We start from the raw sequence: 113111 nt of genomic DNA, 5'->3' as shown, positions 1-113111 counted from the left end.
ACTACGGTCTGGTGCAGCTCGTCGCCCGTCCCGGCACCCCCGGCAACGAGGCCCTGGCGAAGCTCACCAAGGAGACCGTCGTACGGATCGACGGCAAGGTCTCCGCGCGCGGCGCCGACAACGTGAACCCGGAGCTCCCGACCGGCGAGATCGAGATCGAGGTCACCGAGGTCGAGGTGCTGGGCGAGGCCGCCCCGCTGCCCTTCACGATCAACGCCGAGGACGGGGTCAACGAGGAGCGGCGCCTGGAGTACCGCTTCCTCGACCTGCGCCGTGAGCGCATGCACCGCAACATCATGCTGCGCTCGGCCGTCATCGCCTCCATCCGCGCCAAGATGGTGGCCCTCGGCTTCAACGAGATGGCGACCCCGATCCTCACCGCGACCTCTCCCGAGGGCGCCCGTGACTTCGTCGTCCCGTCCCGCCTGAACCCGGGCAAGTTCTACGCCCTGCCCCAGGCCCCGCAGCAGTTCAAGCAGCTGCTGATGATCTCCGGCTTCGACCGCTACTTCCAGATCGCGCCCTGCTTCCGCGACGAGGACGCCCGCGCCGACCGCTCGCCGGGCGAGTTCTACCAGCTCGATGTCGAGATGTCGTTCGTCGAGCAGGAGGACGTCTTCCGGCCGATCGAGAAGCTGATGACCGAGCTCTTCGAGGAGTTCGGCAACGGCCGCCACGTCACCTCGCCGTTCCCGCGCATCCCGTTCCGCGAGGCGATGCTGAAGTACGGCAACGACAAGCCGGACCTGCGCGCCCAGCTGGAACTGGTCGACATCTCCGACATCTTCGCCGACTCGGAGTTCAAGGCGTTCGCCGGCAAGCACGTCCGCGCCCTCCCGGTCCCGGACACCGCGGGCCAGTCCCGGAAGTTCTTCGACGGCCTCGGCGACTACGCCGTCCAGCACGGCGCCAAGGGCCTGGCCTGGGTCCGTGTCGGCGAGGACGGCGGCCTGACCGGCCCGATCGCCAAGTTCCTCACCGAGACCGACGTCAAGACCCTCACCGAGCGTCTGTCCCTCGTCCCCGGCCACGCGGTCTTCTTCGGCGCGGGCGAGTTCGACGAGGTCTCCAAGATCATGTCCGCCGTCCGCGTCGAGGCCGCCAAGCGCGCCGGCCACTTCGAGGAGGGCGTCTTCCGGTTCTGCTGGGTCGTCGACTTCCCGATGTACGAGAAGGACGAGGACACCGGCAAGATCGACTTCTCCCACAACCCCTTCTCGATGCCCCAGGGCGGCATGAAGGACCTGGAGGAGAAGGACCCGCTGGACATCCTCGCCTGGCAGTACGACATCGTCTGCAACGGCATCGAGCTGTCCTCCGGCGCCATCCGTAACCACGAGCCCGACGTGATGCTCAAGGCCTTCGAGATCGCCGGTTACGACCGCGAGACCGTCGAGCACGAGTTCGCGGGCATGCTCCGCGCCTTCCGCCTCGGCGCCCCGCCGCACGGCGGCATCGCCCCGGGCGTCGACCGCATCGTGATGCTGCTGGCCGACGAGCCCAACATCCGCGAGACGATCGCCTTCCCGCTCAACGGAAACGCCCAGGACCTGATGATGGGCGCCCCGACCGAGCTGGACGAGTCCCGCCTGCGCGAACTGAACATCCAGCTCCGCAAGCCGGCCGCGTCGGCGAAGGACAAGACGGAGAAGTAGCCGCACGCCGCTTGTCCCGGTTCCACGTGAAACAGCCCCCGGCCGGATGGCCGGGGGCTGTTCGCTGAGCGCGCCCGCGCCCGGCCTCGCCGGCGCCGCCCGCCCGGAGCGCTCAGCTGCTGATGCGCGTGTAGGTGAGGAACACCGCGCCGCTCTTGAGGACGGTGTGGTCGGTGAGTGTCCAGGTGTGCGGGTCGAAGGTGGCCTTGCGGGAGAACAGCGGGATTCCGTCGCCGATGGTCAGCGGGCCGATCTTGAGGATCAGCGTGTCGATCTCGGTGTACAGGGAGCCCGCCAGCTCGGCGCCACCGAGCAGCCAGATGTCTTTGCCGTCCTGCTGCTTGAGCTCGCGCACGGTCGCCACGGGGTCGTCGGCGACCAGTTCGACGGCCGGATCCGGGCTCACGGTCAGGGTCCGGGAAAATACCAGGTGACGCAGGTGGGGGTAGGCATCGGTGATTCCGGCCGCAAGGCCGATCTCATAGCTGCGCCGCCCCTCAAGCACCGTGTCGAAGTGCGTGCCCCCCGCAGTGACGGACAGTGCCTGCCGAGCCTGGACGGGCAGCGTCTCCGGATACTCGGCCACGAGATGCTGGATGTAGTCCGCCGGTATGGGCCAGAAGCCGTTCGGACCGGTGGGGTCCGCGCCGTCCGGGCCCGCGATGAAGCCATCGAGAGTGGTGGCGATGTAGTGGACGAGTCTGCGCACGCCGTGTCCCTTCCGTCGGTCCGCTGCCGCGGTGCGGCCTCGGGGCCGCCGTCTGGGTGCCAGGGTGCGAGACCGCTGAGTGATCATCACACCGGGCCGACTGCGCGAGCACCGCAACGTCAATTCTTGTGAACATTCGCCCGCGCGCCGGGCCCAGCGGCTGCTGAAACCAGCCAAGAAACGCAGTTGTTCGAAGTGAGCGGAGCCGAACCCCGCGTGCGCGGGGTGCAGATCGCCGGCGCGGACACGGGACTCGGCGGAGGTCTACGACACCCGCACGGGCACGAGGTTCGCGGGATCGTCGAGCCAGACCTGCTGACCCCACCGAGGGCTGACCGTGAGCCCGTACCGCTCGAATCCCGGTTCCCCCTGCTCCTTCCACCACCGCATGACGATCTCGGCCTCGTTCCACAGACGACGCGGGCCCGACTGCACGATGTCGTACTCGGAGCGCCCTCTCTCGAAGTCGGCGGTGGCCCACGACGATCCGGCCATGTCGAACAGCCACAGCCGATAGGCGCCTTTCTTTCCCCGGTCCACGCGACAGAACAGGTCCGGTACCCGCACGCCCAGGGTGAACATGTGATGCCAGCCGCCCATGTCGTCGGGCGAAAGGCTCGACACCCCTCTGTCGCCGCGCGCCGGCCACTCCTCGTCGCCGAGGTAGTCACGCGTCGGCGGGAAGGTCTCGCGTTGGTCCCGTAAGCGCATGAAACGAGGACGCGACGAACGGCCCCTGCGCCGAACCACTGTCGCCGACCGTCAGCCGGACGATCCCCTGCCCGCCGTACGCAGGCCCCCACGGAGCGACCACGACCGCACCGGGCCGTGACTGCTCCACCCACGCGTAGGGGACAGTGGCGATCGAACAGGTCGCGATCACCCGGTCGTACGGGCCGCCCTCGGCGTAGCCCTTCGCACCGTCACCCACGACGGACACCGGCGTGAGCCCCGACGTGGCGAACCGGCGCCGGGCCTCCTCCGCGACGGCCGGGTCGACCTCGATCGTCACGACGTTGTCGGGGCCGAGCCGATGTGAGAGCAGCGCGGCATTCCACCCCGTGCCGGTCCCGATCTCCAGGACCCGGTTTCCCCGCTCGACGCTCAGCTCGCGGAGCATCGAGAAAACCATCTTGGGCATGGAACTGGACGACGTGGGCGACCGGCCCTTGTCCGGGCCCGCCTGGGCGCTGTCGTCCCACTGCGTCGTCAGGGGAATGTCCGAGTAGACCTTTCCCCACCATCCGATCGGGTCCGCGTTCCGGTCGACGCACTCGCCCTGGCGCGTGCCGCTCGCCTGGCCCGGCCACACCCTGTCGGGCACGAACGAGTCACGGGGAACCTCCGTGAACGCCGGAAGCCAGTCCGCGGACAGCGCGCCCTTCTCCGCGAGCACGGAGGCCAGCCCACCCGGGCCGACCTCCTCGATGTCGTGCTCGGTCACTTGCCGTCCGCCGGGCCCTGGCCGTCCGAAGTGTTGCCGCCCTCGTCCGAGCCTCCCCCGCCGTGCTTGTTGCCCGAGTCGCTGTCGTCCTGCGGGTTGCCACTGTCGGCCTGGGTGATCCACGGAGTGCTGGCGTTCACTGTTCCTCCTCGGTTTGATGCCGGATCTTCTGTGATCCGCCTCGGCTGCGTGATGAGTCATCGGACGCGACCGAGGCGGCGCTGGAGCGCGGGCAGCTGTGGGCGCCCGCTGCGTGGGCCGGTGCCCGGTGCCTAGTGATACGTGCGCGGCCGGGCCGCGCGGGGCATGGAGCAGTCCTGCTTGTGGACGTAGATCGTGATGCCGGGACCGGACGCACCGGGCATCTCGTACGGATTCGACTCCTCGCGGGTCATGGGCTGGTGGCAGCGGTCGCACATCACCGGCGGGCTTTCCGCCAGGCACGGCCGAGCCGTACGACTGTGGGGCAAGGGGCTCCAGTGCGGCAGCTGCCGCAGATCAGGGTGTGGCCGAGGAGCGTCTTGTACGCGGCGTCCGGCGCGGGTTTCTTCAGCGTGATCACGGGTGGCCTTTCGGCAGGCGGGGCAGCAGCGGCAGGTCCGCACCCGGACCGCGCGCCCTCGGGGGCATGAGCAGCACCGTAGGGACGCCGGCAGTATCCGTGCCCGCCGATTGCGTGGGATTGCGCACGCTGGTCTGCGGGTTGGGTGCGGTTGCTCAGGCGAGGTCCAAAGAGGCCCTTGCCCGGCCGATCAGACGCCGCGCCTGCGGGCCGTGAACCGCGGCCTCGGACAGCCAGTTCCATGCTCGCTCGTACAAGGCGATGTTCTCCTCGTCGTCGAGCCACATTTCGGCATTGATCGTCTCGATGATGATGAGTCGCTGGTCGTAGATCCAGAATCCGTGGGTCGGAGCCCGCCGCAGTTGCACGCCGAACGGGACGATACCGATCTCGACCGTGTCGAGGCCGATCAGACCTGCAAGCCGCTCAAGCTGTGCGGCCATGACCTCGCGCGGGCAGGTGAGGACGTGGAGGGCACCCTCCCAGACGAGGAACCGGAACTGACGGCCCCGCTCATACAACACATCCTGGCGGCGGATGCGGGTTCGCACAGCGTCCTCGATGTCCCGGGGGGACTGCCGGAATTCCGCGTTCGCCTGGAACACGTGCCGGGCGTAGTCCGCCGTTTGGAACAGACCAGGAATGCGGGAGACTTCCAGCCCTCGAATCACCCGCGTCGCCGTTGTTTCCGCGATGGCCAGCTCCTGCCGGGCCCGGTGACCTCCGGCCAGTTGCCGACGCCAGGAGCGGTACTGAGTCTCCAGCCCGGCCAGGCGCCCCTTCAGCTCTTCGAATGACTCGGGGCGTCCCACTGCCCGCGACCAAGCCACGAGATCAGTGGCCGAAGGGGTCTGCTTCCCGTTCTCCAGTCGCGACACCTTCGAGCGCTGCCAGCCCGAGCACTTCAGCTACGCCCTTGCCGTCAAAGCCGGCTTCGGTGCGCAGCTCACGGAGCCGCGCACCGAGGGCGACCCGAGCGGATTGAAAGTCGGTGCTCACACGCTGGAACGTACCGCCCTGGCGAAGTCGGCGGTACGAATCGCATGATGCCAAGCGGCATCGCGGGCCTGGCACGCTGACAGCACCTCGGCCGGGTTGTCCGTGAGCACCACGCCCAGAGTGGTGTCGTCGTCATCGAAGACGAATCGCATCACGGTGCGGGAGTCGAACAGCCAGAAGTCGTAGTCCGGCAGGCCGATCCGGGCGGCGTCTGTTCGGTAGAGGTTGCGGATGTCCTCACCCGCTGCCACGTTCCTGGGCGCTCGCGCGAGAAGGAACTGCTGTCCAGGAGTGGGCGGGTCGTCGACCAGGCGCACCCGCTCGAACCGTGCCCCAGCAGCTGTCTTCACTGCTACATTCTGCCGCCAGGCGTCCGGCGGGTCCTGGCTGACGTCCTCGCCGCTCCGCCAGCGGCTCCAGTTCGGCCCGTTACGGTCGGACGCGTAGCCTCGGCGTGTCTCCAGCCGCCAAGCGGTGTGTTCGAAGTCCTCGAAGAGGTGCGCGGCCTCCTTGAAGGGTGTCAGGTCCGGCATGTCACTCCTTGGACGCGAAGCGGGTCAGAAGTTCCCGGGGGATCACAACGAACGTCTCCGAAGACTTCACGTCGCGGAGCTGCGCCAGGTGCTCGGGGTCGGTGAGCCTGTCACCCTGGACGACGATGTCGCCGGTCTCCTCGACCTCGTAAAGGGTGGGGCAATCACCGTCGTCACTGGTGGTGCCGATGAATTTGAGTGTCATGTCGCCCTCTATCTGCGCTGATTGAACGACCAGGATGCGACGGATGGTCGACACCCGTGTGGGGATTGCGGCAGATTGCGGATCTGTCCTACGGTCGCCGGATTGCTCGCAACGGCGGGTCACCACCCTGCAGCCGAGCTGTGTGACGCCGCATGGTTGAACGTTACGAAGCCAGTAGTTCGCACCAGACGAACTTGCCGGAGTCGCCGCTGCTGCTGAGTGGATACCAGCCCCAGCCGTCAGTGCAGTTGCGGATCAGGTCGAGGCCGCGTCCGCTTTCGGCTTCCACGGAGGGGTGGAGCGGTGGCGTCGGTGGGGTCGGGTCCGCGTCCCAGACGCCGATGCGCAGTACGCGGCCCGCCCAGCGCAGACGTAAGGCGGCCGGGCCCTTGGTGTGGCGTACCGCGTTGCCGACCAGTTCGCCGGCGACGAGTTCGGCGGTCTCGGAGAGGGGGAGCAGATCGTGCAGGGTGAGGATCAGACGCAGAGTGCGGCGGGAGACCGTGACCGCGCGGGGGTCGTGGGGGATGTACAGCGTGTACTCCCAGGGGGCGTCGGTACTCACAGGCGAGTTCGGCATACGGGAACTCCGTTTGGTGCGCGGGTAGTTGTGGGGCGCGGCGTACTGCGGGCGGTGGCATGTCGTACCCGTCATGGCAGGGCGGGGCGGTGCGCTTCCGGGGTCCCGGCGTTTCGCAGCGTGTGCGGCACGTCACTGAAGGTAGGGGTAAAGCTTTCCCCCGGTCAAGCGGAGCTGTGATACTCATACGGTCAACTCGCCTGAATGGGAGGCAACATGCCCGGTAGGAGCGTCATCACGGCACGCCAGGAACGCTTGGGGGCCGAGTTGCGCAAGCTTCGGGAGCGGGCTGGTCTGACCGGTCGTGATGCCGCAAGGGCCATGGGCGTGGCCGAGAGCAAGATGTCCAGCATGGAGGCGGGCAGGGTCGGTGTCAGTGCTGAGCGCGTGCGCCACCTGGCCAGCCACTACGCGTGTGACGATGTCGCGCTGATCGATGCCCTGGCGGGCATGGCTGTCGAGCGCGTACGCGGATGGTGGGAGGAGTACCGGGAACAGGTGCCCTCCGGATACCTGGACCTGGCCGAGCTTGAGCACCATGCCGCCTGGGTGAAGAACTTCGAGACCGTGCATGTGCCGGGGCTGTTGCAGACGGAGCAGCAGGTCCGGGCCATCTTCTCCGCGACGGTGCCGGCGCTGTCCGAGGAGGAACTGGCGGTGCGGGTGCGGTTCCGGCTGAGGCGGCAGGAGGCTCTCGCCGAGGGGCGGATGGGCCATTACGAAGCGGTGATTCACGAAGCTGCTCTGAGGATCAGGGTCGCCGACGACAAGGTCGCGCGAGGCCAGCTTCTGCACGTCCTGGACCAGTCCGAGCTGCCGCAGGTGACGGTGCGGGTCATTCCCTTCGACCTGGACGGGTTCGCAGGAATGGGGGATCCCTTGGTGTATGCGGGCGGGCCGGTGCCGTCGCTCGACACCGTGCTCCTGGACACCCCGCACGGCGGCGCATTTCTTGACGCGCATGCACAGCTCTGCCGCTACCGCGAGGTCCTGCGCAAGCTGGAGACGGTCTCGTTGGGCGTCATAGAGTCGAGGGACTTCATCCATCGCCTTGTGCGGAGCATGTGAAAGGTCCCGGCATGACAAAGGGAATCGTGTGGCAGAAGTCCTCGTTCTCGGGCGGGGGCGATTCCTCCAACTGCGTCGAACTCGCCGCCACCGAAGGCCTGATACGGCTCCGCGAGAGCGACGACCCCGGTACGGAGCTGGCGATCACCCCGGCCCAGCTGGACCGGCTCCTGAGTGGCGTGAAGGGTGGGCGGCTCGGCGAGGCGTGACGTCCGGAGCTCACAGCAACTCACAGCTCACACCCACCTGTCTCTCAACTTCCCTGTCTAGCCTCGGCGTTCATGACAGAGACTCAAGGGCCCGCACACAAGAAGGACATGTCCCGCCGCCGGGTGGTGCTCGCCGGAGGGGCGGTGATCGTGGCCGCCGGGATCGGGGCGGGCGCCGTTGCCAGTGCCTCGGCCGATGAAGACACGACCGGTGCCAAGAAGTCCGGGGGCGGACACGGCGAGGCGTGTTACCGGCTCACCTCGGAGACCACCGAGGGGCCGTACTACATCGACGCCGACAAGTTCCGGAAGGACATCACCGAGGACAAGGAGGGCATCCCGCTCACCCTCCGGCTCAAGGTGATCGACTCCGACACCTGCAGGCCGGTCGCGCACGCGGCCGTCGACATCTGGCACTGCGACGCGCTCGGCGTCTACTCGGGTTACGAGGCGATGAGCTCCGGCGGGCCGGGGGGACCCGGTGGCCCCGGCGACGGGGGCACGCCGCCGACCGGTGCGCCGACCGACGCCCCCACCGGCGCTCCCCCGTCCGGCGGTCCCGGCGGCGCACCCGGCGGCGGGCACAGTGAGCCCACCGATGACGCGCGGTACCTGAGGGGCACCCAGCTCACCGACAAACACGGGTACGTGGACTTCAGGACGATCTTCCCGGGCTGGTACCAGGGGCGCTGCGTGCACATCCACACCAAGGTGCACGTCGGCGGGAAGATGACCGACGCCGGGTACGAGGGCGGGCACACCTGCCACACGGGGCAGTTCTTCTTCGCGGAGTCGGCGGTCCTCGACTCGGCGGAGATCGAGCCGTACTCGACCAGCACCACCACCCGTACCACCCTCACCGAGGACACCATCTACGACCGGAGCGGGGTCACTGGCGGGCTGATGAAGCTCTCCTACCGCAAGCGCCACATGGCGCGCGGTGTCGTCGGCTCGATCACGATGGGCGTGGACCCGGACGAGACGCACGACGGCACGGACCTCTGACCGGGCCTCAGCCGCCTGCTCTCCCCCGACGGAGACGAAGGGCCCGGAACCCGCGTGGACGACCAGCGGTTCCGGGCCCTTCGCGCAGGGGTGCCCTGCGGGTGGTACGGCCGTATGGCCCTCGTGCGGATTCGCGTCGGCGAGTCGCGGCGTTAACTGGATTCCGGCGGGACGAAGCGTGACGGGGAGCCCGCCTGAACAGCCTGCGTCCACGACCGCTGAGGAGTGCCCGTGTCCATATCCCGTCCGTCGGCCGCCCGGCGTCCCCCGTACGCCGTCCGCGCCGGCACCTGCGTCGCCGCGATCCTGCTGCTCACCGCCTGCGACAACACCTCCGAATCCGACATCGCCACCCGCAAGGTCCGGGCCTCCGCCTCGGCCTCCGCCTCGGCCTCCGCCTCGGCCTCCGCCGGTGTCGGGGGGCCGCAGGCCGAGGGGATACGGGGCAAGGCCGCTCCCGCCCCGGCGGCCCCACGCCTCCGTCCCCGGGAGATCCCCGCGCTGGGGCCGCAGATGCGGGCCGAGGTCCCGGCGGACTCCCGGCAGGCGCTCGTCATTTCCGGCGATTTCTACAATTCCAGCCTGTCCACCGCGGTCCTCTACACCCGTGACGATCCCGCCCGGGGCTGGCGCGCGGCCACGGACCGCTGGCCGGCCCGCAACGCCCTGAACGGCTGGACGGACGAGCACTGGGAGGACGACCTCCGCACCCCGGTCGGGGTCTACGGGCTGACAGCCGCGGGCGGCCTGCTCGAACCCCCGGGCACCATGTTCCCGTACAACCAGAGCCCGTCGTTCGCCGTGAGCGGCGAGGGGTTCGACGGGGAGTCCCTCGAAGGCTCCTTCAACTATGTCGTCGCCGTCGACTACAACCGGACCCCCGGCACCTCCCCCCTGGACCCGGAGCGTCCGCTGGGCAAGGAACGGGGTGGCGGCATCTGGATCCATGCGGACCACGGCGGCCCGACCCAGGGCTGCATCTCCCTCCCCGAGGACCGGATGAGGGAACTGCTCCGCCTTCTCGACCCCCAGAAGAAGCCGGTCGTCGTGATGGGGGACGTGGAGGCGCTGGAGCGGTGAACCGGGTACGGGCCGGGTGGGGCGCCCGTACGCTGGACGCAGCCCGGTTTCCTTCAGGAGGCAGTGATGAGTGTGGTTGAGGAGAGTGTGCTGACCCAGGAGGTCTTCGAGGACCTCGCCCGTCACGCCATACGTGCCGACGAAGCGCTGCGTCTGGAGTTCGTGAACGGGAAACTGGGGGTCAAGGCTGTGCCGGACGGGGACCACGGGCGGATCATCGAGTGGCTGACGCGGCTGTGCATGCAGGCCGATCCGGGGCGTTGGCTCTATGCCGAGCAGGGGCTCCGGATCGAGACGTACCGTAAGGGCAATGCCCGCCCGGATGGTGTGCTCGCCCACAGCGGTGCTTTCGTCGGCCAGGGCGAGTGGGCCAGTCCCGACGGCGTCCTGATGGTCGTCGAGGTCACCTCGTACGACGAGGACACCGACCGCCGGGACCGCGTCGAGAAGCCGCGTGCGTACGCCGAGACCGGCATTCCCGTCTATCTGCTCATCGACCGCGACACCTGCGAGGTCAAGGTGCACTCGCAGCCCGACGGCGTGCGGTACGAGCAAGTGGCGACGGTGCCGTACGGGAAGTCCGTGGAACTCCCCGACCCCGTGGGCATCGAGCTGGACACCGAGCCGCTGAAGAACTGGGTCCGCTGACCCGGAAGCGGCGGAGCAGCGGAAAGGGCCGGAACCCGAGTCGTGCGGTCCCGGCCCTTCTCCGTGCGTGGATCCGGTTACGCCGGCTTCTCCTCCAGGCGCGGGAACAGCACCGCGCCCTTCGTCACCGTCGTGCCCGCCGGGAGCCGGCCCCAGGTGCCCGCGTCCTGCACGCGCTGGTCGGACAGCGCGCCCAGGGACGCCTCGGCGCCCAGGGAGTCCCACAGCTGCTGCGAGGTCTCCGGCATCACGGCGTTCAGCAGGACCGCGACACCGCGCAGCGACTCGGCGGCCGTGTAGAGGATCGTCGCAAGGCGGGCCTGGCCCTCCGGGGACGTGTCCTTGGCGACCTTCCAGGGCTCCTGCTCCGTGATGTAGCCATTGACCTGCTTCACGAAGTCGAAGATCGCCAGGATGCCGGCCTGGAAGTCCAGCTCCTCGCCGATCTTCTCGTCGGCCGTGGCGACGGCCTTCGCCAGCCCCTCCTGGACCGCCTTCTCGGCGTCACCCGCGGCGGTGGCCTCGGGGAGCGCCCCGCCGAAGTACTTGCCGACCATGGCGGCGACGCGGGAGGCGAGGTTGCCGTAGTCGTTGGCGAGCTCGGAGGTGTAGCGGGCGGAGAAGTCCTCCCAGGAGAACGAGCCGTCGCTGCCGAACGCGATGGCGCGCAGGAAGTACCAGCGGTACGCGTCCACGCCGAAGTGCGAGGTCAGGTCCTGCGGCTTGATGCCGGTCAGGTTCGACTTCGACATCTTCTCGCCGCCGACCATCAGCCAGCCGTTGGCCGCGATCCGGCCCGGCAGCGGCAGCCCCTGCGCCATCAGCATCGCGGGCCAGATCACCGCGTGGAAACGGAGGATGTCCTTGCCGACCAGGTGCACATCGGCGGGGAACGTCCCGTCGAACTTCTCCTGGTTGGCGCCGTAGCCGACCGCCGTGGCGTAGTTCAGCAGGGCGTCGACCCACACGTAGATGACGTGCTTCTCGTCCCACGGCACCGGGACGCCCCAGTCGAACGTCGAACGGGAGATGGAGAGGTCCTGCAGGCCCTGCTTGACGAAGTTCACGACCTCGTTGCGGGCGGACTCGGGCTGGATGAAGCCGGGGTTGTTCGCGTAGAACTCCATCAGCTTCGGGCCGTAGGCGCTCAGCTTGAAGAAGTAGTTCTCCTCCTTGAGGATCTCCACCGGCTTCTTGTGGATCGGGCACAGCTTGACGCCGTTCTCGTCCTCGATGAGGTCGCCGGGGAGCTTGTACTCCTCACAGCCCACGCAGTACGGGCCCTCGTACCCGCCCTTGTAGATCTCGCCCTTGTCGTACAGGTCCTGCACGAACTCCTGCACCCGGTCGGTGTGCCGCTTCTCCGTCGTACGGATGAAGTCGTCGTTCGCGATGTTCAGGTGCTCCCAGAGGGGCTTCCACGCCTCTTCGACGAGCTTGTCGCACCAGGCCTGGGGGGTGACGTCGTTCGCCTCGGCCGTGCGCATGATCTTCTGACCGTGCTCGTCCGTGCCGGTGAGGTACCACACCTTCTCGCCGCGCTGGCGGTGCCAGCGCGTGAGCACGTCGCCTGCGACGGTCGTGTAGGCGTGGCCCAGGTGAGGAGCGTCGTTGACGTAGTAAATGGGGGTCGATACGTAGAAACTCTTCACGCCGTCGCCCCCTTGCTTCTCGGATCCAGTGGCCGCCATGGTCGAAATCCTAACGGCCTGCGGAAGATCGACTCACACCGATAAACCGGGTCCCGGGTGCGCAGACCCCTGTGGCGCCCCCTGCGGAGACCTTTGCGAAACATCCCTTCCCGTAGCAAAGACGCATCCTGGGAGGGAGTGGACACGCGTGAACGAGGCAGGGGACATCACGATGCGGGTACTGGTCGCCGAGGACGAGGAGATCCTGGCGGAGCTGGTCGCCACCGGGCTGCGGCGGGCGGGGTTCGCCGTCGACACGGTCTACAGCGGGGACGCAGCCCTCGCCTACCTGGGACTGCACGACTACGACGTCGTCGTTCTCGACCGTGACCTGCCACGGGTGCACGGCGACGACGTGGCACGCGGACTGGTCGCCTCCGGGTCCCGGACCAGGATCCTGATGCTCACCGCCGCCGGGTCCATGGAGGACCGGGTCGCGGGGCTCGATCTCGGCGCCGACGACTATCTGGGCAAACCGTTCGAGTTCCCCGAGCTGGTGTCGCGGGTACGGGCGCTGCGGCGGCGCAGCGCCCGCCCCGTACCGCCGCAGCTGGAGCGGCACGGCATCCGGCTCGACACCGTACGGCGCACCGCTTGCCGGGAGGGGCGGGAGCTGGACCTCTCGCCGAAGGAGTTCTCGGTGCTCCAGCTGCTGCTGGAGGCCGACGGCGGGACCGTCAGCGCGGAGGAGCTGCTGGAGCGGGCCTGGGACGCCAACGCCGATCCGTTCACCGGCGCCGTCCGCGTCTGCATGAGCAAGCTGCGCGGCAAGCTCGGTGAGCCCGCCCTGATCCGTACGGTTCAGGGCGTGGGGTACGCCCTGTGAAGCGCCCGCCACGCCTCCCGCGCGTTCTGCGCGCCGCTCGCGTCCCGCACGTCCAGCACTCCACGATCCGGACCCGGATAGCGCTCGTGTACGGCGGGGTGTTCCTGGTGCTCGGGACGGCGCTGCTCGCCACCGTCAACCTCGCCTCGCGCGCGGGCACGGACTCCCAGGCGCGCGCCATCGCCCGCACGGCCGCGGTCGTCCAGCCCGGATACGCGGTGAACGGCCCCCTCGTCACCCGGCGAAGTCTCGGACCGCCCACCGTCTACGACCTCACGGACCACGTCAGCGACGCGGCCGGTCACGAGCTGCTCGTCTGGTCCGCGGCCGCGCTGCTCGTCATGACGGCCTGCGCGGTCGGCGTGGGGTGGTGGACCGCGGGCCGGGTGCTGCGGCCCGTCCACGCCATGACGGCCAAGGCGCGCCGGCTGTCCGAGCACACCCTGCACGAACGGATCGCGTCCAGTGGCCCCGACGACGAGCTGAGGGAGCTCGGCGACACGCTCGACGCGCTGCTGGCCCGGCTGGAGAAGGCGTTCGACAGCCAGCGCCGGTTCATCGCCAACGCCTCCCACGAACTGCGGACACCGCTCGCCACCCAGCGGGCCGCCATCCAGATCGGCCTGGACGACCCGTCCCCCGACGATCTCGTACGGACCCGGCAGACGCTCCTGGACAACAACCGGCGCAGCGAACGGCTCATCGAGGGGCTGCTGGTCCTGGCGCGCAGCGAGCGCGGGCTGGCGACGGGCGAGCGGGAAGCGGTGGATTTCGCGCAGGTGGTGGCGGAGGAGACGGCCCGGCACCCCGGTGTGAAGGCCGACGCCGCACCCTGTGCGGTGCGGGGGAACCGGATGCTGCTCGCCCAGCTGGTGGCGAATCTGCTGGCCAACGCCGTCACGTACAACGTGCCGGACGGGACGGTGGAGGTGTCCCTGGTGACGGCCGGGGGCGGGGCGCTGCTGGAGGTGCGCAACACCGGGCCCGTGGTGGACGCGGCGGACATCCCCGGGCTGTTCGAGCCGTTCCGGCGGGGTGAGGGCAAGGACCGGATGGGACCGGGCTCGGGCCTCGGTCTTTCGATCGTACGTTCTATCGCTGTGGCCCACGGCGGTACGGTCACGGCGGTGCCGGGCCCCGAGGGCGGGCTCGCCGTGACCGTACGCCTGCCGGCGGATCAGCCCTCGGTCGCCGCTTCGCGGTCCGCGATCCAGGCGGGGAGGGCGGCGAGGACCTCACGGTAGAACGTGGTGTCCGCGATCTCGCGGGGGGCGGGGCCCGCGTGGAAGAACCCGGCGTTCGGGACGTCCAGCTTCCGCAGGAAGTCGAAGCCCTTCGCGTCCTCCTCGCCGAACGCGACGAACTGGAAGAACAGCGGCAGCCGCGCGGCATCGGCGAGCGCCTGCTTGGCGGCCTGCTTGGCGTCCGGCGGGCCGTCCGTCTGGAAGATCACGAGAGCCGGACCGGTCGCTTCCGACTTCTCGTAGTGCGCGACCACCTCTTCGACGGCGCGGTGGTAGTTCGTACGGCCGAGGCGGCCCAGGCCCGCGTTGAGTTCGTCGATCCGGCCCTCGTGGGCGGCGAGGTCGACCGTGCCGGTGCCGTCGATGTCCGTCGAGAAGAAGACGACGGGGACAGTGGCGCTCTCGTCCAGGTGCGCGGCGAGGGCCACGGTGCGGTCGCCCAGGTGCTGGGCGCTGCCGTCCTTGTAGAACGGCCGCATGGAGCCGGAGCGGTCGAGGACCAGGTAGACGGTGGCGCGCAGCCCGGTCAGCCCGTGCGCCTTCAGCCCGCCCTGAGCGGCCTTGTACGAGTCGACGAGCCCGGGGGCACGGGACTTGACCCGCGCGAGGGGGACGGCGGGCTTGTCGGCGGCGGCCGGTGCGGCTTCGGCGGCCGAAGCGGCTTCGGCGGCCGGCGCCGGTGCTGATTCGGGTGCCGGTGCGGATTCGGGGGCTGCTTCGGGGGTTGTGTCGGCTGCGGGTTCGGGTGCGGATGTGGGCTCCGCTTCCGGCTCGGGCGTGGCGTCGGCCGCAGGCGCGGGCGCGGGCTCCGGTTCCGGTTCGGGCTCCGGGTCGGGCGTGGCGTCGGCCGCGGGTGCGGGCGCAGGCGCGGGCGTGGGTTCCGTTTCGGGTTCCGGGTCGGCCGTGGGCTCCGGTTCCGTTTCGGGCTCCGGGTCCATTTCGATGGTGATCGGGGCGGGCTCGGCGGGGGCCTCGGCGGCGACGGGCTCGGGCTTCGGCTCGGCTTCGGGCGTGGTCTCGGCCTCCGCGGCGGCGGGCGTGGCCGCCGGCTCCTCGGTGACCGGCTCCGTGACCTCGGCCTCGTCGGCCTTCGCGGCCACCGGTTCGGCGTCGGAAACCTTCGGCTCCGTGACCTCGGCCTCCGGCTTCTCCGGCTCCGCGACTTCGGCCTCGTCGGCCTCCGGTGCGGTGACTGTGGCCTCCGCCGGCTTCACCGGCTTCGACTTCGGGGCCGAGCCCTGTGCCGGGACCGTGGGGAGGGACGCCTTGTCGAAGGCCGCCGCCACCAGGTCCGACGCCAGGCCGCTGTCGCCGATGGTGGACCGGGGAGAAGCGGGGGCCGGGACCGAGGCCTTGGCGACCGGGGCGGTTTCGCGCACCGAGGCGGTCTCCGCAGCCGGCTCGTCCACCGTGACCGCGACCGGCTCCGACCCCGCGGACGCGGTGCGTTCGGTCTGGGGCGGGACTGTGGCCGTCGGCGCCGGCGCCGACGCGTCCTGCTCCGCGCGGTCGCGGCCGAACACCTTGCGCAGCAAGCTCCGAATGCCCATGGGCGAGGCCTTTCGCGTGAGTTGGGTGCGATAAATGTCCGACCTGCGGGATTCATCCCTGGCCAGGACGGATACGTAAGGTTAGCGGCCGGATCCGGCCGTTCGGTGGCGCGGCCCGCCCGTGGGACAACTGTGCCGCAACCGAGCTCGGGCCGAGTCCTGCGGCCTGTTCGGTCCCGGGTCGCCTTGCCGGTATGAGTGGCCGATGTGTCTGACAAACGGTCAGTCACATCGTTGTTCCGCCCTGCGCACGCGCGTGGGGCGTGAGGTGGACAGCCGTAACTCAGGTGGGGCCATTGGCGACTTCGGCCGATCCCGGCCTGGACCGATCCAGGCCCGACCCGCTCCCGCCCCGACCCGCTCCGGCCTGACCCCACGCGTGTGCCGCACTAGAGTCGGTTGCATGGTTTCCGGTGAGGCGCCGCAGGCGGAGGGAAGCGTTCGGGTCGACGTCTGGATCTGGTCGGTCCGGCTGACGAAGACCCGTTCGCAGGCCGCTGCCGCCTGCCGCGCAGGTCATGTGAAGGTCGCCGGCGAGCGTGCCAAGCCCGCCCAGGCGTTGCGCGTCGGCGACGAGGTACGGCTCCGGCACGCGGGCCGGGACCGGATCGTCGTCGTGTCGAAGCTCGTCAAGAAGAGGGTCGGCCCTCCGGTGGCGGCGGAGTGCTTCGTCGACAACAGTCCGCCCCCGCCGCCACGCGAGGCGGCGATCCAGGTTCCGGTACGGGACCGGGGCGCGGGGCGGCCGACGAAGCGGGACCGACGGGAGATGGAGCGGCTGCGGGGACCGGGCCCGACGGACTGACGGCCGGCCCCGCGAGGGCACGGGGAGGCGACGACCGCCGCTACGGCTGGGGCTGCGGTGACGCGATGGCGCGTGCCGCCGCGACCTCCTGGCGCAGCGGAGCCAGTACCCCCTCCTCGTCGCCCGGCAGGTCGGCGCGCACGCCGACCAGGACCTCGCTCGCACGGATGCCGTCCGCGAGTTCCCGCAACTGCCGCTGGACCTCGGCCACCTCCGCGGCGGGCGGCTCCGGTGCGCCGTGGTCGACGCGGACCCGGGCGGCCGTCGTCGCGTCCACGATGCGTTCGACCGCGACGACCAGCGGCCACCACGCGGCGGCCCGGGTGCCGACCGGGGGCGGCTCGGTCAGGGCGCGTTGGAATTCGGAGCGTACGACCGACAGATCGCGGTAGATGCGGCGCCGGGCCCGCACCCGTTCCGCCCGGTCGCCGGAGCCGCCGGGCTCGAACGCGCACGCCACGTAGCCGGCGATGTCCGTGACCGCGTCCGCCAGCCGGTGCCCGACCCGGACGTGCCAGCTCTCCGGCCACAGCAGATAGCCCGCCACCAGCACGATGGCGCAGCCGATCAGGCTGTCCAGGAAGCGCGGCCAGACCAGGTGGAAGCCCTGGTGGTTCAGCAGGTCGGACAGGAGCAGGATGACCGGGGTGATGGCCGCAGTCTGGAAGGCGTACCCCTTCGCCGTGAGCGCCGGGATCAGCGCCGCGAGCACCACCATGACCGGCACGTCCCACCAGCCGATCGGTACCGCGGCGAGCACCGGTGCGGCGATCACGAGACCGGCCGCCGTGCCCACCGAGCGCAGCACGGCGCGCGAGAACACCGAGCCGAAGTCCGGCTTGAGGACGAAGGTGACCGTCAGCGCGACCCAGTAGGAGCGCGGTACCGGGATCAGCGAGGTCAGTGCCTGCGCCAGGCCGATGCAGAGGGCGAGGCGCAGCCCGTACCGCCAGGAGGCCCCGGAGAGCAGCATGTCGCGGGTCGTCCGCCGGATCCGTATCCCGAGCGCGGCGGGGCGGCCGAGCCGGTCGTCGACGTTGTACGGATCGGGGTCGGCCTTGTGCACGACGACCGCCGCGTGCCGCAGCGCGCCGTCGACCGCCCTGGTCGCGGGCGAGTCCGGGGCGGGCAGGGTGAGTTCGGCACCGCCGGTGCGGCTCTCCTCGACGGCGGCGGCCAGTTCACGTACCGCCGCCGGGATCTCGTCCGGGAGCGGGCAGCGGCGGACATGCACCGCGGGCGCCGCCTCGACGAGCGGGATGACGACGTTGAGCTGGGCGAGCAGCCGCACCATGGCGTCGCTGCGGCCGTGGTAGCGGGCCCGGCGGGCCAGGATCAGGTCGTAGGAGGTGTTGAGGGACTGGGTGACGGCCTGCCGCCGTTCCTCGTAGGCGTCGGTGCCCGCGGCGGCGAGCAGGTCGGCGACCGCGAGGTAGGTACCCGCGACCGCGACCCGCTCCGGCAGTTTCCGCCGCAGTGGCCACGCCAGCAGGGTCATGGTGAGGACGAACAGTCCGCCGACCGTCAGCAGCAGCGGCGCCACCCACCAGGGGTTCGGCATCGGGAGCCCGGCACCGACGACCGCGTTGAGCAGGAGCAGCAGCCCGGACACGGAGGCGACGGCGCCGATCGTCGACATCATTCCGGAGACCAGGCCGACCAGGGTCAGCGCGACGACGGCCGTCCAGCCGGTCCCGTACACCAGCGTGCCGAGCATGATGCCGAGCGCGCCGAAGAGCTGCGGTACGGCGATGTTGAGGATGCGCATCCGGTATGCGTCGGCGGTGTCGCCGATGACGCCGGAGAGCGCGCCCATGGAGACGAGCGCGCCGTACGCGGGCCGGTCCAGCGCGAAGCCGACGGCGAGCGGCGCGGCCAGGGCGATGGAGGCGCGGACGACCGCGGCTCGGGCGATGGGGGTGGACGGCTGGGGGCGAAGTCCGCTGAGCAGCCAGGGGGGTGGGGCGGTACGCCTGCGTCCGGAATCGGCCTCCGTGTCGGTCAACGCGTCCCCCTGTGTCGCTCGGTCAGCCCTGGTAGCCCTCGACCTCGGCGGCCGACCGGACCTTCGCCGCGGACGGGTCCTCGCCGAACTCGCTGAGGGCGCGGCGCTGTCGCAGCAGGTCCCAGCACTGGTCGAGCCGGACCTCCACCGTACGCAGGCGGATCCGTTCGTCATCGGTGAGGCCCGATTCCCGGTCGGAGCGGTTGCGCAGGTCCCGCTCCTCAGAGATGAGTCCGCCGATGCTGTCGATGATGTCGTGCTCGATGCCGCGCTCGATGTCGCGTTCCCGGTCGTCCATGACGCCTCCTTCGGTCGTGCGCGCGGCGTGGGCTTCAGAGCGCGATGACGGTCTTGCCGCGCGCGCCGCCCGTCCGGTTGCGGTCGAGGGCCTGCGGGGCCTTCTCCAGCGGGAGTTCGATGTCGATGGGCACGCGCAGTACGCCCTCGGCGGCGCCCGCGGCCAGGACGTCCAGGAGTACCGGGGAGGGGTCGAGCCGGAAGTCGATGCCGGTCACGCCCGTGGGGAGAGCGGCCCCGGCGGCGACGCCCCGTGTGGTGAGGGCGATCCCTCGGTCGCGTACGAGCGCGGCGTGGGCGGCGAAGTCGTCCGGGGTGGTGGAGACCAGGTCGACCAGCGCGTCGACGCCGTCCGGGCAGCTCTCCCGTACCGCCGCTTCCAGGGGGCGGTCCGTGGTGTCGATCGTGGCGGTGGCGCCCAGGGCCTCCATCCGTCCGCGTTCGTCGCCGCGCACGGCCGCGATCACGCGTACGTCGCGGGCCGCCGCGAGCTGGGTCAGACAGCTGCCGACGCCGCCCGCGGCCCCGATGACCAGCAGGCTCTCGTGGCCGCGGAGCACAGCGATCTCCAGGATCTGGGCGGCCGCCATCCCGGCGGACGGCAGCGCCGCGGCGGTGCGCAGGGAGAGACCGGGCGGGACGAGGGTGATGGCGGAGTCCTGCGGTACGCAGACGTAGTCGCAGTAGGTACCCATGCCGGTCGCCGGCCCGGGGATTCGGCCGAAGACCTGGTCACCGACGCGGAACCGGTTGCCGCCGGTGCCGATCATGTCCACCCGGCCCGCGAAGTCCACGCCGACGACCAGCGGGAACACCCGAGGGGCGAGTCGGCCGTCCAGGGGGTCCCGGGCGGCCTGCCAGTCGCAGGGGTTGAGTGCGGCGTACTCGATCCGGACCCGCACCTCACCGGCTTCCGGTTCCGGCTTGGGTATCTCGACCAGTTCGGGGTCGGCCTGGAACGCGCCGACGGCTATGGCTCGCATACGGAAGACCTTTCAGTCGTCCTCGATCCGGCGGTCACGAGAACCACTCTTCCCCGGCCGGTCCGCCGCCGCACGTCGAGCCTCGGCCTGTCCGCCGGGCCGACAAGGGCCCGCCCTGCTGGAGGCCCGCCACGGCCTGCGGCGCGCACCCGTCCCCCGCCGCGCGTCGCACCCCGGCCTTGTCCGTACGGCCCGTGCCGCCACGGTCCGTTACGGACCCGTGCGTCGCCGTACCGCCCACAGCCGCCCGAGCAACGCGCCCAGCGCGACCGCCAGCCCCGTACCGAACACGATCCACGCCGTCGTGCGCAGTGAGCTCGTCAGCGCGTCGTACACCGCCGCCGCACCGCCCGTCTCGCCGTCCGGCACCTCGGCGAGCACCCGGGCGCGGGCGACCGCGACCGCCGCGCGCAGGACGAGCGCCCCGAGCGCGAAGCCGAACCCGGTCACCGCCGTGGCCGAGAGCGCGGCGAGTGCGGAGCGCCGGCGCCCCGGTCCACCGCGCACATGGGCCACGACCACGGTCAGGACGGCGAGGACGACCGTGCCCACGGCGGGCCAGACGCTGCCGGCCCGCAGCCACCGGAAGCTCTGGCGCAGTTGGTCGGCGCGGTCGGCGGAGATGAGCGTGATGTCGGTGTGCTGGACCGGAATCCGGTCGGCGAACGGCACCCCGTTCTCCTGCAGGTTCCGTTTGACCTGCTCGGTCACGGGGGCCAGATCGATGGTCACGGCCTCGCCGGTGTTGCCGTTCAGCGCTGCGGTGACGGCCTCGTGGGCGGTGCGGTTGGCGGCGTTCCACGCGTTCTGGAAGGCGTCGGTGGTGGTGAAGGACATGACCGCCTGGTGGAGGAAGTCGCGCACGGTGCTCTGGAGCGGCCCCGCCTCGATCTGCTTCATCGTCGCGTCGGTGATGAGGTCACTGACGGTGTTCCGCACCTCGGGCTCGGAGGCGAGCGGGGCCACCGCGGCGACGTAACGGTCCGTGTTGTCGATCTCCAGATCCACCCAGGCGGCGAGCGCGCTCAGCGGGACGAGCACGGCGAGCAGCACCAGCACCACCACCGCCAGAGCCCTGGAGAGATACGTCCGCATCCCTCCAGGGAATCCCGTACGGAAGCGGCCCGCCCCGGGCCGTACGCCATCCGAGTTGCCGGGCGGCACGGCCGGGTGTGCTCTGGAGGGAAAAGGGGCGACGGAAGGAGTTCTCCGCCATGGCCACTCATGCAGCGATGCCGTCCCGCCGACGGGCCCGGTCCGGGGCGCGGACACACCGGCACAGCGCGCTCGCCTGGGCCATTCCCGCCACGCTCGGCGCGGCGTACGGCCTCTACGCCTCGTTCGTCCTCCGCAACAACGGCGCGAGCGGCTTCCGGCAGTTCTGGTACGGCCTGATCTGCGCGGCGGTGCTCGCCGCTCTGTGCTTCGGGCTGGGCCGCATCCAGCACACCATGCTGCCCCTGGTCCGGGCGGTGGCGTACGGCGCGCTGACGGCCGCGGCGATCGGCCTGCTGGTCGGGCTGACCGATTCCAGTGTGCTGCGGTCCTCGGCACTGGGGCTGGCGGTCGGCCTCGGGATGTTCATCACGACGTTCTACATCTTCTACACACGGGAAGACGTGACCGTCCCGAAGCGGGCGACGTAGCCCCGGCGCATCGCACACGAGAGCGGGCCCGCGCTCGGCGTGGGCCCGCTCTCATGTCCTGACTGACCTGCACGTGGATGCGGACGTGGACGTGCTCAGTCGCGTACGACCGTCACCGGGCACGGCGCGTGCTGGGTGACGTGGAGGCTGACCGAGCCGAGCAGGGTCGCCTTGAAACCGCTGTAGCCGCGCGCCCCGACGACCAGCAGGTTCGCGCCCCTGGCGCGTTCCAGCAGCGACTGGGCCGGGTTGCCGATCACCACGACCTTGCTGATCGCCGCCGCGCCCTCGGCGCCCAAGGCCTCCTCCAGCGTCTCGGTGAGGGCCACGGTCGCCACGGCCTGCGGGTCGAAGTCCTCCGGCATGCCCGGCATCATGGACGCCCAGCTGGTCGCGGGGTACTCCCAGCTGTTGACCGCCTCCACCGTGTCGCCGGTCAGTTCCGCCTGGCGTACGGCCCAGTGCAGTGCCTTGATCGACGACTCGGAGCCGTCAACGCCCACCACGATCCTGCCCATCTCTGCCTCCAGCTCGGTTCGGCTCAGTGCGCAGAGGCGTCGAGCGGGAAAACCTCGCACGACGCATCTTTCGCTCCAACTCTAGTCAAACCGGACAGGGCTGCAGGTGGCGGGGTCCCAGGGCCGGGAGCCGGGCCGGTGGCCCCCCGGCCCGAGGTTCCGGCGGTCCGGCGGTCAGTCCAGCCGGAGGTCGGCGAGCTGCTGTTCGAACGGCACGACCGTGTCGTCGAGTCCGAGCGCCCTCGACGCCCCGGAGACCGGCCGGCCGCCCGCGACCATGGCCGCGAGCTCGCCGCCCGCGCGCCGGATGCGGGACGGCAGGCCGTCGGTGTACGCGTCGCCGGACGAGCCCCAGTCCTCCGACGCCGCGTACACGGAGGTCGGTACGACGGTGGCCCGCAGGTAGGCGAAGAGCGGACGCATCGCGTGCTCCAGGACGAGCGAGTGGCGGGCGGTGCCGCCCGTCGCCGCGATGACCACGGGCTTGCCGGTCAGCGCCGTGTTGTCGATCAGGTCGAAGAACGACTTGAACAGTCCGCTGTACGAGGCGGTGAAGACGGGCGAGACGGCGATCAGCCCGTCCGCCTCCGTCACCTCCTTGATCGCCTCGTCCAGGGCGCTCGGCGGGAACCCGGTGACCAGGTGGTTGGCGATGTCTACGGCCAGGTCGCGCAGCTCGATCACCCGGACCTCGACCGCGCGGTCCTGCTCGGCCAGCAGCCGCTCGCGGGCGGCGCCGGCCAGCCGCTCGGCGAGCAGCCGGGTCGAGGACGGCTGGCTGAGGCCGGCCGAGACGGCGACGATCCTCAGGGGTTCGGTGGCGAACACGCCGGGCGTGGTGGACACAGTGGTCAGGCCTCCTTCGTGGCGGTGCGGGCGGCGACGGCCGGGTGGACAGGGGCGGAGTCCGGGACCCCGGCCGGCCGCAGGCTGGCGAACTCCTTGCGCAGCACGGGGACGACCTCCTCGCCGAGGATGTCGAGCTGCTCCAGGACCGTCTTCAGCGGCAGTCCCGCGTGGTCCATCAGGAACAGCTGGCGCTGGTAGTCACCGACGGCGTCCCGGAAGGACAGGGTCCGCTCGATGACCTCCTGCGGGGAGCCGACGGTGAGCGGGGTCTGCCGGGAGAAGTCCTCCAGGGAAGGACCGTGCCCGTAGACCGGCGCGTTGTCGAAGTACGGGCGGAACTCCCGTACCGCGTCCTGCGAGTTCTTCCGCATGAACACCTGGCCGCCGAGTCCGACGATGGCCTGCTCGGCGGTGCCGTGCCCGTAGTGCGCGTACCGCTGCCGGTAGAGGTGCACCATCTTCTTGGTGTGCTCGATGGGCCAGAAGATGTTGTTGTGGAAGAAGCCGTCGCCGTAGTACGCGGCCTGCTCGGCGATCTCCGGGGAGCGGATCGAGCCGTGCCACACGAACGGCGGGACGCCGTCCAGCGGGCGCGGGGTCGCGGTGAAGGACTGCAGCGGCGTACGGAACTTGCCCTCCCAGTCCACGACGTCCTCGCGCCACAGCCTGTGCAGCAGGGCGTAGTTCTCGATGGCGAGCGGGATGCCCTGGCGGATGTCCTTGCCGAACCAGGGGTAGACCGGGCCGGTGTTGCCGCGCCCCATCATCAGGTCGACGCGGCCGTCCGCGAGGTGCTGGAGCGTCGCGTAGTCCTCGGCGATCTTCACCGGGTCGTTGGTGGTGATCAGCGTCGTGGACGTGGACAGGATGATGCGGTCGGTGCGGGCGGCGAGGTAGCCGAGCGTGGTCGTCGGCGAGGACGGGACGAACGGCGGGTTGTGGTGCTCGCCGGTCGCGAAGACGTCCAGACCGACCTCCTCCGCCTTCTGCGCGATGGCGAGGGTGGCCTTGATCCGCTCGTGCTCGCTCGGTGTCCTGCCGGTCGTCGGGTCGGTGGTGACGTCCCCGACGGTGAAGATCCCGAACTGCATGGCGCCCGCCTCCAGAAACTGAGAATGGTTGAACATTGAACTATATGAACACACCCTACAACGGGGCACCCCCCTGACCTATTCCGCAGGGGAGGACCGGGGGGCGTGCGTACCCTGGACCGGAATTCGGAGGCCGGGAGCGGCCTCCGCCGGAGCGAGGCAGGGGCTGTGGGCGAGGGAAGCGAGAGCGAGCGCTGGAAGGAGCGCGGCGTGGCGCTGCGCGTCTTCGTGTACGTCTTCGCCACGCACCTCTTCGCGGGCTTCGTCTGGATCCTCTTCTACGTGGGCGAGCACGCGAAGAAGTAAGTGGGGTGGGGGCGTTCGACGAGGTGATGGGGCAGCTGTAAAGAAGGGGACCGGGCCCCGGGAACCAGGACCGTCCGCCGATGCGGCCGACCGGGCCGGCCGCCTACGCTGCGGACCCCGGTGCGCAATCGAGCGCGCCGATGCCAGAGAGGGCGCCGCCATGCCGTTCACCGGACAGTCCCACGTCCGCATCGCCCGACCGTCCCGGGACCTTGCCGCAGCCGAGAGGTTCTGGGCGGACGGCCTCGGGCTGGACGTCCTGTTCCGCGCCGACGCGGGCCGGGAGCCCGGCACCCACGACCTGCTCATGGTGGGCCACCCGGACGCGTCCTGGCACCTCGAACTCGTCCACGGTGGCGACCACCCCACCGACCCCCGCCCCACCGACGAGGACCTGCTCGTCCTGTATCTGGACGGGCCGGTGCCGGCGGAGATGGTGGAGCGGCTGGAGGAGCGCGGCGGCAAGCGGGTCGCGTCACCGAACCCGTACTGGAACGAGTGGGCCGTCACCATCGAGGACCCGGACGGGTACCGCCTCGTCCTCTGCCGACGCGGATGGTCCAACTCCTGACGGGGTCGCGAGGGCGCACCGAGCGCAGGGCTCGCCCCTGGACGGGTTCAGGCCGGCGTCCCAACGCCGTTTCTGTTCACGCCAGTCGGCTCAGCGCCCGCATGGCCTCGCGCTCCATGCGTGAAAGATCGCTGAGGATGGTGCCTGCCTGTACGAGGCACTGCGCATCGCCTGATTCACCGGCTTTCGTGATCAGTGCCGCGACCTCTGTCCACAGGGTGGCTGCCTCGCAGTACAGCCCGTGGCCGGTGCGCAGGTGGCTGCTGTCGAACAGTTGGGTGCATTCGGCGAGGAAGTCGCGGTAGAGGTTACGGAACAGGGCGCCGCCGGTGCCGGCCTTCTCCATCAGCCGGGCCGCCTGCGGCAGGTCCCGCTGTGGGTCGTCGGTCCGCCGGAGCCAGGTGCGTACCAGCTTGCCGGCCTTCTCGATGCCCCGGTGGCCGAGATTGGCGATGGGCGGGTTGAGGAAGACGTCCGCGCAGGCGGTGATGGCGGGAATGACCTGGCTGTGTGGGGAGGGCAGGTTCCTCGGAGCGGTGAGGGTGAAGGACCGGTGCCTGGCGGTCATCGGGCCGCGCGCGGCTCTGGCCCGCGCGAGGCTGGTCAGGCTGGTGGAGACCGTTCCGCCTTGCTGGTCGGTGTCCACCAGGTGGGCGTCATGCTCGTCGTAGCCGTACATGGCGACGACATGACCGCCGAAGTGCGCCTTCGACCCGAAGTAGTCCAGGTAATGGCTGTCGAGCTGCAGCCCGACGGGGTGGCCGGCGTCGATGGGGGCCGCGACGTTCTCCCAGGCTCTGCGAGGGGAGGCGGTCTCCTGGACCACGAGTTCCAGCCCGAGTCCGGCGGCCAGGTTTCTGGTGAGCTCGAAGGGCTTGACCCGTCCCCCGAGGAAGGGGAAGTCCATGTTCTTGCCGTCCCAGTAGATGAAGGACAGGCCGGAGCCGAGGCCGAAGAGCATGGGCTCGGACAGATCGAGTCCCTGGTGTCGCAGCAGCACCCCCAGAGCCGTCGTCTCGCAGTGCCGCATACCGCGGGCATCGATGTCTACAACCGTGGTCATGTCCTGCTCTCCTCGACGGGGATGATCAGCCGGGTCGTCAGTTCTTCCTGCGGTGCCTCCGCCGGTCCGACGAGATAGGCCTCACGTACGGGTGCCTTCGGGCGCAGCCCGCGCTCGTGGATGGCGGCGAAGAGAGCGTTGTAGGCCAAGGGCAGCTGGGCATAGGGCCCGACGTGCACGGTCTCGGCGACGGGCCCGCCGGGCAGCGCCTCGCATTCCAGGCCGCGCTCCTCGTGTCTCTGTGACGTCTGCACTCCCACGGCGATCTCCATCCGCTCGTCCAGATCCAGCGGGTACAGCCCCCACAGCGGCGGCTCCCAAGCGATCCCCCCGTTGCCGAGGGCGGGCAGCAGCCGGCCTACGCACTCCTCGAAGCACTTCCCGATCTCCGCGGGGGTGCAGACCGCTCGCACCGCTGCCAGCCGTCGCTCCGGCTCCTGGCCGATCGTCACCTCATAGCCGGGCAGGCCCCCTTCTGCCAGCCGCTCCAGCATCCCCAGCCGTGCCCGGTCCCTGCTGATCCGCTCAGCCAGCCGGTCCCGCTCGGCGCGCAGGATCTGTGCCCTGGACTCGGGCTCGGCAGCCAGCGCCCGCGCGATCACGGCCAGGGGCAGATCCATCTCGCGGAGCAGGGCGATGGTCAGGGCATCACGTGTCTGCTCAGGTACGTAATAGCGGTAGCCGGAGTCGGCGTCCACGCGGATCGGAGCCAACAGCCCCATCTCGTCGTAGTGCCGTAACTGCTTGATGCTGAGCCGGCACAGGCGGGCGAAGCGCCCGATGGTGAGAAGTTCCTCTTGCACGCCATCATGGTGGACCCTCCCACGGTGGGAGAGTCCACTGCTGTCCCCATTGGCTCCAGGGCCGCCCCGATCCTCTTCGCCGTCGTCATCGCCCGGGGCGTCCGGGGCGTGCAGTGGGCGCAGGCCCTGGTGGGCGAACGGGCCGGCCACCCGGTCGGTGAGACGGGGAATGGCCCTGACCGGACCGCCGGTGCGCGTTACCATCGGCCCATGACCTCCGTACCGTGCCGAAACTGGTGGCGCTCCTCCTAGGAGCGGCCGCCTCATCTGCACGGAACCAGGGCCGTTCGATATGGACGGCCCTTTTCCCTGCCCTCGCACGGGTACGGAAGCCGATCCGGACGGGCCGTCCTCCACGCAACCAGCATTCGCGAGGAGACCCCCGTGACCACCGCCACCGCCACAACCACCACCGTCACCGCGGACGTCGTCGATGCCGCCGTGTCCGTCCGGCGGCGCAGCGCCGAGTTGGAGCGGCTGATCCAGCAGGACCCCGGCCGCTTCCGGGTGATGACCGGGGACCGGCCCACCGGGCCGCTGCACCTCGGGCACTACTTCGGCACCCTCCACAACCGCGTCCGGCTCCAGGACCTCGGGGTGGACGTCTTCGTGATCATCGCGGACTACCAGGTGCTCACCGACCGGGATCTCGCCGACCGGCTCTCCGAGCACATGGAGGGGATGCTGCTGGACTATCTGGCCATCGGCATCGACCCGGAACGCACGACGATCTTCAACCACAGCGCCGTGCCCGCGCTCAACCAGTTGCTGCTGCCCTTCCTCAGCCTCGTCTCCGTCGCCGAGCTGAACCGCAATCCCACCGTCAAGGAGGAGATCGCGCACTCCCGGCAGTCCGCCGTCAGCGGGCTGATGTTCACCTATCCCGTGCACCAGGCCGCCGACATCCTGTTCTGCAAGGGCAACCTGGTGCCGGTCGGGCAGGATCAGTTGCCGCATCTCGAAGTGACCCGGACCGTCGCACGGCGGTTCAACGAGCGGTACGGGGAGGTGTTCCCCGAACCGGATGCGCTGCTCTCCGCCGCGCCGCTCCTCCTCGGTACCGACGGCGGCAAGATGAGCAAGAGCCGCGCCAACTCCATCGCACTGGGCGCCGACGCGGACGAGACCGCGCGGCTGATCAAGGGCGCGAAGACGGATGCCGAGCGCCACATCACGTACGACCCCGAGGGGCGCCCCGGGGTGTCCGGGCTGGTGTTGCTGGCCGCGCTCTGTCTGGACCGGGACCCGCACACCGTGGCCGAGGAGATCGGCGGGGGCGGCGCCGCCGCTCTCAAGCGGACCGTGACCGAGGCCGTCAACAGCAGGATGGCGCCGATCCGGGCCCGGCGGGCCGAGTACGCGCGGGACATGGGGTACGCGCGGTCGGTGCTGCGGGTGGGGAACGAGCGGGCCAACGCCGTGGCCGACGCGACGTTGGCGGAGGTGCGCGAGGCCATGGGGGGCCTGCTCTAGGCATCTGGCGTGCTCCAGAGGCCCGGTGTTCCGGTGCCGGGACGCGCCGGTTCGCGTGTCCCGGCGCCTCGCCGCGCCTCGCGGGCTCCCGTGTCCCGGAATGCACTTCACCGCGCCTCGCGGGCTCCCCGTGTACCGGCACCCCCGGCGACAACCGGACATATTTCTGTTTTCTGGCACTTCGTCAGCATTTCGAGCATTGGTCTTGACCAATATCTCAAGGTGTGAAAACTATGGGCAAAGCCACCACGGAATCTTTACAACCACCTCCGCGGGAGAATCAAGCCCCATGCGCATAACCGCAACCGCCGCAGCAGCTGTGCTCGGTGGAGCCCTCGTCCTCGGCCTCACGGCCGTCCCGGCCGCCCAGGCCGCGCCCGCCGATTCGGCCGGATGCGTCACCGACGCCTTCGGAATCGCCGGAAAGTACGGCGAGTTCGTCCTCGGTGACGACGTCCACACGCCCGACGCGGAGGGCGCTGTCGCCGTCGGTGGCAACGCCGACTTCCGCGGCGGCTTCAGTGTCGCCAACGAGCTGACGGCGGCGGAGGTCGACGCCCTGCCCGGCCGGGCCTCGCTCGTGGTCCGCGGCGATCTGCTCAACGGCGGGTCGGTCACCGCGGTGATGAAGGGCGACGCGGTCGTCGGCGGCCAGGTCCGGGACCGCGCCGTCGAGCTGCACTCCGGCGCCTTCCGCCAGAACGCCGGGCTGATCGACTTCGACGCCGAGTTCGCCAAGCTCCGGTCCTACTCCTCCGCGCTGGCCGAGGAGCCGGTGACCGGTGGCGCCGACGTGACGCTGGACGGCGCGAAGCTCACCCTGACGGGCGCCGACGCCACCCGTAACGTCTTCAAGGTGACGGCCGGTCAGCTGGAGCGGGCCAAGGACGTCTACCTCAAGATCCCGGCGGGCGCGACCGCGATCGTCAATGTGAGCGGCGAGAACTACGACATGGCCGAGGCCGGCACCACCGGCTTCTTCCTGTCGGGCGGCCAGGACTACGTACTGGACGACAAGCTGCAGAGCGCCTCCGACGGCAAGGTCCGCGCCCGGCTGCTGTGGAACTTCCCCGAGGCCCGCACGGTCACCAAGAGCAGCTCGGCGGCCTGGCCCGGCAGCGTGCTGGCCCCCCGGGCGCACCTGGAGCTGGGCACCGGCGCGCCGGTCAACGGCTCCGTGTGGGTGGCCTCGCTGCATGGCTCGGGCGGAGCGGAGACGCACCACTTCCCCTTCACCGGCTGCCTCCCGGAGACCGGGAAGACCCCGTCCGCCACGCCGACGCCGAGCGCTACCCCCGGGACCACCCCGCCGGTGACCAGCACGCCGTCCGACTCCGCGACGCCGCCCCCCGCGAGCGGCACGCCGTCCGCCGGTTCCTCCGGACCCGCCGCGCCGGACACGCCCGCCCCGTCGCAGAGCACGGCGCCCGGCGCCGGTGGTGGCGACCTGGCCTCGACGGGCAGCAGCGGCACGGTCCCGCTGCTCATCGGCACCGCTGTGGTGCTCGCCGCCGGCACCGGCCTGGTCGTGGCGGCCCGCCGCCGCTCCAGGCGGGCGTGACACCCGGGGCCCCGCCCGCTCGGGCGGGGCCCCGTAAGCACCCTGCCGTCACCCCGCCGACCGCCAGGCGTCCGTGCCGCGACGTCCAGGATCAGCGCCGCGATGATTCAGGCGTCGTCCGCGCCGCAGTGGTGGCGGCCCGCCGCCGTTCCAGGCGGGCCTGACACCCGTGACCCGCCGCCGTTCCAGGCGGGCTGACCCCCGCGACCCGCCGCCGCTCCAAGCGGGCCCGACCCCCGCGACCCGCCCGGCTCAGCGGTGCGTCAACGAGACGCTTCGGCGCAGCAGTTCGGCCAGACCGCGGCGGGTCGCGGCGATCACCACCCGGTCCTGGGGGCGCAGTACGTACCCCGGGTGCAGGTCCCAGACCAGGCCCGACGAGCGGCCCGGGGACGCGGGTGCGGGCACCGCCAGGTCCGGGCGGCGGTCCTCGGGCGGGGTGGCGTCCAGGGCCAGCACCCGCCAGGCGCCCGCCCGGAACGCCTGCTCCACCGTGCGGCCCTCCAGCTGCGGGTGCCCCGCGACCTCGACCGCCGCGAACAGCATCACCTTCCGCTCGACCGGGATCGCGCCCAGGATCTGCCGCCCCATCATGGCGACCGCGAAGGACGGGGCGGCCAGATGGGAGACGGAGCGGGAGCGGGTCAGGGCCTGCGGGTGGGCGGCGCGCAGGGTGCGGTAGACGGCCGTGGCGAATTCGTCGTCGAACAGCCGCAGGGAGACGCGCAGGTTCGGCTTGACCGAGCGGGCGTACAGCGCGGCTTCCAGGTTGGTGGTGTCGATGCTGGTGAGGGCGAGGAGCGCGCGGGCGCGTTGGATCTTCGCCGCCTCCAGCACGCCCTCCTGGGTGACATCGCCGAGCACCACCGGCACGTGCAGCCGCCGGGCCACGGCGATGCCGCGCGCGTCCGGGTCGTCCTCCACACACACCACGGGAACGCCGAGCTCGCGCAGCCGGACCAGGACCCGCGTACCGATCTTGCCGAGGCCGAGCAGCACCACATGGCCGGACAGACCACGCGGCGGGCGGCGCAGCGAGGACGCCGTACGGAGCGAACCGAAGGCCTCCAGCACGGCCGCCACGAGCAGCGGCAACAGCATCAGACCGGCGACTCCGGAAAGAAGTTGGAGGATCTGGCGCGCCGTCTGATCGCCGATCGCCGGGTCGCCCATCGCGAACAGGTCCAGCAGTGTCAGATACGCGGCGTGCGCCGGATTGTCGCCGGTGGTGAGCCAGGAGGCGACGGCGAGGCCCACGACGGCCAGCCCGACCCCCAGCGCCGACCAGCGCAGCCGCCGGGAGAAGACCTGGCCGAGCGGTGCGCCCCGGCCGCCCATCCGGGTCGGCGGACCGGCCGGGCCCGACTGGCTGACCGCCTCCAGGACGACCGTGCCACGGCCTGTCGCCGCAGCCACCTGCCGTTCGTCGGGCAGGAGTTGGGGTCCCTCGTCGCCGCTGCTGTCGGATCCCTCGGTGCCCGCCGGGTCATGGGTGGTGGAGGAGAGCAGCGCGAGGGTGCACAGACCCGGGTCGGCGATCCGGCCGTCCCCGGGCGGGGTGCGTTCGGCGGCGCGCAGCAGTAGACCCTCCGCCTGGATGACCTTGCTGGAGCCCGTGAGGACGGTCGCCGCGAGGGCGGGCGCGGCGGTGTCCGCGTCGGACAGGACGGTGGTCGAGGCGTCCAACGAGGCCGGGTCGAGGCCGGGTGCGGAGACGGCGGCGGCCTGGTCGAGCAGGGTCTCCAGATACTGGCCCAGCTTGCGGTTGTAGAGCCGGATGACCAGCCGGACCCGGGGGTTGAGGCGGCGGGCGGTCAGCGCGGCGCGGATGTTGCGCTCGTCGTCGTCGTAGACCAGGGCCAGCGCGGCGGCCGACTCGACGCCCGCCTCCTCGAAGGCCTCGTCGGAGGGTTCCGGCGCCTCCAGGATGCGTACCGCCTCGACCCCGGCGTTGGTGTCGCCGTCCCCGGAAGCACCCGCGACGCCGTTCCCGCCGTTGCGGTTCATCGCCTGTGACATCCGGCCGAACAGCGCCGCCGCCCGGCCCCGCCCGGTCAGCGGCAGTTCCGGCCGGCGCGCGTCGCGTCGGGGCGGCAGGACGAGGGTGACCCGCTCCCCGTACACATAGCGCAGCTCCACGGCGAGCCGCTGGGCCAGTGCGTCGTCGCCGCAGACGACCATGTGACCGCTGAACGGGGAGCGTTGGGGTTGCTGGGGAAATGGAGGCACGGGACCCAGCATGCCTTGCTCCTCTCCGTCGTACCCGGCCTGTCAGTGATCTTCCTGCGGAACACCGGGGGGCGGCGCCGCGTGCCGGGCCGGCGGGCCCGCGAGCAGATGGCGGGGGTCGGTGGCCCGGACGATCGCCGACTCCACCGCCGCGATCCGGTCCGCGAGCAGCCCCAGCGCGGCGACCGCCCGGGTCAGGGGGTCGCCGTCCGGGCCGCCGAGTGTCTGCGTGCGGACGTAGGAGGCGGTGATCGCGGACCAGCGCGCGGACTGCCCGGCGGTGAGACGGCCGCGCAGCGCCGCGAGTTTCAGCAGGTTGGACTCGGCGCCGGTGGTCAGCGTCTGGGCCTCGCCCGCGTAGTGGTCGTCGATGACGGCGAGGAGTTCCGCGTCGTTCATCACCGGCACGATCCGTTCGGCGATCTTGTTCATGTTGCGGTACGAACCCTGCAGCCGGAACGGCGGTTCGGTCCGCGTCGCGTCCGTCTGCGCGGCCGAGGCGATGTACGCGGCGTTCACGGCCAGCACCGTGTCCCGCGCGGTCAGCAGATGGCGCAGGACCGAGACGATCCGCTCCGCCTCGGCGGGCGCGTACGGATGGTCGAACCGGTCCGCGCCCACGGCCGGGGCCGTGCCGGAGGCGAGCCGCAGGAACCGGGCGAAATCCTCGCGGGACCGCCCGGCGAGCGGCGCCAGCACCGGGTTGGCGGTCAGCGCGTTCTCGATGAAGCTCAGCGCGAAGACGTCCTCGCGACCGCTCAGCACCTCGCCGAGATTCCATACGTCGGCCCGGTTGGCGAGCATGTCGGGCACCTGGAACCGTGCCCCCGACTCGGTGTACGGATTGCCCGCCATGCACACCGCGAACCGCTTGCCCCGCAGGTCGTAGCTGCGCGGCTCGCCGTCCCGCACGCCCTCGATCCGGCGGGTGGCGTCGCAGAGCGGAATGAACTTCTGGAGCAGTTCGGGCGAGGTGTGCTGGATGTCGTCGAGGTAGAGCAGCGTGTTGTTGCCCGTCTCCAGGGCGAAGTTGATCTTCTCGATCTCCTGGCGGGCGGTCGCGGTGCGCGCCTGTGCCGGGTCGAGGGAGGTCACGTCATGGCCGAGGTTCGGCCCGCTGATCTTGACGAGGACCAGCCCGAGCCGGTCGGCCACGTACTCCATGAGCGTCGTCTTGCCGTAGCCGGGCGGCGACACCAGCAGCAGCAGGCCCTGCGAGTCGGTGCGCCGGTCGGCGTCGGCGGTGCCCAGCTGCTTGGCGAGGCTGTCGCCGATCAGCGGCAGATACACCTCGTCCAGGAGCCGGTTGCGGACGAACGCCGACATGACGCGCGGCCGGTGGTCGTCCAGCCGCAGCCGGGCGCGTTCGGCGGTCACGAGTGCGGTGCGCCGGCGCTGGTAGGCCCGGAACCCGGGCACCGTGCTGGTGCGGAACTCGGCCGTACGGGCCAGGAGTTCGTCGATGCGGACGGTCAGCCGGCCGCGGTCGACGCGTGGATGGGCGCCGAGCAGACCGTCCACGGTCGCGGTGAGCGGCGCCTCGCACTCGTACCGGTCGAGCACCGGCTCCGGGCAGAGCTCCACGGCGACGGCCTCCGCCAGATCGCCCGCGTCGATCTCGTTGCCGCTCGCGGCGGCGTACGGGACGAGCCAGCCCTCGACCAGCTGGCGCCGGGCGGAGAGGTCGTCGTGGAGGGCGGCGAGATCCTCGTCGTACGCCGAGGAGCCGGTCGCACGGCGGAACTTGTCCAGGAACGTGCGGACGGCGGCGCTCGTGACGAATCCGGCCGGTCCGCTCGTCAGCTCCTCGAAGAGGTACGCGGCGACGGCCCCGGCGTCCGCGCCCCGGACGCCGACGGCCCCGGAATCCTCGCCACGGATGACGTCCGCCCACTCCTCCTGGAGCGCGGCGACGGCCGGGGCGAGGCCGAACGTCTCACGCGCGCGGGCCAGCGAGAGGGCCCGCCGGGTCCAGGAGACGCGCCGGGCCTCGTCCGTCCCGTACGCCCAGAAGAGCTGCGCCGCCGCTCGCACGACGGGCGGGCGGCGCAGCAGTCCGGCCCCGGCGTGCAGCCCGAGCAGGGCGGTGAGGATCGCGGCGGCGTCCTCGTCGTGGACACCGCGCTGGTGGCCCTCGTCGTACGCGTCCGCCGCCGACTTCCGTACCAGGGACGTGAGTTCCCCGGCGTCCAGGGCGGCGAGGGTGTCGGCGCCGTGCTCGTCCAGGAGCCGGGCCGCCAGATGCTCGGCACGGTAGACGTGCGGGGACTCGGAGGGCAGCGTCTGGTCCCAGTACGGACGGGTGGCCTCGAACTCCGGGTCGGTGACCGGCGCCCGGTAGTCCGTGCCGGTGAGCGCGAACGCGAGCCGGTCGCCCTGCGGGACGAGCGTCAGGTCGAAGGGCTGGGTGTTCACCGCGAACCGGTGCCGGCCGAGCCGGATCGTGGCGCCGCCGTCCGCGTACAGCTCACCGCGGTCGCGCAGGGCCCGTCCGGCCTCCTGGCGGGCGGCCAGCAGCTGCCCGTCGAGCTCCTCGGCGCGCACCGGGTCACCGAGCTCCCGCAGCTCGTCCGCGGTGCGGCGGACCTTGGCGACCATCGGGTCGGAGCCGAAGTACGTGTGGACGGCGTCCAGGTCGGGCAGCGCCGCCAGGCGCCGGGAGACGGTCTCCAGGACCCGGGCCGCCGAATCCGCCAGCCGCTCCGCCCGCCGGGCACGGGCGTCCTGCAGGGTCTGCTTGCGGGCCGAGAACGCCTCGTACACCTCCGTGCGCCGCTCGGCCAGCTCGGCGAGAAAGTCGTCGAACTCCGCGAACCGCGACTCCAGGTTCTCCAACTGGAGCAGCAGCCTGCTCAGTTGGTCGTCGCAGGCGTCCGGAGTGTCCGCGGCGGCCAGCGCCCCGGTGACGGCCTGTCCGAGCAGCGCGAACTCGGCGGCGAACTCGGCGCGGCCCTCGTGGTCGAGGAGTTCGCGGCGTCGCGCGTCGAGGGTGGCGCGGGCCCGGTTGACCCCGCCGAGGACCTCGGCGATCCGCTCCAGGATCGACGTACGGACCGTCGCGTCACCGATGTCGAGCCCGGCGACCACGTCGGTGACGGTGCCCAGGCCGTCCGTCATCTCCGTCAGCCGGTCGCCGAGCGCCGAGGCGTCCACGACGGTGGTGAGCGCGGACGCCTCGGCGGTCAGGCGCGCGATGTCCTCGTGGTAGCCGGTGAACGCGTCGTCCCGGCCGAGGAACGCCACCGCGCGCCGGCCGGCCGCGTCGATGTCGTCGGCCGTGGCGGCGGTCAGCTCGGCGATCCGCTCGGTGTCCGCGTACCGCATCTCGGCGAGGGTCGCCAAATGACCGTGCGCGCGGCGCAGTTCGGTGAGCTGGGCCACCCAGGCGGCGGCCGTGCGCGGGGCCTCGCCACGGATGCGGCGGACGAGCGCGGTGAGCCGCTCGGTCGTCCCGGTGAGGGCGTCGGCGGCCTGCCGGGTCAGCTCCCGCACCGTCTCGAACTCGGCGAGGACCTGCTGGGCGGTGTCCCGCAGCTCCGCCAGCGGGGCGGCGAGCGCGCCGAGCTCGGGGTCGGTGAGCCAGTGGTAGCGGTCGGTGGCGCGGGTGCAGTCCGCGACCAGCTGGGCGTAGACGGCGGCGGTCGGGGTCGTCTCGGCGGCGCTGTGCGCGAGCGCCAGGCAGTCGGAGATGCCGCGCACCAGATCGGCGTTGCCGACCCGGGCGAGCGGACCGGTCCCGGCGGGGCGGGAGGCGGCGTGGGTGTCGGAGACGTACGGGGTCAGCCAGCGCTGCACCGGGTGGACCCGGGCCGGTTCGTCACCCGTGGCGGTGGAGCGCAGCAGGACCAGCGTGCCGTCGTCGAGCAGGGCGTGGCCACGGCCCTGGAGCGGAGTGGCGACCTCCTGCCGGATCAGGTTGTAGGGCAGGAGCAGACCGCGGCCGTCGTCGGGGGAGCGGAAGACGTAGAGGACGTCCTCGCCGTTCGGGGAGCGGACCGCGCCCTCGAAGACCGGGTCGGTGAGCGGCTCGGCGATGTCGAAGGTCTTCGCGGTGCCGGTGGTGAGGTAGTAGCCGCCGGGGAAGATGATCCCCTGGTCCTCCGGCAGCCGGTGGCAGGCGGGCCCGATGCCGTCCAGGCGCAGGACCGTGCCGAGCAGCGTGTTGAAGACCAGGTACCGCCACGACTCCTCGTTGTACGGACGGACGCGGAGCAGGATCAGCGGCCCGATCGCGGCATGCTCGACGTCCGCGTCGGCGAGGGACTGGAGGGGTTCGGTGACCGGCTCCTCGTAGATCCCGTCCGGGGAGTCGGTGTCGTTGACCGTCTTGACGGTGAGGGTGCCGCCGAGCGTGTCGACGAACAGGGCGGCGCCCGTGCCGTCCGCGTCCCCGACCACGGCGATGTGCGGGTGCCGGCCCAGGACGTGGGACTCGCGGCCCGCGACGGTCCAGGTGAAGTCGTGCGACGGCGGGAAGACGTGGTCACGGTCGCCGCGCGCGTCGAGGAAGGCGCCGGGCGAACCGTCCGGGCCGAGCGCCCAGCGCAGTACGCGGATGCCGTCGGCGCTCTCGCCGGTCCGGAAGACGGCGAGCAGCCTGCCGTCCACGCGGCGCAGCCGCAGCAGGCGGGCGTCGCGGTAGTAGCGGTGCAGCGCGGTGAACTCGCGTACGAAAGCCTCGTCCGCGAGCAGGCCGTCCTGGTCCGGTGCGGTCAACTCCGGCTCGTACAGGGCGAGTACATCCTGGACCTCGGGCGGTTGTGCCGCCCCCGGGCCGCGCTCGAAGCCGAACAGCAGCCGGCCGCCGACGGCCACCAGGTCGCGGGGTACGGACGCCTGATCGGTGCGGATCCGCTCGGAGCCGGTGAGCCGCAGCTCGGTCGAGCCGAACTCCTCCGTGCGCCGCGCGTTGAGCGTCTCGGCGCGGCTCGCGAGTTCGGCGGCCCGGTCGGCCAGCCGGCGGCGCAGCACGTCGTACGTCCCCGCGTCCACGGGGCCGCCGGTGGGCGGTGCGGTCGTGGTGTCGGTTTCCATACGTACGGCTCTCCCTACGAGGTCTGTGGTGCGGGTGGTGCGGGGCCCGCCCGGTGCTGGGGACGGGAGCGGTCACCGGACGGGCCCGGGGTCGCCCGGGGCCGGGCCCTGTCGCCCGGCCCCGGATGCCGCTGGGGGTCCTTCGTTCGGATCAGGCCGGATCGGGGAGCGGTGCCGGGGCACCCGAGCCCGGCGTGATCCGAACGAGAGGCCCTACGCGACCGGCGACCCGTTCCGTGCGGCGGGTACGTCCGAGCCACCCGCCCCGACGGCCGGACCGCTCACCGCGGCCCCGCCGACCGCCCCGGTCACCGCGGACACCGGCACGTCGGCCAGGCCCAGCTCCTGGACCACCGTCAGCAGTTTCTGCGCCTGCCCCGGCGCGAGCCCCGCGCCCGGCGTCCGCATCATCCGCATCAGCAGCGCCGACACCGTGAGGTTCTGCACGTCCCCCGTCGTCACCGACCCCAGCACCCGCGTCAGATCGTCGGTGAACGACGACGTGCCGTTCAGCCACGGACCCGCGAGCGCCTTCGCCGTGTCCGAGTTCTCCACGAATCCGTCGAAGCTCTTGCCCATCGAGACGGCCGACACGAGGCGGTCGAAGAAGACCGACTCCCCGCCGACGATGTCGATGTCGGCGTTCTCCAGCCCGGTGGCCAGCACCGTCGCCTGCGCCTCGGCGACCTGCCGCTGCACATCGAGCCCCGCCAGCCGGATCTCCTTCTCGGCGGCGAGCCGCAGCCGGTACTCCTCGTGGCCGCGCGAGGCGTCGTCGAGCGCCGCCATCGCGGCCGCCTTCTCGGTGAGGCCCGCGGCCTCGGCCTTCAGCTTCTCGCCGATCATCGCCGCGTCGGCGGTCGCCTGGGCCTGGGTGCCCTCCGCGACGGCCAGCGCCTTGAGCCTGGCCCCCTCCGCCTCCGCCCGGAGCCGGGCGGACGCGGCCTCGGCCTCGGCGAGCCCCTTCTTCTCGATGACGTCGGCCTCCGCGTCGCGTACCTGGACCTCCGCGAGGCCGGCAGCCGCGGACTCCGCCTGGATGCCCTCGGCCAGCCGCAGCTTCGCCTGGGCGTCCAGGTCCGCGGTCTTCAGCCGGGCCTCGGCGAGCGTCAGCTGCTCGGCCGCCAGGTGGCCGGCCGCGGCCTCCGCCGCCTCCGCGGCCTTGATGTCCTTGACCAGCTTCTCCTGGGCCTCCGCCTCGGCGGCGATGATGACCGACTTGCGGGTGCGCTCCGACTCCTCGACGGCCCGCAGGGTCCTGATGGACTCCTCCTGTTCCGCGACCGTGCGGTCCACGGCGATCCGCTCCCGGATCACATCGGCGACCTCGCGGCGCTCGGCCTCGACCTCCTTGGTCGCGGCGATCCGGTCGAGTTCGGTCTGCCGCTCGCGCCCGATGACCTCGATCAGCCGGTCCTTCTCGATGCGCTCGTTCTCCACGGCGATGACCCGCTCGCGGTTCTTCTGCGCGACGGCGATCTCCCGCGCCTGGTTCTCGCGCTGGATGCCGAGCTGCTCCTCGGTGCGGATGAACGCGGTCTGGGCGCCGAGCCGTTCCTCCTCCTGCACCCGGGCGGTGACGGCCTCCTCGCGGGCCCGCAGCGTCTCGACCTCGCGGCGCTGCTTGATCTCGGCCTCGGCCTGCCGGCGCTCCAGCTCCAGGATGGTCTCGCGGGCGTCGACGTTCTGCCGGGTGATCTCCTTCTGCTCGGTGCGCTGGTACTCGTTGGTGCGCACGTGCTCGATCGCCGTCAGTTCGGTGATCTTGCGGATGCCCTGGGCGTCGAGGATGTTGGCGCCGTCGAGCTGCGCCATGGGCGTCTGCTCCAGGAAGTCGATCGCCGCGTCGTCGAGGTGGTAGCCGTTCAGGTCCGTGCCGATGACCCGGATGATCCGGTCCCGGAACTCCTCGCGCTTGGTGTACAGATCGACGAAGTCCAGCTGCTTTCCGACGGTCTTGAGCGCCTCGGCGAACTTCGCGGCGAAGAACTCCTGGATCGCCACCTTGTCGCTGGCCCGCCCCGTACCGATGGACTGGGCGACCTTGATGACGTCCTCGACGGTCTTGTTGACGCGGACGAAGAAGGTGATGTGGATGTCCGCGCGGATGTTGTCCTGGCAGATCAGGCCCTCGCGCCCGGTGCGGCGGATCTCGATGGTCTTCACCGAGATGTCCATGTACTCGGCCTTGTGCAGCACCGGCAGGACGACGGCTCCGGTGAAGGTGACATCGACCTTCTTGGTCTTGGAGATGATCAGTGCCTTGCCCTGTTCCACCTTGCGGAAGAGCCGGCTGACGACGAGAAGCAGGGCGACGGCGATGAGCAGGACGACGGCTACGAGCACACCGAAGCCCAGGGTGATGGCATCCATGACAGTCCTTGGCGGCTGGTGAGGAAGGTGGTGAGGTATGAGGGGCCCGGACGGACGGCCGGGCGGTTTCGTGGACGCGGCCACGAATGCGACGGGACGGGCGGAACCGTCAGCCGGCGCGACGCGGAGTCCGGCGCACCGCGGGACGGGTGTCCGGGCGCGGGCTCGTAGGTAGTTTCGGCGGTCCCGGGTCCAGCGCCCTGTCGTACGGCGAGACCCAGAAGAACTCGCCCTCTTCGTCGTAGGCGTAGAGAAGCCCCGCACTGCCCGAGACGAGAACCGCGCCGTCCGTGGCACGCGTGTCGGCCGCGTCGTCCGTGGCCTCCGGGCCGTCCGTCGGACGCAACAGCCTGACCTGGACGATCGCGGTGGAGCCGTCGACGGCGGCGACCTCGGCCTGGCCGAAGTCGGCGCTGACGGAACCGGTACGGATCGTGCAGATCCGGCCGAGGAAGTCCTGGCGCGAGGGAGGAGGTTCGTCGGGGAACCGCCGGCGCACCCAGCGCCCCAGCATCCGCGTCACGGCCCAGGCGATCAGCAGCGCCCCGGCGAGCACGGCGCAGGCGAGCCAGGCGCGGGTGAGGCCGGTGACATCGCTGCGGTGCAGCAGGACCGTACCGGCCAGACTCGTGAACCAGCCGACGACGACCATCACGGACACCGAGACGGTGACCGGCACTCCGCCGATCCCGGCCATGTGGGTGTCGAGGTCCCCGTCGAAGGAATGGTGATCGGCCGCACCGGCCAGCACGAGGAGCCAGAAGAAGACGACCACGACCAGCGCGGCGGCGAACAGGACGGCCGGGAAGGCGGTTGCCGCGCTCAGGAACTCCCGCATCGTCCACCCCCTCCCTGTCATCGGGGGTGGTTCCCGGTGGTGACCCCGGTGCTGCGGCGTGCAGAGAGCGGCGCCGCAGCAGCCGGGTCTTCCCCCGTGTTCCCCCGTGTTTCCCCCGGTTGGTGCTGACCTGATCGTGTCATTCGAAGCGATGGCATCGCACTGCCGGAATCCGGCAATCTTTGTACGCCCTCGATGCCGGGCACCGGCACCGGCCGGTGTGCGTTGTGGTGAGTGTCGAGGTCGCGTCAGAACTGGAGGAGTACGCGTGGCGGTGCCGAAGGTTTCCGACGAGTATCTGGGGGACTATGTCCGCATCCTGGCCGATGTCGCCGCCACCGGGCGCCGACTGACCCGGGATGAGCTGGACACCCGCCGCGTCCTGGGCCGGGAGGCCGCCGAGGCCGGATGCCAGCTGCGTGCCCTGGTCGGCCTCCATCTCGCGGCGACCCGCACCGACTGGCCGCGCGCCGCGTCGGCCGATGCCGCGTCCACCGACGCCGTGCTGGCCGCGGTCGAGCAGGCCGTCGACGCCTTCGCCGAGGGTTTCGAGCGGGCCCAGCGGCTCACCGTGCGGCGCGAGGAGGCGGCCCGCCGCGAGTTCATCGACGATCTGCTGTACGGGCGCAGCGATCTGGGCCGGCTCGCCGAGCGGGCCACCCGGTTCGGGCTGCGCCTCTCGCGCGCCCACGCGGTCGCGGTGGCGTCGGGCCCGGAGGCGTACACCGAGACGGACTCCGTGCCGCGCACCGTGGAGGCGGCGCTGCTCACGCGGTTCAGCGGCCGGAAGATCCTGATCACGACGAAGGACGGGCGGCTGGTCTGCATCGCTCCCGGCAGCCAGCCCGACGTCCTGCGGTATTTCGCCAAGCAGTCGCACGCGGCGACGGACGGCGGCCGGGTCGCCGTCGGCCGCCCGCACCGGGGACCCGGCGGCGTGGTCCAGTCCTACGACGAGGCGCTCGACGCACTCGATCTCGCGGAGCGGATGGATCTGGACGATCCGGTGCTGTACGCGGCCGATCTGCTGGTCTATCCGGTACTGACCCGGGACCGGCAGGCGATGGCCGATCTGGTGCGCAGTCAGCTGGGCCCGCTCCAGCAGGCGCGCGGCGGCGCCGAGCCCCTGCTGCGGACGCTCACCGCCTACTTCGACTCGGGCTGCGTGGCCGCCGAGACGGCGCGCCGGCTGTCGCTGAGCGTGCGGGCGCTGACCTACCGGCTGGAGCGGATCCATCAGCTGACCGGTGCCGATCCGTCCGACCCGATGCACCGTTACACGCTGCAGACGGCGGTCATCGGCGCCCGGCTGCTGGACTGGCCGGCCAAGGATCTGTGACCCGTCCCGCACCGATGCGCCGCCCGTGCGGGCGCCGAGCTCTTCCCGGCCGGTCGTCAACGTCCGCAACGGGTGGCGGCGGTGGGACCCGACCTCGGATACGGGCCGGACCGACGCCCCCCGTCGGCAGCGGCGGTGGTGGTGGCGGCGAGGGCCCGTCCGGGGGCCTGCGCGGTCAGTTGGGGATCGACGGTGAGGACGGTCACCCCGAGCGGTGTGCCGAGTGCGCGCAGGGCCGGTTCGGAGAGCCGGATCCAGCGCTGTCCGTCGCCCAGGGTGGCGGACAGCCGGTGCGCGGAGGTGAAGCCGACGGCCGTGCGGTCGCCCAGCGGCGTACGGAAGAAGCGTGCTGTCCACCCGGTGGCGCAGCCGACCGGTCCCGGCCGGACGGGGACGAAGAGCGGTCCGGCCGGGCCGGGTTCAAGAGGTTCGGGATCGTCCGTTCCGCTGCGTTCGGACATGGTGTGCCTCCTCGACGGGGCCGGGGTGCGGGGTTGCTGCGCACCTCAACGTTATGCCCCCGGGACAGGGGCGCCGGGAGGGCCTTGACGTGCCCGTGACGCGAAACCCCGCCCCCGTTACGCGTTGCTGACGCGTGCGGGCGGGGCGGGGTCTCGTAAGGAAGTGGCCGGGGGCGCGCATCGGGGGAGTAGCGCACCCCCGGCCTGCCGGACGCGGACCGGTGGTCAGTCGGTCCGCGGTCGTTCCGGCGGTACGGGGGCGGGCCGGGAGGCCGGTCCGGGCGTGGGTCCTACAGGTCGAACTCGTGCGGCGGAAGGTCGAGCGCGAAGCACGCCTCGCGCACGACGGCCTGCTCCGTCTTGTCGAAGTCGCCGTCGGCGCCGCCGATGACGATGCCGATCTGGATGACGGCACGCGCCTCGGCGGGCTTCTTCTTCGCCTTGCCGATCTCCTGCAGCACGCTGACCTTGCCGAAGGCGAAGTCGGCGGTGAGCTTGTTCACATAGTCGTTGAAGCGGCGCTGCAGATCGTCCGCCGGGAAGTTCTGCAGAACCTCGTTGGTGGCGATCAGTGAGGCGACACGCTGGCGTTCGGACGGATCGATGGAACCGTCGGCGGCGGCGACCAGGGCGCACATGGCCATGCTCGCGTCGCGGAACGCGCCGCTCTTCAGGTCGTTCTTCTTCGCTTCCAGCTGCGACTGCATCGACGAAGCGGATTCCTTGATCCGATCCCACAGTGCCATGTCGTCTCCATACGTTGCGTTGCGTTGTGTTGCCGGAACGAAAACCAACTCTACAGACGTGTAGAAGTGAGTGGGGCGGGTGCCTGGTGTGTCCGGAAACGACGGCAAGTGCGATGCCGGGGAAGAGGTGTGCCCGTGCGCTGTCCAGGGCCCCGGGCCGGAACGTCGTCCCGACGGCCGTCCGGCCTCAGTCGGCGGACGAGGCGAACTCCTCCTGCGCGGCGGGCGCCGGACGGGCCGCGGGAATCCGGCCGCTGCCCGGCGCGTCCCCGCCGCTCCGGCCGCGCCACGCCTGGACCCGGGCCGCGACCGGCTGGGTCCAGCGGGCGGTGAGCGGTCCGACGATGACGAGGATGAGGACGTACGCGGTGGCGATGGGCCCGATACGGGGCTCGGTCGCCACGGCCAGGCCGGCGATGACGATGGAGAACTCGCCGCGGGCCACGAGCGTTCCACCGGCCCGCCAGCGTCCGGGCGAACCGATCCCGGCCCGCCGTGCCGCGTACCAACCGGTGCCGATCTTGGTGAAGACGGTGACGATCGCCAGCAGCGCCGCCGGAAGCAGCACCGGCGGGATCGCGGACGGATCGGTGGAGAGTCCGAAGAACACGAAGAAGACGGCGGCGAACAGATCCCGCAGCGGGGTCAGCAGCTTGCGCGCACCCTCGGCGACCTCGCCCGACAGTGCGATCCCGACCAGGAACGCCCCGACGGCCGCGGACACCTGCAACTCCTGTGCCACACCGGCCACCAGGACGGTCAGGCCGAGCACGACCAGGAGCAGCATCTCCGGATTGTCGGAGGACACGGCCCGGCTGATCAGCCGTCCGTGCCGCAGTGCCAGATAGAGCACGAACCCGACGGTGCCGAGCGCGATGAGCAGCGCCATGCTGCCCCCGGCGAGTCCCACTCCCGCGAGCATCGCGGTGAGCAGCGGCAGATACACGGCCATCGACAGGTCCTCGATGACCAGGACCCCCAGGATGACGGGTGTCTCCCGGTTTCCCAGCCGTCCCAGATCGGTGAGCACCTTCGCGATCACCCCGGACGACGAGATCCAGGTGACGCCGGCCAGCGCCACGGCCCCCACGGGCCCCCAGCCGAGCAGCAGCGCCGCCACCGCCCCCGGGGTCGCGTTGAGCACGAAGTCCACGGCCCCGGAGGGGTATTGCGTCTTGAGACTGGTCACCAGCTCCGAGGCGCTGTATTCGAGGCCGAGCAGGAGCAGCAGGAGGATGACGCCGATCTCGGCGCCGACGGCGGTGAATTCCTCACTGGCCCCCAGCGGCAGCAGCCCACCCTGCCCGAAGGCGAGCCCCGCCAGCAGATACAGCGGGATCGGCGAGAGCCCTATTCGCCCGGCGAAGCGCCCGATGATGCCGAGTCCCAGAATGACGGAGCCGAGCTCCACCAGCAGCGCGGTCGTGTCGTGCACGGTCAGCCCTCCGAAATGATCTCGGAGAGCGCGTCGACGCCCTCCCTCGTACCTACGACGACGAGCGTGTCCCCGATGGCCAGCCGGAAGTCCGGCCCGGGAGACGGATGCGCACTGTGCGTGCGCAGCACGGCCACGATCGAGGCCCCCGTCCGCGTCCGCGCCTGCGTGTCCCCGAGCAGCCGCCCGCCGTACGGGGAGCGGGTTCCGAGCGGTATGTGCTCGGTGACGAGGTCGATGCCCTCGGTGCGTACCGCGTCGATGGGCGCGGAGTCGATGAGGTGCGCGAGGCCGGTGGCCTCCTGCGGTGTCAGGGGTACCGAGAGGCGGCACGAATCAGGGTCGTCCTGGTCGTAGAAGCCGATGAACCGCCGCCCGTCGTGGTGGACGACGACGGAGATGTGCTGTCCCGACTCAGTCGTGTAGTCGTACTGCACACCGACTCCGGGCAGCGTGGTGCGGTGGGTTCCCATGACGTCCTCCCGAGGGGTGCGGCGGTGCGGCGATGCACTTGGTGATCTCTTTAGCTACGCATTACCTTATCCGGAGGCTTCCGCCGCCTTCGGGTGTACGGCCGAGGACGCGGCCCGTCGGCCCGGCCCGATCCGGACGGGAGACCCTAGACTCGCCGGGCCGGAGCGCGGCCGGGGCCACCTTCCGCGCGACCACAGCAACCGTCGGAAGGGCCGGGGATGCCGGACAGTCGAGAGCTCAAATTCCGGGCGGTCACGTCGTTCCAGCGGCATGTCGCCAACCCGCTCACCAGACGGCTGCGGTCGCAGACCCTCCTGGAGACGACGGGCCGCACCTCGGGCCGCCCGCGCCGCACCCCGCTCGGCGGCCGGCGCGTGGGCCAGGAGTTCTGGCTGGTGTCGGAGTACGGCGAGAAGTCGCACTACATCCGCAACATCCAGGCCGACCCCCGGGTCCGGGTCAGGATCAAGGGGCGGTGGCACACCGGTACCGCCCACCTCCTGCCCGAGGACGACGCCCGTGCCCGGCTCAAGAAGCTGCCGCGGTACAACAGCGCCGCGGTGCGGGCGCTGGGGACGAACCTGCTGACGGTGCGGGTGGATCTGGCGGACTGACGCCGCCCCCGGTCCGGACATGCGCGTGCCCGGCCGGTGCGGTGCCGGCCGGGCACGGGCGGGGGTGCGGTCCGGATCAGTCGGTGATCTCGATCTTCCCGTTGGCGGTCGCGGCGGTCGCGTCCGCGGCCCGGTCGGGCAGCTCGGCCGAAGCCGCGGTGCCGGTCGTGCCCTTGAGGTTCTTCAGCAGGGCGGCCAGGTCGACTCCCGTGGTGGAGCTGAGGAGTTCCATGCCCTGGGCGACGTTGTCCGTGACGGTGCGCGACAGCCGGCTCGCGCCGTCCGTCGAGATCACGGTCATCTTGTCGATGGCGCTCAGCGGTTCGGACGCCTTGGCGACGACCTGCGGCAGCACCTCGACCAGCATCTGGAGCACGGCCGCGTCGCCGTACTGCGCGAAGGCGTCCGCCTTCTTCTGCATGGCCTCGGCCTCGGCCGCGCCCTTGGCCGCGATGGCCGCGGCCTCCGCCTCGCCCTCGATGCGTACGGCGTCGGCGAGCGCCGAACGGTGCAGCTTCTCGCCCTGACCGGTCAGCCGGGAGCGCTCGGCTTCCGCCTCGGCCTCCTTGACCTGGGCGATCCGGCGGGCCTCGGCCTCCTGCTCGGCCTGGTAGCGGGCGGCGTCTGCGGGCTTGCGGACCTTGGTGTCGAGCTCGCGGTCGGTCAGCGCGGCCTGCCGCTGGGCGACCTTCTCCTGCTCCTCCAGGACTTCCTGCTGGCGGGCGGCCTCGGCGAGCGGGCCCGCCGCGTTGGCCTTGGCCGCGGCGGCTTCCGTCTCGGCCTTGATCTCGGCCTGCTTGAGGTAGAAGGTCCGCTCGGCGATGGCGATCTCCTCGGCCGCCTTGAGCCGGGCCTGCTCGGAGGCGCGCTTGGCGATCGCCTCGGCGATGTCCGCCTCCTGCTTGGCGCGGGCGGCCTCGGGGCGACCGAGGTCTTCGAGGTAGGAGCCCTCGGTGGTGATGTCCTGGATCTGGAAGGCGTCCAGGATCAGGCCCTGGCCGGAGAGGCTGGCCTCGGCCTCCTCCGCGACCTGACCGGCGAACGCGGCGCGGTCGCGGATGATGTCCTCGACCGACATCCGGCCGACGATGGCGCGCAGGGCGCCGGAGAGCACTTCCTGGGTGAAGCCGACGATGCCGTTCTGCTGCTGGAGGAATCGCTGGGCGGCGGCCCGGATCGCTTCCTCGCTGCCGCCGACCTTGACGATCGCCACGCCTTCGAGGTTGGACTTCACACCCCGCAGGGTGACGGCTCCGCGCACGGCCACCGGGATGTGCCGGCTGGACAGGTCCAGGGTGAACTTCTGCTGGACGAACGGGACGACGAAGACGCCGCCGCCGACGACGACCTTCTGGCCGCTGTTGTCGATGCTGGTGCGGCCCGTCACCGGGTCGGTCGACTTCTTGCCGCGGCGTCCGGTGATGATGAACGCCTCGCTGGGCCCGGCGACCTTGTAACGGGTGATGACGACGAGGGCGAGCAGTATCAGGAGTACGACGACTCCGATGACTGCGGTCACGACTGGGCTCATAAGGGTGTCCCCCTCTGCCTCCCTGCGGGGACGGCAGCTTGTTTTCGGGCGGTGTATCGGCCGGCGTTGCTCAGCGCTCGACGGAGCGGACCGCGACCGAGGTGGTCGACAGTGCCGCCTCCACCCAGATCTCGGTGCCGCGTGCGATCGGCACCGGGCTCTTCGCCGCCAGCTTCACGGGCTGGCCCGCGAGCCGCAGCAGGACCTCGCCGTAGCCGTCGGCCGGGATGGCCGTGACGACCGACCCGGACGTGCCGACGAGATCCTCGCCGCGCGGTGTGGTGCTGGTCTGGTCCCGCATCAGGGCCCGGCTGAACTTCCAGGTCAGCCAGGCCGCGACGATCCCGGCCAGTACTCCGGCGGCGGTCGCGACGACCGTGCCGGCGCCGGTGGTGCCGAGCACGATCGCGCCGCCGAAGCCGAGCATGGAGAGGAAACCGGCGATGACGGGGAGGGACAGGAGGCCGTCGAAGAGGCCGTCCAGTACGCCTCCGAAAAGGCCTTCGAGGATCCCGTCGAAGATCAGTGACAGGACGAGCAGGACGATTCCCGCGATTCCGAGACCGAGAAACAACGTCACGTGAACACCCTCCCCGAACTCCGCAATCCCCCGCGCATGTCTCCCCCGAGCATTTCCGTCGAACTGGCTGCATGCTCCCATACGAGCTCGGCAACGGACACTGCCGGGTTCTGGCAATCTTTATGCGGCTTTGATGCCGGACAGGTGTTCAGCCAACGTGTCCAGGGACTGGAACGTGGCTCCGAGGAGCGCCACATGCTTCCAGCGCAGCACGCCGTCCGGCCCGATGAGGAAGACCGCGCGGCGCACTCCGATCCCGGGCGCCGCGACGCCGTACGCGCGGGCGGTCTCCCGTCCGGCGTCCGCGAGCAGCGGCATCCGCAGTCCGTGGGCGCGGGCGAACGACTCATGACTGTCCACACCCTGTGGACTGATTCCCCAGACCTCCGCGTCGAGTGCGTCGAAGGTCTCCATGCCCGAGGAGTACGAGCAGAGCTGCTTGGTGCACACGGCCGTGTTGTCGCCCGGGTAGAACGCGAGGACCACGGCGCGCCCGTGTGCGGCGGAGAGGGTGTAGTCGCGGCGCTCGAACGTCTCGCCGGCGAGCGTACCGCCCGGCAGCGTGAACTCCGGTGCGGTCCGGCCGATTTGCGGTGACGATCCCATGTCGGTTCCTCCGAGGTCCGGTGCTGCGGAAGTCTTCCGGGCGGTGTTCCGTACAGCATGCTCGTTACGGGACCGGCCCCGCACCAGGAGGTACCCATGCCAGAGCGACGACCACCGTCCGCCGCCGTGCTCCTGCTGCACGGCGGCCGTGAGACGGGCCTGGGCCCGCCCCCGCCCGGCCCGCTGAACCTGCCCGCCGCGCGGATGCGTCCGTTCGCGCGGGCCCTCGCCGCGGCGACGGGCGACGGCGCGACGGACGTCCTCGTACGCCCCGCCCGCTACACCCACCGAGGCTGGAACGGCTCCCGCGAGGACCCGTTCCACGACGCCGTACGCGCGCTCGACGCGCTGCGCCGCGAGGCCGGTGAGATCCCGGTGGTCCTGGTCGGCCACTCGATGGGCGCCCGCGCCGCCCTGCGCGCCGCCGGTCATCCGCTGGTGCGCGGCGTGGTGGGCCTCGCCCCGTGGTGCCCGGCCGACGATCCGGTCACCCAGCTCGCCGACCGCGATGTCGTTCTGCTGCACAGCACCCGCGACCGGATCACGAATCCGCGGGAGTCCCAGTCCTTCACCGCCCGCGCCCGCCGGGCCGGCGCCCACGCCTGTCTGGTCGCGATCCGGGGCAGCGACCACGCGATGCTGCGGCGTGCCGGTGCCTGGCACGAGCTGACGACCTGTGTCGTCACCGGCCTGCTGGGCCTGGGCCCGCTGCCCGACGCGGTCACGACGGCACTGAGCCTGCCACCGGCGGCCCCGGCGACGGACGGAACCCTCGACCTGGACCGGTTCGACTTCGGCCTCGACCGACGGGCCTACACCTCGTCCGGCCGCCGCCCGGGACGCCACTGCGGGCCGTCCACCGGGAACCGGTAGCACGTGACGGCTCGGAGTGCGGGGTCACGTTCGTTTTCGGGGGTGGTGCCGTGGTGCAGGGGCGGGGGAACGGGAGCACCCTGGTAGGGAGGTGATCGTCATGGTGCAGACAACTGTCGGGTGGCATGTGGATCTGGAATTCGAGGAGGACACCCATCGCACCCGCGCGGCCGCCCTGGTACGGCTTCCGGACGGGAACGAGGTGCGGGCCCATGGGTATGCGAGCCGTCACCCCTCCGACAAGGATCAGCCGAGGGTCGGTGAGGAGATCGCGGGAGCCAGAGCGCTCAATGAACTGGCGATGAAGATGCTGACGAAGGCGCACGACGAGATAGACGAGGCGTCCGGCCGGACGTCGCACCCGCTCAGCTAGGGTCTTTCGTTTGGATCAGGCCGGATCAGGGAGTGGGGTCCGGTGCCTGATCGCCAGGCGGAGGAGGGAGTCATGGCAGCGCCATGGCGACCGACGACAACGCGGCGAGGCGCGGTGCCGGGGCACGCGAGCCCGGCGTGATCCACACGAGAGGCCCTGGCCGCGACCGCCGGAGTCCCCGCCGCCGGAGTTCCGGGCGTGCACGCGTCCGGGGCCCGGCGGCCAAGTGCGGGCCGTTCCCCCGCGGGAGGCGCCGCGTGTGCGCGGAAGGGGCGGCCGGACCCGCCCGGCGGACGACGGGACGGCGCGGCCCGGCCGCGGATGCGCGGCGGGGGCGGGCGGCCGACGATGGAAGGCCGGGCCGCGGGAGGCCCGTGCCCCCGCACCTGGAGGTTGACGTGCAGGCCGATGCGTACGCCCACGGCGCCATTCCGTTCGACCCGGCGAACCTGGTGGCTCTGGTCGAGGGCACCACGGCCGGGGTGGGCGTCCTCGACATGGGGCTGCGGTACCTGTACGTCAATCCGGCCCTCGAACGGCTCAACGGAGTTCCGGCCGCCGAACACCTCGGACGCACCGTCTCCGAGGTCCTCCCCGGGGTCGACGCGGGCGAGGACATGATGCGGGCCGTGCTCGCCGACGGGAAACCCCGTGAGATCACCTCCAGCGGATTCACCGCCGCGGCGGGCACCGGCCGACAGTACTGGCACGGGGTGTACCACCGGCTGGAGGTCGGCGGGCGGATCGTGGGCCTGGCCGGGATCATGCTGGAGATCATGACCTCGGACCGGGGACGGGAGGAGCTGGCGCAGGCCCGGCGGCATCTGACCCTGCTCGACATGGCGGCCACCCGGATCGGCACCACGCTCGACATGGACACCACCTGCTCGGAACTCGTCGACCTCGTCGTACCGGGCCTGGCGGACCTCGCCACGGTCGAGGTGTTCCCGCCCGATGTCGCCGCTCCGGTACGCCGCGCGCCCGCCGGTGTGCTGCGGCTGCGCAGGGCGGCGCTGACGGCGGTGACCGGGCTGCGCGCCGAGCTGCCGGGGTTCGGGCTGACCGGTGAGTACATCGACTACCAGGAAGGCGCGGCCGTACAGCGCTGTCTGGCGGCCAACCAGCCGGTCGTGGAGAACCACACCACCGACGAACAGCTCAGGCGTTCCGCCCCCGCTCCCGATCGGGTCGCCGCCTACCGCGCCCTCGGGATGCATTCGGCGGTCATCGTGCCCCTCACCGTACGCAGCCGTCCGCTCGGCATCCTCGGCCTGATCCGCGCGGGGGACTCACCGGTCTTCACGGACGAGGACGTGGTGGTCGCCCGGGAGCTCGCCGGCCGCGCCGCCGTCGATCTCGACCACGCCCGCCGGTTCGGCCACGAGCACACCATCGCCCTGGAGCTGCAGCGCGCCCTGCTGTCCGAGCCGCGCCCGCCGCACCCGCACATCGAGATCGCCACCCGCTATCTGCCGGCCGACCGGAGCGTGATGGTCGGCGGCGACTGGTTCGACGTGATCCCGTTGCGGGACGGACGGCACCTGAAGGCGATGGGCGATGTGATGGGCCACGGGGTGGAGGCGGCGGTCGCCATGAGCCACTACCGCTCGCTGCTGCGGATGTTCGCCGACGACGAGCTGCCGCCGCACCGCATCCTGGAGCAGCTGGACCGGATGGTCGAACGGTCCGGACTGGACCGGGCGGCGACCTGTCTGCTGGCCGTCGTCGACCGGGAAGGCAGGGCGTGCGAGGTGGCGAGCGCCGGCCATCTGCCACCGGTGCTCATCGATCCGGGAGCGGCGGGAACCAGGGTGTGCGACGAGATGCCGGTGGGACCGCCGCTCGGCACAGGGTTCGGCGGGTACCGGACGACATCGGTGGAATTCGGGCCGGGCACGGTGCTGTTCCTGTACACCGACGGCCTGGTGGAGCGGCGTGGCGAGGACATAGACGTCTCCGTCGGCCGCCTCAGGGAACTGACCCTGCCCGCGGGCGGAAGCCTCGACGAGCTGCTGGACGGCGTCCTTCGGCGGTTCGGGCCGGGCGCGGAGGACGACATAGCCGTCCTGGCCTCGCGCACCCGGCCGCGCACCGCCTCCTGACCCGGGCCGTCGCCGGGGCGGGCGGCATCTCGGCTCGTACGCGGATCCGGTCAGCCCAGCTCCAGGCTGGTGATGCCGAACAGGCCGGTGTGGTCGACGTCCGGTGACGGGCCCGTGTACATCCGGGCCGTCTCGAACGAGGGGGTGAGTCCCAGCTGTTCCGCGAGGCGCACGGCCGCCGGATTGACGTCGGGTACGTCGATCGCCACCGGGGTGTCCGGGTCGGTGGCCGCGAGCGCGCTGATGAGGGCACCGGCCACCTCGGGCGATTCCGCGTACACGGGGCCGATCCGGGACGACGTACGACAGGGGCGCGTCACGGCGAGGCCTCGCAGCTCCCCGTCGCGGACGGCGGCGAGCGAGGTGCGCGTGGGACCGGCGATCCACGGGGCGAGGAAGCTGTCGCGGTCGGCGGGGAAGAAGCGGCGGTCATAGGCGGCCAGCCGGTCGAACGGGACGGAGCGGGCGTCGACCAGCGTGGTGCCGGGCGGGGCAGTCGGGCCGGCGGCCGGCCGGCCCTCGTAACGCATGTTCGTCCAGACCGAACGGAAGCCGGATTTACGGTAGTTGGGCTGCTGGGCCACGACGCCGTCCAGCCCGACATTGCGCCCGTCCAGCCGTGCCGTGCCGGCCCGCCACAGCCGGCTGCCGTAGCCCCGGCCGCGCAGTTCGGGGCGGGTGAGGTAGAAACCCAGGAACCCGAAGTCGCGGCCGTAGCGGACCACGGAGACGCAGGAGACCGGAGCGCCGTCGAGCCGGCCGATCAGGAAGCCGCGCGGGTCGGCGGCGAAGAAGGCGTGACGGTCGGTCAGCCCGGGATTCCAGCTCTCCTCGTGGGCCCATTCGGCCAGCATCGTGAGGTCGTCGGCGCTTGCGGTGGTGATCTCGAAGTTCGGCACGGGGCACCTGTACCCCGGGGGCGATCGGTTCAACGGTGGTCTTCGCGCCATCACCCGGTCCGTGGACAGGTGGTGTCGTCGATCTGCCGTCGAACGGCCGGAGTACGGGCGCACGCCCGTCACGGTGCTCAGACGAACAGGAACGTGCCCGCCGTCGCGGCCCCCAGGAACGCCCCGGCGACCGTCTGCGCCACCGAGTGGTACCCGAGCGCGACACGCGACCAGCACACGGCGACGGTCATCGCGTACGCGAGCAGCCACCACGGCGAGTGGACCACGGCGGGCAGCGCGACGACGGCCGAGGCGACGGCGGCGTCCACCGAGATCTTCCAGACGGTGTTGACGGCCAGCAGGATCACCGTCATCGCCCAGAGGGCGAGCATCGCCACGAGGATGCCGGTGGGGGCGTGGCCCAGGACCATCACCAGCGAACCGGCGCCTATGGAGCCCAGGATGACGAGGAAGATCGGGGCGCGTTTGGTGCGGTCGACGACATGGCGGTCGCCCCAGGTGCCGCGCCCCCGCTCCCATTCGATGTACCCGGCGGGAACGATCCCGGCGCACAGGGCGCCGAGGAGGCCCCAGAGGAGTCCGGTCCAGTGACCGGCGGCGGCCAGGCCGATGCCGAGCATGCCGATCAGCAGGAGGTTGCGGGGCTGGAAGACATCGGTGACGGCGCGCGCGGCGCCGGTGCGCGGCGACGCGGCGGCGTCGGTCGCATCGGTGGGGCCGGTCGTTCCGGTGGTGTCGGGGGACGTCATGCTGTCTCCTCCAGGGACGGGGTGCGGGCCGGCCCGGTGGGTGCGGTGGCTGCCGGGGACTCCGCGGACGCGGCGGAAACGGCGCGGGCCAGCACCTGCTCCGCCCGGTCCGCCGTGACCGTCCGGTACGCGGTGGCCACCCGGACCAGCCAGGCCACCTCGCCGTCCTGGTCGGTGGCGTGCTGGGTCTCGACCGTCGCGGCGCCCGAGGCGGGCGCTCCGGTGTTCCTGGCCCGCAGCGCCGCCTTGATCCAGTAGGCCTCGGCGAGCGGCCCGGTCTTCCCGCCGTCCGGGCCGCCGTCGGAGGTGCCGTCCGCGGCGGCGGCCCTGGCGGCCGGGAGCAGGGTGTCGGGGACGTAGTGGCGCAGCTTCTCGACGGCGTCCGCGATATCGGCGGCCCAGCGGTCGATGCGCAGGTCCGCGGGGGTGTCGAAGCGGGTCAGTTCGCGGGCCAGCGAGGCCGGCGGGTCGAAGGGCTGCTCGGGGAAGGCCGTCATCAACTCGGACCAGAGGCCGTGCAGTCCGGCCTGGGCGCGCCACAGTTTCGCGCGCCGCCGCCCCTTGCTGAGGGCGGGGATGGAGGCACCCACCGCGAAGAAGGCGAACAGCACCACCTGCGCGGCCTCGGTGATCTCGTCGAACTTCAGCGCGAAGTCCTCGCTCGGGGTGTCGACGACGCTGACCCACAGGAACAGGGTCCGGCTGACGGTGTATCCGACCCCGATGAACATGGCGAAGGTCATCATCCCGAGGCCCACGCGCAGCTGGCGCGGCCCGGCACCGGCGGTGGCCAGCGCCCACTGGTAGGCGCAGACGGCGGACGCGGCGCCCAGGTAGAGGTAGAACACGCTCATGTACAGGGTGGCGCCCCACTGCCCCGCGTGGTCGGCGACGAAGCGGTCCGAGGGCACGGAGCGGTCGACGACGGTGAAGAACAGCACGGTCAGCAGGATCAGCGTGGCGATCGACGCCTTGGCCGCCACCTGCTGGGTGGCGCGGGCGAAGCGCACGTGGCGCGGAACGGTTCCGGCGGCGGGGTACTGGCCGTAGATCGCGACGATGTAGCTGAGGATCGCCAGGATCGCGATCGTCGCCGTGTAGTGCTTGATGAGGACGGCGAGGTCGGTGACGGCGCTGTCGTTGAGGGCGATGCGCACGGCCCGGGTCTTGGTCCACAGGGCGGCGGCGAATCCCGCGTAGCAGCCCCACAGGGCCCGGCGGCGCTTGTCTTCTTCGTCGCCCCACAGGGCGGCCGGCATGCGCCAGAGGGCGACGGCCGTCATCAGGGCCGCCACGAGATAGCCGGCGAGGTCGAGCGGGGTCACGGCGGAATCCTCGGGAGTGGGGAGTGGGGACCGTTCGGTGTCAGGTGCGGCGGAACAGACCGCGGCGGCGGCTGGCGACGGGCCGGGAGAGGGAGTTCGCCAGGCGCCCCACCATGTCGTCGCTCGTCACGTCCCTGGCCATGCGGGGAATGAGCGAGGCGCCGAACTCGGCCATGCGTTCGTCGTGGGTGTCGTACTGCGCGCGGGCCTGCACGGTGCCGTCGCCCGAGCGGAGCGCGTCGGCGATCGTGGCGGCCACCGGCTTTGGGGCGCCGGCGGCTTCGGCGGGCCGCGGCGGGGGTTCGGTTCCGAGGACCCGGGTGATCAGCGAGGTGTCGAAGACCGGCAGCAGCCGCCGGAGCTGTTCCGGATCGAGGGAGGTGCCGTGGTCGAACCACTCGTGGCACAGTTCGTGCAGGATGACGTGCTGGGTCTGGTACGCGGTCGGGCGGCGCCGGTAGAGCACGAAGCTGGTCCCGCCGGTCTTCAGCCGCAGACCGCAGGCGGCGTTGACGCGGGCCAGCCGGTCGGGCATCTCGTGCAGCACGATGGTGCGGCCGCGGGCGGCCTCCATGTTCGCCACCAGTGCGTCGATGGAGAAGGGGGCGGGGATGGGCAGGTCGGCCAGCCCGGCCTCGCACTCCTTGCGTAGTTGGCGCAGCGACATGAGGACCTACTTCTCCTGCTCGCCGAGGGGGGCCTCGCCGTCGCCGCCGACGGTGCCGCGCCGGCTCTTGGCGCCCTCCAGCAGGGAGAGCGCGAACTGCAGCAGCTCCGGCGGGAGTCCGTCCTCGTCGAGGCCGCGCCCGGCCAGTCCGCTGATCTCCCCCGTACGCCGCATCGCGAGGAACTGGAGTCCGGCGATGACGTCGTCGAAGACCTCGGACTCCTCCTTGAAGAACCGCCAGTCCACGCCGAAGCCCAGACCGAGCGCCTTGAGGATGTCCTCGGAGGGCTGAGTGACCTTTCCGGCGAGAATGTTGGAGAAGTAACTGTGCGAGAGGGAGCCGCCGCGTTCCTTGACCAGATCGGCGAAGACCCGTCCCGAGACCTTCTGGCCGGGGAACGTCTTCTCCACCATGTACTCGACCTTCTGCTGCAACGTCCGCAGCTCCGGCACGCGTTCCTTGCCGCTGTCCATCCGGCCCCCCACTCCGCCCCGTTCGACCGGCGCCGCACGGTCTCCGATTCGGTCAACGGGCTCGTACTGTAACGAATCCTGACGGGGTGTCCTCGACGCGGGAGGCGATACGGGAGCGGGCTTGCGCAAACACTCTACGTCACTGTTAACTCGAAAAAACACGGGCAGGGAACCACGAGGGGAGTCCCCTGCCCGTGAAGTCGCCATGAGTAAAAGGGGCATGCTTCGCATAGTGGTGTAGCCCTTCACGACGGGGGATGCGTGAAGGGCTACACGTGCATTATGACTGCTGGTCAGGCCGTCATCAACTGACCGATGGGTCAGTGGGCGCGCCGCGTCGCCCCGACGGTGCCCCGTGGCCCCCCCCGCTACCGTCCGCCCGCGACCCGGAGCACCGCTCCGGTCACATAGGACGCCTCGGCGGAGAGCAGCCACGCGATGGCGGCCGCGATCTCCGGGGCGGCCCCCGGGCGGCCGAGCGGGATGCCGGCCGCGGCCGCGTGCGCGCGGCCGGGGTCGCCCGCCGTGGCGTGCATGTCGGTGTCGATCATTCCCGGGGCGACCGCGTTGACCCGGATGCCGTCGGCTCCCAGCTCCTTGGACAGCCCGATCGTCAGGGTGTCCGTCGCCCCCTTCGTGGCGGCGTAGTGGACGAAGTCCCCGGGGCTGCCGAGGGTCGCGGCGGCCGAGGAGACATTGACGATCGCTCCGGAACCGCTGGCCGCCATGTCCTTCGCGGCCCGGCGGCAGCACAGCAGATAGCCGAGGACATTCACGTCGAGGACCTGACGCAGCGTGTGGGCGGAGGTGTCGACGAGCCGCCCCAGAGGTCCCGTCACTCCCGCGTTGTTGACCAGCCCGGTGACGGGGCCGAGCTGCGCGGCGGCGGTGTCGAAGAGCCGTTCCACGTCGGCCTCCACGGACGTGTCCACCCGTACCGTGACACAGCGCGCCCCCGCGGCCCGCACCGCCGCCGCGGTCCGCTCGGCGGCCTCGGCGTCGCTCACGAAGCCCAGGGCGAGGTCATGCCCCTCGGACGCGAGACGGACACAGGTAGCCGCACCGATGCCGCGACTGCCACCGGTGACGACGGTGACGGGCCGCGACGACGGAGTGGTGCTGTCGACTGCCACTGGAGGAACCTCTCGCTCGGGTCATGCCTGTCACGCCGTACGCGGATTGTACGGAGCGCGCCTGCGGGGGAGCCCTTGCGACGAACGCCCCCGACGCGTGACGACCGGGCCCGCGCACGCCCGGCGCCTGCTGTTGGAGTGGTGCGGGGCGGGCCGTTGGCGTGGTGTGCACCACGGGGCGGACGGGGTGCCTAGGGTCGACGGCTGACGGACCGCTGCCGGCGTGGACCGGGTTGAATCGCCCGACGTCCGGCGACGGCCCCTCCCCAACGGCGTTCCTCTGCCATCGCCTCGCATCGCGGTGGCAGGGGGCGCCGACCGTCCCCGCCGACGTCGCCGAGGTCTCGTTCGGCTCGATGCCGGCGGTGGGTGTGCTGTGGGGGCCCCGGGTGATGGAGGCGCGCGGCGTCGATCCGTCGTTCGCCGCGACGTCCGGCGGGCTGGGACCTTCGGCTGTCCCGGTAGGCCGCCGATTCCACCCGGATTGTCGTCTCGGCGGTCTTCTGTCGGCGCGAGCCGATACGCACCGGGGGCCTCACCGCGTCCGCCGGAGCGAGTTGCGCAGCCCGTTCTCCTCGGTGACCTTGGCCCGGAGCTGCCGTATCGACGTGGAGTCCGCAGTTTCGTCGTCCCCGCCGGAGCGGCACCGCGCGCACTCGCACGGGGGCCAGCGCAGCGGGTTGAACTCGGGCAACTCCGGCTCGGGCGGGTCCTCTTGCTCCCTCATGCCGATCCCCCTTCCGTGCAGTCCGCTGTGCCCCGGTGGCGCTGGAGCAGCACCCGGCAGTCGGTCGCCCCGCTGTAGTCGTGCTGATCATTGGCGAGGGCCTCGGCCAGCCGGAGCTTCTGGCACTCGGGACAACAGCCTTCTGTTTCACGCCTGTTCTCGGCGAGCACGGATAACTCCTCTCTGTAGTCATTCCACTACTAAGGGAGCTCAGATTGGCCTAGGGTCGGGAGTGCTTCAACTTGTTGGGTGCGAGCGAAAAGTCAGGTGACAGCCGTTGAACCGCAAGGATCTGGACCCCGAGAGCAGCCCGGAGGCCGCCTTTGGCGCACACATCCGCAGCTTGCGGGAGGAGCGGGGATGGAAGCAGGAGGAGTTAGCCGAGCGGCTGGGCTACTCCGGCACGCATGTATCCGCCGTCGAAACTGGTCGCAAGATGCCGACTCTTCGGTTCTCGCGCAACGCGGATCAGGTTTTCGGCACCGGGGAAACAGCAGACACGTTCGAACGCCAGTACCGCGAGATCCGGCACGGCTCGCTGCTGGAGGGGTTCCCGCAGTACGTGGGGCACGAGGGGCGTGCGGTGGAGATCCGGCTCTACAACGTCGGGATCATTCCCGGTCTGTTGCAGACGCCGGAGTACGCGCGGGTGCTGGCGGACAGCGCGTTGCGGCGAGGGGCGATCGTCCCGGAGCAGGCGGCCGAGCGAGTCTCGTTCCTGGCGGAACGGCAGGCCGCACTGGTGCGTCCGCGCCCTCCCACGATGATGGTGGTGATGGACGAGAGCTGCATCCGCAGGCGGGTCGGTGGGGACGAGGTCATGAATGCCCAGCTCGACCGGCTCCTGGAGTTCGCCGAGCTGCCGAACACCGTGCTCCAGATCGCTCCGTACGAGATGGGGGAGCGTCGCACGTTCGACCTTCCGATGAACCTGCTGACGCTGTCGGACCTGTCCGTGATCGCGTACGCGGAATCCCAGATGCGGGGACATCTGGAACGCGATACGACCTCTGTGCTCCCCCTGCTGGCGGCCTACCATCAACTACAGGCCGAAGCGCTGTCCCAGGCGGCATCGGTGGCCATGATCAATGAGGTACGAAAGGGCACCCCGTGACAACCACGACCGAGTCCCCCCGCTGGTTCAAGTCTTCGTACAGCAACAACGGCGGCGACTGCGTGGAGGTCGCCGCCAACCTCGTCGCCCCGCGCGGCGTGGTCCCCGTCCGCGACTCCAAGAACCCCGGCGGCCCGGTTCTGAACGTTCCTGCGGCCTCGTTCGCCTCTTTCGTGGCGGGCGTCAAGGGCGGGGAGTTCGGCGCCGTCTGAGCCACCGGTCCCCACGCGCGTGATCTGTGACCGTCCCGCCCCGCCACCGTGCAGCGCATGGCGGGGCGGTCGAGTTCCGGCCGCAGGGGGCTGCCTTCGGTTTGCCAAGGCAGCCCGGAGGGCACCTGGCACGCGTGACGAACTCACAAGGGAGACCCGCGATGACCACGACCGAGTCCCCCCGCTGGTTCAAGTCTTCGTACAGCTCCAACGGCGGCAACTGCATCGAGGTTGCCGCCAATCTCGTCGCCCCGCGCGGCGTGGTCCCCGTCCGCGACTCCAAGAACCCCGGAGGCGGGGTTCTGAACGTACCCGCAGCCTCGTTCGCCTCTTTCGTGGCGGGCGTCAAGGCCGGAGAGTTCGACGCCGTCTGACCGCTCCAACCGGCACATGCGATCGCGAAGTCCCCATCCCGCAAAGCGTGGTGGGGCTTCTCGCTGTCTGCGTCGCGCGGCCGGGGGCTAACCCCACCGCATTCCGTCGTGCCTCCCGGATGGGTTGCGGGCGCACGCTCAACAAGGCTGGTGGCATGAGGACTTACGGAAAATCTGCCGCCTTCGTCGCCCTGTCCGTCACCGCCGTCGCCACCGCGCTCACCGGGGCCGCGACCCCGCAGGCCGTCGCGTCGGCCAACCCCGCACCCGTGCTCTCGTGGCGGTCCTGTGCCCAGGACGGCGGCCCCGCCGGGCAGGAGTGCGCCGAACTTCCCGTACCGCTCGACTACCGCGACCCGGACGGCCCGCAGATCTCCCTCGCGGTGACCCGGGTCCGCAGCGACCGCCTTGCCGCCCGGCGCGGGACGCTGATGGTGATCCCGGGCGGTCCGGGCTCCTCCGGGGTGCGGCGGGTGACGCAGAAGGGGGAGCGGTTGCAGCGGGAGACGGAGGGGCGGTACGACATCGTGAGCCTCGACCCGCGCGGGGTCGGCGGCAGCCCGAAGGCGAGCTGCGGGCTCGCCCCGGAGGACCGGGAGCTGGTGAACCTGCGGTCCTGGCCCGCCGCCGACGGCTCGATCACCGAGAACGTGACACGTTCCCGTCGTACCGCCGAGGCGTGTGCCCGCAACGGGGGAGCGCTGCTGCGGAGCCTCACCACGGCCAACGAGGTACGGGACATCGACCGGTTCCGGCAGGCGCTCGGCGAGGAGAAGCTGTCGGCCTGGGGGAGCTCGTACGGCACCTATGTGGGCGCCGTGTACGCGCAGAAGTACCCGCAGCACACCGACCGTTGGGTGCTGGACAGCAGCGGCGACCCGGACCCGTCGCGGGTGGCCAAGGGCTGGCTGGCGAACATGGCGGTGGGGGCGGCCGACCGCTTCCCCGACTTCGCGCGCTGGGCCTCGGACCCGGCCAGGGACGCGGAGGGGCTGCGACTCGCGCAGCGGGCCGAGGACGTGCAGTCGCTGGTGCTGGACCTGGCGGCGCGGCTGGACCGTGAACCGAGGGAGTCCACCACGCCGGGCGTCCCGCTGACCGGCAACCGGCTGCGCCAGGCGGTCCAGCTGGCCCTGTACGAGGACGACGCCTTCGCCGGGCTGGCGGGGCTCGTCCGGGCGGCCGGGGACACCTCGGTGAAGCCGGTCCTGCCCGACGCGCTGAGCGGGCCGATACCGGACGCGGAGGCGGCGGTCACGGTCGGCGTGATCTGCAACGACGTGCGCTGGCAGGGCACGGTCTCCTCGTACGCGCGGGCCGTCGCCGCCGACCGCGTGAAGCACCCGCTGACCGCGGGGATGACGGTGAACATCACCCCGTGCACCTTCTGGAAGGACGCCCCCGCCGAGCAGCCGACCAGGATCACGGACCAGGGACCGTCCAACGTCCTGATGATCCAGGGCCTGCGCGACCCGGCGACCCCGTACTCCGGCGCCCTGAAGATGCGCGCGGCCTTCGGCGACCGGGCCCGTCTGGTGGCCGTCGACCACGGCGGGCACGGCATGTACCTGGGCCACGGGAACGCCTGCGGCGACCGCGCGGTCAGCGCGTTCCTGAACACCGGGACCCGGCCGCAGCGGGACGCGTACTGCGCGGACTGAGCGGGGAGGAGCGGGCTCAAGGGGCAGAGTGGGCCGGGGCGGCGCGGTGAGCGGTCCGAGCGGGCGGTGCGGCCCCGGCCCGGTGCCCATTTCCGACGCCCATTTCCGGGGCGGTTCGAGGCGGTCCGGGGGCGGTCCGGCGGTCCCAGAGCATGGCGCCGGCGTCGAGCGGGAGCGGCGCCGGGCGTCGGCCGCTCAGTCGCTGCCCGGCGTCACATGTCCGCTGTGCTCGGCCTGCGCCAGCAGGGAGACGACCTCCTCGTCGGAGGTCTGCGAGAAGTCGCGGTACCACTCGCCGACGGCGAAGAACAGGCGCGGCGTCGACAGACACACCACCTCGTCGGCGGTCTCCCGCAGCCGGGCGACCGCGTCGGGCGGCGCCACCGGTACGGCCGCCAGCAGGCGGGCCGGATGCTGGGCCCGTACGACCTGGCAGGCCGCCGCCGCCGTCGCACCGGTCGCGACGCCGTCGTCCACGACGATCACCGTCCGGCCTTCGAGCGGCGTACGCGGCCGGCCCGCGCGGTACGTCTGCGCCCGTCGTACGAGCTCCGCCGCCTCGACCCGCTCGATCGCCGCGAGGTCCTGCTTCCCGAGCCGGAGATGACTCACGACGTCCTCGTTGATGACCCGTATCCCGCCCTCGCCGATGGCGCCGAACGCCACTTCCTCGTGGTGCGGCACGCCGAGCTTGCGGACCACGATCACATCGAGTCGGGCGCCGAGCATCTGTGCCACCTGGAACGCCACCGGGACTCCGCCGCGGGGCAGGCCCAGCACGACGGGGTTCTCCCGCTCCAGATGCCGCAGCGCCTCGGCCAGTTGCTGTCCCGCGTCCACGCGGTCGGCGAACAGCACGACGGTTTCACCCCCAAACCGGGGGGACGGGGCCGCATGGGTGCGAGCCCCACCTGCTCCCTACTTCGAAACAACCCCATGTGCGGTGGCCGCGCAAGTCGGGCAGGGTCGATCGTATGGAAGGAATCGGAGCGGTACTGATCGACATCGACGGTGTGCTCACGGTGTCCTGGAAGCCCCTGCCCGGCACCGTGGCGGCCATGGAGCGACTGCGCGGAGCGGGCCTCCCGCTGGCGCTGGTCACCAACACCACCTCCCGCACCCGCGCCGCGATCGCCGAACGGCTGGCCGCGGTGGGCTTCCCCGTCGGCGCCGACGACATCCTCACCGCCCCCGCCGTCACCGCCGCCCATCTGCGGGAGCACCACCCGGGCGCCCGCTGCCTGCTGATCAACACCGGTGACATCCGGGACGATCTGACGGGCGTGACACTCGTGGACGAGGACGAGGACGAGGACGAGGACGAGGACGAGGACGAGGACATGGCCGCGGGCGGGGACATGGACGGGGACGCGGACGGGCAGGACGCCGCCGGTGGCGGGGCCCCGGACGTGGTGATCCTCGGCGGGGCCGGGGACGCCTTCAGCTACGCGGCGCTCAACCGCGCCTTCCGCCATGTGCGGCGGGGCGCCCGGCTCGTCGCCATGCACCGGAACATGTACTGGCGCACGGCCGCCGGGCTCGACCTCGACACCGGGGCGTTTCTCCTGGGGCTGGAGCGGGCCGCCCGCGTCGAGGCGGAGATCACCGGAAAGCCCGCCGGGTCGTTCTTCGCCGCGGCCCTCGCGCACCTCGGTGTACCCGCGTCCGGCGCCCTGATGGTGGGCGACGACATCGAGTCCGATGTGCTGGCCGCCCAGCGCGCCGGGCTCACCGGCGTGCTCGTCAGGACCGGCAAGTACCTCCCCGAGACGCACCGGGCGGCCGACGGCACCCCGGACCATGTGATCGACTCCTTCGCCGACCTCCCGGCCCTGCTGGAACGCCTGGGTACGTCGGGACCGTGAGGACGCGGCGGAACCGCGGTAACGGGCGGGACCGTGGGAACAGCGGGGCGACGGCACCGGCCCGCACCGCGAGGAGGCCCGGCCCCGACCACGCTCCCGACGATCCCGTCAGGTCAGGACACCGGTGAGGTCGTGGGCATCTCGCCCTCGGTCGTGTCGACGTCGATCACGGAGAACGCCGCGCCCTGCGGGTCCGTCAGCGCGGCGAAGCGGCCGAACGGGATGGTCATCGGGCCGAACCGCAGGACCGCGCCGCGCTCGGTCGCCCTCGCCACGGCGGCGTCGCAGTCCGGGACGGTGAAGTACACGTTCATGTGCGGCGGCACCTCGGGCGGGAATTCGTCGCCCATGCTCATCCGCCCCATGACCGTCTTGTCGCCCAGGTTGAACATCCTGAAGTCGACGTGCTCGTCCGCGATCTTCACCATGCTGTACGGGAAGACGGCGGGGAAGAAGGCGTCGGACTTCTCCGGCTCCCGGGTGAACACCTCGGCCCAGCAGAACGCACCGGGCACGCCCTGGGCCTCGAAGCCCTCGTGCGTGCCTGCCTGCCACACGCCGAAGACGACCCCGCTCGGGTCGCGGGCCAGCAGCATCGTGCCGAACTCGCCGACCTGCATGGGGTCCATCAGCGTCTCGCCGCCGTTCTCGCGGATCTTCGCCGCGGTGGCGGCGGCGTCCGGCGAGGCGAGGTACAGGCACCAGGCCGACGGGCCCTCCTGGCCGGGCATCGGCGGCACGACGGCGGCGACCGCCCTGCCGTCGGCGTACGCCTGCGTGTAGTCGCCGAACTCGGACGAGGACTCGCCGAACGTCCAGCCCAGCACATCACCGTAGAAGCGCTTCGCGCCGTCGAGGTCGGGGAACATCGCGTCGGCCCAGCACGGCGTGCCTTCCGGTTGTACAGCCATGACGTCGACTCCTTCGTGCTCGGCGGGTTGCCCGGTGTTTTCACGCCAAGGGCTGTCCCTTAACCCCTGGCGGGCGCACGACGACAGCTACGGCACCTCACCGCGTTGTCGAAATGTCCGCATACATCCAGTATGCGGACGTCCCTCCGCCTTGCGATGCCACCGCATCCGACACCGCGCGCTGATCCACCAGGGTTTACGGGACAGCTCTTGGCCGGGCCGGGCCGGGCCGGCCGACCGCCCGCACGCGCGCCGGGAGCGGGGCCGCCGAACCGTGCCCGCACACCGTTCGCCCTTGCGCACACCCTGCGCCGCCCGTCCGGGTGCTGCCCAGGGGCGACGTCCTCCGACGGCCTCTTCCCGAGGCCTTAAGATCCACTCCTGTTGGTGAGCGGGAGCCGGCCTGCGGCGCAACGAAGTCTTCGAGGAAACGAATCACACCATGTCCGAACAGGTCGCCGCGGAGTTACGGCGTGCAGTCGCCGTACGCAGCCGCCGTGTCGTGAACTCCTCGGCCTTCGCCGGCACCGTGTTCTGCGTGATCGTGGCCAATGCCGCCCTGCTGGGGATCGAGACGTACAGCGGCGTCGTGCAGGAGTGGCACGGCGCGCTCAAGGCGACGGAACATGTCTTTCTCGCCGCGTTCACCGTCGAGATCCTGCTGCGGGCCGCAGCCCACGCCGACCGTCCCGGGGACTTCTTCCGTGACCCCTGGAACGTCTTCGACGTGCTCGTCGTCGCCCTGGCCTTCCTGCCGTTCGCCCGCGAGAACGCCACGGTGCTGCGACTGCTGCGGCTGGCCCGGGTGCTGCGTGCGGCGCGGTTCCTGCCCCAGCTGCGCATCGTGATCGTGGCGGTCGGCAAGAGCCTGCCCGGCACGCTGAGCTTTCTGCTCGTCGGCGCGCTCCTGCTCTATGTCTACGCCATGGTCGGCTGGGTCTTCTTCGCGCACGACAACCCCGAGCACTTCGGCTCGCTCGGCCGCGCGGCGCTCACGCTCTTCCTCCTCATCACCCTCGACGGCCTCGGGGACGCGGTCCGCGCCGCGCTGGAGATCTCGCGCTGGACGATCGTCTACTTCGCCTCGTTCGTGCTGCTCGGTTCCTTCCTGCTCGTCAACCTCCTCATCGGTGTCGTCATCAACTCCCTGGAAGAGGCCCGGGAGTTGGAGAAGGAGCGGGAGCTGGAGGAGAGCGAGGTGCTTTCCGGACGGTCGTTGCGCGTCGACGACGACACCGAGTCCCTGCGGGCGCAGCTCGATGCCGCCCGCCGGGCTTTGGACGGCATCGAGGCCAATCTCGCGCCGCCCCGGCAACCGTGCGGCTGCCGGGGCGTGGCCGAGGGAGAACTCGTGGGGGCCGGGGAGCCCGTCCCGTAGGGCGGACATCCAGGGCATGTATCGAAAGTGGATCTTGAGATGGGGTGATCTCGCTTTGTGGCACGTGGAGATCTGACGGATGTGCAGTGGGCCAGGCTGGAGCCGTTGTTGCCGACGGGCAGGAAGCCGGGCCGTCCGCCGATATGGACCAGGCGGCAGCTGATCGACGGCATACGGTGGCAGACACGGACCGGTACGCCATGGCGGGATGTGCCGGAACGATGCGGGCCCTGGGGTCGGGTGTACGACCTGTTCCGCCGCTGGCAGCGAGGCGGCACCTGGAAGCACATCTTCGCCGAACTGCAGGCCCAGGCTGATGCGAAGCATCTGATCACCTGGGACATCAACGTCGACTCCACCGTCTGCCGGGCCCACCAGCACGCCGCCGGAGCGCGGAAAAAGGGGGCCTGCAGGTCGAACCGCCTGGCGGCGTCGACACCGAGCCGGCCGACCACGGGCTCGGACGCTCGCGCGGCGGTCCGACCACCAAGCTGCACCTGGCCGTCGAGCAAGGCCAGAAGCCGATGTCGATCGTGATCACAGCCGGGCAGAGGGGGGACTCCCCGCAGTTCGAGCCCGTGCTGAAGAAGATCCAGGTGCATCGTCTGGGGCCCGGCAGGCCACGCACCCGCCCCGATCGCGTGCGTGCCGACAAGGCGTACGCGTCCCGCAAGAACCGCGCTTACCTGCGTAAACGCGGGATCCGCTGCACCATCCCGGACAAGGCCGACCAGGTTCGCAACTGCAAGAAGCTCGGCGCCCGCGGCGACCGTCCGCCGAAGTTCGACAAGATCGACTACCGGGGGCGCCGTGCGGTGGAGTGCGGCATCAATCGCCTCAAGACGCACCGGGCGGTAGCCACCCGCTACGAGAAGCTCGCCGTCCGTTACGAGGCGACTGCCCTCGTAACGGCTGTCAATGAGTGGCTGTGAGCCGCATCTTCGCAATTGACCTGGTGGCCCTTCACCGATTCTCCGCGTCGAATGCCTGGGCGACGGCGAGGCTGTCCTCGTAGACATGGTGCCGGGTGACAAGGCCGCCTTCGACGGTGAGATGCAGAGCGAACCGCGCGCGATACGCACGTCCGGTGGGCCGGGCGGTCTGGCGGATCTCGCCGAGCACAACCGCGTCGTTTCCGTCGATGAGGATGCGCTCGACCTCAGTCGCCACGTGCTCCGGTATGTGGTGCTCGGCAAGCTCGCGATAGTGGGCGGCCGCGTCGGCCTGGGTGGACCGGTGACGAATCCACGGCGTGGCGGTACGGCCGTGCTCGGTCTCCGGCCAGTCGAGCTTCCAATCGCCCTGCTCGGCATACAGTTCGGCGATGCGTTCGGGGTCGCCCTCGCCGATTCTGCGCAGCAACTCCTCAATCACAGTACGCGTGTTGCTAGGCGCGGCTATGGACATGACTGACCTCTCCCTCCTGGTCCGCGTCCTCCGACGCGGAGAGATCACCAATCCTGCCAGGACAGGCGGGCCGAGACGATTACCTCTGAAGTAGGGCCAGCGCATCGCTAAGATCAACTTTCGATACACGCCCCAGGGCGGACATCCAGGGCGGACATCCGCCCGTACGGCGGCCGGGCCGTCAGCGGTCCAGGACCGGACCGGCGGTGTCGAGCGCGGCACCGGCGTGATCGGCGAGGGTCACCGCCACGAGACGTGCTTGCAACGACGGGACGGTTCCGGGGGTGGGCCGGAGCATGAACCGGCCGGAGTAGTGGCCGCCCGCCGAGGCGCGGAGCTCGATCTCGCCCTCCGGCCAGCCGTCGCGGTCGATGTCGAGGTGCCGGTGCCCCACGACGACAGTTCCGTCCTGCTCCAGCCGGGGCGGTCGCCCCAGCAGGCTTCCGTACTCGAAACGGCATTCCCGCAGCCGCAGTATGTCCACGAGCTGCTGCCGGACCCGCTCGACCACCAGGTCGGGAGAGGCGGCGGACTGGACGAGCAGGGCGGTGTCGTGGATCCGGGCGAGATGGTCGGCGTCGGTCACGGTGATCACCCGCAGACGGCGGGCGCGTGCGGCCAGCTGCGACACCACGAGACCGACGGCCAGGAGCAGGAGTGCCGTCTCCACGTTGTTCGTGCCCGCGATGCTGAACCGCTGGTACGGCGGGGTGAGGAAGAAGTCGAACCACGCGGCGGACGACAGCGCCGCGACGGCCCCGGCCCAGCGGTTCCCGATGGCCGAGACGGCCACCACCACGACGACCAGGATCAGGGCCAGATTGGTGCCCGACAGGCTCGTACGGAGGGGCGTCAGCACCAGCGCGGCGAGCAGGGGGCCGACCAGGGCTGCGGCCAGTGCGGCGCGGTCACGAAGCGGGAATCCCATGATCCACCTCGCTGTGGTCCAGAGGTGCTCCGGAACACCGGCCGGTCCGGCCGGCCACTCCAGCATGCCTCCGTCACCACCCCGCCCGGACCCCTGGGCCGGATGCCTTGACGCGTTTCTGGCGCGTGGGCCGGACCTGCGTGGACGCGCGCTTCACGGAAGGCGGGGCAGGCCGTCGCGGCCATGCCCTTCGACACCCCGCGCCGCCCCCTCAGCGCCCGTCGCCCGGCTGCGGCGGGTCCACCCGGACCAGGCCCGACTGGTAGGCCATGGCGACCAGTTGGGCCCGGTGCCGGGCTCCCAGCTTGCTCATCGCCCGCCCGACATGGGTGCGTACGGTCAGCGGGCTGACGTGCATCCGCTCGGCGATCTCGTCGTTCGACAGCCCCTCGGCGGCCTGCGCCATGACCTCGCGCTCGCGGGCGGTCAGGACATCCAGGGCCCCGGGCGCGGCGATGCCGCCCTCCGGGCGGGCGAGATAGCGGGTGATGAGGGCCCGGGTCGCGGTGGGCGACAGGAGCGTGTCGCCCGAGGCCACCGTGCGGATCGCGTCCAGGAGTTCCCCGGGGCCGACGTCCTTGCCGAGGAAGCCGCTGGCTCCCGCGCGCAGGGCCCGCGCCACGTACTCGTCGATCTCGAACGTGGTGAGGATGAGGATGCGGGTCTCCCGCAGCGCCTCGTCGCGGCAGATCTCCTCGGTCGCCGCCAGCCCGTCGAGGCCCGGCATGCGGATGTCCATCACGACCACGTCCGGCGCGGTGGCACGGGCCCGCTCCACCGCCTCCCGGCCGTCCGCCGCGACGCCGACGACCTCCATGTCGTCGTTCGAGTCGATCAGCAGCCGGAAGGTTCCGGCCAGCAACGCCTGGTCATCGGCCAGCAGTACCCGGATGGTCACCGCGCCGTCCTCTCGTCGTCGTCCTGGTGGGGTTCGGGTTCCGCCGTTTCCAGGGGAAGTTCCGTGGTCACTTCGAAACCGCCGCTCGCCCGGTGCCCGGCGGCCAGCCGGCCACCGACGGACAGGGCCCGCTCCCGCATGCCGATGAGGCCGTACCCGGGCGCGCCCGGCGTCCGCGGCTCGTGTCCGTCGTCGGTGACGGTGAGGGTGAGCAGACGGCGCGTGTAGCGGAGCCGGACCGAGGCCGTCGCGGAGCCCGCGTGCTTGGTGACGTTGGTCAGCGCTTCCTGCACGATCCGGTACGCGGTCAGGTCCGTGCCCGACGACAGCGCCCGCTTGTCACCCTCCACCGACACCGAGACGACGAGGCCCGTCCGCTCGAACGAGGCGATCAGCTCCGGGAGCTGGGCCAGCCCGGGGGAGGGTTCCAGAGGCGTCTCCGGGTCGCCCTCGCGGCGGAGCAGCCCCACGGTCGCCTTGAGTTCGCGCAGTGCGGAGGAGGTGGTTCCGGCGAGCTGGTCCATCATGTCCTGCGCCTGCTCGGGACGGCTGCGCAGCAGGTACGCGGCGGTGGCCGCCTGTGCGTGGGCGAGGGCGATGTGATGCGCGACGATGTCGTGGAGCTCGCGGGCGATCCGGGTCCGCTCCTCGCTCACCCGGCGGCGCGCCTCCTCCTCGCGGGTACGTTCCGCCAGCTCGGCCCGCGCCTCCACGGCGGCGACATGGTCGCGCCGGGTCCGTACCGACTCACCGACGGCGCCCGCCAGCAGGACGCAGGAGAGGACACCGATCTGGTCGGGACGCAGCAACGCGCCATCGCCCCATGCGATGGACATGGACGCAATGGCGACGGTCGCTCCGGTCGTGGACACCACGGTCGTGCGGAGGTCCGTACGCAGGGCCAGGAGGTAGAGGGCGACCAGGGCGGCGCCCGCGATGCTCGGGTTGGGGTCGAAGCCGATGCGGTTGCCCATGACGCCCAGGACGCCACCGCACAACGTCGTCACCGCCACCACCGTGCGCGGGAATCTGCGCTGCCCCAGCAGCAGAACGGCGGACGGCACTACGGCGGCCAGGGAGAAGTCGAGCGTCGGGACGCGGACGATCCGGGCATCGGTCACGGTGCTGGCGAAGACCACGAAGGCCCACAGCACCACGGCCACCGCCACGTCGACGGCCCGGGGGTGGCGTCGGGCCCACTGCCACCAGTCGGTGAACACGCAGTCTCTCTTCCTCTTGCGCAGGGTCTGTCCGGCCATCCATGGTCGTCGACCCGGCCGTCCGCCCGCGCAGGGCGGCCGGAGGCCCGTCCGTCATGCGCTCGACGGACGGGCATCCGGCCGCCTCACGTCACTCACGGCGGCTCATACGCGCAACGTCACTCACGGCGACTCCTACGCGCAACGTCACTTCACCGCGACTCATACGCGCACGGGATCGGGGTCGGGCTCCGCCGCCGGCGCGGGCGCCGCGGGCCCGCCGCGGGTCAGCTTCTCGCCCTCGACGTCCACCTGGGGCAGGACCTTCCCCAGCCGTCGGGGCAGCCACCACGCCCGGTCGCCGAGCAGGGCGAGCACCGCCGGGACGACCGTCATCCGGACGACGAACGCGTCGAAGAAGACGGCCGAGGCGAGACCGACGCCCATCATCTTGATCATCGACTCGCTCATCCCGATGAACCCGGCGAACACCGCGATCATGATGACGGCCGCGGCTCCGACGACCCGGGCGCTGTGCCGGAACCCGGTGACGATCGCCTCGCCGGGCCGCTCCCCGTGGACGTACGCCTCCCGCATCCGGGTCACGAGGAAGACCTCGTAGTCCATCGCCAGACCGAAGACCACCCCGATCAGGAAGATCGGCATCATGCTCATCACGGGTCCGGTCTGCTCGACGCCGAGGGCGTCGGCGAGCCAGCCCCACTGGAAGACCGCGACGATCGTGCCGAAGGCCGCCGTCACGGACAGCAGGAAGCCGAGGGCCGCCTTGAGCGGGACCAGCAGCGAGCGGAAGACGACCATCAGGAGCAGGAAGGCCAGCCCGACGACGAGCGCGAGGTAGGGGACCAGCGCGTCGGTGACCTTCTGCGACACGTCGATGTTCACCGCGGTCGTGCCGGTGACGAGCATCGTCGCCCCGGTTTCGGACTCCAGACCGCGGGCCTCGTCGCGGATGGTGTGGACGAGGTCCGTGGTGTCCGCGGAGCTCGGTCCGGTGGCGGGCACGGCGGTGAGCACTGCGGTGTCACCGGCCTTGTTGAAGGCGGGGGGCGTCGCGGCGACGATGCCGTCGGTGGCGGTGAGCTGCTTGGCGGCCTGCGCCGCCGCGGCCTTCGGGTCGTCCGAGCCCTTGGCGTCGACGACCACGGTGAGCGGCCCGTTGAAGCCGGGGCCGAAGCCGTGGGCCAGGGCGTCGTAGGCGCGGCGCTGGGTGGTCGAGGTGGACTTCGACTCGTCGCCCGGCATGCCGAGCTGGAGATCGAGCGCCGGTACGGAGATCAGGCCGAGGCCGAGGATGCTGAGCACCAGGACCGCGAGCGGCCGACGGATCACGAAGCGGGCCCAGCGGGCGCCCATGTTGGGCTGCTCGTCCTTGGCGCGCTGCCCGCCCCGTGCCTTGCGCTGGGTGCGCGGCAGGACGGCCTTCTGGAAGAAGCCGAGCAGTGCGGGCAGCAGGGTCATCGCGACGAGGACGGCGATCACGACGGTGCCGGCCGCGGCGAGGCCCATCCTGGTCAGGACGGGAATGCCGACCACGGACAGGCCCGCCAGGGCGATGACGACGGTGAGACCGGCGAAGACGACGGCGGAACCCGCCGTTCCCACGGCCCGTGCCGCGGCCTCCTCCGCGCTGTGGCCCTCCGCGCGTTCCGTCCGGTAGCGCGAGACGATGAACAGGGCGTAGTCGATGCCGACCGCGAGCCCCAGCATCAGGGCGAGCGTGGTCGTGGTCGTGGACATCCCGATGGCGACGATCGAGGCCACGCCCACGCCGATGCCGACGATCGCGGTGAGCAGCGGGAGGCCCGCCGCGGCGAGCGATCCGAAGGTGATGAGCAGGACGACCGCGGCGGCGGCGACACCGATGAGTTCGGTCGTGCCGCCGGCTTCCCCCTTCGGCACCAGGGCCGAACCGCCGAGCTCCACGGTCAGGCCCGCGGCCCGCCCGTTCTCGGCGGCGTCCTCCAGCGCCTTGGTGGTGGCGTCGGTGAGGTCGGTGCTCTGAACGTCGTACGAGACGGTGGAGTACGCGGTCGTGCCGTCCTTGCTGACGGCCCCGGCCATCTCGAACGGGTTGAGGGCGCCCTTGACCTGCGGGCCGCCTGCCACGTCCGCGACGATCTTCTCGACGGCGGCCTTGTTCGGGCCCGCGGTGACCTTCTGGCCCTTGGGCGCGACGAAGACGATACGGGCGTCGGCGGCCTTGGAATTGCCGCCGGGGAAGCGCTGGTCCAGCAGGTCGAACGCCTTCTGCGACTCCGTGCCGGGCATCGAGAACCCGTCCTCGGGGGCGGTCGGCGCCTTGGCCGCGGCGAACGCGCAGGCGGCCAGGACCACCACCCAGAGCAGGGCGACGAGCCGGCGTCTCCGGAAGGAGAAGCGGCCCAGCCGGTAGAGGAAGGTAGCCACGAAGAGGCGCTCCAGTCTGTCTGGGTCGGGCAACGGGTCGGCGGCGCGAGTGCCGCGCTCCGGCCGTGCCTGGGCCGCGCCGGGGCACGGCGGGGCCGGAGGAATGCCTCAATCCTTCGTGAACAGGGGCGTCATCGTCGTCGTCCGCCTGCATGGAGTCGTACGTACTGCCGTTGCCGTACGCGGCGGGTGCGCCGTACCTCGTGAACAGGACGGCGCGGGCGCATCGGATCATCCCCTGGGCCCATCACTCTCCGCCGGACTCGGCCCCCGGCGGCGGCGGTAAGCGCGGGCGCGATCGCCCCGGAGCGTACGAGTGCCTGACGCGCGTTTGCCATGGTCACGCCGATGCGAGGGCGTGATCGCGCGAAGTCCCGTTCGCGTGGCGGGAGATGGAGAAGGTGCGGTACGGTGACAAAATCATCACGCTCTGTGCGCCTGTGTGCACACAGGGCGGCCCCCGGGGGTGCGGCAAACACCATTCCGAGGGCCTACACCGCCAGTGGAAGAGAGCCACCGGAAATGTTGCGTCATGTTATCGCGCCGTCCGCGCGCTATACGAAGGCATCGCACGATGTCGTCCGCCATCCGCGTCTGAGCAGTGACGCGAAGATCCTGCTCCTGCACGTCCAGGGACTTCCGGACGACGCCACGTCCAAGCCGTTGAGCGAACTGGCCCGCAGGCTGGGCATCAAGGGCCGCGCGTACCAGAAGGCGAAGGGCCAGCTCGTCGAGCACGGATACGTACACGAGTGGCGGAGCCAGGGCGGCGGAGGCCGCTGGCTCACCGAGCAACTGGTCGCGAACAACCCCCTGACGAGTGAGCAGGCGGGACATCTGCGCGGGGCCCCGCCCGCACCGCCGCGACCGACTGCGCACTTTCCGACGGTCGGTCACCCGGCTGCCCGGACGGCCGGTGGCTATCAACCGGTAGAAGACCACAGTGATAAGACCACTCCCCACCCACCCTCCGAACCCGAGCCGACGGCGGAACCGGCCCCGGCGCCCGGACCCGCACCGGCGCCCGGACCCGAACCGGAACCGGAACCGACGCCATCGGCCTCGACGGCGGACCCCGCCCAACTCGCCCGCGCCGAAGGGGTCCTGCTCTCCCTTCGCCACGTTCGCCGCGAACTCCACCTGGGTGTACGGGAAGCCCGCGCGCTGGCCGTGGAGGCCGTCAAGTGGCTGGAGCGCGGCCTGAGCGAATCCGACCTCCGCCACGCCCTGCTCGCCGAACGCCCCGAGAACGGCGTGCGTTCGGCAGTGGGCTTCCTGCGCTACCGCCTGATCCAGAAACTTCCCGAACCCCTGATCCGGCACCAGCCGCGCGAACGCCCACCCCTCCCCGAACTGGTCGAATGCCAAGGGCCGGGCGAAACCCATGTCTTCCGCCCCCTGTTCGGCGAAGCGGAATGCCCCTCATGCCGCACCGCCGCCGTCGGCCCGGAACCAGAACGCCTCCCCTGGCGCGAACGCATCGCAAGAATCAACGGCACGTCGGCGCCCCTGACCGGTGAGGCCTGACCCCGCCCGGATCCGGTCGGGCTTTCAGCCGGGCTGCTTGGCCATGACGACCAGACCCGGCCCGGTGTGCTCATCCGCAGGGAGCCGAAGTTCGGCGACCGGGTGCAGTCCGGCCTGCTCGATCAGGTCCACGAGTTGTTCCGGCCGCCATTTGTGTGTCGTCCAACGAACGGGTACACCTCCGTAGGCCTCGGTGCGCGCCGCGTCTTCGTCGCCGACGTGTGTTGCGGTGATGAAGTGTCCGCCCGGCTTCAGGGCGCGCGCGAACATGGCGAGGACCTGAGGAAGGACGTCACGGGGGAGGTTGAACAGCGACCACCACCCGAGCACGCCGCCGAGGGACGCTTCACCGAGGTCGAGGTCGGTGGCAGAGGCGACGCCGAAGCGGCATTGCGGATGAAGACGGCGCGCGTTCTCGATCATGCGAGGGGAGAGATCGACCCCGGACACGTCGAGTCCGCGTTCGGCGAGGTAGGCGGTCACCGTTCCGGGTCCGCAGCCGACACCGAGGACGGGCCCGAGCTCGCTCACGGTGTCGGCGAAGGCGTCGATCGATGCCTTGAGCCATGGATGGCGACGGATGTCGCCGATTCCCGTCGTCAGCACCATGTGGGCGTAGTTGTCGGCCACGCGGTCATAGGACTCACGGACCACGTCGAGATCGGCTGGGCGGCCGATTGGGTGGGCGCGCATCGGCCAAGGATAGGAGTGTGCGACGGCCTACCGGCGGGTTCGCGCCTTCAACTGTCACCAGTTCTCCACAGCGTCCAGCCCGGTGGAGACCGCCAGTTGTCGCCCGAGCCGTATCGGCTCCAGATCCCTCCGGCCCGGGAGGCCGGCTTGGCAGTGGTGACCCGGTGGTGGCCGAGAGCCTCCGCGACGACCGGGGCGGGCATCTCCCGCACGTGCCGTCGGATCGCGGCGGTGCGACCGGCGGTGGTGGGGATGCCGAGGTCGTCGCGGAGGGCCACAAGGACGTCGGGGTGCAGGGGTTGCCCGGCTCGGCGGCCGGGGAACAAATATTCGGTTGCCTGTCGGCGATGGTGGTGGTTGCAATGTCCGGCATGATCACCCAGCTGCGCCCACCACGGCGAGATGAGACGAACGCGTACTACCGGGCCTTGCCACTCTGCGATCCGGGCGAACTGCGACCGAATCGTCGGACGGGAGGCGCCGGCGCGTGAATACGCCCCCATCGCCATCCGGCGCGGAGCGGACTGACGGGTCATCCGTCCGGATCGGCGCTCTCGTTCCGCTGACTCGGCCCGGCTGGGTCGAGGCGGGCCAACACTTGCTCGCTGGACTCGAACTGGCCGTCGGTGAAGTCAATGGTGCCGGCGGGATCGGCGGAAGACCACTTGAGCTGGTGGTCCGAGACACCGCGGCTGATCCACAGAGGGCTGCGGCGGCCGTCGATGAATTGGCTCGCCTGGGCGTGGCTGCCTTGGCGGGGGAGTACCACAGCGTCGTCGCTCGCGCCGCTGCCGCCAGGGCCGACGCCCTCGGCCTGCCGTTCCTCTGCTCGTCAGCGGTTCTCGACGCGCTCACCGAACAGCCGACGGAATGGGTCGCGCGTCTCGCCCCGGCGCAGTCGCACGGCTGGCAGATCTACGCGGACTTCCTCCTCGGCGCGGGCCACAGTCGCATCGCCGTAGCAACCGAACCGAGCGTGTACTGGGCGTCAGGGGCCCGCATCCTTCGGGACTACCTCACTTCACGCGGCGGCACCGTGATCGAACTCGACGCGCGCGCGCTCGCCCCCACGGCGGTGTGCGACGAACTCGTCGACAACCGCGCGACAGCCCTCCTTCTGTTGACCGGCTTCCCGGAGCCGGCGGTGTCGATCGTCAAGTCCGTCCGCCGCGACCAGCGCCTCGCCGAGATCACGATCGGTGCTCCGGCCGGGCAACCGGAGTTCGCCGAATGGGCGACGTTGCTGGGCGACGACGGCGCCGCGATCCCGTTCTTGCGCTACCTGCCCGAACGCCTCAGCCCACTCGGTGCACGAGTCGAGACGGCTCTCCGCGAGCGGCTGGCCGAAGCGCCCTCCTTCGTCGCCTTCGAGGGCTACGACACGGTCGCCGTCCTCGCCGATGTGCTGCGTTCTCACGGCACGGACCGGGCGCGCACTGCCCGATCCTGGCCGCACGTCGCAGTCGAAGGCACCCGCGGGCAGATCCGGTTCTCCCGCACACCAGGCATCAGCGTCTGGCAATGGGCTTGGACGCCGGTCCAAGTCGTTGACCGAGACCCGGCGGAACCCGATCGCTTTCGCATCCTTCACACCGGCTGAGAGAGCACGGAGGTCCGACCGCCCGGATCTGTCCGAAATTCGACAGGACCCGGAGGAAACAGCGGCCGGTAGGACGCCGGTGGGCACCCTTCGGGAGGCGCGGCCGGTATCACGCCGGGACCACTGAACGACCGTGCCCCTGGCCCCTACCTCTTGCTCCGTTCTTGAAGGCGGGGCCGTCCGAAGTCCTGCGTCCAGTAGTTGCCGGGCTGCGCGAGGCCCACGCCGATTTCCTTGAACGAGCAGTCGAGGATGTTGCGCCGGTGGCCGGCGCTGCTCATCCAGCCGGCCATGACGCTCTCCGGGGTGGTGTAGCCGCGGGCGACGTTCTCCCCGTACCCGCTCCGGTCGTATCCGGTATCCGCGATCCGGTCGCTCGGGGCGGAGCCGTCGGAGCCGGTGTGGGACATGTTCCGGTGGGAAGCCATGTCCGCGCTGTGTTTCCGGGCGGACTCCGTGAGTTTCGCGTTCGTCGTCAACGGCGAGCAACCGACCGCGCGGCGCACGCTGTTGACCATCCTCAGCAGGCGGGCGGTCTGCTTCTCGTGTGGGCCGAAGGCGGTCGCGGTGGCAGCGGAGGGCACATCCGCGGCTGCGGCGGTCTCCGCCACTCCCAGGGTCTCCGCCACTCCCAGGGTTCCCGCGGCTCCCAGCCCGACGACAGCAATGGCCGTCCATCGGCGGGACGCCTTCGCGCGGTGCTTCGTCATATGTGTGACCTCACTCGGTACGCGAAACTCGGCAGTCGGTGTTCACCCGGGAACGGCTTCAGGAGTGTGCTGAGGGAGGGGTCGGCCACGTGGACGACCTGCACATGCCTCAGCCCCCGGACCCCTTCCCGCCTCCGGCGGTCCGCACCTGAGAACGAGTCCGACCGGATCGAGTGGATCCCGTTGACGAACGTACGCGGGAGGACGGGCCGCCGAGGCCCCTGCCCGGCAGACTATTTCGCCCGAGGAGGCCGAGGCGCTCGCCCACACCCATCGCTCGACAACGTGACACCAGTGGAGCAATGTGCCACGTGCCTGAAGCGGCGGCGGTGCCCAGTGACCGGACGCGGCATCACATGGCATCACGTGGCATCACGTGGCGCCGGGTGGCACCGCTTGGTGCCATCCAGTGCCGCCGGGTGCCATTCCGCGCCCCCAAGAGTGCGATAGCGCGCATGGCGCCACATTGCCCCAGGTCGATTTTTCCATGTTTTCGCAGGTCGGGGATGCTGCCTGCAAGCCCCTCCTGTGCGAGGCGCCATGTGGGCTTGCGCGTGGCGCCATAGTGGTGCCACCATGGCGTCATGGACCTCACCCCGTATGTCGACACCCTTCGCCGCGAACTCGCGGTGGCCGCCGAAGCCGGCGGGGAGGATGCCCGTGAGCTGGCCGAGCGGCTCACCGCTCCTCTGGAGTCGGCGACCCGCCTGACCATGCTCAATGTGCTCTCCGCCGCGATGGACGAGATCACCCGCGAACTCGCCCCCGGCTCGGTCGACGTACGGCTGCGCGGTCTGGACCCCGACTTCGTGGTGACGCCGCCGCCCTCCGGCAGCGGTCTCTCGGAGGCGGCCGCCCCGCCCGTCGAACCGTTCAAGGCGCCGCTGCCCGCCGAGGGTGACGAGGGCGGCACCGCCCGCGTCAATCTGCGTCTGCCGGCCCATCTCAAGGCGCGCGCCGAGGAGGCCGCAGCCCGCGAGGGCCTGTCGGTCAACGCGTGGCTGGTGCGCGCCGTGGCGGGCGCGCTCGACGGCGGCACGCCGCCGCGTACGACGGAGAAGACCCGCGCCATCGGACAGAGCTTCACGGGCTGGGTGCGTTAGCCGCGCCGCGCCCGCCCCCAGAAAAGCACTGCACCCACACCACGTCCCACCTGCGGGGACGGCCCAAGGACTCATGAGGACGGTACAGTCATGCCTTCTTTCGACACCCCCGAACCGATTTCGGTTACCGCCTACGTGTACTCAGGTTCCATCCGGTTCGTCGCGGGTGACCGCCTCGACACCGTCGTCGAGGTGCGGCCCCGCGACCCGAAGAAGGACCTGGACGCACGGACGGCCGACCAGACCGAGGTCGCCTGCGCGAACGGCGTCCTGACCGTCACCACGCCCAAGGCCAATCTGCTCGGGCGCAGCGGCACCGTCGACGTGACGGTGGAACTGCCCACGGGCTCACGCATCGACATGACCGCCGCCGGGGCCAACGTGCTCGGCGAGGGCCGGCTCGGTGAGGTCCGTGTGAAGACGGCGGCCGGCGACGTCCGTCTCGACACCACCGGCCCGCTGAAGCTGACCGTGTCGCACGGCTCGATCGCCGTGGACCGGGTCGAGGGCCTGGCCGAGATCACCAGCAGCACCGGCAACGTGCGCGTCGGCACCGTCGACGGCCCCGCCGTGCTGAAGAATTCGCACGGCGCCACGACCGTCGGCGCCGTGACCGGCGAGCTGCGGGTGAGCGGTGCCCATGGCGGCATCGACATCGGGCGCGCCGAGGCGTCGGTCACCGGCAGCGCGACCCACGGCCACCTTCGTGTCGCCGAGGTCGCCCGCGGCGAAGTTCAGTTGGAGACCTCCAACGGCTCCATCGAGGTCGGCATCCGCGAGGGCACCGCTGCCTGGCTCGACGTCAGCTCCGACCGCGGGCAGGTACGCAACACGCTCGCCGACTCCGCAGCCCCGGGGGAGACCGAGGACATGGTCAAGGTCCGCGCCCGGACCCGCTGGGGCAACATCGACGTGCTCCGCGCCCGGGTCTGAGCCACCCCGCCCCGTACGGCACCACAACTCGCCCGCTCCCGAAGCCACTTCACCCTTCGATCGGAGGGCTCCATGCCCAAGTCTGTCATGCCCACGTCCAGGCGGGGAGACGGTCACCCCTCGGCCGCCGCCGTCTCCACCGTCGGTCTGCGCAAGTCGTACGGCGACAAGACCGTCCTCGACGGCATCGATCTGAGCATCCTGCCCGGCACGGTGTTCGCCCTGCTCGGGCCGAACGGCGCCGGCAAGACCACCACCGTGCAGATCCTGTCCACGCTCATCGCCGCCGACGGCGGACAGGCCCAGGTCGCGGGCCACGACGTCGCCAAGGCACCGGACGGGGTACGTGCCGCGATCGGTGTCACCGGGCAGTTCGCCGCGCTCGACGATCTGCTCACCGCCGAGGAGAACCTGCTCCTCATGGCCGACCTGCTGCGCCTCGGCAAGCGCGAAGGGCGCTCCCGTGCCCGGGAGTTGCTGGAGCGGTTCGAGATCGCGGATGTCGCCGGCAAGCGGGCCGCGACCTTCTCCGGCGGTATGCGGCGCCGGCTCGACCTCGCCATGACGCTGGTCGGCGACCCGCAGGTGATCTTCCTGGACGAGCCGACGACCGGGCTCGACCCACGCAGCCGCCGCACCATGTGGGACACGGTGCGCTCGTTGGTCGCGGGCGGCACCACGGTCTTTCTCACCACCCAGTACCTGGAGGAGGCCGACCAGTTGGCCGACCGGGTCGCCGTGCTGGACGGCGGCCGGATCGTCGCCGAGGGCACGGCCGACGAGCTGAAGTCGCAGATCCCCGGCAGCCACGTACGGCTGCGGTTCACCGAACCCGCCGAGTACGAGCGCGCGGCCGTCGCGTTCCCCGGGGCCGCCCGCGACGAGGAGAACCTCGCCCTGCGTGTGGCGGGCGACGCCGGGCTCGACGCGCTGCGCGGTCTGCTCGACCGGCTCGACGCGGCCGGCATCCGGGCCGCCGACTTCTCCGTGCACACCCCCGACCTCGACGACGTGTTCCTCGCCCTGACCGGCGACGGCACCGCCGCCACCCCGCTCCACGTGAAGGAGACCCTGCGATGAGCACCCTCGGCTACGCCGTGCACGATTCGATGACGATGCTGCGGCGCAACCTGAAGCATGCGATCCGCTATCCGGCCGTGGGGTTCGGCAGCGCCATGATGCCGATCCTGATGCTGCTGCTGTTCGTGTACGCCTTCGGTGACTCGATCGGCGCCGGGATGGGCGGCGGCCGGGACGCGTATCTGAACTATCTGACGCCCGGCATCATCGTCATGGGGGTGGCCGCCGGCTCGATGTCGACCTCGATCGCGGTCTGCTCCGACATGACCGAGGGGATCATCAACCGCTTCCGCACCATGAACATCACACGCTCGTCGTTCATGACCGGGCATGTCATCGGCAGCGTCATCCAGACGATGGTGTGCATCGTCCTGGTCGTGGGCGTCGCGCTCGCCGTCGGATTCCGTTCGGACGCGAGCCCGCTGGAGTGGCTGGCCGCCGCCGGGCTCCTCGCGGCCATCGCCTTCGCGGTGACCTGGCTGTCGGCGGCGCTCGGCCTGATCTCCAAGACCGTCGAGTCCGCGAGCAACAAGCCACTGCTGGTCCAGTTCCTGCCGTTCCTCGGCTCCGCGTTCGTGCCGGCCGACTCGATGTCGCCGGGCCTGCGCTGGTTCGCCGAGAACCAGCCGTTCACGCCGATGACCGAGACGCTGCGCGGCCTGCTCTCCGGCTCGGAGATCGCCAACAACGGCTGGATCTCCCTCGCCTGGTGCGCCGGTATCGCCCTGGTCGGCTATGTCTGGTCGCGCTCGCTGTTCAACAGCACCACCAAGCGCTGAGCGACCGTCAGACGCGAACCCAGGGCCGTTCATCCGGATCAGGCCCGATCCGGACGAACGGCCCTAACGCACTGCCCCGGTGCCCCGGGCGTCGCGGCTGCGGCGGGTGGCGGCGGCGACGGTGGCCATCAGCTCCGCGTCCAGGACGGACGGATCGGCCAGCCGGGTGGGGGCGGCGTACGAGTTGAGCAGCGCCTTCGTGACGCGCAGGGCCGCCTCCGGGCGGCGCACGACGGGCTTGGCCCACGCGGTGACCGCCGCGTCGAGGGAGTCCTCGGGCACGACGCGCTGCAGGACCGACAGTTCGTACGCCTCCGCGGCGTCGAAGGCGCGTCCGGTCAGGATGAGCTCGCGCGCACGGGCGGCGCCGACCTCATGGATCAGACGGGGCAGTACGCCGCCCCACGCGGTGGGCAGCCCGAGCGCCAGCTCCGGGAGCCGGAAACCGGCGGTGTCGGCGCCGACGCGCAGATCGCAGGCGAGTGCCAGCGCCAGTCCCGCGCCGATCGCCTTGCCCTGGATCCTGGCGATGGTGACGGCCTGGCTCGTGGAGATGGCCTCACAGACCCGGCGGGCCTTGTCGCCCGCGATCCGGATGCCCCGCCCGGTGGGATCGTCGTCGAGCCAGTCGGCGAACTCGTTGCGGTCACCGCCCAGGCAGAAGTCGTCGCCGGCCCCGCTGAGCACCAGCACCCGGACGTCGGGGTCCGGGACGGCCAGGACCGCCAGCAGATCGTCCAGCATCGCCTCGGTGACCGCGTTGCCGGTGGCGGGGCAGTTCAGTTCCACCCGCAGGACGGGGCCCTCGCGCTCCGTGCGCACCGTGCCCGGCCGCCGGTAGGGGGAGAGGTAGTCGGGGAGGGAGAGCTTCATATCGCCACGCTCATCGAGGTCACGCGTCGGAAGACCAGGCGGGACGCGTAACCGGCCGGTGTGACGACACGCAGGGTGGGGAAACGTTTCAGGAGCTGGGTGAGGAGCGTACGGGCCTCCAGGCGGGCGAGGGCCGCGCCCAGGCAGTAGTGCACACCGCCGCCGAAGGTGAGGTGGGTGCCGCTGCGCTCGATGTCGAAGGCGTCCGGGTTCTCGTTGCGCCGCGGGTCGTGGTTGGCGGCCCCGTACATGACGTGGACCATGCTGTCCTTCGCGATCGGCACGCCCGCCAGGACCGTGTCGTCGGCCGCGATCCGGGTGTTGATCCCGATGGGCGGGTCGTACCGGAGGACCTCGTCGACGGCGGCGTCGATGTATCCCGGGTGTTCCCCGAGCCACGCCCACCGGCCGGGTTCCCTCAGCAGGAGACCCACCATGGTCGACAGCAGCGTCGCGGTGGTCTCCAGCGAGGCGATGGTGACGAACATGGTGAGACGGTAGAGGATCTCGTCCGCCGCCTCGCGGTCGGACTCCTTCGCGTCCCAGGTGTGGATCCAGCCGGTCAGGACGTCGTTGCCGGGGTTCGCGCGGCGCTGCCTCACGAGTTCGGTGAAGTACGCGCGTAGATGCACGGTCGCCTCGGCGGACACGGCGAGCTGGCTCTTGGTGGGCAGCAGCTCCTGGGCGTGCACCTGGTTGTGTGTGATCTCCAGGATGTGGGCGTAGTCCTCGGGCGGGATCCCCAGCCAGGAGCCGATGGTGCTGATCGGGAGCTGTTCGCTGACCGTACTGACGAAGTCGGCCTCGCCCCAGCGCAGTTTGTCGGCCAGATCGTCGAGGAGGCGGGTGACGTGCTCCTCGACCTGCGGGGTCAGCCGCTCGATGGTCGAACGGTCGAAGAGGTTGCCGAGGCTGCGGCGCTGGCAGGTGTGCTCGGGCGCGTTGAGGCGGGAGAGCGTCTTGGTCATCTCCTGGGTGGCGACCGCGTTCCAGCGCTCGGTGTCCTCCTGGCGCTCCTGCCAGGCGAAGTCCGGTGCCAGCCAGTTGCGACCGCGAAGCACTTCGCTGCACGCGTCGAATCCGGTGACGAAGTACGCGTCCCAGGGAGCGCGCACGACGTCTCCCATGGCTCTCAGCTCACCCAGGAGACCGTAGGGATCGGCCTGCCCCTCCGGTGATTTGAGATGTCGTAGGAGGGCGATGAGGGCACGGCGGTCGACGGCGGGCCGGTCTGTGCCACATATAGCGCTCACGCAGAGTTCCTTGCCCTGGGCTCATGGTTACGGCCAGAACCTACCCCTCCGCATATATCCGCCAAGCGTCTATCTCTGTTGCTCCTGTCACAGAGAAATGCCCCGACGACCCCTTGTCCTCTGCTTGTCCGAGCCCAAGTCGACTGCTGGAGCAGCCCTGTCGGGCGGTCAAACCGTCCGAATCCATGACCCCCGGCCGCCGCCGGGCGCCGTCATGCGTGACGGCCGTCACGCATGACGGCCGTCACGCATGACGGCCGTCACGTGCGGACGCCTTCGCGCACGGAAGGCGTCATACGCGGGAGACGTCATACGCGGAAGACGTCCAGGAAGGAACTCCACCAGCCCTTCGTCTTCTTCGACGGCTCCAAGTGGTCGTAGCGCGCGGCGGGAAGCTCTTCAGCAGCGCTGATCCGGGACGAAACGGCCGACTGTGTCGCGGCCTTCGCGGCCTGACGCGGCGCACTCGGGCTGAAACGGACCGGCAGGGACACCATGGCCCGGTGGAACGGACCCGGCCGCCATTCGATCGCCGAAGCCGGGACGGCGAGGGCGAGGTCCGGCACCGAGTTGAGGATCTTCTCGATCGCGGTGAGGGCGATGAGCTGGGCGGGGGACTTCGCCGGGCAGACGTGCGGGCCCGCGCCCCAGGCGAGGTGGGCGCCCTTGCTCAGGGTCTGGCGGGCGTCGGTGAGCGCGGGATCGCTGTTCGCGGCGGCGAAGCTGATCAGTACGGGGGTCTCCGCCTTCAGCGTCACACCGCCCAGGTCGACGTCCTGGACCGGGTAGTGCGTCGCGTAGTTGGCGATCGGCGGGTTGTTCCACAGCACGTCGTCGAGTGCGTCCTCGACCAGCATGCCCGTACCCCGCCGCTGCGAGTTCCCGGTGTCGTCGGACAGCAGGAGGAGCAGTGCGTTGGAGATGAGGTTGCGTTCCGGCTCGATACCCGCGCCCATCAGCATGACGAGCTGGTCCTTGAGCTCCTCGTCCCGCAGCCCGGCCGGGTGCTGGATGAGCCAGGACGTGATGTCCTCACCCGGCTGACGCCGCTTGAGCGCGACGAGCTCCATCAGGCACTCCGTCAGCTCGGTGTTGGCCCGCAGCACGTCCTCGCCGTCGAAGATCGCGGACATCCAGCGGGTCAGCCGGTCGCCGATGTCACCGGGGCAGCCGAAGAGCTGGTTGAACAGCAGCAGCGGCAGGAGCTTGGCGTAGTCGCCCAGCAGGTCGGCACTGCCGCGCTCGATGAACTGGTCGATGAGGTAGTCGGCGATGCGCTCGACGTCCCGGCTGAGCCGGGTGGAGTTGAGCCGGCCGAGACTCTCGGTGACCGCCTTGCGCAGCCGCAGATGCTCGGTGCCGTCCGTGAACAGGCAGTTGGGCCGGTACGCCATCATGGGCAGCACCGGGCTGTCGAGCGGTACGCGGCCCTCCCGCAGCGCCGCCCACCGCCTGGAGTCACGGGCGAAGTAGGAGGGGTTCTGCAGGACCCGGAGCGCGGCCTCGTGCTGCACGATCAGGGTGGCGTCCACCCCGGGGGCCAGCTCGATCGGAGCGGCGAGCCCGTGCGCCCGGAACTCGTCGTACACACGCTGCGGATCGGCCGCGAACTCCGGCCCGTAGAGCGACTTCTGCCGCTCGCCGTGCATCGGGCACCCGGTGGGGGCGCTGTACGGGGTGGCTCCCGGCTGAGAGTCCATGTGTGATTCCTAGGTGTGATCGCGGGCCTCGGGGCCCGGACGGTGGACGGAAAACGGGGCTCGGGCCACCCGTTCCGACGGACGGAGCGGAGGTCAGGCCACCCGGACGAGAAGGTGCTGGACCAGGGTGATCAGGGCCTGCGCGGACGAGTTCTCGTCCCGGGCGTCGCAGTACACGACCGGGGTGTCCGGCAGCAGATCGAGCGCCTCGCGCAACTCCTCCTCGGCATGCCGGGAGTACGGGTCGAAGCTGTTGACCGCGACGGCGTACTCCAGCCCGTACCTCTCGACCAGGTCGATCACCGGGAAGGTGTCGGCGAGACGGGCCGGGTCGACCAGGAGCAGCGCGCCGAGCGAACCCCGGGCCATGTCCTCCCACAGCTCGACGAAACGCTGCTGGCCCGGCGTACCGAACAGGTACAGCACCAGCTCGTTGCTCAGCGTCAGACGGCCGAAGTCCAGCGCGACCGTCGTGGTGACCTTGTCGGGTGCGCCCCGCAGATCGTCGACGTGGGCACTGGCCTGCGTCATCCGCTCCTCGGTGCGCAGCGGTGTGATCTCGGAGAGGGTGCCGATGAGCGTCGTCTTGCCCACGGCGAAGTGTCCGACGACGAGGATCTTCGCCGCACGCTGTACCGCGTCCGAGACATAGATGCTGTCAGCCGAACCGGACGTGGAGTCCATGCAACACCTCTTCGAGGATCTTCCTGTCAACGAGCTGAGCCGGCGGCGGCGCCTTGCGGCGCATCAGATGACCCTGTTCCGCTAAATCGTTCAGCAGCAGCCGCGCCACTCCGACGGGCAGTTCCAGATGGCCCGCGACCTCGGCCACCGACAGATAGCCGCCGGAACACAGCTTCCAGATCGCCCGGACCTCGGGGCTCGGGTTCGGGGGCTGCTGCCGGTCGGGTGCGATGGTCACCAGAGTGACGAGGGAGAGACCCTCCGCGTCGGGCAGACCGCGTCCGCCGGTGATGACGTACGAACGGACGAACCCGCTGCTGACGGACTGCTCCTCGCCCGGCGCCGTCATGCGTCGCTTCCGACGTTCTGGCGGGGAGGCGTGGTCATCGCCTTCCCCAGCGCGGTGACCTGCTGCTGCATACGGAAGGACATGGCCTCCATGTCCACGTCGGCCGCGGCGGCCGCCGCCAGATAGGCGCCGGTGCCCGCGGCGATCAGGAAGATCCAGCCGTGCTCGTACTCAAGCAGCGTCTGGCGCCAGCGACCGGGGGTCTGGGCCCCGATGAAGGGCGCGACGGCCCGGCTCAGGGACTGCATGGAACTCATCGCCGCCGCCACGGTCTCCGCGTCGTCCCGGCCGATCTCACTGGAGTTGGCCAGCAGCAGACCGTCGGCGGAGACGAGGATCGCGTGCCGCGCGCCGGGTACCTGGAGCACATCGTTGAGCACCCAGGACAGATCGGGGTTCACTGGATCTCGGGTCCTTCCATCGTCGTCATGTCACGTCCGGACCGTGTTCCGCGCTGGAACGCGCCCAGGCGGGAGGCGGTCTCCTCGTTGCTGCGCACCGGCCCGGGGTCGGTCGACGGCACCACTGACACCGGGCTCTTGCGACGACGCTTGGGCAGGCCACCGGCGGTGGTGAAGGTCCCCGTGGGCTGCGGGGCGGAGGCCGGCTGCGCTGCCGGCGGGAACAGCGGGGTCGGAGGCGGCGCGGTCACCTGGCGGCGGGGGAGCGCCGACACGTCCGCGTCATGGCCGATGGGTGCCGCGGCGGCCACCGGGGGCGCGGGCGCATCGCCGGTGAGAAGCTCGTCGGGCAGCAGAACCACCGCGCGTACGCCTCCATAAGGGGATACCGAGTCCACCGAGACCTTGAACCCGTAGCGGGCGGCCAGTACACCGGAGACGGCGAATCCGAACTGTGGGGGAATGCCGAGGCTGGAGACGCTGATCGCGGCCTGGGGCGCGAGGAGGGCCGCCGCGCGGTCCTTCTCCTCCTGGCCCATGCCGAGGCCCGCGTCGTCGATGATGAGGCAGACGCCCTTCGGGACGGCCTGGATGTTGATCTCCACCGGAGTGCCGGGGGCGGAGTAGTTGGTCGCGTTGGCCAGCAGCTCGGCGAGGACCACCGCGACCGGTTCCACGGCCTTGCTGACGACCGAGAAGTTGACCTGTCCGTTGACCCGGACCCGGTCGAACTGTCGGATACGGCCCTGGGCGCTGCGGGCCACGTCGAAGACCGAGGCGACGGTCTCCCTGCGACCGAGCCAGCCGCCGCACAGCACCGCGATGCCCTGCGCGCGGCGCCCGAACTGGCTGTTGGCGTGGTCGATGGCCATCAGGTCGGCGAGCATGCCCGGGTCGTCGCCGTACTTCTTCTGGGCGTTCTCGACGACCACCTGCTGCTCGTCCGCGAGCCCCTGAAGAGTACGCACGGCCGCCTTGAGGACGGCCTTGGTCTCCTCCTCGGCGTCCTTGCGGACCTCGGTCATCTCGGCGGCCTGCCGGTGCAGCAGACCGTTGTGGGCGACGTGGAGCTCGTCCCGCTGCCGTAGCAGCGCGTCGTGCTCGCCCCGGAGGTCGGCGTTCTGTCTGCGCAGCCCGATGTTGGTCTTGCGAGCCCGCAGGACGGCACCGACAGCGACCAGTGCTACGACAACCAGCGCCCAGAACAGCGGGCCCTGTGCAAATGTCATGAGACTCACTTCAAGTGCCATGGCTATGGAAACGGCTTGACGCTCCCTCATGAGCCGCAGCGGCCGGACTCGTCGAGTCGCGACTTGTGCCACGCAGGGAAGGCCCCTCCGAAAGTGGGGCCGAGGAATTCATCCCTCCCGGAATGCCCCCATACGCCATCAGCCCACTGGAAGTAAGATGATCTTAGCATCGGCCGCTTGGGTAAATGTCAAGACCAACACGCCAGTTGCACTCTTGACGCGGAATGTTCACATCCAGGGCCCGAGTCGGCCGCACGTGGATGGGCGGACCTCGGCCTTTTCGTAGGGACAAAAGTGACGAACGGTCAAGAAGCCGTGCTCGGCGCGTATATGAACGTGTAACCCTCCTGCTTGCCGCCGGGGTGCACGCGCCGACGGACTGGGCACGCGCCGCGCCCGCTCGAAGGGTGCGCGGGGCGCCCGCGCGATGCGAAGGGGGCGCGGGGCGCCCGAGCATCCACCACACTGGACCACCGTGCGCCGGGCCGCGACGAGGAGGACACCTCATCAACCTGCCTGACAGCAAGGCGAGGTGGCGACAAAGCCGGATGTTTCCCCCGGGCGGGATCCGGCCGCGGGACGGGGGTGTCCGGGGAACATGACACAGTGCGGCAGCTGTCACGTCACGCACCCGGGGTACCGGGTACCCCTCCTGGGCACACGACCGCGGTGAGCGCAGGCGGCATCCGCGTGAGGATGCGGACGGGGAGCGCACGCTCCGGCGTGCCGGTGATGGGGCTCACCGCAACCGCGGACACCTTGCGCCGACGGTCCCTGGCCATGCGCGTGACGACACCGTGCCCGTCCGGAAGCGGGCCGCCGGGTCCGGAGGCGGTGGCCGAGCGCCGCAGGGCCGTGTTCCCCGGCCCCGGCGGGTTCAGCCGCGGTGCGCACGGGTGGCGGACAGCAATGCCAGCGCGGCGGCCTGGATCGCCACGACCACCACGACGAGCACCGGGACCGAGTAGCCGTAGAGACCGCCGACGAGCGCGCCACCGGCCAGGGTCGCGGCGCCGATGACACCCGCGAAGACCCCGTACGCGGTCGCCCGCCTCCCCGGCGGGACGAGGTCGGCGACGGTGGCCTGCAGCGTGGACTCCTGGATGCCCATCGCCGCCCCCCACACCAGTGAGCCGATCACCGCGACGGTGAGGCTGCCGCCGAAGGCCAGCACGGGCACCGACGCCGCCAGCAGGGGCAGCACCGCCAGCACCCGGGGCCCGATCCGGTCGTAGGCCCACCCGGTGGCCAGCGCCGCCAGCGCGTCCATGGCCATGGCACCGGCGTACAGCACCGGAACCCAGGCCGTGGCGAGCATTCCGTGCGCGACGAGATGGAAGGACAGCACGCCGTACGTGGCGAACCCGGAGGTCGTGACGGCCGTGAACGCGGCGTACCGCCAGAACGCCGCCGGCAACCGGCCGGCGCTGGTCTCCGTGCCGGACGCCGCCGCTGTCACGCTCTCGTACACCGCCGGCCGCGGGACGCGGTGCCTGAGCCGGACCAGCAGGGCCAGCACCGCCACGCCGGGCAGGGCCAGGACGCCGAGCGCCGGTGCGTAGTCGCCGCCCGTCAGGGCCAGCACACCGGCGACGGTCAGCGGGCCGATCAGTGCGCCGATCTGGTCCATCGCCTGGTGCACGGCGAAGCCCCGTCCCCGTCCCGTCACCGCGGTGGCGTACGACAGGAGCGTGTCCTTGGCGGGGGAGCGGACGGCCTTGCCGACCCGTTCGGCGATGACCAGGGAGCAGGCGACCCAGAGCACCCCCGTCAGGCCCAGCACCGGCACGCTGGCGACCGTGAGCGCGTAACCGGCGATCGTCCAGCCCCAGAACCGGCCCGTCCGGTCCGCCAACGGCCCCGAGACCAACCGCAGGACCAGCGCCGCCGCTTCACCCGCACCCGTGACGACACCGACCACCAGCGCCGAGGCCCCCAGCGAGGCCAGGAACGGACCCGTGATCGAACGGGCCCCTTCGTAGACGAAGTCGGCGAGCAGGCTGATGGTTCCGAACCAGACCACGAATCGCCAGGGGCGCATCGTCGGCCGCCGCACTACGCCCACAGGGCCTGGGCCACGGAGACTCCGGCGAACGCGGCGCCCAGTGCGGTCACGACGCTCGCCAGGATGTTGGCGGCGGCGTAGAACCGGGCGCCGTCCTCGGCCAGCCGCAGCGTTTCGTAGCTGAAGGTGGAGTAGGTGGTGAGCGCCCCGCACAGCCCGGTGCCGAGCAGGAGTTGCAGGTGGGAGGTGGCGGCCCCGGCGGCGGCGGCGCCGGTCAGCAGCCCGAGGACGAGTGATCCGGTCACGTTGACGGTGAAGGTGCCCCAGGGGAAGACGGTGTCGTGCCGGGACTGGACCGCGCGGTCGGTCAGATAGCGCAGCGGGGCACCGACCGCGGCCCCGACGATCACCAGGAGCCAGTTCACGGGTTCTGCTCCCGGTCGTCGTCGTGCTGGACCATCTCGCAGGGGTCCAGGACGGCCAGGCCGCCGTCCGTGAGCAGTTCTTCGACGAGCGGCAGGAACGCGCGGATCTTCTCCTCGGCGTCGATGATCACGACGGCCACCGGCAGGTCTTCGCTGAGTGAGAGCAGCCGTTGGGTGTGGATCATCGACGAGGTGCCGAACCCCTCGATGCCGCGGAACACGCTGGCACCGGAGAGTCCCGCCCGGTGTGCCCGGTGCACGATCTCCGTGTACACGGGCCTGTGGTGCCATCCGTCGGTCTCGCTGATGAGGACCGTCAGCCGCAGGGCCGGGACCGTGTTCGTCCGTCCTGTCATGGTTGCCTCCACGCCAGTACGCGGCGGGTGGCCCACACCGCGCTCCACACCGCCGCGAGGGCGGCGAACAGGGTCAGCCCCAGATACACCAGGCCCGCGCCGGCCCGGCCGTCGGCGACGAGGCGTTCGATGTCCACCGCGTAGGTGGAGAACGTGGTGAACCCGCCCAGCACCCCCGTACCGAAGAACGGTCTCACCAGCCGGTGTGCCGCCCATACGTCGCTGATCACCACCATGAACACACCGATCACCGCGCAACCGACGACATTCACGATCAGCGTCGACCACGGGAAACCGCCCGGAGCGGTGGGCCACAGGAGGGACGCCCCGTACCGGGCCGACGCCCCGATCGTGCCCCCGAGGGAAACCACGGCGAGGACCGACCACGGCCGCCGGGGGTGCCTGACGCGCCTGCCGGGCGCGCCGGGTCCGGCATCCGAATCGCCGTGCTCCGTCACCGCTGCCGGGGGCACCCGGCGTGACTGGGCCTGCCTGGGCATACGTCTCCTACCTGCCGGGCGCCCGCGCACGGGCGCACTCCATCGCAAGCAGGGACCGTTGGCGGCACGCGCGCACGCGCCCCGCGGTTCGGGTACGGCGGGCCCCACCGCCGTACAGCAGCCGTCACCGGCCGCTGCTCCCCCCAGGCTAGCGCCGCCGCCGACATCACGACCACCGCGGCGGCCGCGACCGCGTCCGCCGGGCCAGGGACACCGATCGGGTGAACGGCGGCGCGTGCCACGTCCACCGGCCGCCGGAGGCGCGACCATACGCAGGCGATGGTTCCCCCCTCCGAGGAAAGGGCTTTTCCGTGCGCCGTGCTCTGATCGTCGTCGATGTGCAGAAGGACTTCTGTGAAGGTGGCAGCGTCCCCGTGAAAGGCGGTGCGGACCGGGCCGTGGCCATCACCGAACTGATCCGGCAAGCCGACGGTCAGTACGCACACGTCGTCGCCACCCGCGACCACCACATCGACCCGGGCGCCCACTTCTCCGCACACCCGGACTTCCAGAACTCCTTCCCCGTGCACTGCGTCGTCGGCGACGAGGGAGGCGAGTTCCATCCGAACTTCGCACCCGCCGTCACGTCCGGCGCCGTGGAAGAGGTCTTCTACAAAGGTGCGCACTCCGCCTCGAAGAGCGGCTTCGAGGGGGCGACCGAGGACGGCACGTCGCTGTCGGACTGGCTGCGCGCCCGCGATGTCACCGGCCTCGACGTCGTCGGCATCGCCACCGACCACTGCGTGAAGGCCACCGCGCTGGACGGCGTGCGAGCGGGCTTCGAGGTGCAGGTCCTCCTCGACTACACCGCAGGCGTCGCCGCCGACACCACCAGCACCGCGATCACCGAGCTGAACCAGGCAGGCGTCGCGCTGAGCGGCAAGCCCGTCGTCCTCAGCTGACCGACGCGGTCCCGACACCGTGGCAGCGGTCCGTCCGGCCCCGGCGGCGACGCGGAGCGTCCCTTCGGGGCCGGCCGGCGCACGACCGCTTTCACGGAGCGGAGCGGCGCGCCGACGGCGAGGGCCTGGGGTGCGCTCGTCGACGGCGGGGGCCTGGGGCGTGCTCGTCGACGGTGGTCTCCCGAGCTCACGGACATCGCGACCGGCCGGTGTGCGCGGCGGGCGGCTCTCACCGCATGCGGTGGCGGGGGCCACGACGGTTCCGGGCAAGGCGGCGGGTACTCCCCGGTGCGCCCGGCACCCCGGACGCACCGCTGACCAGCTTCGTGGGCCGCGAGGACGACGTCCGCTGCCGCGGGTCCCGGCCGAGAAGCACCGGTTCGTCGACCTGCGGGCACCGCCGGCCGCGACCGCCGCCGTACGCTGCGTGAACCGCATCACTTCAGCCGTCGACCGGGAGTCCCCGCGTGAGCGATCAGCCCGACCAGCAGACCGAGAAGCCCTTCCTGTACGTCGTCGTGTGCGCGGCTGGAATCGCCGGGGACGTCGGCAAGCTGATCACGGCAGCCCAGGAAGCGAACTGGGACGTCGGCGTCGTCGCCACACCGCAGGGCCTCGGCTTCATCGACGCGAAGGCTGTCGAGGCCCGGACCGGCTACCCGATTCGCTCGGCCTGGCGCTCACCGGGCGACCCTCGCCCGCTGCCGCCCCCCGATGCCATCGCCGTTGCCCCGGGCACCTTCAATACGATCAACAAGTGGGCGGCGGGCAGCTCCGACACCCTGGCCCTGGGCATCCTGTGCGAGGCGTACGGCTTCGGCATCCCGACCGCCGTCCTCCCGTACCTGAACTCGGCCCAGGCCGCCCATCCGGCGTACCGGTCGAGCCTGGACCGGCTGCGTGGGATGGGCGTTCTGATCGGCTCGCACGAACCTCACACGCCCAGGGCCGACGGCGGGGCCGACAGCTTCCGCTGGGAGGAGGCGCTGGAACTGCTCACTCCCGAGCTGTCCGGCCCGGCCTGATCGGCGCCGCCGAGCTCGTGGCGGCTGCGGCTGGGGCTGGGGCTGGGGGATCGGAGCAAGGGGGCGTTGTGCCGCGAAGTGGTGGTCGGGATCACTCCGGACCACCACTTCGTCGGTGAACGGACGCTGTCCGAGGGGGGATTGCCCGCCGGCGAACGAGATCACCAGTTGACGGCGTCGTTCATCGACTGCTGCCAGTACGTGACCTTGAGCGAGTCGTCGATGTACACGCCCTTGGCGGGCAGGGAGGGGTGGGCGCCCGCACCGACGCTCTCATTGCCGGAGCGGCCGTGGAAGTAGACGACCAGGGACTTCTCCGTGTGGCCGTGGGCGCCGCTGCCGTCGGTGGCGGACAGACTCACGGAGGCATAGCCGGACTCGCCCGGCTTCAGAGTGACGACGGCCTGCGGCTTGGAGTCCTCGATGACCGGCGGCACCGACTGGGCCTCGCCGAAGCGTACGGCCGGGTAGCCGTACAGGTAGCAGGTGTTGCTGCCGGTGTTGGTGACGGTGAGGAGCATGTGGTTGACGGGGCGGTTCAGCGGGGCCGCGACCGTCTTGGTGTTGGACCCCTCGCAGGTGACGGCCTTGCCGGAGGCGGTGGGGGCCTTCGCGGCGGCGGCATGCGCGCCCGGCTTCGAGGTGACGGCGGCCGACTTCACGTCGCCGGAGGAGGAGCCTTGGTCGGAGGACCCGGAGGAGGAGCCTTGGTCGGAGGACCCGGAGGAGGAGCCTCGGTCGGAGGACCCGGAGGCGGGCGCCGACGGCTCGGGAGCGGGCGTCGAGGCCGAGGCGTTTGTGGAGGACTTCGCCGACGCACCCTCGTCCCGCACACCCGTCCCGTCGCTGCACGCGGTCAGGGAGAAGGCGGCGAGCGCGACGGTCGCGGCGGCGGTCAGAAGGCGGGTGCGGGAGTTCCGGATGTTCGACATGTGGTCGTACCCCTTCGGCGTTCGGGTGGGTGTGGTGCTTGGATGACTGGAGCTTGTGGGGTGATCCGTCCCGGCCGCCATGGACTGCGGGGGGTTAGGGACGCTGAAACACTGGAATGGGCTCTGAGCAGGGGAAACGCAGTGCCCCTGGAACGCGTGAACGGGACATGGGGGGATCGTGGAACGAACGTCGGAGGCGAAAGGGGCCGGGGGGACGGGCGAGTTCGCGGAGCTGCTGCGGGAGCTGAAGGACCGCTCGGGGCTGAGTTACGGGGCGCTGGCCAAGCGGCTCCACATGAGCACATCGACGCTGCACCGCTACTGCAACGGCACCGCACTGCCGACCGAGTACGCACCGGCGGAGCGCCTCGCGAGAGTGTGCCGAGCGACGCCGCAGGAGCTGGTGGAGCTGCACCGGCACTGGATCCTGGCGGACGCGGCACGAAAGGCCGGGCCGGACCGGACCACGGCGGCCGGGGCGAGGAACGCGGGTGACACCGCCGCGGAGCCGGTTCCGGCGACGGGTTCGGCCCAGGAGGCCGGCTCAGCCGGGGTGGTTCGGGCAACCGGTTCACCGGAGACGGCGGTTGCCGGATCGCCGGCGGATTCGGCCCAGGAGGCCGGCTCAGCCGGGGTGGTTCGGGCAACCGGTTCGCCGGAGACGGCGGTTGCCGGATCGCCGGCGGATTCGGGCGGCGAGGCGTCGACGCACGGACCGGGGACGGACGGTGAGCCGGTTGTCGTCGGCGTGCCGCACAATCCCGCGCCGCCACGGCGTCGCCGCAACGCGCTGATCGCCTCCGTCGCGGTGGCCGCCGTGCTAGGCGCCGTGGTGCTCGCCGTCAAGGTGCCCTTCGGCGGGGGCGGAGACGACGCGGGGTACCGGCGTGCAGCCGATACCACCGTCGCGACCACCGACTCGAAGGACACCACGGAGCCGTCAACGACAGACTCCGCCACCCCTTCCCCGACCGCGGGGAGCCGCAGACCGTCCGCCCGCGCCTCCGCCGTCGAATCCACGCCCGGCACCTCGAAGGGCGGCGGCGCGCAGGGCGCGGCCGAGCCCACCGGTGGCGGCGCCGCCGTACCGCTGAACGTCGCCTCCCGCTCCTACGTCTACGACAACCCGTGCAGCCAGCATTTCCTCGTCGACAGCGCCCCCGAGCAGGTCGGCCCGCCCGCGAGCGAGCAGGACGCGCCGCGCTGGGCCGCTGCCTACGGCGCGGTCGCCTCGGGGGAGCAGCGGGTGGCCCTGACCGTTCAGGGCACCGGGCAGGACACGGTCGTCCTGGAGGCGCTGCACGTACGCGTCGCCGCCAAGGGCGCGCCGCTCGCCTGGAACGACTACTCGATGGGGGTCGGCTGCGGGGGTCGCGTCGGCACCAAGTCGTTCGACATCGACCTCGACAACGGCAGCCCCACGGTCACCGTCAAGAACGGCCAACGCGGCTTCCCGTACAAGGTCAGCGAGTCCGACCCGGAGGTCTTCTACATCACCGCGCACACCAGGGCGCACGACGTCCGCTGGGACCTCAGCCTGGACTGGTCCAGCGGCGGCCGCCGCGGCACGGTGCGCATCGACAGCAGCGGCACCCCGTTCCGCACGAGCGCTGACGTCGGCCGACCCGGCTACGACTACCCGTTGGGCGGCAGCGAGTGGATCGAACGGGAGGGCTGACCGGATCCGCGCGGACGGCGGCGGGCCGACGGCATGGGTGCGCAGGCCCTGCCTCCGGCCTGCCGACGGACGCCGCCCGGGTGGCTCCCCGCATGGCTCGGACCATCTGCCCACCGGCCCGCGCGGCGTTGATCGCGACCTCAGGGGGCTGGTTGGGGGCCCGGGACGGGCCGGACGGCGAGGGAAGCCCGGCGGCTACTTCGGCGGGTTGAGCTCGCGGAAGTACGTCCAGCTGGTCTCGTTCGGCTCGCTCCACTTCTCCGGGGCCCGGGCGAACTCCGGGTGGTGGTCGGCGATGTGGGCACGGGTCCGCTCGGGGACCTCGGCGTACGAGCCGAGCTTGCGGCCCCGGCAGTGGAAGGTGAGGCCGCCGGGCCGCTGGCCGCGGGCCATCCACGGCAGCCACGGGGACATCCGGGTCCACGACATGGTGGCCGGGACGCTGGGAGCCGGGCCGTCCAGGTCGGCTCGGTCGGCGAAGAACTGGAAGAGCTCCAGGGCCTTGTACGTGTCGCCGGCCGAGTGGACGGGGTACTGGGCCACCGGCAGCGGCGAGGGGTAGGCCAGCGGGATCTCCAGGCTGAAGCAGACCTGTTCGCCGAGCTCGGTCGTCGGGATCGGGAAGGGGCGCCACTTCTGGTTCGCCGGGTCGTTCCAGACGTGCACCACCGGCAGGTCCTGCCAGGTCTCCAGGATCTCGCGGGTGACGGGGTCCAGGTAGAAGGCGGCCTCGCGGGTGAGCAGCCGGTAGGCGTCCGGGCCGTCTTCGGCATCCTGGACCAGGCGGGCGACGTTGAGCCCTTCGAAGCCGAAGACACGCTGGTAGGGCTCGTCGGGGGCCCAGGAGTACACGTCGCCGGACCACCAGTACGTGACTTCCTCGCCGTCGAGCGAGGCGCGGGTGCGGGCGAAGGAGCGGAGCGGCGCTGCGGGTGTCGTCATATGCACTACTCTGCACGGCTTCCGTCCCGGCCAGGCAGGAAACATCCAGGCCGGGGCGGAAGCGGCCGGAAGAAGCCGCTCCCGGGCCGACGGGCCCGCCCGTCGGCCCGGTCCCGGCAGGGTCCGAAAGTCGATCAGGAGCTGCACTTCCACTGTGCCCAGGAGTGAACGGTCGGTGAGGAGCAGCTCGCTCCAGTGGCACCGCTTCCGCGGAAACCGGCACGATGACGTCGAGTGGTCGGCGGTCTCATCTTCCCCTCCGGTCGTGTTCGGAGGGGGAGGACGTCTCGGTAGCCATGTCCGAACGCAGATGGAGACGGGGGATGCACGTGGTTGTGCCAATCGGGTCCGAGGAATGGCCCGCACGCAGTCTGCTGGGGATGCTGTCGCTTCCGGCGCGGCGGGAACTGCTCGGCCTGGGTACCGAGGTCCGGTTCGACGTGGGTGCCGTGCTGTTGAGAGAGGGGATGAACGACCGGCATCTCCTGCTGCTGCTGTCCGGTTTCGCCAAGGTCACGGCGACCGTGGAGAACGGGGAGACCTCACTGCTCGCCGTCAGGGCGGGCGGGGACACGGTGGGTGAGATGGCGGCCATGGACGGGGCCCTGCGCTCGGCGACGGTCACCGCCTGCGGTCCGCTGACCGCCCGGGTGCTGGCGGACGGCGTGCTGCGGGAGTTGCTGGCGCGACGCCCCGAGATCGCCATAGCCCTGACCGGCATCGTCGTCGGTCGGCTGCGCTGGGCGAACCGGCGGCGGCTGGACTTCCGCGGGTATCCGGCAAAGGTGCGGTTGGCCCGGCTGTTGGTGGAACTTGCGGCGTCATACGGATCTTCCCGCGCCGGCGGAGTGGTGATCGGCTGCCGGCTGACGCAGCCGGAGCTGGCCGCGCTGGTCGGCGCCGCCGAGACGACAGTCCACAAGGTACTGCGCGAACTACGCGAAGAGGGCCTGTTGGAGACCGGCTACCGTTCCACCACCATCCGGGACCTTCCCCGGCTCAGGCGGCTTGCGGACCTGGCGGACGAGGGGCCGTAGCCGAGTCGGCGTCAGGCCAATACCGGCTGCAGGGTCACGCTCAGCCCCGCGCTCACGCCCATGACGGCCGTGCACATCACCGCCCCTGTCAGCCAGCGGTACTTGCGTACCGCGACGCGAGCGAGGAATCGCACGGTGTGCGACAACTCCCTGCGATCCGCGGCCTCGTCCGTGTGTGTGCCTCCGGAGGGCAGGATGTCGGGGCCCGACGCCAGATGGATGAAGCTGTACCGATTGACCGCCGGGCCCCGTAACATGCGGGGGCTCAACGTCGCAGCCACGCTCACCGCGCCACCGATCAGGCCGCAGACGAACAGAGCCAAGAGTGCCCCGGCGAACGTTCCAGCCGCGCCACCCTGCTTGCAGACGAGCACTGCTTGACGACTCCAGGATCCCGCCGTGACGACCAACGCCGCCTGCGTCGCCGCCAGGATGCCGGCCTTGGCATCCGCGTGCTGGTGGGTCGTCTGCAGCGTGGCGAACATGTACTGCGCAGGACGGCTGTCGGTGACCTGCCCGGTTGGTGCCATGGAAGTCTCCTCCGGTCGACGAGGGCGTGTTCCGTCCAGTAAGAGGGCGAACGTCCCGACCGAACCAGTCACTTCTATGGGTTCTCGGGACTTCAGGAACTGTCACAGATCTCGGCAATCCGTATTTCCACAGGGTTCACACCGGGGCGCGGGTGTACGACTTCAGTGTCGGCGTCCGTATTCGGAGGAGCGGGAGCCGGTTCCTTCCCCCGGGAGGCTGCGCCGCGATGCTGATCAACCCTTGCCGGCGTGTAGTAACTCCGTGGATTGTCAGTGGGTTTGAGTGAAACGGCATCCTCCCCCATGAAGTGCGTGTAGCCCGAGAGGTGTCATGGCAAGCAACAGTCTGGATGGGCGGGGCGGCATGGGCGAGTTCGAGCGCAGACTGCTGCTGGCGGTCGATGCGGAGGGTTACGGCCGCGCCGACGTGGTGACGCAACGCGAGTTCCAGGAGGCGATCACGCGGCTGTTGGGCGAAGCGGCCGACGCTGCCCGGTTGGAGCGCGCGCGCTGGGTGACGCAGGAGGGCGGGGACTCGCTGTTCGCGGTCCTGCCCGCGGGCGCCGCTGAGCCTGTTCTGGTCGACGCGTTCATGCGCAGCCTGGATGCCGGTCTGCGGGCCTTCAACCGCAACCGGATGCGGCAGGCGCGGCTCCGGCTCAGGGCAGCCGTCCACTTCGGCCCGGCCTTGCTGGGCGCCAACGGTTTCGTCGGCCCGGCTCCGGTCGAGATCGGCCGCATCCTCGACTCCGCGGCCCTGCGCACTGCTCTGGCGGAGGCATCGGACGGCTGTCTGGCCGTCGGGGTATCGGCGATCGTCTTCCACGACGTCGTACGGGGGGAGGCGTACACCAGCCTCCGCGAGGACGAGTTCCGGCGTGTACGTGTCGAAGAGAAGGAGTATCGGGGGGAGGCCTGGATCTGGGTCCCGGCCGCCGATGCGCGGCAGTCGGACCTGGAGGCGGACCCGGAGGAGAGCGCGCCCGGCGGCGCACCGCTCGCCGGACGCCATGAGGCCGACGGGGAGGGCCGCGCTGTCAGGGAAGCGCCGCGGCGGCCGGAGGCGCCTTCCGTCTACCACCTGGACGTGCAGGGCAACGGCACGGGTATCCAGGGCCCCGGCGCCACGGTGACCATCAACCACCATCACGCACCCGGCAGTCCGCCCTCGCAGGCTTCCGGTTCCGAAGGCGGCCTTCATGACCGGTGATATCTACCAAGTGCATGCGTCGGACCGAGCGGCGGTGCTGCTGGGCCCGGACTCGCACGCGACGATCAACCACAACCACCACTACGGGACGCGCCTGCCCACCATCGAGGCGTTCCCCGCTCCGACCACTCCTGATCCCGCATGGCTGATGGCGCAGCCCAGCCGCCTGCTGGACGCGCGCAGTCACGTCGTGCCCTTCGTCGGCCGGACAGCCGAACTGGAGGGGCTGCGGGAATGGCGGGATGCCGAGGACGCGCGTTTGTCGGTCCTGCTGCTGCACGCTCCCGGCGGGCAGGGCAAGACCCGGCTCGCCACGGAGTTCGCCGCACTGTCCCGGAGCCCGGAAACGTCCGGAGCCGAGCGATGGCATGTCCTGCAGGCGGGAGTCCGGGGCCTCCCCAACGGTCCGTCATTGTCGGGCAGCGAAGACGTGCAGCCCGACGACGATGCGGCCGGAGTGCTCCTCGTCGTCGACTACGCCGACCGATGGGCGCACAGCGAACTGGAACGCCTGTTGTACGACCCCCTGCTCAATCAGCAGAAGCCCACGCGGGTCCTGCTCATCGGCCGCACCGTCCGCTGGTTCGCGGCCCTCCGCGGTGAGCTCGGCGAACGTCGCGCCGCCGCCGCCGACCTCCCGTTGCCCTCGCTGGTCGCGGACCGGCTGCCGATGTTCACCGCCGCCCGTGACCGTTTCGCCGACAGCAACCTGTACAACCTGTCGGACGCCGCGAACATCCGGCTGCCCGGTTCCCTCGACCACCGTGACTTCGGCCTGACGCTGAACCTGCACATGGCCGCCCTGGTCGCTGTCGACGCCCATGCCCAGGGCAAGCAGCCGTCGCTCACCGAGCCGCACGAGTTGTCGGCGTACCTCCTGGACCGTGAACGCCTGGCGTGGCAACGGCTCTACGAGGCCGGAAGGCATGGGCAGGACTACCGGACCAGGCCCACCGTGATGGCCAAGACCGTGTTCACCGCCGTACTCACCGGAGCGGTCGAGCAGCCCACCGGGGAACAGGCCCTGGAGACCCTGAAACTGTCCGCGCACCCCAAGGACCTCATCGACGATCACCGGTTCTGCTACAAGCCCGCCGACGCCGAGTTGGTCCTGGAACCCCTCTACCCCGACCGCCTCGCGGAGGACTTCCTCGGCCTGCTCACCCCTGGGCACGACATCAGCTCCTACGAAGCCGACCCGTGGGCGAAAGGTGTGCTCGCCACTCTGACCGCCGAGGAGGATCTACGGCCCGTCATCGCCCCGCGCTCGGTCACCTTCCTCGCGTCCGCCGCCGGCCGCTGGGCCCATGTCCGCGAGAAGGTCCTCTACCCGCTGCTGCGCCGCGATCCCGCCCTCGCGCTCGCCGCCGGCAGCTCGGCCCTGACCACGCTCGCCGCCCTCGGCGGCCCGGGTGCCGGCCCTCTCGACCCCGACCTCCTGACCGTGCTGGAGGCCGTCGAAGAGCGGCTGCCCGCGGGCAGCCACGTCAACCTGGACGTCGGCATCCTCGCGGTCATGGAAGTCCTGATCGCCCATCGCCTGTCCAGTACCACCGACCTCGGCGAGCGGGCTCGGCTGTACGGCACCCTGGCGTGGCGCCGAGCCAACGCCGGCCGCCGGGAGGAGGCGATCGCCCCGGGAGAGGAGGCCGTCCGCCTGTACCGGCAACTCGTCGAGGCCGACCCCGACCACCTCAGCGGCCTGGCCACCTCCTTGGCCGACCACGGGGATCGCCTGTCCGACGTGGGCCGCCCGGAGGAGGCACTCTTCCTGGCCGAGGAGGCCGTGGCGATCAGCCGCCGCCTGGCCGAGGCCGAACCCGCCGCCCACCGGCGCGGCCTGCGGAGGTCCCTGACCAGCCTCGGTAACCAGCTGCACGGTCATGGCCGCCCGGAGGAGGCGCTGGCCGCCACCCAGGAGGCGACCGACCTGTACCGGCAACTGGCCGCCGATGACCCCGCCGCCCACCGGAGCGGTCTCGCAGGGGAGCTGGGTAACCTCAGCCTGCGCCTGTCGGATGCGGGTCGGGGGGAGGAGGCCCTGGCCATCGCCCGGGAGGCGACCGACCTGTACCGGCAGCTGGCCGCCGACAACCCCGCCGTCGAGGGGCCCTACCTGGCCGCGGCGCTGAACAACCTCGGTCGCTCGCTGTTCGGCCTGCACCGTACGGAGGAGGCGCTGGCCGCCGTCCAGGAGGCCACCGACCTGTTCCGGCAACTCGCGGAGGCGAATCCCACCGCCTACGAGCCCCGCCTGGCCACCGTGCTGCTCAACCTCGGCGAGTTCCTCGCGCGTCTGGGCCGTGCGCAAGAGGCGCTCGCTCCGGTTCAGGAGGCCGTGGACATCCAGCGGCAGCTGGCCGAGAACGGCTTCGGCACCCACCGCCTGGACTACGCCAACTCGCTGAACAGCCTGGGCAAACGGCTGTGGGATCTCGATCGTGAGGAACAGGCGCTGGCCGCCAACCAGGAGGCCGCCGACCTGTACCGGCAGGTGGCCGTGGCCCACCCGGCTCTCGACCTCCCCGCGTACGCGGATGTCATGCACCGGTTGTCGCTGCCCCGGAAGGAGAGCAGGGAGAAGGCTCTGGCCGCCGTCCAGGAGACCGCCGACCTGCACCGGCAGCTGGACGAAGCCGCCCCCGGCACCGATCTCTCCGATCTCGCCAGGTCGCTGGCCGACATCGGCGAAACTCTCGCCGAGCTGGGGCGGGTCGAGGAGGCCGTCGCCGCCGTCGAGCGGGCCACCACCGTCCACGTCGACAGCGGCAACCACAGCGGCGCGGCGGATCTGCTGCTGAACTTCGGCAGCAGGCTGGGCGAACTGGGGCGGTTCGAGGAGGCGGCCGGCACGGGCGAGCGGGCCGCCGAGCTCTACCGGCAGACTGGCAACCGCAGTCTGGAAGCCGCCGCGCTGACCAATCTCAGCAGGGCCCTGGCCCGGCTGACAAGGGCCGTGGACGCCGCCGAAGCCGCTGGACGGGCCGCGGCCCTCTATCGGGAGACCGGCGAGCGGCATCTTGAGACTGCCGCGCTGACCAACCAGAGTCACGCCCTGTCGGCGGCTGAGCGGTACGAGGAGACCGTCACCGTCAGCCGACGCGCTCTCGCCGGCTTCGAGGAGAACAGCGCAGGTGGCTCGCAGGGCCCGCCGCTGCACAACCTCGGCAACGCCCTGTTGAAGCTGGGCCGGTTCAAGGAGTCCCTCGATCCCACCCGGCGGGCCGCCGCCGTCTACCGCGAGAAGGGCAACCGCAGAAGCGAGGCCGACTCTCTGTCCAACCTGGGCGACGCTCTGTACGAGCTGAATCGGTATGAGGAGGCCGTCACCACCTACGAACAGGCCGCCGCCCTCCGGCGTGAGATCGCCAGCCCCGGAGGGGAGGGCGAGGTGCTCGGCAGGCTCAGTGCCGCGCTGATCCACCTGGGGCGGGTCGAGGAAGCCGCCACCGCCGCCCAGCAGGCCGCCGTCCTCCTCGCCGGGACCGGCAACCACGAGGGCGAGGCCCGGGCACTGATCAATCTGGGCTATGTCTGTGTCAAGGCAGGCCGGTTCGCGGAGGCCGCCACCGCATGTGGAAAGGCCGCCGCCCTCTTCCGTCAGGCCGACGACCACGGCGGCGAGGCCAACGCCCTGTCCAACCGGAGCGAGGCCCTGGCGAAGGCGGAGCGGTACGAGGAGGCCGTCGCCGTCTGTGAGCAGGCCGTGGCTCTCTATCGCACGGCGGGCAACCGTCCGCGTGAACGCGCGCTCCTGCACGGCCTGGGCACCAACCTCCTGTCGGCACGGAGGTACGACGAGGCCGTCACCGCCTTCGAACGGGAACTCGTGGTCTGCCGGGAGACCGGCCACGACGGCGAAGGCAACGTGCTCCTCAGTATCGGGCTCGCCCTCGTGCACGTGGGCCGGCACGAGCGGGCCGTCACCATCTGCGAGCAGGCCGCCGACATCTGCCGTGACACCGGTGACCGCAGTGGCGAGGGTGCGGCGCGGGAGTGTCTCGGGACCGCGCTGGTGAAGCTGGACCGCACCCAGGAAGCCATCACCGCCCGCAGTCAGGCCGTCGCCGCGTTCCGCGCCGCGGGTGACCTCCGTTCCGAAGCCGGGTCGTCGGGCGAACTCGGCAACGACCTGGGCCGGGTGGGTCGGTACGCGGAATCAGTCGTCGCCAGCAGGCGGGCCGCCGAGCTCTTCCGACAACTCGGAGACGGCGCCAAAGAGGCCAAGGCCCTGGACAATCTCGGTCTCGGCCTGGAAAGCGACAATCAGCACGAGGAGGCCGTCACCGCCTGTACACGGGCCGCCGTGCTCTTCCGTGAGCACGGCGACAGGCAGGGCGAGGCCGACGCGCTGCGGAACCTGAGCCTCGCCCTGGCGTCGGCGGGGCGGCGCAAGGAGGCCATCACGGCCGCGCAGCGGTCCATCACCTGCTATCGGGAGTCGGGCGACGAGCGTGGCGAAGCCCTGTCGCTCTACAACCTCGGGGAGTTCCTCCTGGGCGAGGAGCGGTACGAGAACGCGATCCCCGTCTACCGGCAAGCCGCTGACTCCTTCCGGAAGATCGGTTTCCCTTCCCTCGAAGGCTCCTCGCTCCTCAACCTCTCCCGTGCCCTTCAGCCCCTGAACCGGCTCCAGGAATCCGTCGCCACCCTCAGCCGGGCCGCCACCATCTACGGCGAGACCGGCGAGCGCGACCGTCAGGGCGGCACCAGTCTCCATCTCGGCAACACACTCATGCGGATGGGACGTCCTCGGGAGGCCGCCGCCGCCTACGAGCAGGCCGTCACCGCGTACGGCGAGGCCGACGACCAGGGTGCCCAGGGCATGGCGCTGCTCAGCCTCGGCAAGGCGCTCAAGCAGGCCGACCAGCCCGAGCAGGCCGCCGCCGCCGACCGGCGGGCCGCCGCCCTGCGCAACGGGACACCGAGCAGAGCCAGCGAGAGCGTAAGGCTGTTCCTCCTCGGCATCGATCTGGGGACGGCCGGGCGATATGAGGAGGCCATCGCCGCGTTCCGGCGGTGTCTCACCGTCTGCCAGGACACCGGAGACCGGATTGGGGAAGGCGCGGCGCTGAACCTGCTGGGCGCCGTACTGGTGGATACGCGGCAGTACGCGGAAGCGGTCCTCGTCAACCAACGGGCCGTCGACTTCCACTTGGCGGAAGGCGACGGCGAGAGCCTGAGCATCGCCCTGAGCCAGCTGGAGAAGGCCGACCGAGGACTGCTCTGGGGCGGTCACGGGAGGTACTGATTCCGCGCCCGGGCCCCGAAGCTGCCCCGTACCGCAGGTGGGGTATGTACCGATTTCTGCTGACTGCTCGCTGATGGGGCATCACCATACGTGTGTGTACAGGGGCTCGTGGCAGCTGGGGCGGTCCGAGGGGGAGTGGTCACTGCACCTGACGTGCGGGCTCAGCTCCACGACCGGCGTCGATCCCGTGTCCTGGGTTCTGGATCCTTGACGAGGCACCGCCGGTCTCCCCACGGAGCTTCCCTCACTCGCTGACGCCTAGGGGCTCAACGCTGTGACAGCTGGACGGGCCCGACGGAAGCCAGATGAAAAGGTCTTCTGGCATGAGTACGAGAAGCGAGTTGCAGAGCTACTGGCCGTGCTAAGCGCGTCAGTAAAACACAACCAGAAGATTTCTGGCTGCATCAGTGCGTACCCCGGCAGATCGACGTGTTGATCGAGGGGGAAATTTCAGATCAATGCATTCGTGTCATCGTTGAGGCCGGATGTCGCGGCCGTAGAGCGGCGATCGAAACGATCGATGGTTTCGTCGACAAGCTCCTGGATTTGGGGGCCGAGTGGGGATGATGTACATCATTCACTCCGCAGCCGGATGTTCCGGCCGTGCCAGGCGGCCCTGTGGTGGCCCGATGTCACGCTCGAACCCCTCGCGGTCGAGATCAGCGACGCAGCGCCCGGGCTGACCACCGGTCGCCGCGTCGAGGGCGGCACGGATTCGACCGCCGGTAGGTGAGCCGTATTCCTCCCGGCCCTCCTGCATATTGAGGTGAAACGCCATGTGGACCGGTTCGTCGAGAGGAGCCCGATGGGCTTCTGTTCGTCGCTGAGAACGGTGCGTCTTTTTGCCGGTGAGTTGGCTTCGCTCTACTGGGTCGCCGGGTTGCCATTCGGTCAAGGTTTCTCGGATTTAACTTGGCAGCCGACTTGGTTCCGAGAGCCCTGCCGAAGCGGTGAGCCACCTGCTGGGTCTCACTGTATTTCTCTGCGGGGGCTGCGTTTCGCCCGGCGATACGGGAGGATTTGTCTGCTGTTCTGTGGAGGAAATTATTCGGAAGGTTGACTGTACTGTCGTGAGTGCGAAGGTGCGCGTAATAGGGATTGGCTGTTTGTTTTCGTGATATAGTCCTCATGGTTCTACAGAACGCCGCGAAAAAGGGGAATGGCGTGAATACCGAGAAGGTTACGGCTCGACGTCTTACGGCCGAAGAGGTTTCGGAATTGGGCCTCCAGGACAGTGTATTCGTCTCCGCAGAGATGGATGGCCTTCCTCTCGACTGCTACGCTCCGGCTTTCCTTACGGAGCCGGGTAAGAAGTTCGAGGGAGGGTCCTTCGTCGCGAGGACGATCTTCGGTGAGGAAATTCATGTTCTCCCGGACAATGCCGAAGAGCGTGGGATCTGGATTGCCGACAAGGCAGGGGAAGAGATCGAGGTTCTCCAGAGCGCCGGCGTCCTTCTGAACCTCGCCCTTTTCGTGCCGGACGGGAAGAAGGAATCCCTGGAGTCGCTCTACTCCGCCGCACGGGACGCGTTCGGCGCGGGGGTCGTTCAGCGCTGGAGCGAGGAAACCGTCGCGGTGCCGGACGTCAAGGTCGACCTGTACGAGGAGCCGGCCCGGGGGCGGAAGAACACGAACAGCCAGAACCGCGACCGCCGTGCCCTGGACATCTACCCGACCCGAGTGCGGTTCCTGGAGCCCAGCGATGGCTGGAGGTTCATCGTCGAACCGCATAAGGAGATCGTCGATGACACACCGACGATCTGACCTGATGGCAGGTTAAGCCTCGATCTTTCGCGGGAGCCCGTCAGCTTGCTGACGGGCTCTTCTTCGTTTGTCGGGGCCGTGTGGGCAGGCCATTGGCCCGATTGTCGCGCTGGGGGACGTCGGGGGCCATGTTTCCGGTGGGAGGGTTCAGGCTCGTCGGGACAGGTGGATCTGCTGGTCAACCGGAGTTCGGGAGGGCGTCGAGTCGCTCGATCGCGCTGGTGATGACGTCGGTCCGGTCCGAATGGTGGGGGAATCGCAGATAGCGGCGGCGGGCGGTGGTGATCAGCTGGGTGGCGGCTGAGAAGAGACGGAGTCACAGACGGCGGGGTTCCCGGAGCCGGGCCGGTCGGCCGGGGCGAGTATCAGCACCCCGGGGGAACCTCGGAGTGCGAGCTGGACGATCTCCGGCCAGATCTGGTTCCGGGCCGTGCGGGGGAGGGGATGTTGCGTGGGCCGGTGGCGCGCGCATTGCTGATGCGGCCCTTGACGCGGCGCTGTCGGTGCCGCAGTGCCAGGTGCGCGATCGGGGTGTCCTCGGTGTTGGTGACGAAGTGGGTGAGCCGCAGGCCGTCGGCGTCGGTGAGGCGCAACCGGGTGCCGAGGAGCGGCCGTTCCTCGCGGACGATCAGCCGCATGCCCTTCGGCCGGCCGGTCGGGCAGTCCCCGTCGGGCTTGGCGACCCAGGCGCCGTCGCGGATGTCGCCGCCGGCTTCGACAGCGGGCATCCAGGCGGAGGGCGGGACTGTCCGCACGGACTGGTGAATCTGCTCGGTGATGGTCATGCCGGCCGAGTGGGACGGCCATCGGCCCCGCTTCGCGGGCCGTTCGACGCACGCGTGGGTGCCTCCGCCGGAATCCGTGCGGATCAGCGTCTGCCGTCCTCGCCAGTACCTTTTCGAGGCTGCTGCGCCCCCTTGTCTGTCGCGGAACTCCTGCGTTTGTCGCCGACCCCCTGCGGATTCGTCTGCGATCGGTAACAGGGGCATCCTGCACGGGCGTTCGTATGGCTTCATGGGGGCACGGCATCGGCGGAGACGGCAAAGGGGCGGGCGGACATGGCAAAGCACAAGGAAAGGGGATGGCACGGCCGGTTTCTCGCGGCGGCGCTCGGAGTGACGGCGTTGGCCGCTGCCACCTCGGTGTGGACCGCGCAGGCCGACCCCGCCGGAGGGCGGCAGCCGCAAGCGCGTGTCGCAGCGCCGGACGCCCGGACCGTGACCAAGGTGGCGGCGGACATCGCGCACGCCTCGGACCGCGGCGCCCGGGGCGTCAACATCACCATCGACGACGGACCGGACCCGGTCTGGACGCCGCAGGTGCTGCAACTGCTGAAGGACAACGGCGTGAAGGCTACGTTCTGCATGGTGGGCACACAGGCCCAGGCACACCCGGACCTGGTCAAAGAGGTCGTGGCGGCCGGGCACCGGCTGTGCAACCACACTGTCTCGCACGACACCACCATGGACACCAAGTCCGATGCATACCAGTCCCAGCAGATCCTGGATGCCGAACGCATGATCACCAAGGCGTCCGGAGGCGTCCGGCCGCAGTATTACCGGGCCCCGGGCGGTGCATTCACCCCTTACAGCCGGCAGCTCGCCGCGTCCCGGGGGATGCGGCCGTTGGGCTGGAACGTCGACTCCAAAGACTTCGAGCGTCCCGGTGTGGACACCATGGTCGCCACCGTCAAGAGCCAGATCTCCAACGGGCCGACCGTCCTCTTCCACGACGCGGGAGGGGACCGCTCCCAGACCTTGGCCGCTCTGCGCGAGATCCTGCCCTGGCTGAAGCAGCAGGGGTACTCCTTCGGCTTCCCCGTGCGGTGAGTGACGCTCGCCCGCACCGCCATCAAGACCCGCTCCCCGGCACCGGCAGACAGACATGAACAAGTTGGTCGGCGCAACTTCCGACCGGTCTCAGGTGATCAAGAACGGCTGGACGGCCACGTTCCGCACACCGCAGGCCGGCGGTAAGCAAGCCCTCACTCCGGGCGCGTACACCGATTTCATCAAAGGCCAGATCACTGTGCCCGTTCCGGCCAACTCGACGACGGGCACAGCAAGACCGTCAAGCAGAAGTAGCCTCCTGCCTGCTCAGGCTCCTCACATGGGCATCCGCGCCACCGATCCCCGGGCGGCCTCGCCGCAGGCGCCATCGACCGTCTCTCCTGAGGCGTCGCTTCGGAGTCAGACCAGCGAGCGACCGGTGGGGCCGAGCCGGAGTACCTGAGGTGCCGCTGCCTGTTCCCGCTCGACACCCGGCAGGATCTCGCCCCGTGCGAGGGGATGGGATCGCACCTCGGCGAGATGCCGACGGTGCGCACTCTCATCGGGGTACGAGGTGAGGATCGCGGCGACGTTCTCGCCGGCACGCACCGGCAGCCCGGCGAAGGTGTTGTGCGCGTGCTCGGTGGTCAGGAAGGCGAGTGGCGCCGGTCCCGTCTCCTGGAGCGCGGGGAGGAGGCCGTCCCGGATCAGTGTGATGCCGTCCTGCCGTCCGGGAGGAAAGGACCACACGGTGGCGGACACGAACCGGTCGGGTGCCGGAGCGCCGACCGGGGGCCGCCCGGAGAGGGAGCCGGCGAGGACGCCCCGGGCCGACACGGGGCGCAGGAGGAGGACATCGTCGGAGTCGATCATGGTGTCGTTCGCCTGCGGACCGTGCTCGGCCCAGACGGGCCCGCCGTAGAAGTCCGTGAGCGCGCGATGGCGGGCCGCCATGTCCCGGAATCCGCGCAACCAGACGAAGCGGTCCGGATCGTCGAGGTCCCGGAACTGGCCGAGCAGACTCATCCCCACATCTTCCTGGGGTTCGACGAACTCCCGGTCGAACAGCTCGATGAGTTCGTCGCGCCGGCGGGGGCGCAGCGTGTACTGGCGAAGCTCGATCACAGCGGGCAGGCCGACGAGTTCGGTGGGTGGCACAGCAAGACTCCTGTTCGATGTTCTCCGTGCAGCTCCCGGCCTGTTAGGCCGTAGCCGGGATGCGGGTCGACGGTAGGGGAGCTGTGTGACAGGTGCTGTCAGGGTTTCCGAGGAGAATGCGCGCATGTCTGCCAGTCGACTGCTCTCGGTGCTGCTGTTGTTGCAATCGCGGGGCCGTATGTCCGCGCGAGGAATCGCCGACGAGCTGAACGTGTCCGTGCGCACCGCCTACCGTGATGTGGCGCGACTGCAGTCCGCAGGGGTGCCGGTCTACGCGGAGCCGGGCCGCGGGGGCGGCTACCAGCTACTCGATGGCTACCGCACCCGCCTCACCGGGATGAGCGAGGGCGAGGCGCGGGCGCTGTTCCTTGCCGGACTGCCCGGACCCGCCGCCGATCTGGGATTGGCGACCGAGACGTCGGCTGCCCGGCTGAAGCTCCTTGCCGCGCTGCCGGCAGGACTGCGTGAGGAGGCGGCACGGGCCGCGGCGGTGTTCCACCTGGACGCCCCCGGCTGGTACCGGGAACCCGAACAGACCCCGCATCTCACCTTGTTCGTCGACGCGGTGCTCACCCGGCGTGCGGTGGATGTGCGTTACCGCCGTTGGCGCGCCCCGCAGGAGGTGAATCGTCACCTCCACCCCTTCGGCCTGGTACTCAAGTCCGGTACCTGGTACCTCGTGGCCGCCACCGAGAAGGGGACCGCGACCTACCGCGTCGCCCAGGTCCTCGACGCGGTGCTGGGCGACGAGCGGTTCGACCGGCCGCCGGACTTCGACCTGGGTGCGTACTGGGCTGCCTACCTCGACGACTTCCGGGCTCGCCGCTACACCGGCACCGCCACCGTCCGCCTGTCCCCCCGGGGACGCCGACGCCTCCCCGACAACGTTCCCCCGGAGGTGGTGCGGGCGGTCGACTCCACCGCGAACGCCGTCGGCGACGACGGATGGATCGAGGCGGTCATCCCGATCGAGGGCACCGAGCACGCCTGCGGTGAGTTGCTGAGGCTCGGCGGGGACGTCGAGGTCCTCGCACCCGCCGAACTTCGCCAGGCCATGGCCACCACGGTAGGGACGCTCGCCCGAACCTATGAGAGCAAGGCGCCGGGTGGTGCGCAGGTGGTGCGTGACGCCTGGAGAGGTCTGGCAAACGATGAAGCCCCAGGCCGCTGACCTGGGGCATCGTGGAAGAGCGGCTGACGATGACCGAACTTGCGCTCTGAGCTTGGGAATCACTGATCGCTTGACCGCTACTTCGGCTCTGAGCTGCGCAAACGATCCCATCTGGCCGGGGGCCGACTCTCGGGATGAACGCCGGAGTTGCCCGTGGTTCACCGCTGCTTCTGGTGCTCATCTGGTGCGCCTGGTACTCCATGGCACTCGCTGCATCTGGTGGACAGCCGCCATGACGTACGCCGATGAAGTACATGGCGGGATCACGAAGTTCATATCACCTTGACGCACAGGAGGGCCGTGCGCGTCGAGCACGGCCTGGAACTGCCACCCTGCCTCGTGGACGCGGGCGTTTGTCGGCCAGGTGTGTTCCAGGGAGCTGTGGATGTCCGTCTTCCGCCTGTCGTGACCGGTGCGGCGATCGGGAGGTGGTGGCGCAGTTGCCGTCGGGCGACGAGGGCGAGCTCCTGCGCGCGCTGGACGCGCTCGCCGAATTCCTCTGAGCAGGGGGAGTGCTCCCTCCGCGTGGGCCGATCTTGGCTGATATACGCTGCGCCTGACTTGCTCGAACAGTTCGGCGAATCCGTGCCACCGGATACGCCTTGCCCGGGGGGGCATTCCCATGACTTCGCAGTCCCGCGCGGTGCTCGGCATCGCGCTCACTCCCGTCCTCGTCCTGGCGGCCGCGGCCGCGGCCCCGGCCAACGCGCACACCACCGCCACGGTCGCGGGCGTCGTCACCGGCACCACCGCCACGGCCGCCGTCGGGACGCCTGCGCCGGGCCCGTGGGGCACCCACACCCTGCACGCCCCGAACCCCAACCCCGCCTCCGCCTCGGGCGGGCTGAACGCCCTGGAGTCGGCCGGGAACGGCGCGCTCGTCTCCCTCACCGGCGACGGGCTCTCCCGTTCCACCCGGATCCGGCCCGCCGGCAGCACCCGCTGGCTCGCCCCGCAGAGCTGGCCGGACGCCGGCGGGTACAACACCGAGCTTGTCTCGCTCGGCGACGGCTCAGTGCGCCTGGTCTGGCGGGCCGAGCGTGCCGACGACCACAACAACTACTGGCTGAAGGTGGCCACCCTCACGCCCGGCGCGACCGCCTTCTCCGAGCCCGAGTACGTTGCCGCGGTTCCCCAGAAGGGCTACCACCACCTGGCGGCGGCCCCCGGCGGCCGGCTGGTCGCCGTGTGGTCGGTCTCCGGCGTCGTGAAGGCCGCCGAGAAGACCGGCCCGCAGGCCGCGTGGACCGCTCCGGCCGACCTCAACGAGCAGCCGCCGTCCGGCAGTCGGGACGTTTCCGGCATGGACCTGGCGGTCGCCAAGGACGGCACCGCCCTGCTGGTGTGGCAGTGGCAGGCGAGCAAGGCCGTCGTCGCCCTGGAGAAGGCCCCCGGCGCGTCCGCCTGGACCGCGGTCAAGAGCTTCCCGGTCCCGGGCGTGGACCTGGCGCGCCCGAAGGTGTTCGCCCATCCACAGGGCGGCTTCGACGTGTTCTACGACAACACCGCGCACCTCATGCACACGCGCCGGCCCGTCGGCGCCACGCAGTGGAGCACCCCGCGGTCCGCCGCCAACCATGGCAGCACGTACGGAATGACGGCGCCCGTCTACCTGCCCGACGGCGACCTCTTCGTCGCCGGCGGGCCCGGCTACTCGACCGGCCCCTGGTACGCGGTGCGCTCGGCGGCCACCGGCGCCTGGCAGCCGTACACGCAGCCCTTCTCCACGCACAAGAAGGTGCGCGCGGTCGGCGCGGCCGCCACCTCGGGCGGCACGGTCACGGTGACGTGGCGGGAGGGCTACTCGGGCGAGGAGTACACGATGGCCGCCGTCTTCAAGGGCGGCACCTGGTCCGCCCCGCGGCGGCTGAGCGCGACGAGTGCCCAGTTCACCGGGGCGCCCCAGGTGGCCGCCGACGCGCTCGGCCGGCCCGTCGTGCTGTGGGACGAGTACAAGCGGACCGAGACGAACAGCTTCGTCCTGGATGGCGTCCACCAGGCCACCACCACCACCAGCCGCACGCTGCCCAAGTGGCGTGACCACACGGACGACGGCAAGGCCGACCTGTTCGGCCGCAACAGCACCGGGCTGAAGGTGTACGCGGGCGACGCGACGAAGCTGTCCGCTGGGCAGCGCGCGAGCAGCTGGCCGACGGGCACGCTCGTGCTGCCGTTCGGCGACCTCGACGGCGACCGCTGCAACGACGTGTTCGTCCGCTACCCGAAGGGCGAGGCCCGCGTCTACCCGACGATCTGCGGCGGGCTGCCCGACCAGCAGTCGTTCCACGTCAAGGTCTCGTCGGACTGGAGCGGGTACGACGCGGTCGTCTCGCCCGGCGACGTGACGGGCGACGGCCGGGCCGACCTGCTGACCCGGTCCGCCTCGACCGGGAAGCTGTACGTGTACGCGAACAACGGCGCGGGCGGCTTCAAGGCCCGCTCGCTCACCGGGTCCGGCTTCGGCGGCTACAAGAGGCTGTTCGCCGCCGGGGACCTCGACGGCGACGGCAAGAACGACCTGCTGGCCCTCGACGCGTCGAACGAGCTGTGGCGGTTCAGCGGGACCGGCGCCGGCACCTTCAGGCCCCGGTCGCTGGTCTTCAAGGACTGGGGCACCTCCTACAAGGACGTGGTCGGCGGGCTCGACCTGTCCGGGGACGGCCGGGCCGACCTGATCTCGCTCGACAAGGACGGCCGCGCCTGGCTGAACCGGGGCAACGGCCACGGCGGCTTCGCCAACCGGTCGCAGGTCGGCAAGGCCACGAACTGGTCGGGCATCCGCATCTCCTGACGGCGCGGATCCGGGGGCCGCTCGGGACCACGGGGGTCCCGGGGCCCGGCTTCGCGTCCGGTTCCGGTTCCGGCGGGTCCGCCGGACCACCTCGACCCGGAAGGGCAGGTGGACCGGCCGGGCCCCTTCCCCGTACGCCGTCACGGCCGCCGCGTCCACGGCGGCCGGGCGGATTCGCACAGCCGAACCCGAACTGACCACCGGCCGCCGGGCTCCTGGCAATACCGAGTCCTCGGTCGGCCGACGGTTCCTCGTCCTGCCGCCATTCATGGCGGTCGACCTGAAGCGGCATCTCGACCGGTACGCGGAGAAGGACCCGAACGGGCCGCTGTCCGTGGGCGAGCGGGGCAAGCCGTTCCGCCGGTCCCCCTCGGCCGGAAGTGGCGCAAGGCTCGGACCGAGGTCGGCCCGCCCGACAACTTCCGCTTCTGTGCTCTCCGGCACTCCGGGCACACGCTCTCGACCCGATCCGGGGCCCCTCAAGGACACGATGGATCGCGCCGGCCAGTCCTCGGAGAAGGCCGGCCAGTCCTCGGAGAAGGTGGCCATGAAGTACCAGCACTCCGACACTGAGCGACAGAAAGAAGTCGCCGACGGCATCGACGCTCGAGTACAGGCTGAACGACTGAGACCACTGGCCCAGCGAGACGAACCACGATCGGGCACGCAACGGGCACGGAACGCCTAGGGTCTGTTCGGAGTTCAGATCACTGGTTCGGTCATTTCCGCCTCGCGAGGGCGTCCTCTGCGGTAGACCGGTCGTGTGACGCGTGGTGATCT

General features: G+C 70.9%; 104 protein-coding genes and 4 pseudogenes (1 of these 108 running past the window's edge). 44 read left to right on the top strand and 64 right to left on the bottom strand.

Translation table 11 applies throughout. The features are described from left to right. Window positions 1-1655: the 3' portion of an aspartate--tRNA ligase gene (gene aspS / locus ACZ68L_RS20600; RefSeq protein ID WP_469578901.1), read on the top strand. The gene continues 130 nt to the left of window position 1, outside the view; 1655 of the gene's 1785 nt are visible here — the last part of the coding sequence; the start codon falls outside the window, past its left edge; its stop codon occupies window positions 1653-1655. Between the two features lie 112 nt (window positions 1656-1767). On the opposite strand, the gene ACZ68L_RS20595 is transcribed toward aspS, so the two are convergent. From ACZ68L_RS20595 to ACZ68L_RS20555, 9 genes and pseudogenes are all read right to left on the bottom strand, one after another. Further along, window positions 1768-2364 carry a dihydrofolate reductase family protein gene (locus tag ACZ68L_RS20595; protein WP_469573372.1) on the bottom strand — a complete coding sequence of 199 codons (597 nt, stop codon included), beginning with the start codon at window positions 2362-2364 and terminating at the stop codon, window positions 1768-1770. Between the two features lie 264 nt (window positions 2365-2628). Next, window positions 2629-3075: a hypothetical protein gene (locus ACZ68L_RS20590; RefSeq protein WP_469578899.1), complete on the bottom strand. Its 447-nt coding sequence runs from the start codon at window positions 3073-3075 to the stop codon at window positions 2629-2631. Beyond that, the gene (locus tag ACZ68L_RS20585; RefSeq protein WP_469578898.1) at window positions 3032-3808 is read right to left on the bottom strand and encodes a methyltransferase domain-containing protein; all 777 of its coding nucleotides are present in this window, start codon (window positions 3806-3808) and stop codon (window positions 3032-3034) included. Before ACZ68L_RS20585 ends, ACZ68L_RS20590 begins: the two co-directional genes overlap by 44 nt. Continuing rightward, a complete protein-coding gene (locus tag ACZ68L_RS20580) occupies window positions 3805-3948 on the bottom strand; it encodes a hypothetical protein (protein ID WP_469578896.1) in 144 nt (47 codons plus the stop codon). Before ACZ68L_RS20580 ends, ACZ68L_RS20585 begins: the two co-directional genes overlap by 4 nt. 132 nt (window positions 3949-4080) lie before the next feature. Continuing rightward, window positions 4081-4203: a hypothetical protein gene (locus tag ACZ68L_RS20575; RefSeq protein WP_469578894.1), complete on the bottom strand. Its 123-nt coding sequence runs from the start codon at window positions 4201-4203 to the stop codon at window positions 4081-4083. Window positions 4204-4525: 322 nt separating this feature from the next. Further along, window positions 4526-5369 (bottom strand): annotated as a pseudogene (locus ACZ68L_RS20570) (helix-turn-helix domain-containing protein). Beyond that, window positions 5366-5902, bottom strand: coding sequence for a DUF6879 family protein (locus tag ACZ68L_RS20565; protein ID WP_469578893.1), 537 nt, complete (start codon window positions 5900-5902; stop codon window positions 5366-5368). Before ACZ68L_RS20565 ends, ACZ68L_RS20570 begins: the two are co-directional and overlap by 4 nt. A gap of 1 nt (window position 5903) precedes the next feature. Then, window positions 5904-6107, bottom strand: a complete 204-nt coding sequence (locus ACZ68L_RS20560; protein WP_469578891.1) for a hypothetical protein — start codon at window positions 6105-6107, stop codon at window positions 5904-5906. A gap of 163 nt (window positions 6108-6270) precedes the next feature. Continuing rightward, window positions 6271-6687 (bottom strand): ATP-binding protein, encoded by a 417-nt coding sequence (locus ACZ68L_RS20555; RefSeq protein WP_469578889.1) that lies wholly within the window; start codon window positions 6685-6687, stop codon window positions 6271-6273. 216 nt (window positions 6688-6903) lie between these two features. Between ACZ68L_RS20555 and ACZ68L_RS20550 the strand changes: the two genes are divergently transcribed. The 5 genes from ACZ68L_RS20550 to ACZ68L_RS20530 all read left to right on the top strand — a co-directional run bounded on the left by ACZ68L_RS20550 (window position 6904) and on the right by ACZ68L_RS20530 (window position 10697). Further along, on the top strand, window positions 6904-7755 hold the full coding sequence (locus ACZ68L_RS20550) for a helix-turn-helix domain-containing protein (protein ID WP_469578887.1): 852 nt from the start codon (window positions 6904-6906) through the stop codon (window positions 7753-7755). An 11-nt stretch (window positions 7756-7766) separates the two neighbouring features. After that, window positions 7767-7964: a DUF397 domain-containing protein gene (locus tag ACZ68L_RS20545; protein WP_469578885.1), complete on the top strand. Its 198-nt coding sequence runs from the start codon at window positions 7767-7769 to the stop codon at window positions 7962-7964. A gap of 72 nt (window positions 7965-8036) precedes the next feature. Further along, entirely contained in the window at window positions 8037-8969 is a 933-nt protein-coding gene (locus tag ACZ68L_RS20540) for an intradiol ring-cleavage dioxygenase (RefSeq protein WP_469578883.1), read from the top strand. A 231-nt stretch (window positions 8970-9200) separates the two neighbouring features. Then, window positions 9201-10049, top strand: a complete 849-nt coding sequence (locus tag ACZ68L_RS20535) for a L,D-transpeptidase family protein (RefSeq protein ID WP_469578881.1) — start codon at window positions 9201-9203, stop codon at window positions 10047-10049. 66 nt (window positions 10050-10115) lie between these two features. Continuing rightward, window positions 10116-10697 carry a Uma2 family endonuclease gene (locus ACZ68L_RS20530; RefSeq protein ID WP_469578879.1) on the top strand — a complete coding sequence of 194 codons (582 nt, stop codon included), beginning with the start codon at window positions 10116-10118 and terminating at the stop codon, window positions 10695-10697. Window positions 10698-10774: 77 nt separating this feature from the next. Here ACZ68L_RS20530 and metG read toward each other — a convergent pair whose 3' ends face one another. After that, the gene (gene metG / locus ACZ68L_RS20525) at window positions 10775-12388 is read right to left on the bottom strand and encodes a methionine--tRNA ligase (RefSeq protein WP_469578877.1); all 1614 of its coding nucleotides are present in this window, start codon (window positions 12386-12388) and stop codon (window positions 10775-10777) included. Window positions 12389-12560: 172 nt separating this feature from the next. Between metG and ACZ68L_RS20520 the strand changes: the two genes are divergently transcribed. Together ACZ68L_RS20520 and ACZ68L_RS20515 are read left to right on the top strand one after the other, a co-directional pair. Continuing rightward, window positions 12561-13214 carry a response regulator transcription factor gene (locus ACZ68L_RS20520; RefSeq protein ID WP_469579158.1) on the top strand — a complete coding sequence of 218 codons (654 nt, stop codon included), beginning with the start codon at window positions 12561-12563 and terminating at the stop codon, window positions 13212-13214. Next, the gene (locus ACZ68L_RS20515; protein WP_469578875.1) at window positions 13211-14458 is read left to right on the top strand and encodes a sensor histidine kinase; all 1248 of its coding nucleotides are present in this window, start codon (window positions 13211-13213) and stop codon (window positions 14456-14458) included. Before ACZ68L_RS20520 ends, ACZ68L_RS20515 begins: the two co-directional genes overlap by 4 nt. Here ACZ68L_RS20515 and ACZ68L_RS20510 read toward each other — a convergent pair. Beyond that, window positions 14392-16008, bottom strand: coding sequence for a VWA domain-containing protein (locus ACZ68L_RS20510; RefSeq protein WP_469578873.1), 1617 nt, complete (start codon window positions 16006-16008; stop codon window positions 14392-14394). The genes ACZ68L_RS20515 and ACZ68L_RS20510 overlap by 67 nt on opposite strands. A gap of 403 nt (window positions 16009-16411) precedes the next feature. On the opposite strand from ACZ68L_RS20510, the gene ACZ68L_RS20505 reads away from it, so the two are divergent. Next, window positions 16412-16813, top strand: a complete 402-nt coding sequence (locus ACZ68L_RS20505; protein ID WP_469578871.1) for an RNA-binding S4 domain-containing protein — start codon at window positions 16412-16414, stop codon at window positions 16811-16813. A 40-nt stretch (window positions 16814-16853) separates the two neighbouring features. Here the strand turns inward: ACZ68L_RS20505 and ACZ68L_RS20500 are convergent, their stop codons facing one another. The 4 genes from ACZ68L_RS20500 to ACZ68L_RS20485 form a co-directional block, all read right to left on the bottom strand. Next, a complete protein-coding gene (locus ACZ68L_RS20500; RefSeq protein WP_469578869.1) occupies window positions 16854-18818 on the bottom strand; it encodes an FUSC family protein in 1965 nt (654 codons plus the stop codon). Between the two features lie 22 nt (window positions 18819-18840). Beyond that, entirely contained in the window at window positions 18841-19116 is a 276-nt protein-coding gene (locus ACZ68L_RS20495; RefSeq protein WP_469578867.1) for a DUF2630 family protein, read from the bottom strand. A 34-nt stretch (window positions 19117-19150) separates the two neighbouring features. Next, complete coding sequence (locus tag ACZ68L_RS20490) at window positions 19151-20098, bottom strand: NADP-dependent oxidoreductase (protein ID WP_469578865.1); 948 nt, start codon at window positions 20096-20098, stop codon at window positions 19151-19153. Window positions 20099-20308: 210 nt separating this feature from the next. Next, window positions 20309-21193: a hypothetical protein gene (locus ACZ68L_RS20485; RefSeq protein WP_469578863.1), complete on the bottom strand. Its 885-nt coding sequence runs from the start codon at window positions 21191-21193 to the stop codon at window positions 20309-20311. Window positions 21194-21312: 119 nt separating this feature from the next. Here ACZ68L_RS20485 and ACZ68L_RS20480 point away from each other — a divergent pair, with 119 nt between their 5' ends. Beyond that, window positions 21313-21744 (top strand): hypothetical protein, encoded by a 432-nt coding sequence (locus ACZ68L_RS20480; RefSeq protein ID WP_469578861.1) that lies wholly within the window; start codon window positions 21313-21315, stop codon window positions 21742-21744. 95 nt (window positions 21745-21839) lie between these two features. On the opposite strand, the gene ACZ68L_RS20475 is transcribed toward ACZ68L_RS20480, so the two are convergent. The 3 genes from ACZ68L_RS20475 to ACZ68L_RS20465 all read right to left on the bottom strand — a co-directional run bounded on the left by ACZ68L_RS20475 (window position 21840) and on the right by ACZ68L_RS20465 (window position 24202). Further along, window positions 21840-22262: a universal stress protein gene (locus tag ACZ68L_RS20475; protein WP_361447478.1), complete on the bottom strand. Its 423-nt coding sequence runs from the start codon at window positions 22260-22262 to the stop codon at window positions 21840-21842. 174 nt (window positions 22263-22436) lie between these two features. Beyond that, entirely contained in the window at window positions 22437-23090 is a 654-nt protein-coding gene (locus ACZ68L_RS20470) for an FMN reductase (RefSeq protein ID WP_469579156.1), read from the bottom strand. A 23-nt stretch (window positions 23091-23113) separates the two neighbouring features. Further along, complete coding sequence (locus ACZ68L_RS20465) at window positions 23114-24202, bottom strand: LLM class flavin-dependent oxidoreductase (RefSeq protein ID WP_469579155.1); 1089 nt, start codon at window positions 24200-24202, stop codon at window positions 23114-23116. Window positions 24203-24370: 168 nt separating this feature from the next. On the opposite strand from ACZ68L_RS20465, the gene ACZ68L_RS20460 reads away from it, so the two are divergent. Next, complete coding sequence (locus ACZ68L_RS20460) at window positions 24371-24508, top strand: DUF6126 family protein (protein WP_469578857.1); 138 nt, start codon at window positions 24371-24373, stop codon at window positions 24506-24508. Between the two features lie 160 nt (window positions 24509-24668). After that, window positions 24669-25079 (top strand): VOC family protein, encoded by a 411-nt coding sequence (locus tag ACZ68L_RS20455; protein ID WP_469578855.1) that lies wholly within the window; start codon window positions 24669-24671, stop codon window positions 25077-25079. Between the two features lie 76 nt (window positions 25080-25155). Here the strand turns inward: ACZ68L_RS20455 and ACZ68L_RS20450 are convergent, their stop codons facing one another. Together ACZ68L_RS20450 and ACZ68L_RS20445 are read right to left on the bottom strand one after the other, a co-directional pair. Further along, window positions 25156-26142 carry a BtrH N-terminal domain-containing protein gene (locus ACZ68L_RS20450; protein WP_469578851.1) on the bottom strand — a complete coding sequence of 329 codons (987 nt, stop codon included), beginning with the start codon at window positions 26140-26142 and terminating at the stop codon, window positions 25156-25158. After that, window positions 26139-26945: a MerR family transcriptional regulator gene (locus ACZ68L_RS20445; RefSeq protein ID WP_469578847.1), complete on the bottom strand. Its 807-nt coding sequence runs from the start codon at window positions 26943-26945 to the stop codon at window positions 26139-26141. The genes ACZ68L_RS20450 and ACZ68L_RS20445 overlap by 4 nt, the downstream gene beginning before the upstream one ends. A gap of 384 nt (window positions 26946-27329) precedes the next feature. Here ACZ68L_RS20445 and trpS point away from each other — a divergent pair, with 384 nt between their 5' ends. Both trpS and ACZ68L_RS20435 read left to right on the top strand, forming a co-directional pair. Continuing rightward, window positions 27330-28418 (top strand): tryptophan--tRNA ligase, encoded by a 1089-nt coding sequence (gene trpS, locus ACZ68L_RS20440; RefSeq protein WP_469578844.1) that lies wholly within the window; start codon window positions 27330-27332, stop codon window positions 28416-28418. Between the two features lie 289 nt (window positions 28419-28707). Beyond that, window positions 28708-29979, top strand: a complete 1272-nt coding sequence (locus tag ACZ68L_RS20435) for a choice-of-anchor A family protein (RefSeq protein WP_469578843.1) — start codon at window positions 28708-28710, stop codon at window positions 29977-29979. Window positions 29980-30231: 252 nt separating this feature from the next. Here the strand turns inward: ACZ68L_RS20435 and ACZ68L_RS20430 are convergent, their stop codons facing one another. From ACZ68L_RS20430 to ACZ68L_RS20415, 4 genes are all read right to left on the bottom strand, one after another. Then, window positions 30232-32220 (bottom strand): NAD-binding protein, encoded by a 1989-nt coding sequence (locus ACZ68L_RS20430; protein ID WP_469578842.1) that lies wholly within the window; start codon window positions 32218-32220, stop codon window positions 30232-30234. Window positions 32221-32250: 30 nt separating this feature from the next. Next, entirely contained in the window at window positions 32251-37242 is a 4992-nt protein-coding gene (locus ACZ68L_RS20425) for a DNA repair ATPase (protein WP_469578839.1), read from the bottom strand. Window positions 37243-37455: 213 nt separating this feature from the next. Continuing rightward, window positions 37456-39615, bottom strand: a complete 2160-nt coding sequence (locus ACZ68L_RS20420; protein ID WP_469578837.1) for a flotillin family protein — start codon at window positions 39613-39615, stop codon at window positions 37456-37458. Window positions 39616-39724: 109 nt separating this feature from the next. Then, window positions 39725-40453 (bottom strand): hypothetical protein, encoded by a 729-nt coding sequence (locus ACZ68L_RS20415; RefSeq protein WP_469578835.1) that lies wholly within the window; start codon window positions 40451-40453, stop codon window positions 39725-39727. Window positions 40454-40727: 274 nt separating this feature from the next. Here ACZ68L_RS20415 and ACZ68L_RS20410 point away from each other — a divergent pair, with 274 nt between their 5' ends. Then, window positions 40728-41792 (top strand): PucR family transcriptional regulator, encoded by a 1065-nt coding sequence (locus ACZ68L_RS20410; protein ID WP_469579152.1) that lies wholly within the window; start codon window positions 40728-40730, stop codon window positions 41790-41792. A gap of 56 nt (window positions 41793-41848) precedes the next feature. Here ACZ68L_RS20410 and ACZ68L_RS20405 read toward each other — a convergent pair whose 3' ends face one another. The 4 genes from ACZ68L_RS20405 to ACZ68L_RS20390 form a co-directional block, all read right to left on the bottom strand. Next, window positions 41849-42253: an SAV_915 family protein gene (locus ACZ68L_RS20405; RefSeq protein WP_469578833.1), complete on the bottom strand. Its 405-nt coding sequence runs from the start codon at window positions 42251-42253 to the stop codon at window positions 41849-41851. A 290-nt stretch (window positions 42254-42543) separates the two neighbouring features. Next, a complete protein-coding gene (locus tag ACZ68L_RS20400; protein ID WP_093547903.1) occupies window positions 42544-42999 on the bottom strand; it encodes a tellurite resistance TerB family protein in 456 nt (151 codons plus the stop codon). A 187-nt stretch (window positions 43000-43186) separates the two neighbouring features. Then, complete coding sequence (locus ACZ68L_RS20395) at window positions 43187-44434, bottom strand: cation:proton antiporter (RefSeq protein ID WP_469578830.1); 1248 nt, start codon at window positions 44432-44434, stop codon at window positions 43187-43189. A 2-nt stretch (window positions 44435-44436) separates the two neighbouring features. Beyond that, window positions 44437-44907: a cation:proton antiporter regulatory subunit gene (locus tag ACZ68L_RS20390; protein ID WP_361447250.1), complete on the bottom strand. Its 471-nt coding sequence runs from the start codon at window positions 44905-44907 to the stop codon at window positions 44437-44439. A gap of 219 nt (window positions 44908-45126) precedes the next feature. Here ACZ68L_RS20390 and ACZ68L_RS20385 point away from each other — a divergent pair, with 219 nt between their 5' ends. Beyond that, entirely contained in the window at window positions 45127-45522 is a 396-nt protein-coding gene (locus ACZ68L_RS20385; RefSeq protein WP_469578827.1) for a nitroreductase/quinone reductase family protein, read from the top strand. 76 nt (window positions 45523-45598) lie between these two features. Here ACZ68L_RS20385 and ACZ68L_RS20380 read toward each other — a convergent pair whose 3' ends face one another. From ACZ68L_RS20380 to ACZ68L_RS20370, 3 genes are all read right to left on the bottom strand, one after another. Then, window positions 45599-47053 (bottom strand): flotillin family protein, encoded by a 1455-nt coding sequence (locus ACZ68L_RS20380; protein ID WP_469578825.1) that lies wholly within the window; start codon window positions 47051-47053, stop codon window positions 45599-45601. Between the two features lie 70 nt (window positions 47054-47123). Beyond that, window positions 47124-47633: a hypothetical protein gene (locus tag ACZ68L_RS20375; RefSeq protein WP_469578823.1), complete on the bottom strand. Its 510-nt coding sequence runs from the start codon at window positions 47631-47633 to the stop codon at window positions 47124-47126. Between the two features lie 120 nt (window positions 47634-47753). After that, window positions 47754-48239 carry a peroxiredoxin gene (locus ACZ68L_RS20370; RefSeq protein ID WP_469578822.1) on the bottom strand — a complete coding sequence of 162 codons (486 nt, stop codon included), beginning with the start codon at window positions 48237-48239 and terminating at the stop codon, window positions 47754-47756. Window positions 48240-48335: 96 nt separating this feature from the next. Between ACZ68L_RS20370 and ACZ68L_RS20365 the strand changes: the two genes are divergently transcribed. The 3 genes from ACZ68L_RS20365 (at window position 48336) to ACZ68L_RS20355 (ending at window position 51587) form a co-directional block, all read left to right on the top strand. Beyond that, a complete protein-coding gene (locus ACZ68L_RS20365; protein ID WP_469578820.1) occupies window positions 48336-49112 on the top strand; it encodes an alpha/beta fold hydrolase in 777 nt (258 codons plus the stop codon). A 100-nt stretch (window positions 49113-49212) separates the two neighbouring features. Next, the gene (locus ACZ68L_RS20360) at window positions 49213-49485 is read left to right on the top strand and encodes a DUF1876 domain-containing protein (protein WP_469578818.1); all 273 of its coding nucleotides are present in this window, start codon (window positions 49213-49215) and stop codon (window positions 49483-49485) included. A 398-nt stretch (window positions 49486-49883) separates the two neighbouring features. Then, window positions 49884-51587 carry a SpoIIE family protein phosphatase gene (locus ACZ68L_RS20355; RefSeq protein WP_469578816.1) on the top strand — a complete coding sequence of 568 codons (1704 nt, stop codon included), beginning with the start codon at window positions 49884-49886 and terminating at the stop codon, window positions 51585-51587. 50 nt (window positions 51588-51637) lie between these two features. Here ACZ68L_RS20355 and ACZ68L_RS20350 read toward each other — a convergent pair whose 3' ends face one another. The 8 genes from ACZ68L_RS20350 to ACZ68L_RS20315 all read right to left on the bottom strand — a co-directional run bounded on the left by ACZ68L_RS20350 (window position 51638) and on the right by ACZ68L_RS20315 (window position 57743). Next, window positions 51638-52486: a GNAT family N-acetyltransferase gene (locus ACZ68L_RS20350; RefSeq protein WP_469578815.1), complete on the bottom strand. Its 849-nt coding sequence runs from the start codon at window positions 52484-52486 to the stop codon at window positions 51638-51640. 128 nt (window positions 52487-52614) lie between these two features. Further along, window positions 52615-53247 carry a hypothetical protein gene (locus ACZ68L_RS20345; protein WP_469578813.1) on the bottom strand — a complete coding sequence of 211 codons (633 nt, stop codon included), beginning with the start codon at window positions 53245-53247 and terminating at the stop codon, window positions 52615-52617. Beyond that, window positions 53244-54572: an MAB_1171c family putative transporter gene (locus ACZ68L_RS20340; protein ID WP_469578811.1), complete on the bottom strand. Its 1329-nt coding sequence runs from the start codon at window positions 54570-54572 to the stop codon at window positions 53244-53246. Before ACZ68L_RS20340 ends, ACZ68L_RS20345 begins: the two co-directional genes overlap by 4 nt. A 40-nt stretch (window positions 54573-54612) precedes the next feature. Further along, window positions 54613-55239, bottom strand: coding sequence for a toxin (locus tag ACZ68L_RS20335; protein WP_469578810.1), 627 nt, complete (start codon window positions 55237-55239; stop codon window positions 54613-54615). Between the two features lie 6 nt (window positions 55240-55245). Beyond that, window positions 55246-55713 carry a hypothetical protein gene (locus tag ACZ68L_RS20330; RefSeq protein WP_469578808.1) on the bottom strand — a complete coding sequence of 156 codons (468 nt, stop codon included), beginning with the start codon at window positions 55711-55713 and terminating at the stop codon, window positions 55246-55248. A 368-nt stretch (window positions 55714-56081) separates the two neighbouring features. Beyond that, the gene (locus ACZ68L_RS20325; protein WP_469578806.1) at window positions 56082-56846 is read right to left on the bottom strand and encodes an SDR family oxidoreductase; all 765 of its coding nucleotides are present in this window, start codon (window positions 56844-56846) and stop codon (window positions 56082-56084) included. A 535-nt stretch (window positions 56847-57381) separates the two neighbouring features. After that, window positions 57382-57573 (bottom strand): hypothetical protein, encoded by a 192-nt coding sequence (locus ACZ68L_RS20320; protein WP_469578805.1) that lies wholly within the window; start codon window positions 57571-57573, stop codon window positions 57382-57384. Beyond that, window positions 57570-57743, bottom strand: a complete 174-nt coding sequence (locus ACZ68L_RS20315; RefSeq protein WP_469578804.1) for a hypothetical protein — start codon at window positions 57741-57743, stop codon at window positions 57570-57572. Before ACZ68L_RS20315 ends, ACZ68L_RS20320 begins: the two co-directional genes overlap by 4 nt. Window positions 57744-57850: 107 nt before the next feature. Here ACZ68L_RS20315 and ACZ68L_RS20310 point away from each other — a divergent pair, with 107 nt between their 5' ends. The 4 genes from ACZ68L_RS20310 (at window position 57851) to ACZ68L_RS20295 (ending at window position 60934) form a co-directional block, all read left to right on the top strand. Next, window positions 57851-58687 carry a helix-turn-helix domain-containing protein gene (locus ACZ68L_RS20310; RefSeq protein ID WP_469578802.1) on the top strand — a complete coding sequence of 279 codons (837 nt, stop codon included), beginning with the start codon at window positions 57851-57853 and terminating at the stop codon, window positions 58685-58687. Continuing rightward, window positions 58684-58899 (top strand): DUF397 domain-containing protein, encoded by a 216-nt coding sequence (locus ACZ68L_RS20305; RefSeq protein WP_469578800.1) that lies wholly within the window; start codon window positions 58684-58686, stop codon window positions 58897-58899. Before ACZ68L_RS20310 ends, ACZ68L_RS20305 begins: the two co-directional genes overlap by 4 nt. A 161-nt stretch (window positions 58900-59060) precedes the next feature. Next, window positions 59061-59273, top strand: a complete 213-nt coding sequence (locus ACZ68L_RS20300) for a DUF397 domain-containing protein (protein WP_469578798.1) — start codon at window positions 59061-59063, stop codon at window positions 59271-59273. A gap of 155 nt (window positions 59274-59428) precedes the next feature. Next, a complete protein-coding gene (locus ACZ68L_RS20295; RefSeq protein ID WP_469578796.1) occupies window positions 59429-60934 on the top strand; it encodes an alpha/beta hydrolase in 1506 nt (501 codons plus the stop codon). A 231-nt stretch (window positions 60935-61165) separates the two neighbouring features. Here the strand turns inward: ACZ68L_RS20295 and ACZ68L_RS20290 are convergent. Continuing rightward, window positions 61166-61792: pseudogene (locus ACZ68L_RS20290) on the bottom strand (phosphoribosyltransferase); the annotation flags it as partial. A gap of 116 nt (window positions 61793-61908) precedes the next feature. Between ACZ68L_RS20290 and ACZ68L_RS20285 the strand changes: the two are divergent. Then, the gene (locus ACZ68L_RS20285) at window positions 61909-62799 is read left to right on the top strand and encodes an HAD-IIA family hydrolase (RefSeq protein WP_469578794.1); all 891 of its coding nucleotides are present in this window, start codon (window positions 61909-61911) and stop codon (window positions 62797-62799) included. 113 nt (window positions 62800-62912) lie between these two features. Here ACZ68L_RS20285 and ACZ68L_RS20280 read toward each other — a convergent pair whose 3' ends face one another. Further along, a complete protein-coding gene (locus ACZ68L_RS20280) occupies window positions 62913-63710 on the bottom strand; it encodes a VOC family protein (protein WP_469578792.1) in 798 nt (265 codons plus the stop codon). 442 nt (window positions 63711-64152) lie between these two features. Between ACZ68L_RS20280 and ACZ68L_RS20275 the strand changes: the two genes are divergently transcribed. Together ACZ68L_RS20275 and ACZ68L_RS20270 are read left to right on the top strand one after the other, a co-directional pair. After that, the gene (locus tag ACZ68L_RS20275; protein ID WP_469578790.1) at window positions 64153-65088 is read left to right on the top strand and encodes an ion transporter; all 936 of its coding nucleotides are present in this window, start codon (window positions 64153-64155) and stop codon (window positions 65086-65088) included. Window positions 65089-65145: 57 nt separating this feature from the next. After that, window positions 65146-66020, top strand: a protein-coding gene (locus tag ACZ68L_RS20270; RefSeq protein ID WP_469578788.1) for an IS5 family transposase whose coding sequence is annotated in 2 segments (ribosomal slippage) — window positions 65146-65539 and window positions 65539-66020 — 876 coding nt in all. Because the reading frame shifts where the segments join, the coding sequence is not laid out codon by codon here. 31 nt (window positions 66021-66051) lie between these two features. Here ACZ68L_RS20270 and ACZ68L_RS20265 read toward each other — a convergent pair. From ACZ68L_RS20265 to ACZ68L_RS20245, 5 genes are all read right to left on the bottom strand, one after another. Beyond that, on the bottom strand, window positions 66052-66495 hold the full coding sequence (locus tag ACZ68L_RS20265) for a nuclear transport factor 2 family protein (RefSeq protein ID WP_469578786.1): 444 nt from the start codon (window positions 66493-66495) through the stop codon (window positions 66052-66054). Window positions 66496-66676: 181 nt separating this feature from the next. Then, window positions 66677-67423 (bottom strand): DUF4118 domain-containing protein, encoded by a 747-nt coding sequence (locus ACZ68L_RS20260; protein ID WP_469578784.1) that lies wholly within the window; start codon window positions 67421-67423, stop codon window positions 66677-66679. Between the two features lie 211 nt (window positions 67424-67634). Then, window positions 67635-68321 (bottom strand): response regulator transcription factor, encoded by a 687-nt coding sequence (locus ACZ68L_RS20255; protein WP_469578782.1) that lies wholly within the window; start codon window positions 68319-68321, stop codon window positions 67635-67637. Next, on the bottom strand, window positions 68318-69580 hold the full coding sequence (locus tag ACZ68L_RS20250) for a sensor histidine kinase (protein ID WP_469578780.1): 1263 nt from the start codon (window positions 69578-69580) through the stop codon (window positions 68318-68320). Before ACZ68L_RS20250 ends, ACZ68L_RS20255 begins: the two co-directional genes overlap by 4 nt. A 162-nt stretch (window positions 69581-69742) precedes the next feature. Continuing rightward, the gene (locus tag ACZ68L_RS20245) at window positions 69743-71950 is read right to left on the bottom strand and encodes an MMPL family transporter (RefSeq protein WP_469578779.1); all 2208 of its coding nucleotides are present in this window, start codon (window positions 71948-71950) and stop codon (window positions 69743-69745) included. A 522-nt stretch (window positions 71951-72472) separates the two neighbouring features. Between ACZ68L_RS20245 and ACZ68L_RS20240 the strand changes: the two genes are divergently transcribed. Then, on the top strand, window positions 72473-73477 hold the full coding sequence (locus ACZ68L_RS20240) for a hypothetical protein (protein ID WP_469578777.1): 1005 nt from the start codon (window positions 72473-72475) through the stop codon (window positions 73475-73477). A 24-nt stretch (window positions 73478-73501) separates the two neighbouring features. Here ACZ68L_RS20240 and ACZ68L_RS20235 read toward each other — a convergent pair whose 3' ends face one another. Beyond that, window positions 73502-74170, bottom strand: a complete 669-nt coding sequence (locus tag ACZ68L_RS20235) for a class I SAM-dependent DNA methyltransferase (protein ID WP_469578775.1) — start codon at window positions 74168-74170, stop codon at window positions 73502-73504. Between the two features lie 167 nt (window positions 74171-74337). Here ACZ68L_RS20235 and ACZ68L_RS20230 point away from each other — a divergent pair, with 167 nt between their 5' ends. Beyond that, the gene (locus tag ACZ68L_RS20230) at window positions 74338-74661 is read left to right on the top strand and encodes a hypothetical protein (protein WP_469578772.1); all 324 of its coding nucleotides are present in this window, start codon (window positions 74338-74340) and stop codon (window positions 74659-74661) included. Then, window positions 74658-75770: an ABC transporter substrate-binding protein gene (locus ACZ68L_RS20225; protein ID WP_469578771.1), complete on the top strand. Its 1113-nt coding sequence runs from the start codon at window positions 74658-74660 to the stop codon at window positions 75768-75770. Before ACZ68L_RS20230 ends, ACZ68L_RS20225 begins: the two co-directional genes overlap by 4 nt. Window positions 75771-75916: 146 nt before the next feature. On the opposite strand, the gene ACZ68L_RS20220 is transcribed toward ACZ68L_RS20225, so the two are convergent. Beyond that, window positions 75917-76480: a CAP domain-containing protein gene (locus ACZ68L_RS20220; RefSeq protein WP_469578769.1), complete on the bottom strand. Its 564-nt coding sequence runs from the start codon at window positions 76478-76480 to the stop codon at window positions 75917-75919. Window positions 76481-77064: 584 nt separating this feature from the next. On the opposite strand from ACZ68L_RS20220, the gene ACZ68L_RS20215 reads away from it, so the two are divergent. From ACZ68L_RS20215 to ACZ68L_RS20200, 4 genes are all read left to right on the top strand, one after another. Continuing rightward, the gene (locus ACZ68L_RS20215; RefSeq protein ID WP_469578768.1) at window positions 77065-77583 is read left to right on the top strand and encodes a toxin-antitoxin system HicB family antitoxin; all 519 of its coding nucleotides are present in this window, start codon (window positions 77065-77067) and stop codon (window positions 77581-77583) included. Between the two features lie 90 nt (window positions 77584-77673). Further along, window positions 77674-78516, top strand: a complete 843-nt coding sequence (locus tag ACZ68L_RS20210; RefSeq protein ID WP_469578766.1) for a DUF4097 family beta strand repeat-containing protein — start codon at window positions 77674-77676, stop codon at window positions 78514-78516. 87 nt (window positions 78517-78603) lie between these two features. Next, window positions 78604-79596 carry an ATP-binding cassette domain-containing protein gene (locus ACZ68L_RS20205; RefSeq protein WP_469579150.1) on the top strand — a complete coding sequence of 331 codons (993 nt, stop codon included), beginning with the start codon at window positions 78604-78606 and terminating at the stop codon, window positions 79594-79596. After that, window positions 79593-80375, top strand: coding sequence for an ABC transporter permease (locus tag ACZ68L_RS20200; RefSeq protein ID WP_469578764.1), 783 nt, complete (start codon window positions 79593-79595; stop codon window positions 80373-80375). The genes ACZ68L_RS20205 and ACZ68L_RS20200 overlap by 4 nt, the downstream gene beginning before the upstream one ends. 63 nt (window positions 80376-80438) lie before the next feature. Here ACZ68L_RS20200 and ACZ68L_RS20195 read toward each other — a convergent pair whose 3' ends face one another. From ACZ68L_RS20195 to crcB (ACZ68L_RS20145), 11 genes are all read right to left on the bottom strand, one after another. Beyond that, complete coding sequence (locus tag ACZ68L_RS20195) at window positions 80439-81248, bottom strand: enoyl-CoA hydratase/isomerase family protein (RefSeq protein ID WP_469578763.1); 810 nt, start codon at window positions 81246-81248, stop codon at window positions 80439-80441. Continuing rightward, complete coding sequence (locus ACZ68L_RS20190; protein WP_469579148.1) at window positions 81245-82375, bottom strand: cytochrome P450; 1131 nt, start codon at window positions 82373-82375, stop codon at window positions 81245-81247. Before ACZ68L_RS20190 ends, ACZ68L_RS20195 begins: the two co-directional genes overlap by 4 nt. A 434-nt stretch (window positions 82376-82809) precedes the next feature. Continuing rightward, window positions 82810-84201, bottom strand: coding sequence for a cytochrome P450 family protein (locus ACZ68L_RS20185; RefSeq protein ID WP_469578761.1), 1392 nt, complete (start codon window positions 84199-84201; stop codon window positions 82810-82812). Window positions 84202-84294: 93 nt separating this feature from the next. Continuing rightward, on the bottom strand, window positions 84295-84885 hold the full coding sequence (locus ACZ68L_RS20180) for a GTP-binding protein (RefSeq protein WP_469578759.1): 591 nt from the start codon (window positions 84883-84885) through the stop codon (window positions 84295-84297). Further along, window positions 84860-85234, bottom strand: a complete 375-nt coding sequence (locus ACZ68L_RS20175) for a DUF742 domain-containing protein (protein WP_469578757.1) — start codon at window positions 85232-85234, stop codon at window positions 84860-84862. Before ACZ68L_RS20175 ends, ACZ68L_RS20180 begins: the two co-directional genes overlap by 26 nt. After that, window positions 85231-85635, bottom strand: coding sequence for a roadblock/LC7 domain-containing protein (locus ACZ68L_RS20170; protein WP_469578756.1), 405 nt, complete (start codon window positions 85633-85635; stop codon window positions 85231-85233). Before ACZ68L_RS20170 ends, ACZ68L_RS20175 begins: the two co-directional genes overlap by 4 nt. Then, a complete protein-coding gene (locus ACZ68L_RS20165) occupies window positions 85632-86864 on the bottom strand; it encodes an ATP-binding protein (protein ID WP_469578754.1) in 1233 nt (410 codons plus the stop codon). Before ACZ68L_RS20165 ends, ACZ68L_RS20170 begins: the two co-directional genes overlap by 4 nt. An 898-nt stretch (window positions 86865-87762) precedes the next feature. Continuing rightward, complete coding sequence (locus ACZ68L_RS20160; RefSeq protein ID WP_469578752.1) at window positions 87763-88926, bottom strand: MFS transporter; 1164 nt, start codon at window positions 88924-88926, stop codon at window positions 87763-87765. A gap of 14 nt (window positions 88927-88940) precedes the next feature. Next, entirely contained in the window at window positions 88941-89315 is a 375-nt protein-coding gene (crcB, locus tag ACZ68L_RS20155) for a fluoride efflux transporter CrcB (protein ID WP_469578750.1), read from the bottom strand. Next, window positions 89312-89671, bottom strand: coding sequence for a DUF190 domain-containing protein (locus tag ACZ68L_RS20150; RefSeq protein WP_469578748.1), 360 nt, complete (start codon window positions 89669-89671; stop codon window positions 89312-89314). The genes crcB (ACZ68L_RS20155) and ACZ68L_RS20150 overlap by 4 nt, the downstream gene beginning before the upstream one ends. Then, window positions 89668-90171, bottom strand: coding sequence for a fluoride efflux transporter CrcB (gene crcB / locus ACZ68L_RS20145; protein ID WP_469578746.1), 504 nt, complete (start codon window positions 90169-90171; stop codon window positions 89668-89670). The genes ACZ68L_RS20150 and crcB (ACZ68L_RS20145) overlap by 4 nt, the downstream gene beginning before the upstream one ends. Before the next feature lie 311 nt (window positions 90172-90482). On the opposite strand from crcB (ACZ68L_RS20145), the gene ACZ68L_RS20140 reads away from it, so the two are divergent. Both ACZ68L_RS20140 and ACZ68L_RS20135 read left to right on the top strand, forming a co-directional pair. Next, a complete protein-coding gene (locus ACZ68L_RS20140) occupies window positions 90483-91073 on the top strand; it encodes an isochorismatase family protein (protein ID WP_469578744.1) in 591 nt (196 codons plus the stop codon). A gap of 467 nt (window positions 91074-91540) precedes the next feature. Beyond that, window positions 91541-92098 (top strand): flavoprotein, encoded by a 558-nt coding sequence (locus tag ACZ68L_RS20135; protein WP_469578742.1) that lies wholly within the window; start codon window positions 91541-91543, stop codon window positions 92096-92098. 161 nt (window positions 92099-92259) lie between these two features. Here the strand turns inward: ACZ68L_RS20135 and ACZ68L_RS20130 are convergent, their stop codons facing one another. Next, window positions 92260-93030 (bottom strand): DUF4232 domain-containing protein, encoded by a 771-nt coding sequence (locus ACZ68L_RS20130; RefSeq protein ID WP_469578740.1) that lies wholly within the window; start codon window positions 93028-93030, stop codon window positions 92260-92262. 175 nt (window positions 93031-93205) lie between these two features. Between ACZ68L_RS20130 and ACZ68L_RS20125 the strand changes: the two genes are divergently transcribed. Further along, window positions 93206-94708 carry a helix-turn-helix domain-containing protein gene (locus tag ACZ68L_RS20125; RefSeq protein ID WP_469579146.1) on the top strand — a complete coding sequence of 501 codons (1503 nt, stop codon included), beginning with the start codon at window positions 93206-93208 and terminating at the stop codon, window positions 94706-94708. A gap of 195 nt (window positions 94709-94903) precedes the next feature. On the opposite strand, the gene ACZ68L_RS20120 is transcribed toward ACZ68L_RS20125, so the two are convergent. Next, window positions 94904-95650, bottom strand: a complete 747-nt coding sequence (locus tag ACZ68L_RS20120) for a DUF1838 family protein (protein WP_469578738.1) — start codon at window positions 95648-95650, stop codon at window positions 94904-94906. Between the two features lie 380 nt (window positions 95651-96030). Between ACZ68L_RS20120 and ACZ68L_RS20115 the strand changes: the two genes are divergently transcribed. Further along, a complete protein-coding gene (locus ACZ68L_RS20115; protein ID WP_469578737.1) occupies window positions 96031-96687 on the top strand; it encodes a Crp/Fnr family transcriptional regulator in 657 nt (218 codons plus the stop codon). 11 nt (window positions 96688-96698) lie between these two features. Here the strand turns inward: ACZ68L_RS20115 and ACZ68L_RS20110 are convergent, their stop codons facing one another. Further along, on the bottom strand, window positions 96699-97217 hold the full coding sequence (locus ACZ68L_RS20110) for a Pycsar system effector family protein (protein ID WP_469578735.1): 519 nt from the start codon (window positions 97215-97217) through the stop codon (window positions 96699-96701). 331 nt (window positions 97218-97548) lie between these two features. Between ACZ68L_RS20110 and ACZ68L_RS20105 the strand changes: the two genes are divergently transcribed. The 3 genes from ACZ68L_RS20105 to ACZ68L_RS20095 all read left to right on the top strand — a co-directional run bounded on the left by ACZ68L_RS20105 (window position 97549) and on the right by ACZ68L_RS20095 (window position 105442). After that, window positions 97549-98427, top strand: a complete 879-nt coding sequence (locus tag ACZ68L_RS20105) for a hypothetical protein (protein WP_469578732.1) — start codon at window positions 97549-97551, stop codon at window positions 98425-98427. Continuing rightward, window positions 98417-103678, top strand: a complete 5262-nt coding sequence (locus ACZ68L_RS20100; RefSeq protein WP_469578730.1) for a tetratricopeptide repeat protein — start codon at window positions 98417-98419, stop codon at window positions 103676-103678. The genes ACZ68L_RS20105 and ACZ68L_RS20100 overlap by 11 nt, the downstream gene beginning before the upstream one ends. Before the next feature lie 1164 nt (window positions 103679-104842). Then, entirely contained in the window at window positions 104843-105442 is a 600-nt protein-coding gene (locus tag ACZ68L_RS20095) for a hypothetical protein (protein ID WP_469579144.1), read from the top strand. 178 nt (window positions 105443-105620) lie between these two features. On the opposite strand, the pseudogene ACZ68L_RS20090 reads toward ACZ68L_RS20095, so the two are convergent. Beyond that, a pseudogene (locus ACZ68L_RS20090) lies at window positions 105621-106353 on the bottom strand (transposase); the annotation flags it as partial. A gap of 147 nt (window positions 106354-106500) precedes the next feature. Between ACZ68L_RS20090 and ACZ68L_RS20085 the strand changes: the two are divergent. Next, complete coding sequence (locus ACZ68L_RS20085; RefSeq protein ID WP_469578728.1) at window positions 106501-107271, top strand: polysaccharide deacetylase family protein; 771 nt, start codon at window positions 106501-106503, stop codon at window positions 107269-107271. A gap of 360 nt (window positions 107272-107631) precedes the next feature. On the opposite strand, the gene ACZ68L_RS20080 is transcribed toward ACZ68L_RS20085, so the two are convergent. After that, window positions 107632-108369: an NIPSNAP family protein gene (locus ACZ68L_RS20080; RefSeq protein WP_469578725.1), complete on the bottom strand. Its 738-nt coding sequence runs from the start codon at window positions 108367-108369 to the stop codon at window positions 107632-107634. 124 nt (window positions 108370-108493) lie between these two features. Between ACZ68L_RS20080 and ACZ68L_RS20075 the strand changes: the two genes are divergently transcribed. The 3 genes and pseudogenes from ACZ68L_RS20075 to ACZ68L_RS20065 form a co-directional block, all read left to right on the top strand. Next, a complete protein-coding gene (locus tag ACZ68L_RS20075) occupies window positions 108494-109540 on the top strand; it encodes a helix-turn-helix transcriptional regulator (protein ID WP_469578722.1) in 1047 nt (348 codons plus the stop codon). 622 nt (window positions 109541-110162) lie between these two features. Then, window positions 110163-112331 carry an FG-GAP repeat domain-containing protein gene (locus ACZ68L_RS20070; protein ID WP_469578720.1) on the top strand — a complete coding sequence of 723 codons (2169 nt, stop codon included), beginning with the start codon at window positions 110163-110165 and terminating at the stop codon, window positions 112329-112331. A gap of 169 nt (window positions 112332-112500) precedes the next feature. Then, a pseudogene (locus ACZ68L_RS20065) lies at window positions 112501-113019 on the top strand (tyrosine-type recombinase/integrase); the annotation flags it as partial. Window positions 113020-113111: the final 92 nt, after the last annotated feature.

It is taken from the genome of Streptomyces sp. NPDC104309, assembly GCF_055584025.1.
Note: the sequence above shows the minus strand (reverse complement) of the source record. Positions and strands in the feature narration are given on the sequence as shown.

Coding starts and splice junctions, on each gene's coding strand:
- ACZ68L_RS20590 (WP_469578899.1), bottom strand. CDS start 3,075: ATGCGCTTACGGGACCAACGCGAGACCTTCCCGCCGACGCGTGACTAC.
- ACZ68L_RS20575 (WP_469578894.1), bottom strand. CDS start 4,203: ATGACCCGCGAGGAGTCGAATCCGTACGAGATGCCCGGTGCGTCCGGT.
- ACZ68L_RS20565 (WP_469578893.1), bottom strand. CDS start 5,902: ATGCCGGACCTGACACCCTTCAAGGAGGCCGCGCACCTCTTCGAGGAC.
- ACZ68L_RS20560 (WP_469578891.1), bottom strand. CDS start 6,107: ATGACACTCAAATTCATCGGCACCACCAGTGACGACGGTGATTGCCCC.
- ACZ68L_RS20555 (WP_469578889.1), bottom strand. CDS start 6,687: ATGCCGAACTCGCCTGTGAGTACCGACGCCCCCTGGGAGTACACGCTG.
- ACZ68L_RS20550 (WP_469578887.1), top strand. CDS start 6,904: ATGCCCGGTAGGAGCGTCATCACGGCACGCCAGGAACGCTTGGGGGCC.
- ACZ68L_RS20545 (WP_469578885.1), top strand. CDS start 7,767: ATGACAAAGGGAATCGTGTGGCAGAAGTCCTCGTTCTCGGGCGGGGGC.
- ACZ68L_RS20540 (WP_469578883.1), top strand. CDS start 8,037: ATGACAGAGACTCAAGGGCCCGCACACAAGAAGGACATGTCCCGCCGC.
- ACZ68L_RS20530 (WP_469578879.1), top strand. CDS start 10,116: ATGAGTGTGGTTGAGGAGAGTGTGCTGACCCAGGAGGTCTTCGAGGAC.
- metG (WP_469578877.1), bottom strand. CDS start 12,388: ATGGCGGCCACTGGATCCGAGAAGCAAGGGGGCGACGGCGTGAAGAGT.
- ACZ68L_RS20520 (WP_469579158.1), top strand. CDS start 12,561: ATGCGGGTACTGGTCGCCGAGGACGAGGAGATCCTGGCGGAGCTGGTC.
- ACZ68L_RS20510 (WP_469578873.1), bottom strand. CDS start 16,008: ATGGGCATTCGGAGCTTGCTGCGCAAGGTGTTCGGCCGCGACCGCGCG.
- ACZ68L_RS20505 (WP_469578871.1), top strand. CDS start 16,412: ATGGTTTCCGGTGAGGCGCCGCAGGCGGAGGGAAGCGTTCGGGTCGAC.
- ACZ68L_RS20495 (WP_469578867.1), bottom strand. CDS start 19,116: ATGGACGACCGGGAACGCGACATCGAGCGCGGCATCGAGCACGACATC.
- ACZ68L_RS20490 (WP_469578865.1), bottom strand. CDS start 20,098: ATGCGAGCCATAGCCGTCGGCGCGTTCCAGGCCGACCCCGAACTGGTC.
- ACZ68L_RS20485 (WP_469578863.1), bottom strand. CDS start 21,193: ATGCGGACGTATCTCTCCAGGGCTCTGGCGGTGGTGGTGCTGGTGCTG.
- ACZ68L_RS20480 (WP_469578861.1), top strand. CDS start 21,313: ATGGCCACTCATGCAGCGATGCCGTCCCGCCGACGGGCCCGGTCCGGG.
- ACZ68L_RS20475 (WP_361447478.1), bottom strand. CDS start 22,262: ATGGGCAGGATCGTGGTGGGCGTTGACGGCTCCGAGTCGTCGATCAAG.
- ACZ68L_RS20465 (WP_469579155.1), bottom strand. CDS start 24,202: ATGCAGTTCGGGATCTTCACCGTCGGGGACGTCACCACCGACCCGACG.
- ACZ68L_RS20455 (WP_469578855.1), top strand. CDS start 24,669: ATGCCGTTCACCGGACAGTCCCACGTCCGCATCGCCCGACCGTCCCGG.
- ACZ68L_RS20450 (WP_469578851.1), bottom strand. CDS start 26,142: ATGACCACGGTTGTAGACATCGATGCCCGCGGTATGCGGCACTGCGAG.
- ACZ68L_RS20435 (WP_469578843.1), top strand. CDS start 28,708: ATGCGCATAACCGCAACCGCCGCAGCAGCTGTGCTCGGTGGAGCCCTC.
- ACZ68L_RS20430 (WP_469578842.1), bottom strand. CDS start 32,220: ATGCTGGGTCCCGTGCCTCCATTTCCCCAGCAACCCCAACGCTCCCCG.
- ACZ68L_RS20425 (WP_469578839.1), bottom strand. CDS start 37,242: ATGGAAACCGACACCACGACCGCACCGCCCACCGGCGGCCCCGTGGAC.
- ACZ68L_RS20420 (WP_469578837.1), bottom strand. CDS start 39,615: ATGGATGCCATCACCCTGGGCTTCGGTGTGCTCGTAGCCGTCGTCCTG.
- ACZ68L_RS20415 (WP_469578835.1), bottom strand. CDS start 40,453: ATGCGGGAGTTCCTGAGCGCGGCAACCGCCTTCCCGGCCGTCCTGTTC.
- ACZ68L_RS20405 (WP_469578833.1), bottom strand. CDS start 42,253: ATGTCCGAACGCAGCGGAACGGACGATCCCGAACCTCTTGAACCCGGC.
- ACZ68L_RS20400 (WP_093547903.1), bottom strand. CDS start 42,999: ATGGCACTGTGGGATCGGATCAAGGAATCCGCTTCGTCGATGCAGTCG.
- ACZ68L_RS20390 (WP_361447250.1), bottom strand. CDS start 44,907: ATGGGAACCCACCGCACCACGCTGCCCGGAGTCGGTGTGCAGTACGAC.
- ACZ68L_RS20385 (WP_469578827.1), top strand. CDS start 45,127: ATGCCGGACAGTCGAGAGCTCAAATTCCGGGCGGTCACGTCGTTCCAG.
- ACZ68L_RS20380 (WP_469578825.1), bottom strand. CDS start 47,053: ATGAGCCCAGTCGTGACCGCAGTCATCGGAGTCGTCGTACTCCTGATA.
- ACZ68L_RS20370 (WP_469578822.1), bottom strand. CDS start 48,239: ATGGGATCGTCACCGCAAATCGGCCGGACCGCACCGGAGTTCACGCTG.
- ACZ68L_RS20365 (WP_469578820.1), top strand. CDS start 48,336: ATGCCAGAGCGACGACCACCGTCCGCCGCCGTGCTCCTGCTGCACGGC.
- ACZ68L_RS20360 (WP_469578818.1), top strand. CDS start 49,213: ATGGTGCAGACAACTGTCGGGTGGCATGTGGATCTGGAATTCGAGGAG.
- ACZ68L_RS20345 (WP_469578813.1), bottom strand. CDS start 53,247: ATGACGTCCCCCGACACCACCGGAACGACCGGCCCCACCGATGCGACC.
- ACZ68L_RS20335 (WP_469578810.1), bottom strand. CDS start 55,239: ATGTCGCTGCGCCAACTACGCAAGGAGTGCGAGGCCGGGCTGGCCGAC.
- ACZ68L_RS20330 (WP_469578808.1), bottom strand. CDS start 55,713: ATGGACAGCGGCAAGGAACGCGTGCCGGAGCTGCGGACGTTGCAGCAG.
- ACZ68L_RS20320 (WP_469578805.1), bottom strand. CDS start 57,573: ATGAGGGAGCAAGAGGACCCGCCCGAGCCGGAGTTGCCCGAGTTCAAC.
- ACZ68L_RS20300 (WP_469578798.1), top strand. CDS start 59,061: ATGACCACGACCGAGTCCCCCCGCTGGTTCAAGTCTTCGTACAGCTCC.
- ACZ68L_RS20295 (WP_469578796.1), top strand. CDS start 59,429: ATGAGGACTTACGGAAAATCTGCCGCCTTCGTCGCCCTGTCCGTCACC.
- ACZ68L_RS20285 (WP_469578794.1), top strand. CDS start 61,909: ATGGAAGGAATCGGAGCGGTACTGATCGACATCGACGGTGTGCTCACG.
- ACZ68L_RS20280 (WP_469578792.1), bottom strand. CDS start 63,710: ATGGCTGTACAACCGGAAGGCACGCCGTGCTGGGCCGACGCGATGTTC.
- ACZ68L_RS20275 (WP_469578790.1), top strand. CDS start 64,153: ATGTCCGAACAGGTCGCCGCGGAGTTACGGCGTGCAGTCGCCGTACGC.
- ACZ68L_RS20265 (WP_469578786.1), bottom strand. CDS start 66,495: ATGTCCATAGCCGCGCCTAGCAACACGCGTACTGTGATTGAGGAGTTG.
- ACZ68L_RS20260 (WP_469578784.1), bottom strand. CDS start 67,423: ATGGGATTCCCGCTTCGTGACCGCGCCGCACTGGCCGCAGCCCTGGTC.
- ACZ68L_RS20250 (WP_469578780.1), bottom strand. CDS start 69,580: ATGGCCGGACAGACCCTGCGCAAGAGGAAGAGAGACTGCGTGTTCACC.
- ACZ68L_RS20240 (WP_469578777.1), top strand. CDS start 72,473: ATGTTGCGTCATGTTATCGCGCCGTCCGCGCGCTATACGAAGGCATCG.
- ACZ68L_RS20235 (WP_469578775.1), bottom strand. CDS start 74,170: ATGCGCGCCCACCCAATCGGCCGCCCAGCCGATCTCGACGTGGTCCGT.
- ACZ68L_RS20220 (WP_469578769.1), bottom strand. CDS start 76,480: ATGACGAAGCACCGCGCGAAGGCGTCCCGCCGATGGACGGCCATTGCT.
- ACZ68L_RS20215 (WP_469578768.1), top strand. CDS start 77,065: ATGGACCTCACCCCGTATGTCGACACCCTTCGCCGCGAACTCGCGGTG.
- ACZ68L_RS20210 (WP_469578766.1), top strand. CDS start 77,674: ATGCCTTCTTTCGACACCCCCGAACCGATTTCGGTTACCGCCTACGTG.
- ACZ68L_RS20205 (WP_469579150.1), top strand. CDS start 78,604: ATGCCCACGTCCAGGCGGGGAGACGGTCACCCCTCGGCCGCCGCCGTC.
- ACZ68L_RS20200 (WP_469578764.1), top strand. CDS start 79,593: ATGAGCACCCTCGGCTACGCCGTGCACGATTCGATGACGATGCTGCGG.
- ACZ68L_RS20195 (WP_469578763.1), bottom strand. CDS start 81,248: ATGAAGCTCTCCCTCCCCGACTACCTCTCCCCCTACCGGCGGCCGGGC.
- ACZ68L_RS20190 (WP_469579148.1), bottom strand. CDS start 82,375: ATGGGAGACGTCGTGCGCGCTCCCTGGGACGCGTACTTCGTCACCGGA.
- ACZ68L_RS20185 (WP_469578761.1), bottom strand. CDS start 84,201: ATGGACTCTCAGCCGGGAGCCACCCCGTACAGCGCCCCCACCGGGTGC.
- ACZ68L_RS20180 (WP_469578759.1), bottom strand. CDS start 84,885: ATGGACTCCACGTCCGGTTCGGCTGACAGCATCTATGTCTCGGACGCG.
- ACZ68L_RS20175 (WP_469578757.1), bottom strand. CDS start 85,234: ATGACGGCGCCGGGCGAGGAGCAGTCCGTCAGCAGCGGGTTCGTCCGT.
- ACZ68L_RS20165 (WP_469578754.1), bottom strand. CDS start 86,864: ATGACATTTGCACAGGGCCCGCTGTTCTGGGCGCTGGTTGTCGTAGCA.
- ACZ68L_RS20160 (WP_469578752.1), bottom strand. CDS start 88,926: ATGCGCCCCTGGCGATTCGTGGTCTGGTTCGGAACCATCAGCCTGCTC.
- ACZ68L_RS20150 (WP_469578748.1), bottom strand. CDS start 89,671: ATGACAGGACGGACGAACACGGTCCCGGCCCTGCGGCTGACGGTCCTC.
- crcB (WP_469578746.1), bottom strand. CDS start 90,171: ATGCCCAGGCAGGCCCAGTCACGCCGGGTGCCCCCGGCAGCGGTGACG.
- ACZ68L_RS20130 (WP_469578740.1), bottom strand. CDS start 93,030: ATGTCGAACATCCGGAACTCCCGCACCCGCCTTCTGACCGCCGCCGCG.
- ACZ68L_RS20120 (WP_469578738.1), bottom strand. CDS start 95,650: ATGACGACACCCGCAGCGCCGCTCCGCTCCTTCGCCCGCACCCGCGCC.
- ACZ68L_RS20115 (WP_469578737.1), top strand. CDS start 96,031: ATGCTGTCGCTTCCGGCGCGGCGGGAACTGCTCGGCCTGGGTACCGAG.
- ACZ68L_RS20110 (WP_469578735.1), bottom strand. CDS start 97,217: ATGGCACCAACCGGGCAGGTCACCGACAGCCGTCCTGCGCAGTACATG.
- ACZ68L_RS20105 (WP_469578732.1), top strand. CDS start 97,549: ATGGCAAGCAACAGTCTGGATGGGCGGGGCGGCATGGGCGAGTTCGAG.
- ACZ68L_RS20100 (WP_469578730.1), top strand. CDS start 98,417: ATGACCGGTGATATCTACCAAGTGCATGCGTCGGACCGAGCGGCGGTG.
- ACZ68L_RS20085 (WP_469578728.1), top strand. CDS start 106,501: ATGGCAAAGCACAAGGAAAGGGGATGGCACGGCCGGTTTCTCGCGGCG.
- ACZ68L_RS20075 (WP_469578722.1), top strand. CDS start 108,494: ATGTCTGCCAGTCGACTGCTCTCGGTGCTGCTGTTGTTGCAATCGCGG.
- ACZ68L_RS20070 (WP_469578720.1), top strand. CDS start 110,163: ATGACTTCGCAGTCCCGCGCGGTGCTCGGCATCGCGCTCACTCCCGTC.